Source organism: Gardnerella sp. c17Ua_118, assembly GCF_055804255.1.
This window is the reverse complement of record NZ_JANUYT010000001.1, coordinates 115,343-230,685: the sequence shown is the minus strand read 5'-3', so window position 1 is coordinate 230,685 and position 115,343 is coordinate 115,343. Positions and strand designations below refer to the sequence as shown.

The window sequence follows — 115,343 nt, the reverse complement described above, 5'->3', positions numbered from 1 at the left end:
CAAATACAAAATAAGTCAATTTTTAATGCAAAATAAGTCAATTTGGCAACTACAACACCATCAATTAAAGAATTTTTCTTAACATGTTTAATATTTTTCCTTCAAAATAAGCATTACAAATCATGTGCTCGAATTTTTATAAATGTGCTTATTTATATCTAAAATAAATAAAAATGCATAAAATTAGTTAGTTTATGTTCATTTTAATTGTTTATTTGTTAATTTTAGTAACAAAACGCTTATTTACACACTCGCCAAATGTCATGCAATATTGTAAAATATTAATCGACTACCAAAAATTTGGCATAAGCCAACAAGAAACTCAAAGGAGATTTTCGCATGGTCTATAGAATGATTTTTAATCAGACTGCTTACTTTGGTCGTGGAGCAATCAAAGAGATTCCAAACGTTGCTAAAGCACATGGATTCAAAAAAGCATTTGTTGTAACAGATCCTGTTCTTGTAAAGACTGGAACCGTTAAAAGAGTTACCGACGTTCTAGAATCCGCTGGTCTTCCATACGAAGTATTCGACAACGTAAAGCCAAATCCACCTGTTGAATGCATTCAAGACGGTGTAGAAAAGTTCAAGGCATCTGGCGCAGACTTCCTTATTGGACTCGGCGGCGGCTCTCCGCAAGATACATGCAAAGGCATTGGAATTATTGTAGCTAACCCAGAGTTTAGCGATGTTCTTTCTCTAGAAGGCGTTGCAGATACAAAGAATCCTTCTGTGCCAATCTTTGGCGTGCCAACAACAGCAGGAACCGCATCCGAAACAACAATCAACTATGTTGTTACCGATACCGCAAAGCTCCGCAAGTTCGTTGCAGTAGACCCTCACGATATTCCAATCGTTGCATTCGTAGACCCAGATCTCACCGATTCCATGCCACGCTCGCTTAAAGTTGCAACTGGTTTGGACGCACTCACACACGCAATCGAAGGTTTCATTACTCCAGGCGCATGGAGCCTTTCGGATTGCTTGTCTTTGCAAACAATTCGCATGATTGCACAAAACCTTGCAAAGAGCGCAGACGGAGATGTTCCAGCAGGCGAACAAATGGCTTACGCAAGCTATATAACTGGCATGGCATACTCCAACGTTGGTTTGGGCTTGGTTCACGGCATGGCTCACCCACTCGGTGGTCGCCTTGGCGTTGCTCATGGCGTTGCAAACGGAATTTTGCTTGCTCCTGTTATGGAATATAACAAAGATTACACTGGCGAAAAGTATCGCGATATTGCTGCCGCATTCGACGTTCCAAACGCATACACCGACGACCTCGAAACCGTGCGCAATGCTGCTGTAAAGGCAGTTCACGACTTAACGGTTAAGCTTGGAAATCCTACTAAGATTAGCGAAGTTGGAGCTAGTGAGGCAGATATTGAAGGCTTAAGCCACGACGCTTTGGCAGATGTTTGCACTCCAGGAAACCCACGCAAGGCCACTTTGGAAGACATTCGCAAGATTTACACAAGCTTGATGTAGCTCTTTGCGTAGTCTTCTAAAAATAAGCAAACAATAAATAAATACGCACATTTAGAACAAACAATTTGTGGACGCAATTTATCTTGATTTATCTTGATTTAAGTTGCGTCCACATTTTGTATGCAATAAGTCATAAAGCCTATATCTACAAGTTTTCTATTAATCAACAACTTGCTGAGTGCTGTCTCGAATAACAACATGAGCAGGAAGAACTAGTTGATTTTCGATCTCCTTGCCTTCTCGAATCGCAAGAATCATACTAACAGCATTTTTTGCCATAATATCAAAAGGCTGATTAACGGTTGTTAAAGAAGGCATCAAATATTGCGCAGGATAAACGTCATCAAAGCCTGCAACAGAAAGCTCTGTTCCTAACTTAATTCCGCGTTCTCGAGCTGCGCGATACACATTTACAGCAGTAATATCGTTGCAAGCAAAAATCGCAGTTGGACGCTTGGCTTTAGGCAAATCCAAAAGACTACAAGCCATTTTGTATCCAAGCTCTGGAAGATAATCGCCCTCTTTTACTAAGTCTTTATCAACACTCAAACCAGCTTGTTCCATAGCAGCACTGTATCCAGCAAAGCGAGCAACACCAGATTGAACGTTTAACGGACCTGTAATAACTCCAATTCGCTTATGACCCAAACTAATCAAATGCCGAGTAAGCTCGTAGGAACCTGTCCAATTATCAATAGAAATCGTGTGATCGTTGCCGCTGCCTATAGAAACTGGGTCAATAATCACAAGCGGAATATTGCGCATACGCAAAAATTCTTTATCTTTTTCTTCTAGATCAGACATTTGCGATATAACACCCAAAGGGTTTCTATCTACTATTCCACGCAAGCATTCCTCGCGCTTTTTACCATAGTTAGTTTGAGCAACCGTAAGCGCTAATCCTTCTTTTTGCGCCCAGTGAGACGCGTAAGTAATCATCTCAATCGTGCCATTATTTGCAACGTAATCTACGAGTAGCTCAACTGTTGGAGAAATTTTAGTGCTAACAAGAGAATAATCGCGCCCACTTTTAGCTAGAACTTTTTCTACGCGCCTTCGAGTTTCTTCCGATACTCCCGACCTACCGTTTATTACCTTAGATATTGTAGACGGAGAAACACCAGCTTCTTTAGCAAGTTCTGTAATCTTAGGCTTCAACGATTCAGATTCTTCTAAACCACTTTGTTTGCTATTTATGGCCATTTTCTCCCTTTCTAGATTCTACGCGTTTTTGCTTAACGCATTTTCCATCTAAATCATTTTCCATCTAAATCCTAATCTTAAAGAAAAATTCGCATATATACTTAAGATTATCCGCAATAATACAAGCTGCCAGAAAAACTGAAAAATAGAATTATTGCTTGATTTATCAAGGCTATTACAGGTTCCATAATACACTATTTCGCATTTAACGCGCAAAAAATGCGAAAATTTCTTACGACACGCCGAATAATAAAATTATTTGCCCTTAGTCGCAAGCAAAACGCTGACCAAATACGCGATTTTCCTTACTAAAAAGCTCAATTTTTCAATAATCAAAAAATCAAAAATATGACATTTATCACATTGTGCCATTGTCGAAATATTCGCAAAAATCGCTTTACGAAAATTTCTGCTCATACTACAACATTTTTCCATTCTTTTGATATAAAATTACAAATGTAGGTCACAACGATCTTAAAGCAAAGGAGCACAAATCGTTATGAGTACAATTACATCAGTAAAAACCTATGATTTTAGATTCCCTACGTCGCAAACGCTTTCTGGATCCGACGCAATGAACAAAGATCCAGATTATTCATCCGCATACGTAGAAATCAAAACCAGCCTAGACGATGGCATTAAAGGCGTTGGATTTGTATTTACAATTGGCCGCGGCAACGATGTTGTTTGCGCAGCAATCGACTCCATGTCTCAAGTGCTTATTGGCAGAAACGTAGAAGAATTACTAGACAACATGCGTCTTGCATGGGATCTTTTTGTTCACGACTCACAACTTCGCTGGCTAGGACCAGAAAAAGGCGTAGAACACATGGCAATTGGCGCTATTTTGAGCGCATTGTGGGATATTAAAGCAAAGCGAGCTGGAAAGCCTTTGTGGCGCTTGCTTGCCGAGATGGATCCAAAGGAATTAATCTCTACGCTCGACTTCCGCTATATGACCGACGCCTTAAGGCCAGAAGAAGCAATCGAATTCTTGCAAGATGGTCAAAAAGGCAAGGAAGAGCGCATTGCTGATTTGCTTGTAAACGGATACCCAGGCTACTCCACTGCTGCAGGCTGGCTCGGTTACAGCGACGAGAAAATGGTTGCAATCGCTAAGGAAGAATCGCAAGTTAAAGGCTTTAAGCAAATTAAGCTTAAGGTTGGTCAAAATGTAGACGACGATTTGAGAAGACTCGCACTTGCTCGCGAAGCAATCGGCCCAGACGTTCGTCTTGCAGTAGATGCAAACCAAGTATGGGATGTTCCAACAGCAATCACTTGGATTAATCGCTTCCACGACTTCGACTTAGCTTGGGTAGAAGAGCCAACAAGCCCAGACGACGTTATTGGACACGCAACAATCGCCCGCGCAATCAACCCAATACCAGTTGCAACTGGCGAGCAAATGCAAAGCAGAATCATGTTCAAGCAATACTTGCAAGCAAACGCATTTGGAATCATGCAAATCGACGCAACTCGAGTTGCAGGTCCACAAGAAGTTGTTCTCGAATACTTGCTTGCGCGTAAGTTTAACAAGCCAGTTTGCCCACACGCAGGTGGCGTTGGATTGTGCGAAGCTGTGTGCCACTTTGCAATGTTTGATTACGTTGCAGTTTCTGGCACAAAGGAAGGCCGCATGATTGAATACGTAGACAATCAGCACGAGCACTTTGTGCATCCAACACAAATCAAGAATGGTAATTATGTTGCACCAACTGCCCCAGGTAATGGCACTGAGATGACGCTGGAAACGGCTGAAAAGTACCTTTATCGCGGATAGTTATGCAATTGTGGCTAGCAGTTTACATTAAGCTGTTTATTTTAAATTGCTAGCCACTTTAATAAAGATTCATAATTTAAGATTCAAAAAGCAAACCACATCATTTAACAAAGGAGTTCATTATGGATTTGCATTTGGAAGGCAAAGTTTTCATCGTAACAGGTGGATTCAAGGGAATTGGTAAAGGCATTACGCTTCAGCTTGCTCAAGAAGGCGCAATTCCAGTAGTTATTAACCGCGCAGACCCTGCAGAAGAGACATTCCGCAAAGATATTGAGCAATACACAAAGAACTACGATGTTTATCTTCTCGACTTAAACGACACGGACGAGATTGCACCAATTATTGAAGAAACATACAAGAAGTATGGTCATATTGACGGCATTGTAAACAACGCTGGCGTTAACGACAACAAGGATTTGGAATCCACTTCTTGGCGCGACTTCGAGAAGTCGATTCACGGAAACCTCACTCACTACTACGAGACTGTTCATGCTGCTGTAAAGTACTTGAAGGAAAGCCACGGCGCTGTTGTGAACATTTCTTCTAAGACTGCTCTAACTGGCCAGGGCAAGACTAGCGCTTACGCTGCTGCAAAGGGCGGAATCTTAGGCTTGACTCGCGAATGGGCTGCAGCACTTATTCATGACCGCGTGCGCGTAAATGCGATTGTTGTCTCCGAATGCTGGACACCACTGTATGCCGATTGGATTAAGACCTTTGGCGATGAAGCCGCTCAGCAGGCTCGTTTGAAGGTTATTACCGACAAGATTCCTCTGGAAAACCGCATGACTACCACGGAAGAGATTGGAAACGAAGCTGCATTCCTGCTTTCGGATCGCTCTTCGCACACCACTGGTCAGTGGGTATTCGTTGATGGCGGCTACGTGCATCTTGATCGCGCTTTGTCTTAAATCACAAATGCAAATTTAAGATTCAGTGCAATTTAACTAGTCGATGGTGCGCAATGCAAAATGTGTGCTTGCGCACCATTGCACAAAATCATTTAAGAACTTAAAATCTTAAACTCTTCGAATTATTCTCACACGGGAGTGACGATGACTACAAAAGAAAACGACAACGTGGTTGTTAACAATAACAAAAGTAGCTCAAAAACTATAATTGCCATTGTATTGGTAACATCTTTGTTCTTCGTATGGGGTTTGACCATGAATTTGGTCAATGCTCTTAATTCCCCATTTGGACATTACTTAAATCTAAACAACACAGAAGCAGCGCTGCTTCAGGTTGCATACTTTGGTGCATACTTTGTAATGGCTATTCCTGCAGGTTTAATCGCAAAGCGCTTTGGGTACAAGGGCGGCGTAATTAGCGGTCTTGCACTCTTTGCAATCGGCGCATTTGCTGTAATTCCTGCAACCGCTACAGCAAGCTATGTTATGTTCCTTATAGCAATGTTTATTATTGCTCTTGGTGCTGCAACTTTGGAAACAAACTGCAACCCATACATTACAAAGCTTGGCGACGAAAAGGGCGAATCCTTTAGAATCAACATGGCACAAAGCTTTAACGGCGTTGGCAGCATTGTTGGCCCGCTTATTCTTGGCAATATTATTGGTAAAACCGTTAAGCAAGGCGAACCAGGATTTGAATTTGCTAAGTCGAAGTTCCTTAGCGATACTCGCATGATTTACATTGTTATTGGCATTGTTCTTATTGCGGTTATTGCAATCTTCTTCTGCTTTAAGCTTCCTACACCTCCAGGAGATGTTGAGGCAGATCAAGAAAATAAGGGCGATTCTTCATTCTTGCATCTTGTTAAGAAGCCATACTTTACACTTGGCGTTATTGCAGAATTTGTATTTGTAGGCCTTCAGGTTGTTGGAATGGCAATGTTCTCATCGTTTGCTCTTAAGCATTGGGGTGCTGGAGTAACAACTGGTATTGCGGCGTCTATGCTTGCAATCGTTTCCTTAATGTTCACCCTTGGTCGCTTTATTACAACGCCTCTTATGACAAAGTTTGATAGCGATAAGATTCTTGGAATCTACATGGTTCTGAGCGCATTGCTAATGTTTGTTGCATTCCTTGGACTCGGCAAGATTTCTGTAGTGGCCTACATTATCTCCTACCTGTTTGTGTCTATTGGATTCCCAACCGTGTTCTCACTTACCTTAAAGGGAATTCATGGCTCTGCTGCAAAGACTGGCTCTTCCGCTTTGATTATGAGCGTTGTTGGCGCAGCTATAATCCCACTATTCCTTGGATTTGTACAAGATTTTGCTGGCATTGAGGTTGCAGTGCTGCTCACCGTTCCAGGATTCTTGTATGTTGCTTGGTACGCATTGTGGGGCTCCAAGATTGGTCTTGTAGAAGCTAAATAATTCGCGAATAACTACAAAGTCTTTATTTGAAAGTCTTTAGAAAGACTTTAGAAAGGAAAATTTATTATGTCTCAACTTCGTATTTTAGATTCCCATTTTCATATTTGGGATCCAACAAAGCAAGTCTTGCCTTGGCTAGATGGCTTAGACAAGCTAAACCACACTTTTACTCTCGAGCAGCTAGAAAAAGAGTATGCAGATTTGGGAGTTGACTTCCTTGGCGGCGTATACGTCGAGGTTGATGCTGCAGACCACGAGCTAGAAGATAGGCTTATTGGAGAAAATCCTAATCCTAAGATTCTTGCTAAAATGCTTAGAGTTACATTGGATCCATTTATGCGCGTGCCAATTCACGCAACTGGTATTCGCGAGCCTCTTCACATTCCAAGCGAGCCACGCGGACGCTGCCTAGAGCCTTCGTTTATTGGTGGCCTTAAGGCAATGGCAAAGAAGGGCATGCCTTTTGAGCTTTGCAATCGTGGCGAAGAGCTTTCAGATATGGCTAAAGCTTTTGAGCAAGTTCCAGAAGTTACTGTTGTTCTAAACCATTTGGGCAATGTTCCAGGATTAGACGAGGATTCATGCGCTGCTTTGCGTGCGTTTGCAAAGCTTCCACACAGCTATATTAAGATTTCTGGAGATAATCCAGTAAATCCAGATATTGTTAAGTTTGTAAAAGACACATTTAGCCCTGATCGCCTACTCTTTAGCTCTAATTGGCCAGTTGTTAAGTTGAATTCTTCACTTAAGCAGCATCTTGACTTAATGGTGGAGCTTTTCGGCGACGACGAAGATTTCTTTATGAATAACGCAAAGAAGGCGTATGGTATTAAACTGTAATTAATTAAATTATTTGAATAGTCGATTTTAATAGTCGATTTTAGTAATCATTGCTTATGGGGTGTAAGATTTTGCCAGTTAAAGTCTTATGCCCCATAATTAAATACACAAAATAATTAAATAAAAGGACGAATTTTATGACTACTTCTAATAGCGCAAAGCTCGACTTGCATGCTTTTAAGGGCGTTTTTTGCCCATCAATAACTGTAAGCAAAGATGACGGAAGCATTGACTACGACTTATGGGCAAAGCACTTAGACCATCTGATTGATGCTGGGATTAATGGCATATTGATTTTTGGCAGCATTGGCGAGTTCTACGCATATCCGCTTAGCGTAAAAAAGGAAGCTGCTAAGTTTGCTATTGAACACGTTAATCACAGAGTTCCAGTTCTTATAGGCGTTGGAAACACAAATCTTAACGAAGTACTTGACTTTACTAAGTTTGCGCAAAGTTGCGGAGCAGACGCTGTTGTAGCTGTATCTCCATACTACTTTGGACCAACTGCACAAACCGCAGAACGCTACTTTGGCGCAATTGCGAGCGCAACTAGCTTGCCTGTTATTCTATACAACTTCCCTGCTCGAACTGGCAGCGATTTAACACCAAGCTTAGTTGCAAGTCTTGCTGAAAAATACCCGAATATTGTTGGTATTAAAGACACGGTAGATACTATAAGCCATACTCGCGCAATGATTGAAGCAACTAGACGCGTAAACCCAGATTTTGTTGTTTTCTCTGGTTTTGACGAGTACTACACTCCTAACAGGATTGCTGGAGGAAATGGCGTGATTTGTGGTCTTACTAATGTAGAGCCAGAGACTTTTGCATCTTTGCATAAAGCGTATGAGGCTGGCGACTTTGCGCATCTTATTGAATGCGCTAAAAGAATCAGCCATTTGATGTCAGTTTACAACACTACTGACTTGTTTATTTCTGCGATTAAAGCTGCTGTAAATCTTAAGGGATTGCCGATTAGCACGCTTGTTCGCGAGCCTGCAAGTCAAGTTAATAGCGAGCAAATCGAAGCAATTCGCGCGCTGCTTAAGTAATAGTCTGCTTACGCAATAAATCAAGAATAAAAAGAATAAACCCGCACAACGTTAAGAAGTGCGGGTTTGTTTTGTGTTGACTTACGTTGATTTATGCTACGTAAGTTGCATCGCGAATGCTACTTTGTGTAGCGCTCAAAATCTTCTGCAGTATTCACTTGAACGCGCTGCTTAATAATGGACAAAATCCACTCTTTAGCTTGCTGGGCTGGAACACCGTTCAATTGGCTACCATCGCGGAAGCGGAAGCTCACAGCATTGTTGTTCACATCCTCTTCGCCAGCAATCAAAGTGAAAGGCACCTTAGACTTAGAAGCGTTACGAATCTTCTTGCCAAAGCGATCGTCGGAGCTATCCATTTCGCAACGAACCATATTCTCTTCCAAATCGCTAATAAACTTTTGCAAATGCGGAGCGAACTCGTCTGCAACAGGAACGCCAGTAACTTGAACTGGAGCCAACCATGCTGGGAACGCGCCTGCATAATGCTCAAGCAAAATAGCGAAGAAACGCTCAATAGAGCCAAAGAGTGCGCGGTGAATCATTACAGGGCGCTGGTGACTACCATCAGCTGCAATGTACTCCAACTTAAAGCGCTCAGGCAAGTTGAAGTCGAGCTGAATAGTAGAAACCTGCCAAGTGCGGCCGATTGCATCGCGAGCTTGCACAGAAATCTTAGGTCCGTAGAATGCAGCTCCACCTGGATCGTCCACGAGTTCCAAACCAGACTCTTTAGCAACTTCTGCCAAAGTGCTTGTCGCTTCTTCCCAAATCTCGTCGGAACCAACAAACTTGTGCTCATCCTTAGTGGAAAGCTCCAAGTAGAAGTCGTTCAAACCGAAGTCTTTAAGAAGACCAAGCACAAAGTTAAGCAAGCTCTTTAGCTCATCGCGCATCTGCTCGCGAGTGCAGTAAATATGCGAATCATCCTGAGTCAATCCGCGAACGCGAGTTAAGCCATGAACAACACCAGACTTTTCGTAGCGATACACGGTACCAAACTCAAACAATCGCAAAGGAAGCTCGCGGTACGAACGCTGGCGAGACTTAAAGATCAAGTTATGCATTGGGCAATTCATTGGCTTCAAGTAGTAGTCAGCACCCTGGCGAGTTACGTTACCATTTTCGTCGCGCTCTTCGTCAAGCTTCATTGGAGGATACATGCCATCCTTGTACCACTGCAAGTGGCCAGAAGTCTCGTACAATCCGCCCTTAGTAATGTGCGGAGTTTGCACAAAGCTGTAATGATGCTTTCTGTGCTGCTCACGGGAATAATCTTCCATTGCGTTAATAATCGCAGCACCCTTTGGATGGAACACTGCCAAGCCTGGACCAATCTCGTCTGGGAATGAGAATAAATCCATCTCTTGACCAAGCTTACGATGATCGCGCTTAGCAGCCTCTTCCATGCGACTTGTGTAAGCCTTAAGCTCTTCCTTGCTAGGCCATGCAGTTCCGTAAATGCGCTGAAGCATAGGATTATGCTCCGAACCGCGCCAGTAAGCTGCAGCTACACGCTCAAGCTTAAAAGCCTTAATATAACGCGTATTTGGCAAATGAGGTCCGCGGCACAAATCGCTCCAGACCTTGTTTCCTTCGCGATCCAAATTGTCGTACATGCTAAGCTCATGCTTGCTGATTTCGCCAGCAGCCGCAGGATCAAGAGCCGCTTCCTTATCTCCAATCAACTCCAACTTATAAGGTTGATTTGCTTCTTCTTCGCGCGCTTCATCTTCTGTTACAACGCGGCGGCGGAAGCTTTGAGACTCTTTAATAATGCGCTGCATATGCTTTTCGATTTGCTTCAAATCGTCTGGCGTAAATGGAGTATCAACATCGAAATCATAGTAGAAGCCGTCTTTAATTACAGGACCTACGCCCAACTTTGCGTCTGGTCGAATTTCTTGAACAGCTTGAGCCATCACGTGAGTAGCGGAATGACGCATGATTGCGATGCCATCTTCACTATCAAGTGCTACTGATTCCACGGTATCGCCGTTATGAAGAGGCGTGTACAAATCACGCAACTCGCCATTTAAACGCACGGCAATAATATTCTTATCTTCCGCGAAAAGTTCAACGCCAGTGAAGCTTGCATCCACCTCCTTGCGTTCCTCGTTTACAGTGATGGAGATGGTATTTTCAGCCATAATTGTCCTTTTCTATCGGGGTCTTGCGTTACTAATGTGCAGACCTGGACTTGTGTGGCGTCGATAAACTTACGCGATTAAAACATAATAAAACGCGCAAAAAACGACGTCAATCGCACGCATTTTTCACGCGCAATTCTCTGTTACTCTAGAACAACAGAGCGACTTTTTAAATACGATTTTTTGCAAAAACCAGAATAAATCTCATGTATTTTCAAAAAGATGCTTTCACTAAGCTTTACAACTAAAAAGAAGCATCCAGCGCAAATCGATATAGTTCCACCAGCAGAAAGTCTTAAAATCACAGCTAAGGCAAGTCCTAAAAGCGCTATAAAAATAGAAGACAATACGCACGCAAACACAAATTTGTTAATCGAACGCATTCTGCTCTTTAGTGCTGCTGCAGGAGCTGCGATTAAAGATACCGAAACAACAGTTCCAACAGCTGGAATAATTACCGAAACTGTAATGATTATTAGCGCAAGAACAATTCCTTGCATTAATCCGCTTCTGCCGCCTAAAGCTTTGTAATTAGTGGAATCAAAAGAGCAATGAATCAAATTAGCACTATTAAAACTCCACAATCCTAGTGCAAGAGCAAATGCAATAATCGCAAAAATCACGTCTGCAGGAGTGCAATTAAGCAAAGATCCTGTTAAAAAACCCTCAATTCGCAATGGAAGCGGAGCAAACCACTTGTTCAAAAAGTAGCCGCTAGCAAAACCAACAGTAAGAGTTATTCCAGCAGAAGCTTGAGAAGATATACCCTTTAGTTTAGAAAGAACATGCATCATAAAAGACAAAACAATACAAGCCAAAGCAGCGCCGATAAAAAGACCAATAGACAAAACGTTCTGGTCAATCGTATAAACAGATGTGACTACAACTCCGATTACAGCTCCTGGAAAAGCAGCGTGAGTTATAGACTCGGTGAAGAAAATACGCTGATTAAGCAAAGCCAAAGATCCAACAAAACCGCATAATGCTCCAACAGCGATTGCCTCTACAATAGGAAGAGCGATAATTTGCCAAATACTTACCATTATTACTTTCCACCAGCCTCTATTGCGCTAGACTTTTTCTTTTTAGAAAACTTTTTAGAAAACACTAGTGCGCATGTAACTCTGTATAAGAATCTTAAAATCAAAACGACTACGAACATTGCGCAAATACTTAGTGCCACTGCAGCTTGCGGAGAAACTGGATGATCAAGCTCCAAGTTCATAGCGTACATGCCTAATAAAACGCCAAAAATACCAACAGCAACTCCAACAGCCACCATGCGCCCAACAGTGCGCGCAACCAATCTTGCGCTAGCTCCAGGAATAACAAGGTATCCAATAACAAGAAGTACACCAACAGCCGAAGATGCAGAGACTACAACAGACGCAATTGCAACGTTTAGCACAATATCTACAAGTAAAGTATTAACACCCATTAAAGGAGCACTAGCGCGGTCAAACGCAACAACAATCTGCTTCTTCCAAGTTAGCGCAAGCAATGCGATTGCAAATAAACAAATAAGCATGGCTTGAGTCATTCTATCGTCTGTAACATCTAGCAAGCGTCCAAACATAAGTGCTTCAAGCTGGCCAGACATATCTCCCTTTTTAAGAGATATTACGATTCCAAGCGCAAAAAATGTTGTTAAAACTGTTGCAATTATTGACTCGTTGATTTTTTGAGACCTAGATGCCCACACAAGAGCTGCGACCAGAAAAATTGCGCAAATCGAAGCTCCTGGAATGATTTGCCCAATTCCTCCATACAATGCTCCGACTACGATTCCAGGAAAAATCCCGTGAACCAAAGCCTCCGCATTAAACTCGGCGCATCTTAAGTTAACAAACACACCAACTATTCCGCTAGCAACCGCAAGAACAATAAGAAGGCAGAAAGGCCTAAAAATGTAGGGAGCGGATGCAATAAAGTCAAATCCTGGTATAGGCTCGAGGATTTTGCGCAAAGACTCAACCAATTCAGCTAGCATTGGATTCGTCTCCTAATGCAGAATCTAACGAAGCATTTAACGAATCATTTAGCGAATCATCTTTGTTTGCTAATTGATTCAAAGTAAGACCCGCACTTGCAGCTGGCATACTTCCACCATAAGCCAAAGATATGTTTTCTTTAGTCATGACTTTTCTAAGAGGCCCAAAAGCCACTTGACGACCAGCCAAAAGCAAGGCTTTTTCGCAAATCGCGTCCGCGATTACCAAGTCGTGAGTAGACACAATAAACGAAATCCCCTCTTCTTTAGCGGACTTCATAATATTGAGCAACTCTTTTCGATTCGGCTCGTCCAATCCGTTAAAAGGCTCGTCTAAAAGAATCAACGTAGGTCGCGCAACAATAGCGCGTGCAAGCAATATTCGCTGACGCTGACCTCCAGAAAGATCACCAAATCTAACATCTGCTCTGTCTAGCAAACCAACATGATTAAGAGCGCTCTCAACAGCTTCTTTCTGACTTTTTTTAAGCAAACCAAAAAATCCAGTTTGCCTACTTAAGCCCATTGCTACAACTTGACGAGCGGTGATTGGAAAAGTCAAATCCAAATCAACTTGTTGAGGAACATAGCCTATTGAAACCGTTTTCGGCATTGTTAAGCTTCCATTACTCACTCGCACAATACCAATAATCGCCTGCAAAAACGTTGTTTTTCCAGAACCGTTAGGCCCAATCAAAGCTAAAGCCTCTCCAGCTTCTACACTTCCGTTAAGACCAGTAACAACAGTTTTATAACCGTACGCTAAGTCGCAATCTTTCATTGCGAGAACGCTCTTATTCACTATAAATTAACCTTCTTGTAACTACTTTTGTAGTGATTTATGATTTTCCGCCACTTCTGTAGCTACATATTAACTACTTTTTTAGCGCATCTTTTACAGATTCTGGGAGGTCTGGAATTTTGCCATCCCAAGCCTTAACAAGAGTCTGAACGTTGTGAACAATAGAACCAATATATGTCTCGCCAGCCGAGCCAACAGGACCAAGAGAATCGCCGTAAAGCGCATCATCTCCAATAATCGCCTTTACGCCTGCAGCAGCAGCAACGGCCTTAATCGACTTGGAATTGTTGGAATTTTCAGCAAAGATTGCTACAGCACCAGACTTTTTAACAGCTTCTGCAGCCTCCTTAATGTGGTCTGCTGTTGCATCTTGCTGGCTGTTAAAATCGGAAAGCGCTGCGCCAATAAACTTAACGTTGTAATCGCGCGAGAAGTATCCAAATGCGTCGTGCGAAGTAAATAGAACGCGATGCTCCTGCGGCACACTGTTCAAAGCACTAGTTGCCCAAGAGTCTAAATCGGTAAGCGACTTAACGAACTTTTCAACATGCTCGTCGAAGATTGACTTGCTTTCTGGAAGAGCTTTGCCAAGGAAGTTACCAATATTCTTGACTTGAATCATAGTGTTCTTTGTGCTGGTCCAAATATGCGGATCGTACTGGAATTCTGGCTCCTTCTCGCCTTCTTCTGGTGGGAATGGCCACTTTTCGGCGTGAACCTTTTCAATACCGCGGTCAATCCTGTAAGGAAGATTCTTTTCTTTAGCAGCTTGCGCCTTTGAATCCTTTATTTCGTCGGCAGTAAGAATGCCCGAAGTTACACCCATTGTGCCCTTAAATCCAGTTGCTTTTACAGCCTGATCTAAGAAGTGCTCAAGATCTACTCCAGAAACAAGCATTAAATCTGCTTTAGAAAGCGCTTTGGATTGCGCTGGCGTCATCTCGTGCTCGTGTGCAGATGCGTTTGGAGCAAGCAAGCAAGTGAGGTTGATTGTTGACTTTGCTTTGTTTGCTGGCGCGCCAATCACAGACTTTTTGCCTTGAGAATCGGTTTTATTAAGGCTTAATCCAGATTTTGCATCTGCAGTGGATGCGATTTGAGTTACGTAATCGCAGATTTGCGTGGTTGTTGCAACTACGTTTACTTGATTGCCGTTAGTCTTTTGATCTGCTGTCTTAGCTGTTGATCCACATGCGCACAAGCCAACAGTTAGCAAAGCGGCGGTGGCTGCGGTGGCAAAAATTCGTGCAGTTTTCACTATTTTCCTTTCCGGAATATATGAATTTACATTATTGAAATTCACATTATTGCGATTTTTCTTGTTTTTTCCTTAAGCACTTTAACTTGTGCTATCTTTTTTAATCTTGTAATTAGGAAAGATTATCGTTAGCAATAACGCTTTAAGCATAGAGAAAATAAAAAGCTTGGTCAATAAAATCACAAAAATTATCGTAATTTTTTACAAAACAGCGTGTCGCAATTTTTTTGTTTGATATAATGCGATTTTTCTTGTGATTTTCTTGCGATTTGCCAATAAATGATGTATAGGAACGCAAAATTGTCACTAATATCAAGCAATAATCGCACATAATCAATAATCGCACACAATCAACAATCGCATATATTCACTAGAATCGTAAATATGACTCCACTTCTAAACACAGCCAGTATAGATGTAAAAGATGCTAGCAAATGCTTAAAAAAGCCAAATGAATCGAGCAATAAGTACTCTAGAGGCGTTCTTGGATTAGTAACAGGATCAAACGCATACCCAGGAGCGGCCGTTTTAAGCACAAAATCAGCAGCATACAGCAATATTGGCATGGTTCGCTACGCGGGTCCATTTAGAGCGCAAAATCTTGTTTTACAAGCAGTTCCAGAAGCCGTTGTTTCAGATTGCTTGCAAGGAAAAGTCAATGCTATAACTGTTGGATCTGGAATCCCAGATTATGAGCATTGCAATGATGATTCAACAAAATCGCAACGAGACTATATTTTAGACTTGCTTAAACCATATAGCGCGCATAGTGCAGAAAATCAAGAAAACACAAACCTACCACCCGTATGCGTAGACGCTGGAGCGCTTGATTTATTGCCTAAAAAAGTTTGTGAAAAAGTTGTTTTAACTCCTCATGCTTTAGAATTAAGCAAGCTATTAAAACGTTATAACCTTGATTTTAGCGCGGAAAATATTGCAAAAAATCCTGTAGAATTCGCTCAAAAAGCGGCAAATCTTACTGGAGCAACTGTTCTTCTTAAAGGATCTACAACTGTTGTTGCATCTGCAGAAAGTTTGAACTTGCCAATATTTACTTGCACATATGGCCCATCTTGGCTTGCGACCGCTGGATCTGGAGATGTTCTTGCGGGTATTTTAGGCGCATTATTAGCGCAGAATAATTGCGAACTAAATCAAAATGCAAACTACGCATTAATCGCAGCTAGCGTGGCTGTGATTCATGGATTGGCCGCAAAGTTGGCCGCAAAGTCGTATGCAAAGTTAGACGCAAAGTCGTATGCAAAAAGTGTTTACAATCGCGAAAATTGCGAAAATCACGAAAATTACGAAAATATTGAGCATCCAATAGTCGCAAGTAATATTATTGATGCATTGCCTTACGTTCTTGGATCTTTAATTAATCTTGATTAAAAAAAGAAAAGCGAAAGAAGAAAAATGACAAACATAAATGCAAATGCAAATACAAATGCAAAATCTGTTGAAATTCACGACGTAATGTTCGATTATTGCAAAGTTTTGCTTGAGTGGAATTGCAGGAATTGCTTGCAAAAACAGTTCCCAGATTTAGTAGACACGATTTGCCCTAATGGCACTTTTGGAAAAGATGATTTGGCTGGATTCTATGAGTTTGAAGACCGCATGGACGGCGGCGAACTATTAAAAGACCTTTTGCCAGAATACGAGAGGCGATTTGGCAAGGATCTTAGCAACGCTTTTCAATGGTATTGCGCACACTACGATCAAGTTCTTACACGCATGATGCCTGGAATGGTTGATTTATTGCACGATTTGCGCAAAGCTGGCTACGGCGTTTGGGGATTGACTAACTGGTCTAAAGAAACTTTCCCACTAGCATTGCGTAAATTCCCAGAATTGAACACACTTTTACAGGGTACGGTTATTTCTGGCGTTGAAAAATTGCATAAGCCACAGCCCGAGATTTTTGAGCTTGCTATGAGCAGATTTGGGTTAAAACCGCAAACAACTGTTTTCTTCGACGATAAGCCAGTAAATATCGATGGCGCGCATAACGTTGGAATGCATGGGTTTGTTTTTACTACAGCGCAAAAAGCTAGAGAGGATTTGGCATCGCTGGGCGTTAGATTATAGGCACTAAGCCAAAATCGCAAGTTTGTACGCGTTAAATATATGCATTAATCGCAAGATTATAGGCGTTAGATTATAGTTGTTATAGTTGTAATAGTTGGAAATAGTCAAGTATAAAAAATAGTCAAGTATAAATCCCAAAAATCGGAAGGCCCTTAATAATGACGCTGCTGCAATTAAAGTACATTGTGAAAATCGTAGAGTGCGGATCTATGAACGAAGCTTCGCACGAACTTTATGTTTCACAACCAGCGTTAAGCTCTTCCGTAAAAGAGCTAGAGCGAGAGCTTGGAATTGAGATTTTTACGAGGTCTTCTCAAGGAATTGCCTTAACGGTTGACGGAGCCGAGTTTTTAACGTACGCGCGCCAAGTTTTAGACCAGGCAGATTTGCTAGAAGAGCGATACAACAGCACTAAGCCTAGAAAACAGCTTTGCAGCGTTGCAACTCAGCACTACATGTTTGCTGTTGAGGCTTTTGTAGACATGATTCGCAGCATTGATTCTAACGAGTACGAGTTTTCACTAAGGGAAACGCGCACAAAGAACATTATTAATCAAGTGACTTCAATGCGCGCAGACCTTGGTTTGCTTTATCTTTCCGACTACAACAAAGACGTTATTGGAAAAATGCTTCGAGAAAAGCATCTTGAGTTTCATCCTCTTTTCCGCGCTAATTTGCACGTTTTTATTTCTAGGAATAATCCGCTCGCAAATCGCAAGAAACTTACTTTGGAGGATTTGCGGCCATATCCGTTTATTCAGTATGAGCAGGGAGAAGACGGGAGTTTCTTCTTTACAGAGGAGGCAGTTTGGCCTCAACATCCGCCTAAAAAGATTAATGTTACAGACCGCGCAACCATTTTGAACTTTATTATTGGTCTTAATGGTTTTACGATTTGCACTGGAATCGACAATGGCGACTTGAATAACGAGAAAATCGTGACCATTCCGCTGGACTGCGAAGAAACCATGCTTGTTGGGTGGATTAAGAATGAGCGCACGAATCTTTCTCCTGCAGCACTTGCGTATCTTTCCCAACTCGAATCTGTGCTAATTAAACACGGGTATCAGGTAATAAATAGAGCCAAGTAGACAGCTACGCGTAGCACTGTGCGATAAAACTGTGCGTAGAACTTTGTTAGCATAGCTACAGATTTTGCAATTAGCCCTTATTTTGGGTCATTAACACGAATGTGAGAATGATTGCATGTGCCCCCTGTGGGATTCGAACTATTGAGGGATTTACCATCTAGCACTAGAAAGATGTAAAAAAACCATATGATAGAATCGAATTGAGAGCTGGGGCTCCCCCTTACCCTTGACCCTTCACGGGGTGGGTTTGGGGAAATGACCAGCTCTTTTGTAATAGTTAATTTTCCCGTTTTCTATTATGCAAACGCAATTTAGTTTCGTATCTTCTCTAGATAAACGTTTTTGAAGAATAGTATTTATTGAAGCCCCTGTTACATTGGATATTCTAAAAAATAACGCTATAATGAATGTAACGCGAGGGCCTCGCAGCTGCCGTTTACGTCAGATTGTTAGTCGAGGGGTTCCTCGCAATTTTCATTCTAAGCATATTTTCTAGGGTTATAGGTTCTAGGGTTATAGACCAAAATTTATTTTTTATTCGTCTAATGGATCAACTTTACGCGGCAACCCTAAATCGTCTGCTATATCGTCATGTATATCGCCGCACTCATAAGGCTCTAGCAGGTTATATGCTTCGATTAACAACTCTTTAGGCGCACTCTTGTGCAGCCACGCGTCTACTAAATAAATATCAATTGCAACTGACGGTTCTCCTGCGTCAATAGCATCATTAGCAAATTCTTTGGAAAATTCACTCATATATGGCTCAGCATAGGGACGAAGTTTTTCAGCCATGTCATAACAAAGTTTCATCATATCCATTAGCTTTTCACCCCTCTCTTATCTTCCACAACTGAGAACAAGGTATTAACGCGCATACTTTTAATTGCTTACCACCTTTTGCAAGGTAGCTAAAATCTGATAGTTGTTAATTTAATATAAAATTTATTCTTTATTCATCTGGTGAATGAACTTTACGCGGTACACCTAAATCGTCTGCTATATCGTCATAATCATCGCCGCATTCATAAGGATCTAGCAGGTTATAGGCTTCTATTAGCAACTCTTTAGGTGCGCTCTTGTGCATCCATGCTTCTACTAAATAATAATCAATTGCAATAGACGGTTCGCCCGCTCGAATAGCACTATTGGCTGCTTCTTTAGAGAGCTTATCCATGTTAGGTTCTGCATATGGACGGAGTTTCTCAACCATGTCATAACAAATTTTCATCATATCCATTAGCTTTTCACTCCTCTCTTATTTTCCACAACTGAGAACAAGGTATTAACGCGCCACCCTTTTTTCTTTTCTCGCTCAATCGTTGCAAAAAACTGAAAAACGTGGGGTGCTCCTCAGACTGATGTTCCAGTCTTGAAAGCTGGTTGCCGAGGTCCCCACGCTGGTTATACTGTATCACAATATTTATATAGTATCACCCCCGCGTATGCGGGAAAGACTCGATTCGCGTCACTTCTACGCGCGATGTATTAGGATCACCCCCGCGTATGCGAGAAAGACTGGAAATACTTGTTGCGATTGCAAGTCTACTGGGGATCACCCCCGCGTATGCGGGAAAGACACAAATGGCTTGGAAAATATGAAAATTGACGTGGGATCCCCCCCGCGTATGCGAGAAAGACTCCTTATTGTCTTTTTATTCTGGCTGGTTATCGGGATCACCCCCGCGTATGCGGGAAAGACTGTGTGCTGCGCTCGCGTATGGCGCGCGATTTGGGATCACCCCCGCGTATGCGGGAAAGACCCAATAAGGACAAAACACGGAAAGTATGATACGGGATCACCCCCGCGTATGCGGGAAAGACATTGTCGGTCATAATCCAAAACCACCATTCATAGGATCACCCCCGCGTATGCGGGAAAGACCGTGCTGTTGATTCGTTTCTACGGTGTCATTGAGGATCACCCCCGCGTATGCGGGAAAGACTCCGCCGCCAGCTCTTCCTCGTCGCCTTCTTCAGGATCACCCCCGCGTATGCGGGAAAGACTGCAAAAGTTCATCGGCAAGCTTTCGCGCCTTGGGATCACCCCCGCGTATGCGGGAAAGACTTGCAACACCTAATGACTTTAGACGCGAGTTCGGGATCACCCCCGCGTATGCGGGAAAGACTGTGTGTAAAAAGCCACGCGGCTGTGAATTTAAGGATCACCCCCGCGTATGCGGGAAAGACCTGGTTTATCACGTAGAATTGGAACGTACCATAGGATCACCCCCGCGTATGCGGGAAAGACTTATTGCGTTAGAAGCTCTCCCCCTTTTTTATAGGATCACCCCCGCGTATGCGGGAAAGACAGCGACTACGCTAGTAATGCAAATGATTACCAGGGATCACCCCCGCGTATGCGGGAAAGACTTAAAGTAGACTTTACACCAACTCCAGCGGTTGGGATCACCCCCGCGTATGCGGGAAAGACATTTTCGGTCATAATCCAAAACCTCCATTAAGGGGATCACCCCCGCGTATGCGGGAAAGACGACGGTATCTGTGTATGGGGTGAACCTCTATGGGGATCACCCCCGCGTATGCGGGAAAGACAGTAGGGCAAATACCACAATCAAAAGTGATAGAGGATCACCCCCGCGTATGCGGGAAAGACTTTGTTTTCTTCTTCAATTGCCTTATCTAAACGGGATCACCCCCGCGTATGCGGGAAAGACATGCTCGGTCATAATCCGAAACCTCCATTTATAGGATCACCCCCGCGTATGCGGGAAAGACAGTGCTGCATACAATCAAAGAATGTACCAGATGGGATCACCCCCGCGTATGCGGGAAAGACTTGGTGATGAGCTGCAAACGGAATGGCAAAATAGGATCACCCCCGCGTATGCGGGAAAGACACTTAAAATCCCAATAAAAATGGCCATTTCCATAACAGAAACAGTCAAATTTCATTTACTTTTCAAATTCAACCTATCACAGAACATGGTACAACAGTATTTTATTTTTATGAAATAAATTTTAACAATCCTTTCAAATTAAAAACAAGATGCGCTGTTAGTCTAGCGTCCAGAAGAGCTCTATGCGGAACGGATTCAGAAATGTTGTATTCGTGCAGCACCGTCTTTAGCTGGTAATTTTTTAAAAATTTCTTTTCTTTCTTTACAAAACGAGAGATATCAAAAATTTTATTAATTAAAAGAGAATCGTCAAATCTTTCACCTAATGAAGATAAAGCAGAATTCAAAAATGACATATCAAACTGTATATTGTATCCAAGTATCGGTAATTTTCCGATAAAATCAATGAATTCTCTTAATGCTAAATCTAATCCTACACCATAAGACTCAAGCATATTAGTTGTAATACCAGTTAGCTCAATAATTTTATTAGGAATAAAATTATTTTTATTAAAATTACTAACGCTATCGCAATTAATCTTTATTAGTTTTTGGAATTCTTCAATTTTCCCATCAATGAACTTAACGGCTCCAATTTCAATGATTTTATCAACTTTGCTATTTAAACCCGTAGTTTCGCAATCTATTACAACAAAATTCTTACTTATTTTACCAATAAAATCTTTCCAGTAATCTGTACAAGTTATTTCTTCATTATTCGTAGTAAAGTTTGCAGTTCGAGAAATATTATCGTAACTTAGATTACTAATATTCTCATTTGTAAGATTATCTTCAATTTTATTAGAAGTAGTATTAATACTTTTACGCCTAGCATTTGAAAATTTCCTTGCGTTATGAAAATGTGCTGCATCGCTAAATCCATGTTTAATAGCGTTTTCTAATGTATCAACTGTTGGAATACGTACCAGAGGTAATCCATCCGAATAAACCACTTCACGATGCGAATGGATAGTCTTAAAATCGTAGCCAATTTCATTTCTGGAAGAAAAACTCATTGTTGCAACACCATTTCCAACACTGTTTTCTATACGCTTCCATAATTCTTCACGGATTCTACTGTTAAAATTGCCGACATAAACGCCTGTAGCTATTTCTTGCATCCACTTGGTTAAATCACCTCTTAAAGATAGTGGGCAGTTAGTCATCGTAATCACAGTTAACGGCATATCAATTCACCTCACTGTAATTTACGCCAGAAGCTACTAGAATTTCCTTATCGTCCCAAAGATGTATTACATCAACAGTAATTTGATCGTCAATCGGTATTTCAAGAAGATTTTGTATGTCATTAACAATACGAGACATTATGTTGCAATTTGCGAAGCAATCACGCATTTTCAAACGCATTAACCGTTCAATATCATCGTCGAATTCACACTGAGAAGCAATTTCAAAAGATGCAGGAATAGTTAATTCAGCTTTATATAAGTCTGCAATATCGTATACTAGAGAAAGATCATGGCCAGTATGCACGAAACCTAATCCAGGCGCTAAACCTAAAGCAGATATTATGCTATGCACTAAACCGTATAGGCATACGTTACCTACAGACAATGCTTGATTAACAACAGTACCACTTTCAAAATCATCGACTTTATAATCGCGGCCATTCCATTGAACATTGTATTTATTAGACATCTCCCTATATATGCTTCTTACACGAGCTCCTTCTCGACCTCTTAATTGTTGCATAGTATATGACGATATATTTTCATTAGGGAAACGCATTTGATACATTTTTCTCGCAACACTCAATCTAGACCTATTATTCGTAACAAGTTTTGCCTGTTTTTCCAACAATCTTGAGCTTCTTGACAATGCTCTACCATGAGCATAATTGCGAACCCCATGCTCACCAACCCAAACTATGCTTGCGCCAACATCTCCAAGTAATTCCATTGCCCTATGAGTAATCTCCGTGCCAGGACCTAAAAGTAAAACGCCAATCATTGCAGCAGGAACTCTTATAGTTCCATTTGCATCAAAGACTGTAACAGCACTATCAAGACGATTAATTTTCGCATGCTCTACGTATATAAAACTCACTCTGTCGCTTATACGTGGAAGCTCTGATATTTCAGCTTTTTGAGCACCGAATTTCTTTTTCATACTGTTACAGCCTTTAATAAAATAGCGTCATTTATTTAATTACCTAAAGGAATTACTGTCATCATTCCAAAGCCATACGCTTTCTTTTTGCCAATTCCTTCTAGCAGTGTTTTACGCATAGTGTCTGCATCGTTAATTGTTAAAATACCTTGATAAACAGCTTTACTTAATCGAATAGGTTTTTCTGACTTTGTAAATAAGCTATATCCACGTTCAACAATAGCGAATTCATTTTCGTTCAACGAAAAACCTAATTTTTGTGCGCGATTAAACAAAAAATTCATCTGCTGATCATAAGTAACATGTGGTACTACTCTACCTCTAGTAGTGCGAGTTTCAGCATTATCAGAAATAGAAACAACAGGGTTAAGCGTCACACGAAATTGCATTCTCATGCCATTCATTAGTGAGTCTAAAAACTTATCATAAGTTTTACTTGACGCTGTTCCTGCAACACCATACATCTCTAGACGTTGCAAATCTGGTTTAGAATCACTTACGATAAGCAAGTAATGTTTTCCATGCAAAACATCAACTCTCCATAGCTTTCTGATTCTTTCATGATTCTCCCATTCGTAGGGAAAACTTTGCTCAACCCAGTTATGAAAGGCACCAACAGATTTAAGATCTCTCAATGATGAGGGCTTTTTATAATCAATTTCAACTCTGCTTAAATAAGACATTTAAGACTCCAATCCAGAAAAAGCATCATGCTCAGCAATAAAATCTCCAGTAGATTTCACATGCTTACTATCTGATGAAATACCTTCCGAATCCGAATTATTGTGGAGAATTCTCTTAATAGGTATTCCCATTTTTGACTCGTAACGAAATCCGAATTTTCTTTCCTTGTTAGAGAAAGAATTAACGAAATCCTTGCGTAATCTACGAACTGATTCCTGAATTTTATAAGTACTAGTATCGTCTTTGACTAATTCTGCTGCAGCTTTATCTACTAAATCAGAATCAGCGTATAAGGATATAAATACTTCATTGCACGATTCAATAGAAGACTCTGATGCTTCAGATAGTCTAGAAGTATTAAATCTTTTTTTAGACCACTTGTTTGCAAGCCACTCATACGTTAATAATGCTTGAATTACTCCGCAATCTTCTACGCCTAGAATAAAATCAGCTGTAGGAGGCAATGATCTTCTGCCTAAACTAGATTGAAAATACGGCGAGCGCAACGCATCGTTAATACTGTAAATAAGTTGCTCATTATCGGATCCTATTGCAACTAGGAATATGGCATCTTCTAGATAGTAACGATTTGTAACGTAATTTTTTTCAAAGTCACCGTTAGGCTTATATTTTGCAGCAATATGATAATCTCTAAGCAAATTTCCTTGCTGATCTATTCGTACTGCAAAATCTAAATCATTAAGCTTTGCAATCTCTTCATCACAATCTGTGCTTCTTCTATATCCAAAAGCTGCAGCAATCATACCTACTACCGCACTTTTAGATGGATAGTAGTCTGTGTGACGAGTCTCAAAATGCGAATCCGTACCCCATGATTGCAACGGTCCAGAAAACTTCAGTAATAAACTTTTCATAAGCTTCCTAACTATTAAACACTAAATATCAACTAATAAGTGTTATTTATTAAGGAATTTACTGAAGAAATTCGGAGACTTTAGAAGAAAAATCATCCAATAATTGCTGCATACTTTGCTCTTCCACTCCTAATTTAAGATTCTCATTTGAAGAATCCATTGTTACATAGAATGATGCAAGTGGCTTATTGACGAATTTTTGAACTTTTTCGTATTCTTGAGATAGTTTCTCAATAGATTTTGAAACATATCCGTCTTTTGCTTTTACTGGATCTTCAAATGCGCTCACTAAATTCACTGGTCTGTCATCTCTTAAAGTTACCACCAGCATTTGCGGCAAAGTTTGATTCGCAAAAGTATTTGCTTTTCCAGTAGGCATAGCGTTAGCGAAAGCTTCAATAAAAAGTCTAAGAGCATTAATTGTAGATTCTTTGTTATCGCTCAACTGATGGCTAAACTCATGTACTGCCACATTTGCATAACGATAAAGCGTTGAAGAATTAAATTCTATTGTTCCAAGCATTCCAGCTCCAGCATTATCCTCAGTAGATAAATCATCAACAGCAGTATAGTAATCAAATTCAGCACGAACAGCGTGAGTGGAAATTGCGTGAGCAACTTGAGAAGAAGCATCCTCATTAAGCGATGGATCGTCTGCAAGCATGCGACCAAATAAAGCAATATCAATAGGTGGATTATCTTTCAAGATTTCTTGCAGTTGCTTCTTGTCAGTAACATTATTGATTGCTGCTTGCGCTAGAGAATTTGCTTGAGTCTCTCCTAAGAAGAATAAAGCTTTTGCTGTAGGAACTATTTCATCATTATCTTTTTTAGTTTTAACGCCAGCATTATTTAACGTTTTATTTGCTAAATCTAATGCTTCTTGCTCAGATAATTCTGGTTTTAATGCAACAATTTTATCTGCAACGTACTTAACAATGTTTTTGCTTCGTATTCCAACATTAGAATCTCCGCTGTGTTCTTTGAAATATTCGCGCATTGAGTGCTTCCAGCATTGAGAGCTTACTCTAGCTCTAGTTACACCGCCATATTGAGCAGTTTTTGGACTACCTGCATCATCGCGATTAATATTGCATGGTGGAACAGCTTGGATTGCTTGAATATCTAAGAATAAATGAGCGTCCATTGTTTTGCCTTTCTAAATTTTAGTTAATTGTTTAATAACGTTGTTTTTGAAATATGTAATTTTTAAAATATGTGATATTGCTAAAAAGTTATTGCTACTTGCTTAAGCGATAATATTCTTGCGCCCAGGAAAGTCTTACTTTTTCTGAATCTTCAAACTGAAGTAAATATAAATCGCGTGCTAGTTTAGAATAATCAATCGCTTGTTGATTTTCTTTTGTTCTGCTTTTTAGTAGTCGAACTAGTTGACGAAGGTAATAGTAAAAACTTTCGTAATCGCTTGCAGTAATCATAACACTAAAGCGTCTATCCATCGCTCCACGCACACCTTCGTCACATCTTAGTGCTCTTAAAGCTGTTCCCATATTGTTATAAGATTTTTCATTTTCTGAATCTTCAGATTTGTTCAAATACTTATAACTTGATTTTTCTACACTACCTTGTTCATACAATGCGTATATTTGCAAAGTGTTTATAACAGATCGCATTTGATAGCTAACTTCACCATATTTATTGATAAAGCTTTCTGGAACATTGCTTAGTATCCATGGCCATATTTCTACAGACTGACTTAATGGCTTACCAATTGTGTTGCGTAGTTGAGCAAGCATAGCTCGCCTTGATGCAATATCTGAGCCATTCAAAAATTGATTGATAATTTTTCTAACAGCATTAGATACTTCAACAGATTTGCTTTGATTTTCAGCCATAATAGCCTCCTTTCTATGTCTTTATTTTTTTGATAATTTTTTTAATCGACTAGTAAAAATGCTGTAAGCCGTAACTATATTTTTTGTAGTTTCTTTCTCACTTTGCATAGCAGGCCTACCTGTAAAATCACGCAATGTAGCATTTTCCAACATGCCTTTTGCTTCATTTATAAGTATGCTATGCAAAGTATTTCTCCATTGAGTACATCGTTCATTCATTAAATCTTTTGGTTTAATATTTGCTAACCATTCTCTAAACGGTTGATCAACTAAGAAATAAGCCTGACTAATGTACTTAGCAGAATATTTAGTTGCATCATCTTTATTTCTATTGCGTATTTCACATATGTCGAGAAGAAATTGCCTGTAAATAAATCCTATGGCAGATCTTGTATACTCGACTTCATTGTTAATTCTGTATACCCATCCATTGTCAGCATTATCAGTTACTACAACTTCATCAATATGCAAAGTATCGCATATTTCATCTGTAGGGACCCAAGATGTAGCATTGCCGTCATCTTTCATACTTATGGCTTGCAGTGAAATAGAAGAACCAGCAATATCATGTTTAATTTTGTTAAGCCATTCCATAATTCCCGGTTTGTGATTTTTTAGGATCCCATCATCTGATTCTTGCAACGTAAGTAACCCGAACGATCTCCACATAGATTCTTCTGCTCTATGCTTCCTGGGAGTGTATTTGTCCTTACTTTCACCTTCCTTGTTATACTGCCATACTGTCATTGGCTCAATAAAAGCATTTTTATGATTAATATCAGGAAGTTTCACTATAGAGACCGATATAGGCTTGTCAATACTGGTATCAGGATTTATATATATTGCCCTACTCCATCGAGTGTAAAGCTGAGAAATATTGTCGATAAATGTTTCGTAAAATGAATTTTCAACATTTTCTGTTCCTGAATATTCCCAGCATGGCTTTTGTCTTTTCTCAGGAGATTGTATTTCACCAACAAGCACGCAGTTGAGCATAAGAGTTTCAAATAAATTGGCCCCTACTATCTCAATACCGCCGAGATCAAAAAGCCAACCTTTAGAAGCTTTATATTTTTCCGTACCAAAAATGGTCTTATCTGCCAATCCAGCATATGACTGTAAGGTAATAATCCATCTTGCTAATTGTGCTTCAGTAAGTGACGATTTATTATTATCAACATTATCTTTTGGAGAAAATACTGCAATTTTATTATTGCTTTCAGAAATCAATCGATTTATATTTTTACCAGATATCTCGCTAGGAGATTTACCACCAAGCTTTTTACTATCGATATCTTGTTTAAGTACTTGTAAAAAAGGATATTTGTCATCAAAAAGATAGAAACGATCATGCCATTGTTCTAAATATTTGAAGACTACATCTGGAAATTTTTTTGAATTCCAAACTTCGCGCCAAATATTCATTGTTTCTTCATTAAAATCCTCTTTATCCTCTTCATCTGAATCAAATTCACGAGAATTTCCTTGAATGTCATATCGAGAAAAAACAGTATGAAGTACAGCTAGAAGAATACGAAGTAATGCAAAATCTTGAGTTTTCATATCGCCAGCAAGAGCTTTATATTCAGATGCATTCTTAAACACATCTGTTATTGATACGAGTTTATTGTGGCCTTTTTCGTCTACAATGACGGAAATCCAAGGCTCATCCAATAAATTAAATCTGCTCACCTTTTAATTCCTTTCTGTCTTCTTCTGAACTCTTAATACATACAATACCACTTTTTTCAGAATACGCAACTCTGTATTTCGATAATTCGCAAATATTATTTTCATCGAATAGAAGCACCAAAGAGCCTCGCAGCCAAGGCTGATCATCCCAATTTTGGAATTGCTTTTGTTTTCGCATTCTTTCCAATTCTGCAATTGTTTCTTCAACACGATTGCTGTTTATCGTAAACATCCACGGCAATCCTACTGTCTCTTGAGCAAGTTTCATTGCAACTTCCACATCATCAATATTTTGTGAAATATCTTTACAATCATGGAAAGTTCCATAGCCGGATCCAACTCTTTTAACAGCAATAACTTCTATAGATTCACCGCTATTACGAACTTGAGCATGTGCAAATTCATCAGACTCTTTTACAATTGGATTCTCCAACAAGCCAACAATAGATTTTTTACCGATTTCTGTTTTTGGATTTTCAATTCTATATGTTTCAGCATTACTTTCATTGTTATTTCTGTCTGAATCATATTCTCTTTTTGCAGCAACATAAGCATCTGTCAAATCTTCTTGTAACTCTAAAGGATTATCACCATAAACTATTTGTACTAATCGAGAAATATCTTGAGGCATGTTTATAACATCTGGCAAATAGTATTGAGTCCTCATAAGTAAATATTTACTGTAAATAGACTCAGAGCCTTTATCAAATTCATACCGCTCACTGGTTCCCAACACATATAAAATTGGTTCTTTAAGAGAATCTGGGCGCTCTATAGTATGCCTTTGTAATCTGCCAGCACGTTGAAGTAATAAATCTATAGGAGCAAGATCAGTAAACAAAACATCAAAATCAATATCAAGTGACTGTTCTAATACTTGCGTACCAATAATTATTGCACGAGCAGGTCTATGGGCATTCTTGCCAATCATATTGCAAATCTGTTGTTCTTTTCTAACTCTATCCGTAGCAATAAATTGCGAATGAATAACTATCACTTCTTCATCACTAAACTCATCAACGCAAGCATTATAAATTTCTTGAGCTCTCTTAACGGTGTTTACTATAATCCCAGCAATACCTCCATTATTTAATAAAGATTTAAGCTCACTAACAAGTGATTCATGTAAGTTATCGTCTGTTATTTTTCTTACAGAAACAGATTTATTGTCACTAGCATCATTTTCAATAAATTTTTGTTTTACACAGTTTTTATCACTGTATGTGATTAAAGGATAACCATTTGTTTCAAAATCAACATTAGACTTATCACATTCACTCCATTTAAATCCCAACCCGCGCAACAGATAAGATTTTATAAGTTCTTTTCTACGCTTTGCAGGCAAGGTGGCAGAAAGCAATACTACAGGAACACCATATGCTGCCATCCAAATAAGAGATTCTTCAAGATACTTATTCATATAAGCGTCATACGCGTGCACTTCGTCAATAATTACAACTTTTTTACTTAAACCCAAATGACGAAGCATAAGATGTTTTTGTTTTAGCGAAGCTAACAAAAATTGATCTACTGTACCAACTACAAAATCATCCAACATTGCTGTTTTTCGCCCAGTAAACCAATCATTAAGTATTACTCCATTATTATTCGCATCATTATTACTAGAACTACTCTCACAACCATCATTCATATTTTGCATTCCACGCGGCAAATGCGCATAATCTGCATTCAGTTCAGATTTACCATGAACTAAACGTAAACCAATTTCACCCTGAAAATCACAATTCACACTTTTAAGCCAATTCTCAACTCGCCTAAACATTCCGTTAGAAGTGGCTTGAGTAGGAAGACCGAAAAATACTCCGCTTCTTCCAGTTAGATTTGCCAATTGCTCAGCAGCAATCAAAGAAGCTTCTGTTTTACCTGAACCCATCGCTGATTCAAGAATAAAAATTCCAGGTTCTTCGCAATTAGAAATAACGTCGTGCAACGCTATCTGAACATCATTCGGCAAGAAACCAAAACGATGTTTATATATTTGCGAAATATCGCTATAACAATTTAATGATTCCCATACATCTTTAGAACCATGTTGTAACCACTTGTCCCAGCCTCTTCTATATCTTTCTTCATGATTTTCTATTAAATCTTTTTCTATTGAAATAAGCGGAAAATAGTTTTCATTACTAGCAATCCAATCAGCCATAATAACTAATCCACACAATAAAACTTGTGCTGGCTCACTTATTTCAGGAAGATTATCTACATTAGAAAAATCATTCCTTTCTAAAGCCCAATCCAAAATATCATTCTGCATTTTTTTCCATAATTTACTATTCTCACTTTCAGTTTCACTTTGATAGTAATGGTCAGCATATGAAGACTCATTATGTTCATAAACGTAATTATTATCTAAAGGCTTACCATGATGAGCGCCAACGATTCCACAAATCCCTTCAGGAACTCCAGCATTAGAAAGAATAGCTTGACCTGTTATAGTGTGATGACTACTTGACCAATCTGTTGTCTTAAGAATAAAATCATCAATATTTGTGAAACCAACAGCAGCTAACTTATTTTTTAACGCAATATCTAAATCTTTTGAATTTGAATACGATTTGCGAAACTGAAAAACAGGAGTAGCTTTACCAATATCATGTATGCAACCTAAAAATTGAGATAATTTTTTTGCATCAACATGTTTACTTAATGAGGATTCAATCAATCTTCGCTGACCATCACTAAGCCAATGATTCCATAATTGGCCAATAATATTTCCAGTATCTTCAAGATGTTGAGCAAGAGGAAGCCATTGCATTACTCCATTAACTTCTCTCTTTTTACCCCATAATGCAGGATTAACAATATGATTACATCTCATACCTACTATCCCCTTAATCTACAATGATTACTAAATAATGGTAAATATACTCTTAATAAAAGTTTTAAGGAAGATTGTATTGAATATTTATTTATAATTATCTGAGCTTCAAACATATTACATGCATTTGAAGCTCAGATAATGCCTCGCCAATGCGAGAAAGACGATAGAACACGAAACACAGAAGGATCACACCCGCGCATGCGGGAAAGACTATCAAAAGCGATTATACATCAACAACATTGTTATTGTGGTTCTTGTACTGGTTATTCGGATTAGGGGTTATAGGCCAAAAAGTGTGTAAGAAATCATGCCTTAGACCTTGCAATACAAGCGTTTTGCGGTAATCGAATCTGTTTTCTGCACATTCGCCACCTGGACAAAAAGTGTGTAAAAAATAAGCTCATAAGCCTTATGGCAGTAGGGCTCGTGGTATATCGAATGTGGGTTATTCTTCATTTGTATGAATAACCCACTATGCAATAACTGTCATCATAAAATGAGCAAGAATGGTCACACCAATGCTGGCACTACTAGATACCGTTGTACTAACTGTGGGGCTTCTAAAAGTAGGGCGTATGATAAACAATCAAACGATTTAACAGTTGGCTTAAATTGGCTTTTATCTAATAAGACTCAGGATAAGTATTCATACGATTTCTCAGCCCGTACCTTAAGACGTAAGAATAAGCTTTTATGGGACTTATGGCCGCAAGTACCATTTGTAGACAAAGTTTATGATTACATTCACGTTGATGGTATTCATTTAGGACGTAAATCTGTAGTACAAGTAATTATCAAAAAGCCAAGCTGACTAATTCTATTTCCAGAATATTCATCAGCTTAGCTTTACACACTTTTCGGCCTATAACCACTCTATCTGTGGATAGAGGGGTTCAACTATTAAACATTAATCTTTTCGTTTACTTACTTGAAGCAAAACACCAATCGCAACTAATACACTTCCAATCAATACTAAGCTACTAACGGTCGTTCCTGTCCGCGGTAAAGTGGCTTTGTGCTGTGGCTGCGACTTTGGCTGCGGCTGTGACTCTTGCTGTGGATTTGATTTTGTTTTTTCTTTTACTGTTACTGTCGCTTGTTTTGTTGCAGTTGCTCCTTTGCTATCTGCTACTTTATATGTAATTTTATATGTGCCGACTTTGTTATTGTCAAAACCACCTTTATCTACTATTTCTACTTTTTCTTTTAAGTCGCCGTCTTCTTTGTCTGTTGCACTTATTATTAGTGTTTTTAGATCTAAATCTTCTCCTACCATTATTTCTTTGTCAGCTACTTCTAATTGAGGTGCTTCGTCTAGGGTAGATAGAGGTTTTATGCTAGTAAATTTCCATGTTCCTGTGAATGTTAAATCTTTATCTTCTACTGTTTGCTCTTCAGTATCATATCCTAGGAATGTCCATTTCCCTCCGTCTACTGATATTTCTTTTTGCGTTGGGTCAGCTGGAGTTATTTTTTCGCCTTTTTTATATGTATTTTCATTTTTTGGCAGTAAGTTTGTAACTTTGTCTGGTAATTTTTTGTCATCTTTTGAGTTGAAATTATAGCTTACTTTATGTTTTAATAAAGCATTAAAGTCTACAGTTATTCTTGTTTTTTTATCATTACTATCCAAAAGACTAACTGTAAATTCCTGATTTTCTTTTTCGTTATAGTATGGCTCTGTTAATTTTTTTGCTTTTAAAACATAACTACCTGGTTCTAAATAAAGAAGATTATTTGTTTCGTAATAGCCTTGATCGTTTATTGTATTTTTTTTCATCATTTTTTCTATAGAATTTATAGTATCTTCTTTTTCATTCGCACGAGAATAATTAGGTTTAATAGCAGATTTAACTAAAACCTCTTTATTATCTTCCACACGGTAAAGATCAAAACTATTATCTAAAGATGTTTTTTTATCTTCTTTAAATTGACGAACAACAATTTCTGTTGGCATGGCGCGATAAGTGACATAATAATGTTTTGTAGTCAACATATTTCTATCGTTATCATAGCCATAAGTTAAATAATGATTGCCTTTTTCTTTCGTTGTAGCGTCATCTTTTTTAAATTCTTTTGTTTTTGGCTTATCTATATCATTATCACAGTAAATATATCCCGGAATTGTTTTTGCTTTTAACTGATCTAAAGTAGGTCTTTTTATTGAACTTTTTTCATCACCATCATATGACAATAAAGGAGTGGACAAATCGGCACTATAGACTGGATTATTTCCAAAGAAAGCTTTATCTGTTTTAACAATGTTAAGCATATCTTTTAGATCAAGCTTTTTAAAAGCTTCATTAGAAAAAGAATTTTTATCTCTTTCACTTCTTTCTTTTAGAGGTGAAGATAATTTTTGGTTTGTTAATTTTCTATAACTACTATCATCTACAAAGTGAAAATCTGCATCTACAGAAGTTACAAAAAATTTAAATATAGTATTTCCTTCTCCATATCTATCTACATAAAAAACTTGTGAGAGTGCATCGTCATTTTTAGTTGTTTGATAGCTAACTCTAACAAATGCACGAGTTTGCTTTGGATTTACTTTAAATTTAGTTTCCTCTGTTAAATTTTCTCCAAGGACTTTTTTATTTACCGAAAGAGAAAATGGCGTTTCGGCATATTTACCGTCATTAAAAGAAATTTTATTGCCTTCTTCTAAGGTGTTAAAAGCGTGATAAACTGCTCCAACTTGTGCTCTTGCACTCTCTACATTTCTTTTTGGTAAAAATATAAAGTAATCAACTGTTCCATCTTGTGGATACCAATCTACAAATCTCCATCCTATTAATGTTAATTGTTTGGTATCTTTTCCTTTTGGGTTAAAGTCTTTTCCTTTTGGAGTGAAATAAATTTTTACTTTATCGTCTTTTTCTGCTTCAGCTTTTTGCAATTCTTCATTTGAAAAAACTTCTGGATAGAGATTTTCTGATGTTTTTTCAGTCATTAAATCATAATATCCATCATCATCTTTAGTTAAAGGATTAGTTTTGTTTGCAGAACCTGCGGTACGGCTACTTTCTGAGCCATTCCTTAAATCATTATCTTTACCCACCATGTCAGCGTGAGCAAGTGTCGCTTGAGATAGAGCCATTCCAGAGAACAAAATTCCAACCACCACAACTACCACCACAGCAGAAACGAAATGTTGTCCGAACTTACGCAAACTATAACGATTAACTTTCTCAGGTTGCATAAGATAGCCTCTTTTTCTCAATTAATTAATCAATCACTTTTGATAACAACCATTATAAAAAAAAACGCGGCATAAGCCGCGTGTATCGTGCGCCAGACAGGATTCGAACCTGCAACCTTCTGATCCGTAGTCAGATGCTCTAATCCGTTGGGCTACTGGCGCATGTTCTCCAAAAACTTGGAACTTTAACTTTCCGTTGTTTTTGGCAACTTGACTAATATACAACCATCTTTACAAAAATACAAACCCTGGCGTGTCGCCATCGCCAGGGTCTGCATCTAAAACACAAGAATCTAAAACATAAAATCCTTAAGACCTATGCTCCAGAACCTCGTCTACCATACCGTATTCTTTAGCTTGAGGAGCTGTAAGAATAGTATCTACCTCAATATCTTTACGAATACGATCAACACTTTGGCCAGTGTGCTTTGCAAGAGTGGATTCCAACCATTCACGCAAACGCAACATTTCCTTAGCCTGAAGCTCTATCTCTGTAGCCTTGCCAAAATCTTGACCCATTGCAGGCTGATGAATAAGCACGCGAGCATTTGGCAAAATCATACGCTTACCAGCAGCGCCAGCAGCAAGCAAAATCGCAGCAGCCGAAGCAGCTTGACCCAAACACACCGTCTGAACATCTGGCTTAATGTATTGCATGGTATCGTAAATGGCCGTCATAGCCGTCATAGAACCGCCTGGAGAGTTAATGTACATCATTACATCTCTGCTTGGATCCATGCTTTCGAGAACCAAAAGCTGAGCCATAATGTCATCAGCAGAAGTGTCGTCAACCTGAACACCCATAAAAATAATGCGATCTTCAAAAAGCTTAGTGTATGGATCTTGCGTTTTCATACCATAAGGAGTCTGCTCGCCAAATTGAGGCAAAACATAACGATTCGTAAACACACCACTGGTCTGACCGAATCCACCCAAACGCTTAGCGCGAGCAACAAACTTTGCTTCTTCACTTGCCATTAAAATCACTCCTCCCCACGCATAGAAGCTGGAGTGGTAACAATCTTATCTACAAAGCCATACTCCAAAGCCTGCTGAGCAGTAAACCAATGATCATACTCGTTGTCTCGGTAGATCTCTTCAACCGTATGACCAGTCTGCTGAGCCGTTAGCTCAGCGAGAGTTTTCTTCATATCCATAATAAGTTCAGCATTAATACGCACGTCTGTAGCAGTGCCACCAACACCGCCAGAAGGCTGGTGCATTAGCACGCGAGCGTGAGACGTAATAAAACGCTTACCAGGCGTGCCAGAACTCAGCAAGAACTGACCCATAGAAGCAGCCATGCCAACAGCAATCGTAGCAACATCTGGCTCAATAAGCTGCATAGTGTCGTAAATAGCCATTCCAGCGGTAATAGAACCACCTGGCGAATTAATATAAAGCCAAATATCTTTCTTAGGATCTTGCGCAGCTAGCATAAGCATCTGAGCGCAAATAATATTGGCATTTTCATCCTTGACTTCAGAGCCAAGCCAAATAATACGATCTTTTAAGAGTTGATTAAAAATCGAATCCGTTGGATTTTGTGGCTCCCCTTCTTGCATAACGGGAGAAGCCGTAAACAGATCAGTCACCTTATCTCCTTACAAACATTTTGAATATATCTAGACTATCGTGTGCGTGTGACCGCAAAACAAGAATGCGAAGTAAAACGCTTAACGCAATTAGACACACAACTAGATACACAATTAGACACAATCACTGCAAATAGCATAAGACAAAGTAATGTAAACGGTGCGTTTACTAATTCCGCAACTAAAAGCCACGCCATAATCGGAGCTTTTCTAGAAGACGCAAGTAAAGAAGCAGCACCAATAATAGATACAGAAATTGCGGAAACTTGCGAAATGTCAAAAACTTGCGAAAGCGCCGTTGTTGAAAAAATAGCGTATAAAATCACGCCAAAGCAAGCGCCAGTTGAAATACTCGGTTGCAAAACGCCTCCAGAAGCACCATAGCGCAAAACAAGCAAAGTAGCAGCCATTTTAATTAGCGCAAGAAGCAACAAAATAATCATAATATGCGAGTTTTCTGCCATATACGGAAAGCTAGCTACAGAAAACGCAAGTTGGCAAAGCGACCTACCATTCCCCATAATATGCGGAAACCAACAAGCTGCAACACCAATAACTAAGCCAGCTACAGGCATAAAACACAGCATTTGTATACCACGCAAAGCATGAGTTCTACACCAAATAATACCCAAGCGAAAAACGTAACCAACTAAGCCGCACACTGCACCAACAACAACAGTTAAAACGCAAATTTGCCAAGAAATCACGCAAGAAAATTGCGAAATATTGTAATATCTAGAATGATGCAATAAAAACTCAACAACAAACGCAGCAACATAATTCATAACAAGAGCAAAAGGCAAGCAATGCAAACGCTCCGAGCGCGCAATATTTTTAAGTGCATTAACTATTACAGAGCCATTTTCGCGATTTAGCCACGCATAAAAACCAAAACCTTGAGTTTTACTAAGCAAACCTAAAGAAAGCACGGTGCCAGCTAAAGGCGCGTGGTACACTGCAGCCAAGCCAGCACCTGCAGCAGACGCAACTAGTATACGCTGAGTTTTAACAGACACATTAAAAATACTGCTGCAACGCTGAGCAATCATTGCAGCTAATTCTCTAGGAGCTACTTCCCTTCCGATTGAAATTCCAGAGCCAACAATGCCGATTTGTAATAAAACATGTGCAATAGTAGAAAAAATTGGCATTCTACTGCCACTAACGGCTTGTGGAATAGTAAAGATTCGAGGAGGATTCTCCTTCTTTCGCAAAAAATACCAAGCTAGTGAAGCAATAGTCATAGCAATTGTGCAAGATAGCACGTAGCGATACCAAGGAAGACCTAAAAATACAGTATTTTCAGCAGATTCAATTGAGCCAAAAGCAAGGTATTGTACAGCGTAAAAAATAAGCGTAAGAACTGTTGCTCCTAGGGCAACAAGAACGCCAAGAACAACCGAAGATGCAATAAAACGCGCTACTAGAATTGCAAAACTAAATAATTTGCAAGATTTGCAGAATTTGCCAAACTTGTCAAACTTGCCAAACTTGCAACAAGATTCATGCTTAGTTTTAGCACTACTATCCATAATGTCTCGCAATTCTTAAGATTTCTCTGTAACCTTGTAGTCCTGTAATTCTATAACCCTGTAATTATCGTAATTATTTAATTAGATATAGGTAAGACCCAGCTTAATTAAATATAAGTAAGACCCAGCAGAGTTATGCTCTACTAGGTCTTAAATAACAAGATTATTAGAAGATTCTAATTTAGAAGATTCTAACTACTTTTCAGCAGCAAGCTCGTCGGCAACAGCTGCAGCAGCAGAAGCAGCCTTAACGCTTTCGTCTTCTGGCTCTTCATCTTCCGACAAGAAAGCACTTAAATCAAGAGCTTCTCCGCCAGCAACAAACTTTACAGCACGCATACCAGCAAGCAAGCCCTTAGAGCGAGCAACTTCTTGAACAGCAGAACCAAGCTGACCATTGCGAACAATAGCGTTAATAAACTGGCTTGGATCCATTCCGTACTGTTGAGCAACAGAAACCAAGAAGTTGGTAACGTCTGCTTGAGAAACAGAAACGTCGAGGCTTTCTGCCAAAGCGTCGAGAACCATTTGGTCGCGAAGCTCCTTTTCTGCAGCCTTTTCAGCCTCGTCCTTTTGCTCTTTAGTAGCCTTTTCTGGGTCTGGAGTCATGCCCTTAAGATGCTCGGCAACAGCCTTATCTTTAACACCCTTTGGCACAGGAATTTCAACTTCTTCCTGAATCTTAGCAATAAAGGCATCGCGAGCAAGAGTTGCCTGGCGACCTTCATTTGCTTGCTCCAAAGACTTACGAACGTCTTCCTTAAGTTCCTTCAAGGTGTCGAACTCAGATGCTTCCTTAGCAAACTCATCGTCAAGCTTTGGCAATTCTTGAGCCTTAACGGAGTTAACCTTTACCTTAACCTGAGCCTTCTTGCCTTGGTTCTTTCCAGCCTCAAGAGTGCCTTCAAAAGTGGTTTCTTCTCCAGCGGAAAGACCTTCCAAAGCCTCATCCAAACCATCAAGCATGGTGTTGGAACCAAGCTCGTAGCTTACGCCATTTTGAGAATCGGCAACTTCGTCGTTAATCTTAGCTTCCAAATCGATGTTTGCAAAATCACCCTTCTTAGCTGGGCGATCAACACCAACAAGAGTGCCAAAACGTGCGCGCAAAGCCTCAAGACGAGCCTTAACATCGCTATCTTTAACTTCTGGCTTCTCTACTTCGATTTCTACACCCTTAAACTTGTTAAGCTTGAACTCTGGGCGACGCTCAACAGTTGCAACAAACTTAAGCTTAAGTTCGTCTTTAGCAGATTCTGGGACTTCCTGAACATCAAATTCTGGCTGATCCATTGGGCGAATCTTCTTTTCTTCCAAAGCCTTAGAATAAAGCTCTGGAACAGCAGAATTTACAGCTTCACCGGCAACAGCTCCGAAGCCAACTCGCTGATCTACAATCTTGCCTGGTACGTGTCCCTTACGGAAACCTGGCACGTTGATTTGCTTTGCGATCTCTTTACGAGCCTGATCCATAAATGGCTCAAAATCTTCGAGATCTGCGGTAATGGTGAGCTTAACCTTAGTTGGCTCAAGATTCCTGACGCTGATTTTCACGCTTGCGCTCCTGAAATTACGTTTTCTAGCTTCTGCCATATGGCACAACCGTTACATAATAGCGCGAGTTACGGACTCAGCAATTAAATCGCTTTGCCACGTTCTTGCACCCTGCTCTACAAGAAACTCCTTAACATCAATATGCTCAATATTATCTTGCCAACAAAGATTGCGAATAATTTGCGGTTTAATAATGATTTCCGTAGGCGTGTGCGTATCTTCTGCAATCTTGATTAAAGACTGCTTTACATTTTGTAAGCGCTCATATCTTTTGGGATGATGATCACGCCAATACTTCATAGATCGTGGAGCTGCTTGCGATTCTTGTGCGTCGCTAGAATCAACAGAATCGCCAGCATCCGCAGAATTGCCAGTATCGCCAAAATCGCCAGCATCGTTGTAATTGCCATATTTACTACTTGAATCATCAAGCTTAGAAACAATAGCAACTTCCCCACTTTTAGCGCGACTAATCGCGTCTTCTATAACAGCTTTCCACACATTTGGCTTGATTTTGCGCTGAATCGGAGCATAGCGTTCAAACATCTTGTCTTGCTCGCTGCCCGTGTGAATCCTAACACGTTCGTTAAGAATGCGAATTGAGCGAAACTCCCTAGAATTACTTGGTTTTCGCTTTCCTGCTTCAATAATCGCAGCATCCGAAAGCAATAGAGTTGGCGCAATATCGTATTGACAAGCAAGCTCATCTCGCTTTTGCCAAAGCTCTTTTGCAATCATTAAGCCGATTTTATCGTGCATAAGAACGCTTATATGAGATATTCTAAGCCAAGGATTTGGGTGAGGAGCCTTCTTTTGCGCACCTTTACTTAATAAGTGTGCAAACTCTTGATTTGCCCATAAAAGCTTGCCTTGCTTCTTTAACTCACCGCTCATTACTTCTTCTAATTCGATTAGCAATTCAACGTCTAAAGCCGCGTAATTTCGCCAATCTCTAGGAAGAGGTCTATATGACCAATCCGCTGCAGAATGTTCTTTTGCAAGAGTCAATCCCAAATAATATTCAGTTACAGAGCTTAATCCAAAGCGCTTTCTACCAAGCAATTTAGCTGCGATTTCTGTATCAAATAAAGCACGCGGACGCAAACCAATATCGAAAAATCCTGGCAAATCTTGCATAGAATCGTGAATAATCCAAGGCGCGTCTCCTACTGCCTCATTAAATTCATGCCAATCAACGCCAAGTTTTCCTAAAGCTATTGGGTCCAGCAATCCAATTCCTGCACCTTTGCGTTTGAACTGAATCAGCCAATCTTCGTGACCATATCTAAAACCAGATGCGCGCTCTGCATCTGCAGCCAAAGGCCCCGACCCTGCTGCCAACAAATTACAATATTCTTTATATGCTTCAAGCGTATCAATGACTTCTGGAACTCCTTCTCTAGGCTCTTTTAAAAGCTTTGGTTCCTTATTCAAGAACGCCTCCCGATTGTACGCTTTAGCCAAATTCTTACGCTTTTTGCATCTTACTTTGTAATGCTTGAATATTATTTTGCAAAACATCCGTAAAACATTCTATAGAATATTGCGCAAGATATATTTAAGCCGTGTTATAGATTATGCATCTTTTAACACGGCTTCAACTTTCGCACACAACTACGACTAATCAAAAATAAATAATCAATTAAATAATCATTCTGTTTTATTGTTTGATTCTTATTGAGTTATGCGCTTAACAAGTTTAGTTTTAAGGAATCTAGTAAGAGTAAATGCGACTGCCGAAACTAAAACTGTTGGGATAACGTAGAGAGCATGTAAACCTAAATCTCTTATTGGGAAAGTGGCAAGTTCTGTAGCAATGGTTATAGCAACAGATATTATTGGCACTTCAATAAGAGGTTTTTCATCGAAAGCTGCAACTATATTTACCGGCAGCAAGATTATCGGCAAAACAATTAAAATAATAATCGCTGTGCCAAAGCCAAACTGATCGTTACACCGTGCAAAAATAGCTAACGCTAATGCAAAAGCTAATGCAATCCAACAACCTATTCTGCGCTTCATTGCGTATCCTTTCTCTAAAAAAGGTTATTTGTATAATTATACAAAATCCTTTAAAAAAAAAAACAATAAAATACGCAAAATTTCCCTAAATTACAATTACAGCTTTGACGCAGTCTAAATGCAGTCTAGTACACTACAAAACCGTGGTCTTTGAACTGGTTTACAACTCGCTCTTTAAGCGCCTTAGAAGGTCCTTTTTGATTCTCAAGAGGGTACGGAATCCTAAGCTCATGCCACTTTGGGCGGCCTAGTTGATGGAAGCCAAGCACGTCAATATGCTCAACAGCATCACCAAACGAATCGCAAATCTCAGCAACTTTTTCAACATTTTCTTCACTGTCTGTAAGACCTGGAACAAGCACAAAACGCACCCAAATCTTCTTACCAGCCTTCGCCAAGCGCTGACCAAAGTCAATAGTTGGCTGAAGCAAGCCGCCAGTTACTTTTTTATACGTTTCTTCAGTTCCGGATTTAACGTCAAGAAGGCAAAGATCAATGTCGTCAATCATTTCGTCTGTATAATTGCGATTCAAAAAGCCAGAAGTATCTAAGCAAGTATGCACGCCCATCTCTTTTGCTGCACGAAAAACCCTAGATACAAAAGCTGGTTGCATCATAGATTCTCCGCCAGAAAATGTGATTCCGCCGCCTGTTGCCTTAAAAAGACTTTGATAACGGTCTACTTTTTTAATCATTGCATCTAAGTAGACTGGCTTGCCGTCGCGCATTTTCCAAGTATCAGGATTTTGGCAATATTGGCAACGAAGCGGGCAACCACTCATAAACACTGTCATACGAGTGCCAGGGCCATCAACAGAAGTATTGATATCCCAAGAATGCACAAATCCAATATCGCCAGTTTTAAGAGCGACTAAGCGGTCTTTTCTGTCTAATCCAATTGGAGATTCAAAACCAGAAAGACCACCCATTAAAGTTTGTCGGGCATACTCTTTTGACTCCTTTAACATGTGCTGAGTCGTAGTGCGAAAAGCTGTGTTTTCAACCATTTACATGCCCTCCTATAACCGTCTTTGGTAATCTTTAAGTCTATTTTATTTGAAAAGCCGCCAGGAGCAAAACCATGCTCACTCCCGGCGGCACTCATAAATCAATCAGAATCAGTCAGTAACTGAACCCTGGTGGAATGTACGAGAAATAACGTCGAGCTGCTGCTCCTTAGTGAGCTTTACAAAGTTCACTGCGTAGCCAGAAACACGAACCGTAAGATGTGGGTACTTTTCTGGGTGCTCAACAGCGTCTTCAAGCTGTTCCTTACGCAAAACGTTGATGTTTGCGTGGTACAAGCCGTGGCCGTTGCCAGCGTCCAAAATACCAACAAGGTTGCTAATGCGCTCGCCTTCATCTCTACCCAAACCATCTGGAGTAATGGTGTTAGTCAAAGAGATGCCATCGAGAGCATCGTCATAGTCAATCTTGCCAACAGAGAACATGGATGGAAGCATGCCGTGCGAATCCATACCATTTTCTGGGTTTGCACCTGGAGCGTAAGGAGTGCCCTTCTTGTGGCCAGATGGGAAGGAACCAGTGTTCTTGCCGTACTCAACGTTAGAAGTAATAGTCAAGATGGACTGAGTTGGAACAGCATTACGGTATACAGGCAAACGCTTTACCTGACCCATAACAGTGCTTACAACCCACTTTGCCAAGTCATCAGCACGATCATCATCGTTACCGTAGATTGGGAACTCGCCAACCGTCTTGTAGCCAACGATTAAGTCGTCGTCTGCGCCTTCGATGTACTCATACTCATGACCTTCAGTGGTCTTAGCATCCTTGTTGTAGATTGGGTAAACCTTTGCATACTTTAGAGCAGCCAAGGAATCTGCAGCAATAGACAAGCCAGACATACCGCATCCGAGTGTACGATAGACTTCCCTATCGTGCAAAGCCATCTCAATGGACTCGTACGCGTACTTATCGTGCATGTAGTGGATTATGTTCAAAGCCTCAATGTAGGTTTCGGAAAGCCATTCCAAAGCCTTCTCGTAGTTGGCCTTAACCTTCTCGTAGTCAAGAGTTCCATCAGCTTCTGGCTTGATTGGGTCAATAACACCCTTATCAATAACCTGCATGCCAGTCATTTCATCGCGGCCACCGTTAATCGCGTAGAGCAAAGCCTTTGCGGAGTTAACGCGTGCAGCGAAGAACTGCATTTGCTTACCAACGCGCATTGGGGAAACGCAGCAAGCAATAGCAGCGTCATCGCCCCAGTGCTCACGAATATCTTTATCGGACTCGTACTGAATTGCAGAAGTGTCGATAGAGATTCGTGCGCAGAAACGCTTGTAGGCTTCTGGAAGCTTTGGATCCCAGAAAATAGTGATGTTTGGCTCTGGACCAGGACCTAGATGCTCAAGAGTCAAAGTGTTGAGCAAACGGAACGAAGTCTTAGTAACAAAGGTACGGCCATCATCGCTGAAGCCTGCATCGGACCAAGTTGCCCAGTATGGATCTCCAGAGAAGATTGCGTCGTAATCCTTAGTACGCAAGAAGCGCACAATACGAAGCTTCATAACCAATGCATCAATGATTTCCTGAGCGTCGGTTTCGTTGATTAATCCAGCCTTCAAATCGCGCTCAAAGTAGCAATCGAAGAATGCGGAAACACGGCCGAAGCTCATTGCAGCGCCATCCTGGCTCTTAACAGAAGCAAGATAGCCCATGTAAGTCCACTGAACAGCTTCCTTAGCGGTTTGAGCTGGGCGGCTCAAATCCAAGCCATACTCGTTGCCCAAGTTAATAAGCTGCTTCAAAGCCTTGATTTGCTCATCGTGCTCTTCGCGGAAGCGAATCCAATGCTCAATCTCGGTCTCAGTAAAGTCGTTGCGGTATGGAATCGAATCCTTATCGCGCTTCTTGAACTCAATAAGCATGTTTACGCCGTAAAGAGCCACACGACGATAATCACCGATAATACGACCACGGCCATAAGCGTCTGGCAAACCAGTCAAAATCTTGTTGTGGCGAGCAATCTTAATATTCTTGGTGTAAACACCAAACACGCCATCGTTATGAGTCTTGCGATAAACGGTGAAAATCTTCTTGATTTCTGGATCTACTTCCTTGCCAGCTTCCTTAATGGCCTGCTCAACCATTCGCCAACCGCCGTTTGGCATCATAGCACGCTTGCAAGGTTCGTCGGTTTGAAGACCTACGATTACGTTATCTACTTCTGGGCTTTCAATGTAGCCTGCTGGCATTGCGTCAATTCCTGCTGGAATATGTGTTTCAACGTCGTATACGCGGCGCTCGCGCTCGACAGCCAAGTAGTTGTCGTCGAGGTACTTCCACATATGCTTAGTTTTTTCGGTGGCGTCTGCCAAGAAAGTCTCATCACCCTCGTATGGAGTGTAATTCTTTAGGATAAAGTCACGAACGTCAATATCTTTTTCCCAATTGCCGCTTGTAAATCCATCCCACGCTTTTGCACGAAGATCCTCTTCGCTGAGAACGGATGCATCCACTGATGCCATATTTGACTCCTTTCGTATCCACGACGCTTCTTCACGTCGCCTTCTCTACTATGTTAGAGCAATGTTTAAACAGTACACGTCGATTTTTGGCATTTTTAACGTGAGTTACCTCACATTTTACTGTTTTTTAGCTTATTTTTAATAAAAATGCTAGTTTGAATCCTCAAACTAGCACATATACAACGCGTAGCGAACGGGCGGTTGCTTGCGACTTTTCCCAAGCTTCACCAATCCGTTCCCAGCCTCCGCCTATTCCCTAAACGCCGTTGTTACTGGAATTCGCCTATCTCTGCCAAACGCAATCGCACTAACTTTTGGCCCTAACGGATACTGCCTACGCTTCCATTCTGCGCGGTCTACAAGCCGAATAACTGTATCAACTGTGCGCTCATCAAAACCGTCTGCAAGCAAATCCGCCCTGCCGTGAGCAAGCTCGATATGAGCCTCTAACACTTTGTCTAGCAAATCGTATTCTGGCAAAGAATCCGAGTCCTTTTGCCCTGGCCTAAGCTCGGCACTTGGAGGCTTAACAATAGAGTTTACAGGTATAAGAATGCCATCTTTTGGAGCATTTTCTTTAGGATTATTTTCTTTAGAAAAATCTTCACTGCCAGCAATAGGCAACATTCCAAGACCTACGCCATTTTTAGCAGCGCGATTACGCCATCTAGAAAGCGCCCAAACGCGAGTCTTAAACAAATCTTTAATAGGAGCATACCCACCTACCGCATCTCCATAAATCGTAGAATAACCACATGCAAGCTCCGACTTATTGCCAGTAGCTAAAGCCAGCAAACCTTTTGAATTAGAGTACGCCATAACAATCACGCCTCTAACTCGCGCTTGCAAATTTTCTGCAGCAACACCTTGCAAATCAAGCTGATTTTGGAATGACTTAAAAAGCGGCTCAATAGGCTGAATATCGTAATGTGCTCCAAGGCGCTTAGCTAAATCGCAAGCATCGTCTTTAGAACCAAGCGAAGAATACATGCTTGGCATTGAAATTCCCCAAACGTTTTGCCCTCCGCAAGCATCCGCCGCCATAGTTGCAACTAGCGCAGAGTCGATTCCGCCAGAAAGTCCTAAGCAAACTCCCTTAAAGCCATTTTTACGCATGTAATCTCTAAGTCCTAAAACGCATGCGCAATAAACTTCTTCGTCTGGGTCTAATTTTTGAGCAATCGTCGAGCACTTTTGCACATCTAAATCTGTATTAAAATCAACAAAACTTAAGTCTTGATCAAACATCTTAGAACGCTCAATCAAAGACCCGTCTGCATTTACTACAAAGCTGCCGCCATCAAAAACAAGATCGTCTTGAGCACCAACTTGATTTACATAAACAAGCGGAGCATCAACCTCTTTTGCACGCTTTTGAGCCAGTTTTAATCGAATATCCGTTTTGCCTTCTTCGTATGGAGAACCGTTGATTGTTACTAGAACATCAATACCCTCTTTAGAAAGACGCGCAACTGGGCCGCCATCTTGCCAAATATCTTCGCAAATCGCAAATCCTAATTTTGCGCCTTTAACGTTTAGAATTCCGCAATCGTTTCCAGAAGAGAAAATTCTAAATTCGTCAAAAACGCCATAATTTGGCAAAAAATGTTTGTCGTAAACAAGTGCCACTTTTCCGTTGTTAATAACAAGCAAGCGATTTCTTGGCTTACCTAACTCATCGTCTACACCAACCGTTCCAACAACAACGTATAAGTCACCTAATCCGCTATCTTTTAAGCTTTTTGCAAGACTATAAGCGGCATTATTAGCTGCTTTTCTAAATGTTGCACGCAAAGCAAGGTCTTCGATTGGATACCCAGTTAGTGTCATTTCTGGAAACACAACAATATCGGCGTTTCCCCTACTTGCGTCTTTGCAAAATCGCAATATTTCATCCGTATTTTTGCTTATGTTTCCAACGCAAGTGTCAATTTGAGCTAAAGCTAAACGCAAAGAAGTCATGTTTTTATTATAAGCCATGTTGAATAAGCCATGTTGAATAAGCCATGTTGAATAAGCCATGTTGCAATAAAACGTTTTAGCTTTGCAAATAGAACAATCGCAAAACGCCAATCGTAGAAAAATCGCAAAAAACAAAAAATCAAGCCCTAAATGCAAAAAATAATTGTTGATTATCTTATTGATTTTATTAGCTTTACTAACTCGTCATAAATTATACAAATAGAAAATAGGTAGCGAAGAGGCTGCAAAATCGCATATATTGATATTCCGTTGCTAAGAAACAAAATAATCAACTAGCAAAAAACATTAAAGGACAAGGGGAAAAACATGAAAATCACAAAAAAGAACACAAAGATTATTGCAGCTTTTACAGCACTAACTGCGATTTTGGGTCTTTCGCTAAGCGCATGCGGATCTTCTGCAAATGGAGCAACTAAAGACGATAAGGTGATTAAGGTTGCAGCTTCCCCAACTCCTCACAGCGATATTTTGAATAAAGTAGTTAAGCCGATTTTGCAAAAGCAAGGCTATAAGTTGGTTGTTAAGGAATTTACTGATTACGTTCAGCCAAATACTGCTGTAGAAGAAGGCGAAGCAGACGCAAACTACCATCAGCATTTGCCATACTTAGATAACTTTAATAAAGAAAGAGGAACGCATATTATTTCTATTGCTGGAATCCACTTTGAGCCATTTGGACTTTACCCAGGAAAGACTAAAACAATTAAGGACTTAAAAGATGGCGCAACAGTTGCTGTTCCTAGCGATCCAACCAACGAAGCTCGCGCACTTCTTCTTTTGCAAGACGCAGGTCTTCTTAAGCTAAAGAATCCAAAGGATGTTAACTCAACCAAGAAGGATATTGTTTCTAATCCAAAGAATCTAAAGTTTAAGGAAATAGACGCCTCTTTGGTTCCAACAGTCGTTAAAGACGTTGATTTAGCTGCTCTAAACGGAAACTACGCTATTCAAGCTGGATTTAACCCAACTAAAGATCCTCTTACAAGCGAAAAAGTTGGAGGCGTAGCCGCTAAGACATACGAAAACATTATTGCTGTTAAGAAGGGCTCCGAAAAACTTGCTAAAATCAAGGCTCTTATTAAGGCACTAAAAACCGACGCAGTTCGTGATTTTATAAATAAAAACTACAACGGCGCTGTTCTTCCAGTGTTTTAACGTGATTACAGCGTTTAATCGCAAATAAAAAAAAAGAGACATGTGCCTCTAAAAAAACTAGAGGCACGTGCCTCATATTTGTTTTATAATTCGTTTTACAATTCGTTCTACAATCGGTGGAAAAATGATTCAGATTGAACATCTTTATAAGACTTATTCAAGCGGCAAAACTAAACACGAAGCGCTTAAAGACATTAATTTGACTATTGAATCGGGAGAAGTCTTTGGAATTTTAGGTTCTTCGGGAGCTGGAAAGTCTTCGCTAGTTAGATGCATAAACCTTCTAGAAAGACCTACGAGCGGAAAAGTTGTAATAGACGGAAAAGATATTACAGACGCTAAAAATCGCGATTTATCTAATATCAGGTCAAATATTGGCATGATTTTCCAAAACTTTAGTCTTTTTCAGCAGCGAACTGTATTGCAAAATGTGACTTTTCCTTTGGAACTAAACCACACGAATAAGAACGAACGAGAAGAGCGAGCAAAATATTTGCTTGACTTAGTTGGATTAAAAGATTTAGCAAACCGCTACCCTATTCAGCTTTCTGGCGGCCAGCAGCAACGTGTTGCTATTGCGCGAGCGCTTGCTAACAATCCTTCGATAATGCTTTGTGACGAAGCTACAAGCGCGTTGGATTCAACAACTACAGCGCAAATACTTGACTTGCTTAGAAGAATTAACCGAGATCTTAACGTTACATTGGTTATTATTACTCACTCTCTTGCAGTTGCACGCAATATTTGCGATAGAGTTGCAATGATTGATGGCGGAAAAATCGTAGAAATCGGCGATACTTCAACGCTTTTTAAGAATCCGCAAAGCAATATTCTAAAAACACTTATTGCAAACGAAAATGTTGAAAATCATAGAGATAACAGCAAAAACATCAGCAATAACACAAACAACAGCGATAACATCGAAAACAGCAAAAACAGCGAGGTGAAATAAAATGCCAGAAAATATTTCACAATTTATAGACGAATATGGAGAACTAATTATTGAAGGCACAAAAGACACAATTGTTATGACTTCAATATCTACACTATTTGCATACGTAATAGGACTTCCAATAGGAGTTCTTCTTATAACAAGCGCAAAGCAAGGAATTTGCAAAAACGCGCTGCTTAACACTGTTTTAGGAAGCATTGTAAACGTTGTTCGATCTGTTCCGTTTATAATTTTGCTTGTTGCTATAATTCCACTTACAAGACTTATTGTTGGAACATCTTTAGGTGTTCCAGGAGCAATTGTTCCGCTTGTTATAACAGCTGCACCATTTGTAGCGAGAATTGTTGAGCAATCTTTGGCAGAAGTTGACGGAAGTCTTATAGAAGCTGCTCAAAGTTTTGGAGCAAGCAACACACAAATCGTATTCAAAGTATTGCTTTTTGAAAGCTTACCTTCGCTAATTCGCGGAGCAGCATTGACTTTTATTACGCTTTTTGGATTCTCTGCAATGGCTGGAACAGTTGGCGCAGGCGGACTTGGAGATATTGCGATTCGCTACGGTTACCAACGCTACCAATACGACGTTATGAGCGCAGCAGTAATTTTGTGCATTATTCTTGTGCAATTAGTGCAAAGCATTGGAGATTTAATATCCAACAAAATCAACCATCACGAGCGCTGATATTAATCAAAATAAACAATAAACAGTCTTTAATGTATGGGAGAATCGCAATATGACACTTATTAATATGCATACGTCTGAAGGCGATATAAAGATTAATCTTTTTGACGATAAAGCGCCTATTACAGTAAAAAATTTCGTTGACTTGGCAACTGGCGCAAAAGAATGGGTAGATCCTTTTAGCGGCGAAAAGTCTAATGAGCCTTTCTACAATGGCTTAACTTTCCACAGAATTATTAAAGACTTTATGATTCAAGGCGGATGCCCTCTTGGAAACGGAATGGGCGGCCCTGGCTACGAATTTGACGACGAGATTGACCCATCGCTAAAGTTCGATAAGCCATATTTGCTCGCAATGGCAAATGCTGGAAAGCAACGCGGACGCGACGGTCGCTTGCATGGCACTAATGGATCTCAATTCTTTATAACAACTGTTCCAACTCCTTGGCTTGATGGCCATCATACAATTTTTGGAGAAGTCGTAGATGATGAGTCTAAAGCTGTTGTAGACAAGCTAGAATCTGTTCCAACAGATAGGTCTGACGCTCCACTAGAGCCAGTTGGAATCGTATCCATTGATGTTATTAAGTAAAAACATTAGCTAAAATAAAGCAAAAATAGTATAAAAATTGCAATAATAAAACTTCCAGCCAAAGCATTATTTGACTGGAAGTTTTATTGTTTAGTTGCGCTTTAGCTACGATTTAGTTACTGTTTAGTCGCAGCTTAATCGCGTTCCATTTTTCTAAGTCGCGGTTCCGCACTATCTTTTGCACCCGTAATTCTATAAACGTCAAAAACGCCATCAATCTTACGAATTGCAGCAAGAAGAGTGTTCAAATGTTGAGGATCTGCCATTTCGAACGTAAATTGGCTTGTAGCAACGCGATCGTCTCCAGTAGCAATCGTTCCCGAAAGAATATTTACGCCATGATCCGAAAGAACTCGTGTAACATCCGAAAGCAAATGCTGACGATCCAAAGCCTCTACTTGAACTTTAACAAGGAACAAGCCTTTATCACTAGTCCATTGCACAGGAATAACACGCTCCGATTGCGACTTTTGCAAATCAATCATATTCTGGCAATCCGTTCTATGAACAGAAACACCCTGATTTCTTGTTATAAAGCCAACAATGTCATCTCCTGGAACAGGCATGCAACAGCGCGCAAGCTTAACCCAAACGTCTCCAACACCCTTTACAGAAACGCCAAGAACGCCGTTAGACTTGCGATTACGCTCTGCCCTTCTAAGCGGAAGCGCCTCTTCTTGCGCTTCTTCTGCTACTTCTTCACTTCCCGCATCTTTAACAAGACGAGAAATAACATTTTGCGTAGAAACTTGACCTTCGCCAATCGCAGCATAAACAGCTTCTACGTTAGCAGTAATATTAAGCTCTTCTGCAACGCCTATTAACGCCTGCGGAGTGAGCAAAGTAGACAAAGGCAAGTTACGTTTACGCATAGCGCGCGTAAGCTCGTCTTTACCCTCTTCAATGGCCTCTGAACGGCGTTCCTTGCTAAACCATTGCCTAATCTTATTTCTAGCTCTAGGACTTTTTACAAAGCTGAGCCAATCTCTAGAAGGGCCAGCAGTATCGGACTTAGACGTAAGAACTTCTACAGTGTCTCCGTTGTTAAGCTTTGTATCTAGCGGAACAAGCTTTCCATTTACGCGAGCGCCCATCATTCTGTGTCCAACTTCTGTATGCACAGAATAAGCAAAGTCAACTGGCGTTGCATCTTGCGGAAGAGCAACAATACTCCCCTTTGGAGTAAACACGTAGACTTCTGAAGCTCCAAGATCTTGCTTTAAGGATCCTAGAAATTCGTCGGAATCTGGCGTTTCGCTGGTCCAATCTGCAAGCTGCTGAATCCACTTTAAGTTATCTAATTCGCTAAGCTCTTTGTTCTCTTCTTGCTCGCGCTTAACATCACCCTTATCTGGCTTGCTTAAAGCTCGACCAGCTTGGCCGTTCGCTTTGTACTTCCAGTGTGCAGCAATACCAAACTCAGCACGCCTATGCATATCCCATGTGCGAATTTGAATCTCAACAGGCTTTCCACCAGGGCCTACAACAGTAGTGTGCAAGCTTTGATACATATTTAGCTTAGGAGTAGCAATGTAGTCCTTAAATCGGCCTGGAACAGGGCTCCAACGCGCGTGAACTGCGCCAAGAGCCGCATAACAGTCTCGAATAGAATCAACGATTATTCTAACGCCTACAAGGTCGTAGATATTTTCAAAATCGTGACCGCGAACAATCATCTTTTGGTAAATTGAGAAGTAATCTTTTGGTCGCCCCTTAACAGAAGCTTTTACTCGCTGCTGATTTAAATCTTCGTTGATTTCTTCTAGGATTTGACGCAAGTAGACTTCTCGCTGGCCAGCTCTTCTAGCAACTAACACTACGATTTCGTTGTAAATCTTAGGGTATAAAACCTTAAAGCTTAGCTCTTCAAGCTCCGTTTTAATGGCATTCATGCCGAGTCGATTTGCAAGAGGAGCGTAAACATCTAGAGTTTCTCGAGCTTTTTTATGCGAGCTAGACGCCTTAACGTACCTCCACGTACGCGCATTATGTAATCGATCTGCAAGTTTTACTACTAACACTCGCACATCTCGGCTCATTGCAACAACCATTTTGCGGATTGTTTCTGCTTGAGCGCTTTCGCCGTACTCCATATTGGATATTTTTGTAACGCCATCTACAAGGCCAGCAACCGTGTCTCCAAAGTCTGCTCTGCACTCTTCTAGCGTGTAATCTGTGTCTTCTACAGTGTCGTGCAATAATCCTGCAGCAACAACAATAGGACCCATTCCAAGATCAGCTAAAATTTGAGCTACAGCAAGAGGGTGAATAATGTACGGCTCTCCCGATTTACGCCTTTGACCAGTATGCTGCTTTACGGCTCTTTTATACGCCTTATGCAAAATATCCATGTTTTCATCGGGATGATGCCACTTGCACATTTGCAATATAGGACGCAATGGGTCTCGCATATCTTCGCTAATTTCACACCCGAGCATATTAGCGCCTTTAATATCTTCTTGAGATTCTCCCATTGAATGTCACCTCATTGCACGCCAGTAGAGCCAAATCCTTTAGTGGATCTATCGGAGCCTGGAAGCTGACTTGCTTCAACAAACCTAGCTTCAACATAACGTTGAATAACAAGCTGAGCTATGCGATCTCCACGATTAAATTGCACAGTATTATTTGGATCCATATTGATTAATGGAACCTTAATCTCTCCACGATACCCAGCATCAATCGTTCCTGGAGCATTAAGAACAGTAACACCCTGTTTTACAGCTAAACCAGAACGCGGATGAACCAAAGCCACGTATCCAGCAGGCAAGGCGATTGCAACGCCAGTCGGCACTAGAGCACGCTCAAATGGACGCAATGTAACGTCTTGCGTAGTTCGCAAATCCGCTCCAGCATCTCCAGCATGGGCGTAAGAAAGATGCTCCATTGCAGCCTGGCTATCTGTTCCATCGTTCAAATATTTAATAAGAACTTCCACCTGCTCTGGGCCCGTATAGGTATCATCGTAAGCCATTAAGCTGCGCACTCCTTGCAAATTGGTTGACCGTCTTGAGACATTTGAGCGAGCTGGCTTCTGTGCTTTACAAGGAAGCATTCGGAGCAAATGAACTCATCACCTTGCATTGGTATTACTGTGACAGATGCATCTTCGTTGCTAAGATCTGCGCCTGGCAACTCGTAATCTTCTGCAATAGCGTTTTCGTCATCGTCTATATCGTTTGCAGAACTTTGAGAGCCTTTGCTCAATGCTTCCAACGACTCCTCGTCTTCGTCTTTACTACGAGGAGAATCATAATCCTGTGCCATTATGGTCCTTTCGTTTTTAAGATTACTTATTGCTTAAAACTACTTTTCTACTTTATTTATAGCGATTAGCACTATTTATAGCAATTAGTCTAAATCTACCTACGCGCATAGCATACATGAAAGCTACCCCGCATAGAATACTCGCTTTTTTATTAATAGAAAATGGCAAAGAAGGCATACTATGGACTAAAGTATGTTATAAGTATCGTTAAAAGCGAGGAAAGTGGTGCGCAATGCTTGAAAATCCGCCAAAAGAGGCGAGTTTCGATCATGTGGATAATAATGGCGATTTAATTTTTATTTTTGAAAACACGCCGTTAAAAATTCATGTTGACGACACGCTGGAGCGCGCAATCGCCGAGTCGAAAAAACTAACAAATGTTGATGTGAATAATCAAAATACAGTTAACTCGACTGGCAAATCGGACGATTCGCCAAATGCAACTACAGCAACTCTGCCTATATCTCAAATTCAAGCTTTAATACGCGCTGGATTAGAACCAGAACATGTTGCAAAGCGCTACAACGTAAGCGAATCTCAAGTTAGACGATTCTCAAGCGGAGTAGAAACCGAAAAGCAATATGCTATTGAGCAATTCTTGACTGTTCCAGCACCTAAGCAAAGCAATATGCGAACTCTTTCGGATTTGATTGAACGCACTCTTGCAAAAGCGCATATTGGAATGGAAACAGTAAAGTGGCGCGCTACAAGACGCGGACTTGAGCCATGGCTTATAACAGCAGAATTCAACACTGCTACTCGCACAATAAAAGCCGAGTGGACTTGGAACATGCACGATAACTCCGTTGCTTGCGCTAATCCTTCTGCAAGATTGTTACTTGGCGAAGAAGTTATGAATAATGATTCTTCCAAAAAGTCGCAATTTGGCGGAACTTATAGAGATACTGTAAGCATTAGCTTCCCATTTGCAAACGAAGATCTTCCAGGAAACTCAATTCGTTCTGCAAGAATAGAGCGCGCTGTTTCTCAATGGGAATCGAGGAATAGTGAGAACCTTGCAAATGTTGCAAATGTTGCAATGCAAGCGCAAAATGCAAAAAATGAGCAAGACCAAAATGCGCAAAACGCAAACGCACAAGAACAATACAATGCGAATAAATCACTAGACCAAAATAACGCAAATCCTTTAGATTCTTTGCAAAGCTACGAGCAAAACAATAATCTAAGTACTTTAGTTGCAAATAGCGAGAACCAAGTGGATGCAAATGCTGTATCTAACAGTATAAATGCCGTACAAATCGCATCGAATATAGCAAACTCGTCCAATTCCGATTTGAGCAAATCTAGCAACAATTCAGATGCGCTTTTTAGTGACGACTCTAGTTCTAACAATGACTCGAGTATCGAAAAAGCAAAACAAGAAGATAATCACATTCAAGCAGACAAAACTGTTTCGATAGAAACGCCAAAGTCTGCGCAAACGCCAAAGTCTGCTAAAGCGCGCGCAAACGAACATTCTAAAGCCAAAAAGAGCAGCCGTGCAGCTGTTCCTAGCTGGGATGAGATTCTTTTTGGCGAAGGATGATAAGGATGATTTAGCGTAAATTAAGCTATATCAACTAAGCACGGAATATCCATTTCCATTGCGCTCATAGAGCCATGAACACTCGGCAAGTTCATGGCTTTTTCTGTTTCGATTCTAGAATCAACGATTGTTACAGATGACTTTGCTTGAACAAGAACATCTCCAATAACGCTTATCGCAAGCGAGCTGACTTCTCCAAAAACGCCATCTTTAACAGCTTGCTCTTTAGTTCTAACACGCGCTTTATCTTGCAAAACATTAGTCCACCTTAACGCAATATCTTCTGGATTTTCGCCGTCTTGCGCATAAAGCATAACAGACCTAGGCTCTCCCCCAACAAGCTTAACTCCTTTAGTAAGACGACTATCTTTTGCAATATCTATTTTCAAATCTGGATTTGACTCAATCATTCCATGATCTGCCGTAATAACGATTAGAGTGCCTTTTTGACAATTTTTTCTTAAAAGATTTAATTGTGCGTCTATCTGCTCAAAAATAGAAACCCAATTCTCGGATTCCCAACCATAATTATGCCCGATTTTGTCAATATCCCTAAGATACAAATACGTTAAACCAGGCGTTTTAGTGCTGTTTGCAGCGTTCATAATTCTCGCTCTAGCAGTTGTTCCGCTTATAAATTTAGCTCCTCTAAAAGCTGCTTGAGTTAAAGGAGAATCCTCAAATTTTGAAAGACTTACATGATTCGCTCTAACACCCAAGCTAGAAAGAGACTCGAATATTGTAGGCTGGCGCTGCAAATCTAATGGATTTGGAGCATCCCTAAATTGGATTAATTGAGATAATGCGCCAGTTTTAGGATTTTTTTGAGTGTATCCTGTCATTGCAGTAAGACCAGGGCAAGTCCCAGTGCCAAAAGTGGCCATTGCTGCAACCGTAGTGCTAGGAACGCAAGTTGTTATAGGGCGCTGATTTGCGCTGTTGTTAAGAAGAGCACGCAAATATGGAGCATGACCTTTTCTAATAGCAAGATTCCAATATCCAAGACCATCCACAAGCACAACAACAGCACTTTTTACTTTAGGAAACCCAAACAAATCTCGCAAAGAATCAGGATTTTTATGGATTTGTGTGCAAATTGGCGATCCTATAGAAGCACTAAGAGCTGGAAGAATCGAAGATAGATGAAGAGCAGATTTAGGATTATTGTATGCGTCACGGATTTTGCTATTTTCAACAAACTTCAACAAGTCATCCAATTGTGGAATCTCAATAGTCATAAGCTACATTGTAGTTAAAAAAGACTACATATAAAGTTAAATTCGAGTTAGCGCTAAAGTTAGATTCAAATCGCAAGAAAAATCGCAAGGAAAAACGCAACTAAAATCACCAGAAAAATCACCACTAAAATGGCAAGAAAATAAGCATTTAATAAACATTTGTGCATATAAATTGATATTATAAAGGCTTGTAAGTCACTTCAAGGAGTTCAAAATTATGCCTTCACGCAGCAAGTCGACAAAAGCAGCCTTCGACCCTAGAAAGGTTAAAGAGAATATTGTTGAAACGCCGCTTAACGAAGAGATGAGCAAATCTTTTCTGGAATACGCATACTCTGTGATTTACGCACGCGCATTGCCAGACGCAAGAGACGGAATGAAGCCCGTACAGCGCAGAATCGTGTACCAAATGGGAAACATGAATCTTACGCCAGAGCACGCTTATATGAAGTCTGCTCGCGTTGTGGGCGAAGTTATGGGAAAGCTGCATCCGCATGGAGATTCCGCGATTTACGAAGCAATGGTGCGCTTGGCTCAGCCGTTTTCTCTTATACTCCCATTGGTTGACGGTCATGGAAACTTTGGTTCCTTAGACGACGGCCCTGCAGCATCCAGGTACACAGAAGCACGACTAGCTCCAGCAGCGCTTGGAATGAATGCAGACATAAACGAAGATACTGTTGACTTTGCGCCAAACTACGACAATAAGCTAAAAGAGCCAACGGTTTTGCCTGCTGCTATACCAAACTTGCTTGTAAACGGAGCTTCTGGAATCGCAGTTGGAATGGCTACAAACATGGCTACTCACAATCTTGGAGAAGTTGTAGCTGCAGCGAAATACGTTATGAAGCATCCAAATGCAACTCTAGACGATTTAATGCAAATAGTTCCAGGACCAGACTGGCCGGGCGGCGGCATAATTATTGGGCGCAGCGGAATCCGCGAAGCATACGAAACTGGAAGAGGCGCTTTTACAACTAGATCAAAAACGCATATTGAAAACGTTACAGCACGCAAAAAAGCGATTATTGTTACAGAATTGCCATTTATGGTTGGCCCAGAGCGCGTGCTCGAACGCATATCTCAAGGTATAAAAGCGCGCAAACTAGACGGAATATCTGGAGCAATCGACTTAACAGATAGGCACAATGGAACGCGAATCGTAATCGAAATAAAAACAGGATTCGACCCAAACGCTGTTCTTGCGCAACTTTTTAAGCACACTCCGCTGCAAGAAAGCTTTACAATTAACAACGTTGCACTAGTTGATGGAAGACCTCACACAATGGGACTTCGAGAGCTTCTAGACGTGTGGATTTCGCACAGAAGAACCGTTATTAGAAGGCGCAGCGAATTTAGACTAAACAAAGCCAAAGAAAGATTGCATCTTGTAGAAGGCTTGCTTCTTGCAATGCTAGACATTGACGAAGTAATTCAAGTAATTAGGTCTTCCGAAGATGCAGAAACCGCTAAATCAAAGCTTATTAGCGTATTTGATTTAGACGAGATTCAAGCGCAATACATTCTTGACTTAAGGCTTAGAAGACTTACAAAAATGAGTCGAATCGAGCTAGAAGGCGAAAAAAACGACTTATTGCAAAAAATAGATGAGCTTAACGAGATTCTGAGCTCTGCAAATCAGTTAGACAAAGTTGTGATTGCAGAGATGGATTACGCTGTAAAACAGTGGGATACTCCTCGCAGAACGATTCTTTTAGACGAGCAAGAAGACGGCAGTTTTACGCCTGTTTGCACTAAAAACACTAAAGTTGCAAACAATGATTTAGCAATGGATGCAGTTATTGCAGCGAATAAGATTACAAGCACTCAAGCAGACGTTGCAGCAGCCGCTCTGGCCGCCAAAAAGTCTGGGAGCAGTGATGCTTCTGCAATAGCTTTGCAATTAAGCGACGATCCGTGCGCTGTAGCTTTGAGCACGTCTGGACTTATAGCAAGAACAAGCGTTGAAACGTTTAATAGATGGCAATCACATTCTTCAAATGTTTTTGATACTCCATGCTTAAGCGTGTTTGAAACAACAACGCGCGCAAACTACGCTTTAATAACATCCGCAGGGCGATTAGTAATAGCGCATGTTGCAGATTTACCACACTTAAATCAAGGTAACGAAGACGTTTTAGAATCGATTTCTAATGGCGTTAACGCAAACGAATTGCTAACTTCTACTCAAAGCACAGACCCGATTAGAGGAGAAAAAGTCGTAGCTGCTATTGCACTAAGCGATGATTCTAAAACTCCTACATCTTCTAAAACTCCTCTTGCAATCGGAACAAATAATGGCGTTGTAAAACGATGGAATTTTGAATCGCCAACAACAATGGATTCTTGGAGCATTATTGACTTAAAAGATAATGATTCAGTAATCGGAGCAGCACTTGCAAAAGACGAAGACAGGATTGTGTTTATAAGCAGCGACTCTTCCCTACTTACTTTCGACGCAAAGCAAGTGCGCGCACAAGGACGAAGCTCTGCTGGAATGGCAGGAATTAGGCTTAACGAAGGATGCGTTGTTTCTGCTTTTGCTGTAGTTGCTAAAAATGACGTTGAATGGAACTACGAAGAAGGGCAAAACGGACTATTTTCTGCTTCTGGAAGCGTAGTTTTCACTCTTGCTGGAGACAGCGACGCGCTTGCTGGAACAGAAAACGGAGCAGCAAAGATTACACCGTTAGAAATGTACCCTACAAAGGGCAGAGGCACGGGAGGCGTGCGATCGCAGCGATTCCTTAAGGGGCAAAATACACTTTTGCATGCATACGTTGGAAACTATCCGCTTTACGCGACTACACAACGTGGAGCAAATGTAGAGCTACCTAAGCCAGATATGCGAAGGGATGCTTCGGGAACCGAACTAGTCTCCCCTATTGCGCATATTGGTTAGTTACGTTGTGTAGTTACGCCATTTATGCCATTGTTTCAACGTATGCTATAGCTGCAATTTTCGTAACTAGTTTTTGCGAGCATGCTTGGAATAGCTACGAAGTGATTTTCTAGCTCCTACAAGTACGAAAATTCCTGCAAACACAGATGCAAACAAAGAATTCATGGCCATAGTCACTGAAGAGCCAGTTTCAGGCAAATGCTTAGCAGAATTAGCTTGAATCTGCATTTTCAATGGCGCTTCATCTTGTTTCTTTACATCAAACGAATAATCTTGATTCTTTGTATATTCTTGCACATGCGAAGGAACAAAATCTGTAATAGGCGTAGAATCTGGAGCTGGAGTTTGCTCTTCATCTGTATCTGGCGTCGTATCTGGCGTTGGCGTTGGCTTTGGCACAGGCGTTGGAATCGGAGCAGGAGCTGGCTTAGGTGTATAAATAGCATAAACCGTCATATCACTTTTTACTGGAGTTTGATCAGTAAATATTTTGCTTTTATCCTTACCTGTAGAGTCGGCATTCCACTCTACAAAAGTATAACCTTCTTTAGATGGTGCCGATGGCATCATCTGACCTGCAACACTGTTTTCACTTATGCTTTTGCCTTCCTTAACTTGCACAGAAGCATAATTAGAATTATTGCCATTTACAAAAGTAACAGTGTAGATCTTAGCCTTAGGAATAATGTTGTAGGTAAAGTGCGATCTACCAATCATCCTAGGCATATTATTAACAAAATCATAAAATATACACTGACCTTCAAGGGTGCCAGTCTTCACTGCTACATATTTGCCATCAGAGTTTTTCTTAAAATATGGCGAGCGGTCAATCGTTACGGGATTCCCATTCTCCTCAAAACCCTCCATAACACTGATTGTATGACCAGAGCTTTCTTGAGTAATTGTAATAGGGCGCTTATATTCCTCTCCTACCTCAATAGTAAAAGGTCCAGGATTTTGATTGTCAAACGGTGAATCATTTTCCCCTGAGCGAAACTTATATTGTCCTAAATTACCTTTTACAACAATTTCAGAAATTTTATTACCTTGGAAAGCAACACTACCAACTCCAGCAAGATAATACGGGTCAGCATCCGTATCATGCTCTTTGCCAGTTCCATCAATTACACCTTCAAACACAACTTTTTCAATTTCATTAGCAACAAAGGCTGCATTGCTTACTGAAATAACATTTTTTGGAATAACAACAGTTCCCTTAATTTTATTCCAACCGAAAGCGCCATATTCTATAATCTTAAGAGACTGCGGAAGAGTTACACCCTCAATATAAGTTTCGCCATCAATGTGTTCATGCTTATTCCCAACCTGCTTTGCACTTCCAGTAAAAGCACATTCATGAATAACTTCAATACCTTCAGGAATAACTATGTGATGATTTTTCTTAAGCTTTTCCTTGCCTTTGGCGCTAAGTCCATCCACATATTCATTTACTGTTTCATTCGTTTCAGGATGATAAACATCTTTCCTGCCACCAACAGTTTTACCATCGGCAGAAATATTAAAGTCGTCCTTCGTCCAAGTTAAAGATTCATCATTTGCAGCAGTTGAATCAGTTGATGCTGCTCTGGATTCTTCAGATGCAGTTACGCTTCTATCTTCATGATTATTTGTTGGAAGATTAGTATTGCTTACATCTATAAGAGTTTGCGTAATCTTATTAGTTTCAAAATTTTCAGTATCAGTTACAGATTCAGAAGTTTTAGCAGATTTAGCAGATTTTGTAGTTTCGTTAGTTTTTTCAGTTTCGTTAGAATTTGAAGAGTTAATACTTTCAGAAGGTTTTACGGAAGTGCTATCTAAAGCTCCCCTCACCCCATTGGATGTTTTAGAATCTACGGCAGAAGAATTTACAGACGTATTAACACCAGAAGCAGTTGAAGTTTCAACAGCATTAGCACTTTGCGCTACGCAAAAAGCACACGCAGCAGTAGCAATACCCATCATAGCGCTAGTCAAAATTATATTAGTTCTCTTACTCATTTTTTCCTCTTGCAAAACCAACTCTTCTAAAATTATTAGCGATTAAAACAAATATAATACATAGCTTAACAGTATTAGTTTGAATCTTCACATATTCTACAACTTACACTTTCAATAGCAATCAAATGTAACCAAACTCACAATAATCTTAATAAATCTTAAACCAAAACCAGCAAACAATCACACAAAAATATTTTCATACTAAACTTTTGCAAGTCCGAATCAATTTCATATGCATAAACGCCATTGCAGATAGCAAAATAATCAAATATGCTGGCAGCAAAGACATAGACACGTTTTGACCAATAAACCCAAAGATTGCAGGCATTAGCATTGATCCAATATATGCGCTAGCCATTTGCACGCCAACAATCGCTTGCGATTTATCAGCTCCAAAATAATGCGGTGTGGAATGAATAATGCATGGATAAATAGGCGCACAACCTAAACCAATAATCACAAATCCTGCAACCAATGCTATATGATTTGGCAATGGCAATAACAATACAATAACGCCTAAAATCATCACTAGTTGCCCAAGACGAATCATGGTTTCATCATTAAAACGCATTGTCAAAAATCCGCTTATAAATCGTCCTGCTGTAATACCAACATAAAATAAACTTGCCCAACCCGCTGCAACAACGCGGCTAACTCCCCCGTGCAAAACCATGTAACTACTAGCCCATAATCCTGCAGTTTGTTCAATAGCGCAGTAGCAGAAAAACATTATAAAAATATTTTTAGCTCCAGGAATGCGCAAAACTTCTGCAAAAGATAGCGTTTTAGAATATTCTTTAGATATCTGAATAGGTTTTAGTAATTTATGCGATTTACGATTATTCCACAATGGCAAACTTGCAAACAATATTACAGTTAATATAACTTGAACAATAGCAATATATTGATACCCTGCAGACCATCCAAATCCGCAAGAAAGCGCAAAACCCATAACGTAAGGCCCAGCTGAAGCTCCAATACCCCACATGCAGTGAAGCCAGCTCATATGACGGCTTTCGTAGTGCAAAGCAACATAGTTGTTAAGAGCAGCGTCTACTCCTCCAGCACCAAGTCCGTACGGAATTGCCAGAAAAATAAGCACAAGGTAATTCGGCGCAAAAGAAAAACCCAATAATGACAACGCAGTTAAAGCAACAGATACAGAAGTAACTTTTCCTACGCCAAATCGCTTAGTTATTCTGTCACTCAATAGAGCAGACACAATAGTTCCTGCAGAAATAACCATTGATATTCCGCCAGCCCAAGAAATTTGCGCGCCAATATCGTGGCTCATAGTCGGCCAAGCAGATCCTAAAAGAGCATCTGGCAAACCCAAGCTAATAAATGCTAAATAGATAATTGCAAGAAGAAGGTTAATCATATTCACATATCAATTCATCAAACGAGTTATAAGTTTTTGTATTAGGATTTAGGTAGGATTAAAAAACGCCAGCACTATAACATTTACAAATTGTTTTTCTCACTAGATTCGTGCATCTCATCAAGCAAATCTTGAACCAAATATCCGTCGCTCATACAATGCATATCCGAAATACCATTACGCATCAAATCGTAAGTAACAGAATGGTAAAACACGTCAAGCGCCTGCTCATAACTCAACCCAGCACGCTCAGCCAGAAGACTTACAACCCTAGCATACTTCTTTTGCAACAAAATAGGATTCGCCATCAAAATCCATCACTCCCCTAAAAACTTACTATTTACACACTCGCTTTTTATGTATGTAAGACACAAATCAATAGCTTTCTGACTTCTAAAACATATTTGATTATTAGTCTTTTCATATTTTAGTCTGCCTAAAGCTTCAGACTTAGTAATTAAATCATCAAACAACAATTCAAGTGTGTTATAAACCTTATCGTTTGCCACACCGCCAATTACCACTTCAAAACTACTTGTATCATTTCCAGTACGAGCACTAAGTATGAAATTAAGCCATTCTTCAGAATATGAATCAAACTTAAGAACAGATAATTCACTAAGCACATCATCGTCAAAATTATAAGAAGAAACAAACGCATCATTGCCTTTGCGAATAAATTTCTTCGCCCAATTATCAGCCTGGCTACGTATTGATGTAACGTAGAATCCTGCGCCAAAATCAACATCTTTACGCGAATGCAATACATCTGGAAATTCAACAGGCATAAAAGAACCGTGATAAACAATCATACTTTTACACCTTTTTCGCGCATGAAGGAAATAATATCGTTTGTAATATACTCTTTGCCTTGAGTGTGCAAAACGTCATAAGATGGAATAATATAAGACATAAGAATATTACTCTTCTTAGTCAAAGCATCATACGTATCGCGAGGGTTTTGATTAAGCTTCTTAGCAACATTTTCAATACAAAATATTGCAAAATCAAGCTTATCCTTGTCAAAGACTTCCTGCTTATTACCAACCATAAAACCCTCCTTTTTAAGATAAAGTACAATAGAACACTGACTACAAAGTAATAATTCTTAAAACAAGCTTTTAATACAGTTTACATCAAAAATTACACATGCAATAAGGCTTCTAACTTGATGCTATAAAACATTAATCAGAAGCCTTATTCCAATATTCTTAATTCTTATACGCGATTATATTCGAGTTTCGCATTTAATGCTTGCGGCGAGACTTGAACATAGACAAACCAAAACCAGCAAACAAAAACTCAAACAAAGACTCAAACAATGGTGCAACACCAACACCAGTATCAGGCAAATGCTTGGCAGCATGCTTAGCTTCAGGCTGCTTTTGCTGTTCCGACTGCTCAGGCTGATCAAGAGCTGGCGCTGGCTCAAGTTCCTGCTCAGGCTCAGGAACAGGAACCGGTGTTGGCTCTGGCTCTGGTGGTGTCGGTGGCGTTGGCTTCTTAGTAACAGTTACTGTGGCAGATGCTGTTGCAGTAGCGCCACCATTATCTGTTACACTAAACGTAATCTTATAGGAGCCAACTTTAGTATTATCAAAACCACCGTTATCGGTTAGCTTTACATTACTGGTTATATCACCATCTTCCGGATCTTTAGCAGACACTATAAGACTATTCAAATCAATCGAATCGCCTTCAGTAATCGTTTTATCTTGCAAAGTAAGCGTTGGAGCAACATTCATAACAGTCGCATTCAAATCATAAATAGCATAAACTGTCATATCGCCTGTTACTGGTGTGGCAGCACTAAATTCCTTGGTTTTATCTTTACCAGTTTCGTCCGTGCTCCAACCTCTAAATGTATAACCCGTTTTAGAAGGATCAGCAGGCATAGACTGATCAGTCCACTCATCGCTATTAATAGATTTACCTTCTTGCACTTTTACTTTCGCATACTCACTGCCCTCATTCATAAAAGTAACTGTATGATCAGCTTCTTTTATCCACTTTGGGAACACAACGAATGTGTGGTTTGTAGTGCAATATTGTGTACCTAGTTTACTTCCAAACGTATTTACACCCTTGCTATCTCTAATCACAGCAAATAAATATGGGTAGGTAGTAGTTTGTTCGTTAAATGGTACATAGTCAACAGTTGTGTTATCTATTATCTTTTTATCGTCATCAAACATACGGTCATACGACGTATACGGTTTGCCGTTTTTCTTTTTAGCAACATAGAACTGCCAACCAACAAACTTGTAACCTGCTTTTGTAGGATTAGTTGTCGGGAACTGAATAACATTATCTTTTACACGAAGACGTTCAAATATATTGTCCGTGGTGTAAGTAAACTTCCAGTTACCATCAGAGCGATAGCTTCCGTCAGTATTTTGAGGCTGCGTGTACGAGAAGCACTTGTCTGCCACCGATTCATCTTTGGCATAAACAACTTCCAAAACATTCAGGCGGAAATATTTGTTTTGATACGTTTTATTAGACCCTTTAGACGGATTCCACGTAAAGTGGTATATATCGCCTTCAAATTCGTTTCCCTCATTGACTGAAACATTGTTATACGTCACATAATACGGGCTTGGAACTGTGCTGTTTACCACTGACACTTCGTACGTATGGCTTGAATCATAGCTGCCCAAGCTTTTGGTTGCACTAGTAGCAGTATCAGGATCATAAGTGCCAGTAGTTGTTGCTACTACCTTGTTATCAGTTGTATCTTTTATCTGAAATTCAATTTTAGCAAACGCATCCTTTACGTCTTTCCTAGAAGAATCTAGCGTGGAACCAAAGTCCCAATTCTCAAAATTCAATTGACCAAAATCACTATCGCTCTTAATAAATGCTTTGTTATTATCGCTGTTCATGGTTTCCCAGCAAAGGCTTACTTTAAGCTCGGTTTTTTCTTGCTTTTTTTGATTAGGAGCTGGCTTACTACTAGCAAAAAGCGCTTGATTAAAAATTGTTGGAGAAACTGAGTTTTCATTAACTTTAGACTTTGAATCAATGTTTGATTCAGCTTTTGTATCAGTATTTTCAACAGAATCTACATTAGATTTAGCGGTAGTCTTAACGACAGTGTTTACATTAGTCTTTGTATCAAGCTTGACATCAGACTTTGCATCAGACTTTACGCTACTCTTAGTTTCAAGCTTGGATTCAGTTTTTGTATTAGAATTTGGTTTCGAATTCGTTTCAGGTTTTATATTATCTTTATCAGAAGAATCAGAAGGATCAGAAGACTTTATGCCATTTGTCTCAGAAGAATTGGTTTCTTGAGAAGAAGTATTTTCAATTGGGGGGGGGGGTAGTAACTTTTGCAGTGGAAGTGCCAGAATCCACGTAAGTATCAGCAGCATTCGCGGTCTGCGCCATGCAAAAAGCGCAAGCCGCAGTAGCAATACTCATCATCGTAGTCGATAATAAAATCACAGTTTTCTTGTTCATTTTTCCCTCTTATAAAACAAATTTTAAGAAAATCAGTAAATGCAAAATCCCAGACTCACTTCCACTATTGAAGCAAACCTGCATTCGCAATTATATCATAAAATCATTATAACTTAACTAAATGTCATAATGTAATTACAATTCAAAATTTGTCATACACATCATGCAATGCGAAGAAAATTACAAATATTAAGTAACTTAACGCGCAAGTAAAACAAAATCAGGTATCGATTTTGGAACGATCAAAGTCGTCTGCGTTATCAACAATAAACTGCTTGCGCGGAGGAACATCATCGCCCATCAGCAAATCGAATACTTCGCTCGCCTGCTGAGCATCTTCCATACGAATCCTTCTTAACATGCGAGTTCTAGGGTCCATAGTGGTGTCTGCAAGCTGATCCGCATCCATCTCACCCAAGCCCTTGTAGCGCTGAATATCGCTGTTAAAATCAATGCCCTTAGCTTGCAAGTCATCAAGCTTTCCAGCCAATTCGTCATCGGAATACGTGTAAATATACTCGCCTTTGCGCTTTCCAGCGAGCGCAATCCTGTGAAGCGGAGGCACTGCAGCATAAACGTGCCCGTGCTCAATAAGCGGACGCATATAACGATAGAACAGCGTTAGCAACAAAATACGAATGTGCGCACCATCAACATCAGCATCTGTCATCATAACAATCTTGTTATAACGCGCTTGCGAAATATCAAAACTTGCGCCCGACCCTGCTCCAACAACCTGAATAATTGCAGCACACTCTTTGTTAGAGAGCATTTGAGCAAGACTTGCTTTTTGAACGTTCAAAATCTTACCGCGTATTGGCAAAAGCGCTTGGAAAGCAGAGTTTCTAGCAGCTTTTGCAGTACCAAGCGCAGAATCGCCCTCAACGATGAAAAGTTCTGCAACATCGTCGTTTCCAGGCTGGCAATCAGAAAGCTTCGGCGGCATAGAAGCAGACTCAAGCGCATTCTTTCTGCGAGTAACTTCCTTAGTTTTACGCGCTTGAATACGCGCATGCATCTCGGAAACAATTTTCTCTAAAACTCTAGCAGACTGCTCTTTGAATCCTCGCTTAGACCCACTAATCATCTCGCCGAATTGAGCATCCGTCATTTTTGTAACGATTGGCTTAACTTGAGCAGTTCCAAGAACATCTTTAGTTTGACCCTGGAATTGAGGCTCTGCTATGCGAACTGTTACAACAGCAACCATTCCAGCTAGAATATCGTCTCGCTCAATCTTAGTGTTTGAATCTTTAAGATTGACTTTAAGTTTTCTAGCATTGTCTTCAACAGCCTTGCGGATTTGCTTAGTCAATCCTTGCAAGAATCCGTCTACGTGCATGCCTCCGCCAGGAGTTTCAACAACGTTCACAAAGCTAACAATCGTTGAATCGTAGCCGTTTACCCATCGCATTGCAATGTCAACACCGCACTTACGCGTCACTTGTTGAGCATGCAAATCTCCAGCAGAATCAACAGCTTGCGTTTCTTCTACATACGTATCTTCGCCAGAAATACGCCAAATATCGGAGATTGCTTGACCTTTTGAAAGAAAGTCAACGAAATCTTTTACTCCGCCATTATGCAAAAATTCAACAACTCTAGGATGATGATTATTTTGCAATTCTCTAGCAGACTCACTATTTGCAACAGATTGTTCGGTGGATTCTTCTGATTCTTCGGATTCTTCGGATTCGCTATCAATTTCGCCATCGGATTCAACTTCCGATTCGCCATCAGATTCAGATTCTTCTGATTCATATTCAGATTGATTTAGCTCATTAGATTCATTATCTACGGTTGCTTGCGATTCATCCTTAAAAGCCAAATCATCTGTTAAATCACTAGTATTAGCATTCGCATCATCACTAGCGCTAACATCAATCTCTTGAATATCGCTAAATTCGCCTTCTGGAACATGCTCATCAATAACAGTAATGCGCAATCCTGGAACCAAAAAACTGGTTTGACGAACTCTGTCAATCAACTGTTCGTAACTAAAGCGAGCTGTTGAATTAAAAATCTCAGGATCCGCCCAATAACGAACTCGAGTACCAGTAGTTTTTGGCGAAACCGTACCAATAATCTCAAGCTCAGTAGGCTTGTTCTTGCGCGTGCGCTTAAAAGGAGAAGCAGGAGACGGATTTGCTGGATCTGCATCGCTATACACACCAGGATGCCCCTGATGGAAAGCCATATGATGCGTTTTTCCGTCTCTATCTACTTCTACGTCTAATCGCAAGCTCAACGCATTTACAACAGAAGAGCCAACACCATGCAATCCGCCTGCAGCATTGTACGAAGCGTTACCAAACTTTGCTCCAGCGTGAAGCTTAGTTAGAACAACTTCAACGCCAGTAAGCTTTGTTTTTGGCTCCACGTCTACTGGAATACCGCGACCATTATCCGCAACTTCAATAGAACCATCGTTGTGAAGAGTAACAATAATATGATTGCAAGCACCAGCTAAAGCCTCATCAACCGCATTATCAATAATCTCCCAAAGGCAATGCATTAAGCCTTGACTGTCTGTAGTGCCAATATACATGCCTGGGCGCTTTCGTACAGCATCCAAGCCTTCTAGCACAGTCAAACTGTCGGCATCATATTGCTCTTGCTCTTTAAGAGAAGCCACTTTTACTCCTTATACAACAACAATTAAAGCTACTAGAGCGTATCTAATAACAAATCACTGATCTAAGAAGTCGCGCAAGGTTTGCGACCTAGAAGGATGACGCAACTTAGACATTGTTTTAGACTCGATTTGACGAATGCGTTCGCGAGTAACGCCATACACGCGACCAATATCGTCCAAAGTCTTAGGCTGGCCATCTTCCAAGCCGTAGCGCATTTTAATAACACCAGCTTCTCTAGGAGCCAGAGTTTCCAAAACTTGCCTAAACTGCTCTTGAAGAAGCGAGAATGCTACTGCATCCGAAGGTGCAATTGCATCGGTATCTTCAATCAAATCACCAAACTCAGAATCGCCATCTTCGCCCAAAGGAGTGTGCAAAGAAATAGGCTCACGGCCATATTTTTGCACTTCTTGCACCTTTTCTACAGGCATATCAAGCTCGCGTGCAAGCTCATCTGGCGTAGGCTCGCGACCCAAGTCTTGAAGCATTTGGCGCTGAACTCTAGAAAGCTTATTAATAACTTCCACCATATGCACTGGAACTCGAATTGTACGAGCCTGATCTGCCATAGCACGCGTAATAGCCTGGCGAATCCACCAAGTTGCATACGTTGAGAACTTAAAGCCCTTCTTCCAATCAAACTTTTCTACTGCACGAATTAAACCAAGATTACCTTCCTGAATTAGATCAAGGAAAAGCATGCCCCTGCCCGTATACCTTTTAGCAAGAGAAACAACAAGTCGCAAGTTTGCTTCTAGAAGATGATCTTTAGCTTTCTTACCATCTGCTGCAGCCCACTTAAGCTCGCGCTTACGCTTAAACTCCATTTGATCGATTTGCGTATCGAGCAAATGCTGAGCATATAAGCCAGCTTCGATTCGCTCCGACAAATCAACCTCTTGTTCGGCATTAAGAAGACTCACGCGACCAATCTGCTTCAAGTAATCTTTAACAGGATCTGCCGTAGCGCCAGTAGCGATTACGCGCCGCTTTGGGTTTCCAGAAGGCGTAAGATTATCGTCGTCATCGTCATCGCGAACAATAAAAGCGCCTTTTGCTTGAGGAACTTGCGGAGCTTCTGGCTTATTTTCTTCGCTGTCTTCGCTATCTTCGTCTTCAGAAATATCGTCTAGATCATTAATGTCGTCATCATCATCCAAGTCGTCTACGTCGTCTACATCAAGATCATCGTGAATTTCATCAAAATCTTCTAAATCCATGCGATCTTCGTCTGGATCCATTGGCGCATCAACATTAACGTCAACATCTTGAGCGTCAACGTTTTCATCAATCTTAAAGTCTTGTTGTTCTTCTTTGCTCGTCTTGGAATCGACACTTGCTTTATTTTCGCTCGCCAAACTTTTCCTCCTGTAGATTCCCCGCTAACACAAAGTAATCCGCCAAAATAGGGTATTTTAATTTTGCTATACCCTAAAGGCACTCTACTATACCATAAAGGTACAGTTATGGCAAGGGCAACTTTTCATTAAGAAGTTAATCATCTTCTAAGGACGATTCCTTATTACTTTCTTCTTGCGGCGTGGCGAATTTTCTACACCACGCTGGCTCTACATGATTCCTATATGCGTTATCTACTATTCTAACCATTGAGCAATCAGGATCTATATCTAACGCCATTTCAACATATTTTTCAACATCACCTAGCCTAAACCACCAACTTATATAGCACATTAAAGCGTAAACTTGCACTTTTAACTCTGGGATTCCATCTACAACACAAGCCATAGCTTTTAGTAGATTTACAACGTCTAGCGCTTTGCAAATATCTGGAAGTTCGTGCTCTTCGTTAAATTTTTCTTCTAGAAAACATCTTAAATCCTTAGATATTTCTTTTGTTCTAGGCTCTAAAGCTAGAGTAAGCAACGAATCAATATTGTAGTACTCCCCTTTAGAATCCAATAAATCTACAAGCAAAGTGTCTCGAACGTTAATATTGTCAAACATTGCAATCGGCAGCATTATAAGGTCGTAGCCTACAAGGTTTCCTTCTTTTTTGAAAATCATATTATGCCAGTTGCGTATTGATTGATTTACAAAAATATCAAAAGCCGAGAATACTTCCTTCTTACATTTAACATCTAAATCTCTGTTTATGTAATCAATATACTTTTCAAAAAATTCTGGAGCTAAAGATCTAAGATTTTCAATCCAATTATCGCTGTAATCATGATGATTGTTAACATAATCTTTAGGAATATCTAAAACTGCTATACACTCTTTTGGAAGATGATTAAGATTCACTTTTTCTATTGTTTTTCCAGAAGAATAGCTCACAGCAAAATAGTCTTCGGAGTTGTTACAAATCATACTTGCAGCATAAACATTCGTCATCTCTTTAAAAGTTGAATATTCATGATCTTTGTCTTCAAAAAATTGCGTTTCGTTGATTTCGCAACCTTTAGATTCGTTTTTTAATGTTTTCATAATTCCTCCATTATTATGTTTGTTATTCGTTATTTGATATTTGATATTTGTTACTCGATACTTGCTGTATTGATTTCGCTGTTTCTTTTAACTTTGCAAATAAGAGTTTTGCATCGCAAAAGCGATAGCGCAATAAAAACTAAGCAATGTGGTTAAAGGCTATAAATCCTAGAAAATACTGGAAAAGTCATATATAAATCCTAGAAAATACTCACTTTTATAATGTCTAAGCCATGTGAATAACTCGTAGATATGAGTTTAGATTCGCAAAAGTCATGCATCGATACGCGTATAGGCGAATTAATTTATAGTCAATTTGATTCTTTAGCTTGCAAAAATCTTATTTCTAATTGCAATAAAACACTTAAAAACGTTGTTTCCCAGGCCATTTTGTCTAGCGAAGGCGGAAAACGACTTAGAGCTTTATTCGCATTATATGCTTTTGATGCAGCAAAAGAGAGCTACTCAGCTACGCAAAGTGACGACTCTTACAAAAACTCAAAAAACGCAATGCTAGACGTTGCTTGTGCTCTAGAAGTATTTCAAACAGCAGCTCTTGTTCACGACGACATAATCGACGAATCCGCTTTAAGACGAGGAAAACCAAGCGCATATTGTGCGCTATCTAAAGCCACAAACAATAGTCATATTGGAACTGGTCTTGGATTAATGCTCGGAGATATTCTAGCGTCTCAAAGCTTCGACATAACCAGAAAAGCGTGCAAAAACTTGCAAAATCCTAATGAGGTTTTATGCGAGTTTACAAACATGCAAAAAAACGTTGGAATTGGCCAAATTCTAGACCTTTCAATCGAAATGATGAGCCTAGATAATCCACAAAAACTTGCAGAATCTTCTATAAACGTTTTTAGGTGGAAAACTGCAAGTTACACAACTATTGCACCTCTTGCTCTAGGATTTTTGGCTGCTGGAATGCAAAAAGACTACGCAATCAATTTAGCAAATCAAATTGGAGATCCTTTAGGAATCGCATTCCAACTTGCAGACGATCTTTTAGATATTGTTTCGGATTCTGCTCACACAGGTAAGCCAATCGGAGGAGATATTCGGGAAGGAAAACGCGCTGTTCTTCTAGCAGACGTATTAGAACTTTGCACTCCCGAAGATAAGCTCTTCCTTATAGACGCATACACTTCTAAAAGCCGAAACGAAGATGACGTTAAAAGAATCATTGATATTTATAGTAAAAGTGGCGCTATAAGTAAGTCTAAAAAGCGCATTCACAATCTTTGGGTTGAATCGCAAGAAAAAATAGACGCTAGTTCGCTAAGCAATCATAGTAAAGTCATTTTGCACAATATTTCTAGCATGTTTATTCCTAAAGAATGGCAATAAGCGCAAATTGCGACTATTCTTTACTGTATTACCTGTACACTTTTAAATAGTGTGTTTTAATACGCGTATAAGGGATTTACTATATGAGTGAAGTTCAAGCGCAACTGGGAATGTGTATTGAAAATCGCTATCGCATAGTTAAAAAGATAGCGGAAGGTGGCATGGCTACTGTTTATAAAGCGCAAGATGAGCGTCTTAATCGCCCTGTTGCGCTTAAAATCATGCATACTCAGCTTGCTCAAGGTCTTCACCGAGAACAATTTATTGCAAGGTTCCGCCGAGAAGCAACTTCTGCAGCATCAATCGCAAATCCGCATATTGTTCAAGTTTACGATACTGGCGAATTTGAAGGACTTGACTACTTAGTTATGGAATATGTTCATGGCGTAAATCTTAGATACGAGATGAACAAATACGGCACTTTTAGTGTAAAAGATACTTTGCGCGTGCTGGCCCAGACTTTAGATGGTCTTGCATCCGCACACCTTGCTGGCGTTGTACACAGAGATATTAAGCCAGAAAATATTTTGATTAACGACCGCGGAAACGTGCAAATCACCGATTTTGGACTTGCGCGTGCAATTTCTCAAGCAACTCTTTCTTCTACGGGTCTTCTTCTTGGAACGGCTGCATACCTTGCTCCAGAAATGATTGAGAAGAATCTTGCAACTCCTCAAGGAGATTTATATTCCGCAGGAATGATGGCTTGGGAGATGTTAGCTGGCAGAGTTCCTTTTAACGCGGATAATTCAGTAACTCTTGTTTTTAAGCATGTTCACGAAGACACCCCTTCTATAAAAACTGTTTGCAAAGATATCAATTCTTCGGTTGCTGATTTTCTTAGTTCGATTACTGCTCGAGAAATGGAAAAAAGACCAAGTGATGCTTCTAAAGCGCTTAATATTTTAAGAAGAGTGTGCTCTGGCTTAAGCGAAGAAGAGTGGCAATATAAGTTTGAAGTAGATTTAGACGCAGAAAATCAATCTTTTGAAGGCTCGATAATAACAAACAAACTTGAAGATAAAAACTCTAATCTAAAATCCCAAATACCGCTTCCGCCTAGCATTAATAGCAATACTTTTAATAGCAATACTTTGGGTAATTCTGATTCGTCGAATGATACTATATCTAACACAAAAGAGCTAAATAAAACTGTAGATATGGATAAAACTACAGACATAGATAAAACAGCTGATATTGACGCAACTCAAGCATTATCTACAAAAAACTCCGATTTTAATGAAGGTTCTTCAAACTATTCGTCTTCAACAAGTAGCAATCCTCTAGAAGACTTTAACGATAATAATATGCTCACTGTTACAATGCGCGCACCGCAATTTATTAGTGAACGATTAAAAGCTAAAAGAAATAAGTCTAATAATGCAAACGACAATGGCAAAAAAACGCGCAAAAACATTATTATTATATCTGCAAGTTGCGCAGCAATCGCAGCAGCCGCAGTAGCATTTGGCGCGTACTGGTACTATTTAGACCCTGGAAGCTATTGGTCTTTACCAAAACCAAACACGCAAGAATGCGCATCACAAAGTGCATGTAAAATAACAAACGTTCCGTGGGCAGACTACGAGCGCACTCTTAAAATATCTAATATTCCTTATTCGGTTTCTAAAGACTTTAGCGACAACATACCCGAAGGAAACATTATTTTCACTAATCCAGATTTTAGTGGCAGCAAAATCTCTAAGCGAAATAATGGCCGCGTTAAAATTGTTGTTTCAAAAGGCGTACGCAAGTCAACTATTCCAGAAGACATTATAGATCCAACTTCCAATGCTGGAAAAGATCCTATAAAAGCATTAAAAAAGGCAGGATTTACTTCTATTACGCATAAATCAAGCGAAGATATTTATTCTTTGGAAATTCCTAAAGGATGCGTTGTTGAGATTTCGCCAACTCCTGGAATGCAAATGAATCACAATAAAAATATTACTGTGATTCTTTCTAAAGGGCCAATGCCTGTTTCTATGCCAGACGTTGTTAATCTTACAAAAGAAGAAGCAGATAAGGCATTTAACGAAGCAAAATTAGTTCCAAACTACAGCGAAGAGTTTAATGACAAAGTAGGAAAAGGCAAGATTATTAGCGCGTCTGTGCAAAAGGGAACGCAAATGCATTGGGGAGATAAACTCGATGTTGTTGTTTCTAAGGGACCGAAGACTATAACAATGCCAGATGTGCGCAATAAGAACGCTAATGAAGCTAGAAGAATACTTGAATCGCTTGGATTAAAAGTTAATATTTCTGCGCCTTTGGGCGATCTTATGCACACTGTTAGATTCCAATCCGCGGCTCCAGGGTCTCAAGTTAGAGTTCTAGACGAAAGCGGAAATCCAACAACAGTAACGTTAACGATTATTTAACTATTTAACTTAACGATTATCTGTTTTTGCTTGCGACTCTTCTATCATGCGCTTTTTAACAGTTTGCGCATATTCGTCAACGTACTCTTGACCGCTCATTTGTTGGATTGCTTTTGTTACTTTATTAGTAAGATCTCGAAGAATATCGTGCGTAATTTCTTCTGGACTCATCTTGCTAACTTCGATTGGCTTTCCGTAAATCGCCTTAGTATTGCCCTTTGCAGGCATAATCTGGCCATGTTTTTGAAGTTCGCGAGTGCCAACAATCGCAACTGGAACAATCGGACATCCTGTTTCTAGAGCTAATCTTGCAGCGCCTGAATGACCCTTATATAGCTTTCCATCTGGGCTTCTTGTTCCTTCAATGTGAATACCAAAAAGCTGACCTTTTTCTAGGATTTCTTTAGCGTGATTCAACGCGCCAAGCGATTTTGATCCGCCAGAACGATCCACTGGAAACACGCCAACAGATGTAAACCACCACTTTTTGAATCGCCCCTTTAATCCTTTGCCTTCAAAATACTCAGCTTTTCCCATAAAATGAATCATTCGAGGGCATGTAAGAGGTAAAAGCGCGTCGTCAATAACAGCAAGATGATTTGCTGCAATAATCGCTCCACCTGTTTTAGGAATATTATTGACTCCTTGAGCAGTAGGGTGAATCCTTAAGCGAGCAATGAATCCAAACCCCTTTACAAAGAACCAATACAACATGCTAATCCCCATTCTAGCAAGATTCACAAAATAGCATTCAAACTATCAAGCAGACTTGCTACAGTATAATTCATGACTTCTTCTAAGAATACCAACTCCCATAACCGTTTGTATAATAACGAAAACAGCAATGGTGACGATTCGTTTAGTAAAAACTTTAACGACGACTGGTCTCAATTCGTTAGCGAGCACAAAAAAGATTTTAATGATTTAGAAAAGTCCAAAAGCGCAAAAATCTTTAGAAAACGCATTAATCAAGCTGCAGAACCATTAAGAAACATAGCATTTAACACTAAACCTGGTCCAAGAGATAACACAACATCAAGCTGGCTCGATGTTGATAAAACAATGGACGAATACGGAGATGACTTTGTTGCTCCAAACCCCCATTTTAAGAACGTTTCCATTACCCTTATAGTTTTATGGAGCGTGTTTGTTTTGGGCGTTCTAGGCATGATTTTGAGCGTTCTAGTGCCATATTTTGCGATTTACACTGGCTCTGTTAGCGCTTTCCTATTTTTGATTGGTGGCGCAGGCCTACTTATGAGCAGAAAAAAGGACAATACTTCTAGCGAAGACTATAACGAGTTTGGAAAAGGCGCGCGAGTTTAGAACTAGCGAGTTTAAGTGTATTCGAGCAAAAAAGAAAAGAATGAGGCTGATGCATTAACACCAGCCTCATTTTTATAAAACGTTACTTTTATAAGACTTTGACTTTAATCCTCATTTTGACCGTGGCAAAGCTTGTACTTTCTGCCAGATCCGCATGGGCATTCGTCGTTCTTATTTGTTCCAGGGAACGTACGACCATCTGCCCAAGGAGTCTTCCACTCCTCCGCCTTTGGACGCTTGCTTAATGGAACTTCGCCTTCTGCATGGCTCATAGGAGCAGGGCCGACGATTCCAGAATGCTCGTCTTCTTGCTCCTCTTGCTCAATGCTTTCGTCCATATAAGAATCATCTTGGTTTTCTGTTTCTGCAACAATCTGCTCAAGATTCATGCGGAACAGAAGCTGAATAGACTCTTCCTTAATGGCCTCAATCATAGAGTTGTACATTTGGAAGCCTTCGCGTTGGTACTCAACCAAAGGATCTCGCTGACCCATACCGCGCAAGCCAATGCCATCCTTTAAGTAGTCCATCTCATAAAGATGTTCACGCCACTTTCTATCAAGAACAGCCAAAACAACTCTGCGCTCAAACTGACGCAAGCTATCGGAGCCCATTCGCTCTTCAAACACAGCGTAAATAGTTGTTACACTATCTACAATCGTGTCTCTTAAAGTATCAACAGCTTTTTGACCTTTAAGAGGCTCAATTTGCAAGCGAAGCTGATCCCAATCAACAATAATTGGCATAACTGCGTTCACAGCATCTTTAAGGCCTTCCCAATCCCAATCCTTAGGCTTGTCGGAACCGTTCATTGCTCCGCGAACGTAGCTATCTGCAGTATCTTTAATGAACTTTAAGATATCTTCGTGAATATCTTCGCCCTTAAGAACAGCTTGACGTTCCGAATAGATAACCGTACGCTGCTTGTTCATAACGTCGTCATACTTCAAAACATTCTTACGCATTTCAAAGTTACGAGCTTCAACAGTCTTTTGAGCTGTACGAACGCCGTTAGAAACATACTTAGATTCGATTGGTTCGCCTTCTGGCAAACCCTTAGCCATAACGCGAGCAACAAGCTGAGTGTTGAACAAGCGCATTAAGTCGTCTTCCAAGCTTAAGTAGAAGCGCGATTCGCCAGGATCACCCTGACGACCAGAACGGCCTCTAAGCTGATTATCAATACGACGAGATTCGTGACGCTCAGTGCCTAGAACATACAAGCCACCAAGCTTTTTAACTTCTTCGTGCTCGTCTTTAACTTGTTCCTTAACTTCTGCCAAAACTCCTGGCCAACGCTTCTCATACTCTTCTGGAGTATCGTCTGGAGAATAGCCTTCTGCTTTAAGCTTTGCATCTGCCAAGAACTCAACGTTTCCGCCAAGCATAATATCTGTACCACGACCTGCCATGTTTGTAGCAACAGTCACAGCACCCTTACGACCTGCAACAGCAACAACAGCTGCTTCCTTAGCGTTTTGCTTAGCATTCAACACTTGATGAGGAATACGAGCAACGTCCAAAAGCGAGGAAACGATTTCGGAAGATTCAACAGATGCTGTACCAAGCAAAACAGGCTGACCCTTTGCATGACGCTGAGCTACGTCTCGAACAATCGCAGCAAGCTTTTCCTTCTTAGTGCGGAAGATCAAATCGTCCTTATCCATACGAATAACTGGACGGTTAGAAGGAATTGGAAGAACGCCAAGCTTGTATGTTCCCATAAACTCGGCAGCTTCCGTTTCTGCAGTACCAGTCATGCCAGCAAGCTTGTCGTACATGCGGAAGTAATTTTGCAAAGTAATAGTTGCAAAAGTCTGATTTTCTGCTTTTACTTCAACATTCTCTTTAGCTTCAATCGCCTGATGCAAGCCTTCGCTATAACGACGACCTGGAAGAACACGGCCAGTGTGTTCATCAACAATCAAAACTTCGCCATTAGTAACAACGTAATCGCGATCAAGAAGGAATAATTCCTTAGCTTTCAAAGCATTGTTCAAGTAGCCAATCAAAGCAGTGTTGCTTGGCTCGTAAAGATTATCAATACCTAAATAATCTTCAATCTTTGCAATGCCTGGATCCAAAATACCAGCAGTCTTACGCTTTTCGTCAATTTTGTAATCAACATCGCGATCAAGCTTTAGAACAAGCTTTGCAAACTCGCGATACCAACGCGTAACATCGCCTTCGGCAGGTCCCGAGATAATAAGTGGCGTACGAGCCTCATCAATAAGAATAGAATCAACCTCATCGACGATTGCATAATGATGACCACGCTGAACAAGATCACCCTTTTCCCAAGCCATGTTGTCTCGCAAATAGTCAAAGCCAAACTCGTTGTTTGTGCCGTAAGTAATATCTGCGTTGTATTGCTTCCTGCGCTCTGGAGGCTGCTGATCTGTAATAATGCATCCAACGCTCATGCCAAGGAACCTGTAAATACGACCCATAAGCTCACTCTGGTAGCTAGCAAGATAGTCGTTAACAGTAACAACATGAACGCCCTTGCCTTCCAAAGCGTTCAAATAGCTAGGCAGTGTTGCAACGAGTGTTTTACCTTCACCAGTCTTCATTTCTGCAATATTGCCCCAATGCAATGCTGCACCGCCCATAAGCTGAACGTCAAAGTGACGCTGACCAAGAGTACGCTTTGAAACTTCTCGCACTGTAGCAAAGGCCTCTGGCATTAAGTCATCAAGCTTCGCACCATTGTCTAACTTTTGCTTGAATTTTGCCGTTTGTCCTTTAAGTTCCTCGTCCGAAAGCGCAGAAATCTGATCTTCAAGCGCATTCACAGCCTTCGCAACGTTCTCAAGGCGCTTCAATTGACGGCCTTCACCCATGCGCAAGGCTTTATCAACGATATCTACCACGTTTAGCTCCCTTAGGTCGTGTCTATTATTCGGCTAGCCAATATAGACGTAAACTGTGCCTATATTACGCGACGGCTACGATTTTTGCAGCTCGCGAGTCCAAAACAACGCATAAAATGCCCGCCTAGCTTATTACTAGACGGGCATTGCACTCATATGAGTTATTTTATTTACTTTATTTACCCTTATTTTTCTATTGTTTCTTTACTGTTTTGTTACTTCTTTTTAGCAACATTTTCTGGAGTATCAATCTCAAACACACCATAACTCCATCCATGCCTACGGTATACAACCGATGGACGCATGGTTTCTTTATTTACAAACAGGAAGAAATCGTGACCAATAAGTTCCATCTCGTACAATGCTTCATCAATGCTCATTGGCTCGGCAATGTGGAGCTTACGACGAATCACAATAGGAGTATCTCCAACACTCACTTCCACTGATTCGCCAGGACCCAAGTCGGAAGCAACCGCAGCATCTGCACTATTTGTTCCATCAACTTGAACAACTTCTTCAACAGTTGTTTCAACTTCTGGCTCTACAACACCCAAGTCAACTGGAACCATCTGCTCGTAGCCACGACGATGATCCTTGCGGCGATCTCTAGTTCTACGCAAGCGAAGCGTCAACTTATCTAATGCCATATCTAATGCACTGTATTGATCTGTGCTAGACGCTTCTGCGCGAATAACCGTACTTCCTGCAACTACAGTAATTTCAACTCTTTTTGCAGTATCTGCCTGCCTTGGATTGCCCTCAGTGTTAAGCACAATCTGAATGCGCTGCGCATCTGGAGCAATGGCGGTCACACGATTCATCTTGCTTTCTACAACGTCACGGAATCTTTGCTTAATTTGCGTATGACGTCCAGTGATGACAATCTCCATGCGAACCTCCTTAAGTAATCCGATATAAAATCGGCTTGTGTACACGTCAACGGCACCAGCGCCGCTGATACATCTATTATATCCGCTAAAAGCCGCCATTTTCTAGCGAGTCGCAAAATATGCGCAAAATTAAGACGTCTGCTATAATTGGGAAGGTTGAGGTTTCACGATGACCGCGGCTGCAATGTTCATTCGGAGTAGCTGAGGAACTTCCGGGCTCCGTAGAGCACAATGGCGGATAACGTCCGCCCAGGGCAACCTGAGAGATAGCGCAACAGAGAATAGACCGCCTAAACTTTTGTTTAGGTAAGGGTGAAACGGCGGTGTAAGAGACCACCGGGCTTCTGGTAACAGTTAGCCGCATGGCAAGCCTCATTGGGAGCAAGGTCAAGCAGAAGGTGTTTAAGGGCTGCTCGCCTAAGTCTTCGGGTAGACTGCTAGAGTTTGGCGGTAACGTCAAATCGAGATGGATGGTCATCCGTGTGCATTTTGCACGCGACAAAACCCGGGGTATGTGAAACCTCACCTCAACTTTTGGATTTTATTTTTGGCTTTTATTTAAGACTCTTATTTAAGACTCTTTGGCGCAAAGTCAAAGTCACCATTTATTAAATCCACTACCCCACAAGTTTTCATTCCAGCTAAACGAGCTGATTTTAGTGCTGCATCAGAATCCTCAAAAACAGTGCAATCGCTTGGTTTTACGCCAATTCGCTTTGCTAAGTCAACATAAGTTTTATAGCTATTTTTTGCATTACTTTCTAAATCTTCTCCAAAAATCATCAAATCAAAGTAATCATACAAATCCGTACGCTTTAACGCAGCAACGCATAAAGACTTAGAAAGAGTAGTTATAAGAACAGTTTTCGCACCCGTTTTACGCAAATAATCAACGTAATTTTTAGCGCCTTTTCTAAGTGGCAAATGCTTTGCGTATGCGTCAAAAGCCATGTCTTGCCACTCTTTCATTAAATCTTCGGGAGAATCCGTAAAACCAAAGCGCTCAATAACGTAATCCGCAACTTGGCGAGGTGTCATTGTTGCCGTGGAATCAGCAAAATCGGCAGGCACTTTAATACCGCGCTTAGCAAAACTCTCTTCGTCTATCTTGTCCCAAACGTTCAAAGAATCAAGCAAAGTTCCGTCAAAATCAAAAATCGCAGCACAATTTGAATTATCAACTAATGCATTTTCGCTCATATTATTAATCCCGATTATCTTTGATATTAACCCTATTATTCTGTTTTAGAAAAATCTGTTTTAGAAAAATTACTTTGAATTAGCTTAAGATTTTTCATTAGACTTTACTATTTTCAAGCAATTCTTTTGCATGATCCAAAGATGCTTGCGATTGGCTTCCCGAAAGCATTCTTGCGATTTCGCTTTGGCGGCTAATCTCATCTAATTTGGTAACAGTTGTATCTGCAAAACTAGAATTCTCGCCAGAATCCGCACTAGAATCAGCTCCAGAATCAGCTCCAGAATCCGCCGCGCTTTCAATCTTTTTTCTAACAACAAATTGAACGTTTGCAAAAGCTGCTACTTGAGCTAAATGCGTTACAACAATCACTTGTGAACTTTTAGCAAGCAAAGCCAGGCGCTTGCCTAACTCTACTGCTGCAACGCCTCCAACACCTGCATCAACTTCGTCGAAAATAAACGTCATTGATTGATTATTACTGCGATTTTGTTTTGCGCTAACAAGCTCCATTGCAAGCATAAGCCTACTGAGTTCTCCACCCGAAGCACTACTGCCCATTGGCAAATAGTTAGACGCAGGGAAAGGCTTAAAAAGAAACTCAACACTATCTAAGCCGTGCACGTTCAAATCAAATTTTCCGTCCTTGTTTTTATCGCGCTTAGAAACATTAATAAAAAGTTGCGCATCTGGCATAGATAAGGATTCAAGCTCTTTGCTAACTTCGTCGCTAAACTTTTTTGCAACAACTTTGCGCGTGCTATAAAGAGCTTCGGCAAGTTTTTCAGCGTCTTTATAAGTCTTCTCGCACAAATCTTTAGCGCGCGCAACAGCTTCTGGCGAATCATCCAAATCTTCAAGCTCAAATTGCGCTTTTTTGGCCCACTCTAAAACATCGTCAATTTGCGGGCCCCATCTGCGTGTTAAATCGCTTAAATCGTGAATACGATTGTTAATAGCGTCTAAATCTTCCTGACTTTCATCAACATCTAACTGCTGCGCAAGTTGCATAACAATGTCGGAAATTTGGGAAGAAATATCGTCAAGTTGATTTGCAATCGCGCTATAATCTCCGTCAACTCGAATTGAGCGAATTGCCTTAGATGCATTGTCTACCAAATGTAATGCGTCAACTGAATCTATTGCGCCATAATCAATTTGACTTGCGTCTAACGAAGAGATTGCTTCGCTAATAGCTCCAACGATTTGAGCAGCGTTTTCTATGCGATCTCTTTTAGCTTTAAGATTTTCATCCTCATTTGGTTTTGGATCGATTTGGCGAATTTTTTCTAACGATTCACGCAAATAGTCTGCGCGCTGCCTAGAAGACGATTGCTGATTTATAAGGCGATTATATGATTCAACGGCACTTTGCCACTTATTAAACGCGGATTCATAGTCTTGCAATTCTTTAGAATTACAAGAGATTGAATCCAAGAATTCACGCTGCTTTGAGGCTGTTGCTATGCGAAGCTGATCGCTTTGACCATGAATTGTTATTGTGTGCGAGCAAACGCTTTCTAGCAATGATTTTGGAACAGAATAACCAGATATTACAGCTCTTGATCTACCAGTTTTTGGAACAGATCTAGATACGTAAACTTCTTCTTTAGAATCGTCATCTTCACATTCTTCGGCATTAATCCCAGATTCTTGCAATATTTGCGCAACATCGCTGGATTTTGACACAGAAAACACGCCTTGCGCCCACGACTCATTTGCAAAAGATGATACTTTTGCAGAATCTGCTTTTCCTCCAGATATAAGCTTTATAGCACTTAAAAGCATAGACTTTCCAGCACCAGTTTCGCCAGTTATTGCAGTCATTCCTTTAGAAGGCGTAATAACAGCGTTAGAAATTGGGCCTAAATTACGAATCTCAAGTTCTTCAAGCACAAATACCCCCTATAGGTTTAGATTATTAGGGACGATTGAATATTCTGCATTACAGTCAGCATTGCCATCAGCGCTATCTACACTTGCACCATCTACGCATGCGCTATCTTCATAATTTCTATCGGTTTCATTATGAAGATTTGCTTCATAAATCTTAGGCTTAGCGGCCACTTTTCTGCGATTTTCACGCCATCCAACAACTGGCAAATCAAACTTAGTAACTAATCTTTGCGTAAATGGAACGCCAGAAAGTCGTGCCAAAAGCAACTCATCTTTAGATTGCCTAATTTGAATCCTAGAACCTTGCGGCAAAGCTCTTTGACGCCTTCCATCGCAACAAATCCACCCACCAGAAGCTGATTCTTGCAAAATATCAATCGTAAAAGTAGAACCTGCTCCAATAATCAATGGTCTAGAAAAAAGCGCGTGTGCAGCCAAAGGAACAAGTTGCAAAGCCTCAACATTTGGCCACATAATCGGCCCACCTGCAGAAAACGCGTACGCAGTAGAACCAGTAGGCGTAGAAACAATCACGCCGTCACAGCCAAAAGACGACATTTCAACATTGTCAACGCGAATCGAAAGCTCCACCATTCGCCCACGATCTGCCCTATCTAAAGTAATATCATTAAGCGCCCAATCACTTAAAGGCTCGCTCGCTCCAGGGAGCCAAACATCTACATGCGCTTCCATTCTATGCTCTAAAAAGTAGTCTTTTTGCGCAATTCTTCGCACAGCTTCATCTATCTGGAAGCTCTCAAATTCCGCCAAAAAACCAACATGCCCAAGGTTTATTCCAATAATTGGAACAGGAGTGCAATGCACTAATTCTGCAGCTTGAAGCATTGTGCCATCCCCACCTAGCACAACAACAATTTCCGTATTTTTATCTACTCCTTGAGCGATTTTTTGCGCAAAATCCGAAACTGCAGCACTATGAAACACACTAACATTAAAACCAGCATTTTTAAGCTGAGTAGTAACTTGATTTACAACAGCACTGTTGCCATCAAGACGCGCATGCGTAACCACAAGAGCATTGCGAGAAGCAGAATTACCTTCTAAACGTTCTTGCATAGCACCCCCTTTGTAGCTATTTGTAGATTAATCGTAGCTTATTTACAGATTAATCGTAGCCTAATCGCAGCTTTACAAACATTAATAGTTATTGTAATTGTTGCACTACATATTGTGCATTAATCTACATATTGCAATATTGCACATTAATCTTATGCAAATATTTATCAAACAATCTCTTGACTATTAAATTTGACTATTAAATCGCGCATAAAGAAGATATTCAACGTTCCCGTGAGTTCCCTCTATAGGTGATTCGCGAGTTGCAATAACGCTTAAACAATTGTTTTTAGCGCATTCTTTAACATTTTCTAAGGCTTTAAGTCTTAGGTTTTTATCTGTTACAATTCCGTGCTTGCCAAGATTTCCTTTACCAACTTCAAATTGCGGCTTTACAAGAAGAACAATATTCGCGTTATTTTGCGCAATACGTGCAATTACTGGAATCACAAAGCTAAGAGATATAAAAGAGACGTCGGAGACTATAAGATTCGGCTTGTATGGCAGATCTTCCGCGTAAACATTTCTAATATTTACGCCACTCATTTCAATAACGCGCGGATTGCTTGCGATTTTTGTGTGCAATTGACCGTGTCCAACATCTAAAGCTATAACGCGATTCACGCCATTTTGCAACAAATAATCGCAAAAACCGCCAGTGGAAGCGCCAATATCTAATGCTTTAGTATTTGAATCAACTTTTAATCCTAAATTCTCAAATAAACAGAATGCACCTTCGAGTTTTAGTGCTCCTCTAGAAACGTATTTAACACAAGAATTTTCTTCTTTTGATTCGTCAAGACTTATTTTTTGCGATTTTTTCACTAAAAATGACGATTTTTTAACAATGCGATTATCTACTTTCACTACTCCAGACTTGATTAAGCGTTGAGATGTAGTTCTACTCTTCACTAAACTGCGATTTACAAGCGCGCAGTCTAAGCGCTGAGCTAAATCATCTTCGTCTAGCATTAAAAACCTCGCTTAAAGTATAAAGTCGTAAATCGCAAGTCGTAAGCCACAAATCACAAAGCCACAAGTCACAAATCACAAAGAAAACTCTGGAAGAATGTAATCTTCAAGCGATTTTCCACTATCCATTAAGCTCCAAGCGAGCGCACAAGCAGCTCGCAAAGCATTGCAATCATTAGGATTGTTTACTTCAATAGTGTTACAAACGATTTGTGCTCTAGAATCGCCGCACGTAAACGTAGAATCGTCAACGCGCTTTGAAGCAACATGCACCTCGTTCAATCCCCTTAAATCCTTAGAAACAAAGCTTGGTCGCAAGTGTTTTGGAGCTTCAAGCAGCATGCGCGGATTGGTAACGCCCGTAAGCACTAGAAGCGACTTATACCCTCCTCTGGTACCTGCTTCAATGTCTGTGTCTAATCTGTCTCCTACAGCCAGCGAGTGCTCAATACTTATTACAGGATTTCCAAATTCGTCTTTTTGCGCATATTCTTTAATATCTTCATCGTTGTGCTTTGCGTTTGCAGCAACCAACAATCGCGCTTCATCATACATTGCACACTCGGGCTTTCCAGCAGACGCAATAGGCTCTACTCCAGTGGCATTTACTACAGCTTGAATCATAGAACCGCATCCAGGAGCTATACCGAATTCACGTGGAATTGTTAAATCGCGATTAGTAACAAAATACTTAGCTCCGCGCTCTACAGCAAAAGCGACTTGTGCCATTTCTTGCCAAGTCATTTGCGGATACCAGCCTTGAATAACGGCTTTTGGATTATCTTTACAAGACTTTACTGGATTAAGACCAGCGCTACGAACCTCTTGTACAAGATGATCTGCGCCTAAAACTAAAACGTTTGAACCGCTTGGAACATATCGAGCAACCATTCGAGCAGCTACAAGTGAAGACGTTATGATTTGCCACGGCTCTACTTTTAAGCCAAAACTTTCTAGCTGACTTGCTACAACTTCTTGAAAACGAGAAGAATTATTAGTTGTGTATTCAATAAACATGCCATTTTTTTGAGCATTTTCAATTGATTCGGCTGCGTATTCAACGGATTTTCCGCCTCTATACACTACGCCATCTAAGTCAAGCAAAGCTAAGCGAAAATCCTTGCTTAACGCAGATTTACTATTTGAAAAATTCGCTCGTTCATCAAGTTGCATAAAATATCCTCACGATTTTAAGAATACTAAAGTAGAAAATGCCCAGCTTACTATACTTTTACAATACAGAAGCCGGGCTTAGAAAATATGATTTATACTATTCCTCTTTAGGATTAACTGCATTCATCTCTACAGTTTCAGTATTATCTGCGATTTGTGAATCTTCGTCTGAATCGTCGTCTGAATCGTCGTCTGAATCATCATCCGAATCATCATCCGAATCATCATCCGAATCATCATCAAAATCATCATCTGGAGCAAATTGCGCATCATCTTCACTAATGCCAACTTCGTCCATAATCGCATCATTAAGATGTTCCAAATCATAGTCAATTACAACATCTTCTGGATTTTCTTCGTCTTCAATATCTGCATACTGCTCTTCTAAGCGATCCAGCAAAGAATCAAGCTCAATCGCTTCATCGCTTCGCCCAGCCTCCTCAAGGAAGTACTGCTCCGCTTGCACAGCGCGCATTCTATACTCGCCAGGCAAGCCCTTAGACCTGCCCATTGCGTGAACAAGCTCAATCGCCTTATCTGCATGGTTTGTATCCGCCAAAACGCCTGCATACACAAGGAACATTTCTGCCTTAACTTCGCCACTAACGCTTTTAGCTTCGTCCGACATACAAATTTCTAGCGCTTTATCGAGGTTGCCCATACCGCGCTCGCAATCTGCAATAAATGGAAGGTAATCCGTGTAACCATTCATTCGCATAGCCGTTCTAAACTCGCGTGCAGCAAGCTTATAATCGCCTTGGCGGTATGCAATAAATCCTAGCGTTTCGCGCGAAAAATCAATGCGAGATGCCTGCTTTGCAGCCCACTTTGCATGTTCTAAAGCAAGCTCTGGATCTTCGTCTTGCAAAGCGTATGCAGCGAGAATATGCAAGCCAATGTTTTCGGAATGCTCCTTAGAAAGACCACGCAGACGCTCACGAGACTCCTTAGAAAGCATTGAATATTCTAAGCCCTTAGGCATTTTTGGCTCGCCTGGACGCCTATCGGTATACGGGTTTTGAGATGGGTAAGAAACAGTTCCATCCGAGTTTCTACGAGGACCATTTTCAAAGCGGAAAGACGACTTCGAATCGTGCTTTCTAGAATCGTTCTTCTTAAATCCACTCTTGTGGAATCCGCCGCGATTGTCATTATTATCGCGGTTAAACCTGCGCTCACCATCGCGATCAAACCTGCGCTCGCCACGTTCTACGCGATTATCGCGATCAAACTTCTTGTATCTTGGATTTCCCGATTCTTTTGAATCAGACTCAAAACCACGATTCGTGCGCTTATTGTAATCGCTATGATTGTATCGATTATCGCGATTGCGCTTATCTTCGCGATTATACCTATCTTCGCGATTATCTTTTCTGTCAAACTTGCGATTATCGCGATCAAACCTGCGCTCAGTATCGCCATCAAACTTGCGATCCGCGTTCTTCTTAAAACCGTTCTTCTTAAAGCCACTCTTGTGGAATCCATCCTTGTGGAATCCATCCTTGTGGAAACCGCCGTGATTTTCCTCACCTTTATGGAACCCACCTTTGTGGAATCCTCCGCGATGTTCCCCGTTCTTACCGCCATTTTGACGGCTAAAATGGCCACGATTACCAAACGACTTACCACTACGCGATCCGCGTTCTTCGCCCATTATTGGCATACCTTTCAAAGTCTAAAAATATAAAATTATACTAAAATCTAATGCTAAAAACAAATCAAGCGCACTTAAAAACTACGCGCGCTCAACTGCACCAATAGCCTTCTTGCCTCTACGAATCAAAGCAAAACGACCGTGCAAGAATGAGCTATCGCTCAAAACGTCATCAACGCTTTCTACGCGATTATTGTTAACGTACAATCCTCCAGCTTCAATAGCTCTACGAGCCTCGGAAATAGTGCGGAACAATCCAGCAGCAACAGCGGCTTCAACAACACGATCTGCAACATGCGCTTTAGCAAATTCCAAAGTGCCATCTTGTGCTTTAACTTTAACGCCGTCTAAAGCAGCTTCAAGAGTTTGCTCGTCAATTCCAGCTAAATCACCCTTGCCAAAAAGCGCTCCAGAAGCAGCAATCGCCTGATTTGTAACATCCTCGCCATGCACAAAACTTGTAACTTCCCAAGCGAGCACACGCTGAGCTTCACGACTTCCTGGATCTTCTTGAATCTGCTTTTCCAAACGCTCAATCTCGCTCTTAGGTAAGAACGTAAAAGCCTTAAGAAGCTTAACAACTTCATCATCTGGCTGATTAAACCAGAATTGATAGAAGCGATAAGGGCTAAGCATTGTAGGATCAAGCCACATTGCGTTACCCTCAGATTTTCCAAACTTACGACCTTGATTATCCGTAATAATTGGGCTTGTAAACACGTTTACAGAAGCTCCGCGAACCTTACGAATCAAATCCATGCCAGAAGTCAAATTACCCCACTGATCAGATCCGCCAAGTTGCAAAGTAACGTTGTAATTATCAAACAAGTACAAAAAGTCGTTTCCTTGCAAAACTTGGTAGCTAAACTCAGCGAAAGAAATGCCTTCGTCGGAGTTTAAGCGGCGAGCAACAATATCTTTAGAAAGCATTGTGCCGACTCTAAAGTTCTTGCCAACATCGCGCAAAAAGTCGATAGCAGACATTTTAGAAACCCAGTCGTAGTTGCTTACAAAACGAACAGGATTTTCTCCATCAAGAGGCAAAATGCGGCCGATTTGCTTGCGCAAACGCTCCGCCCATCCAGCAACAATATCTTTAGAATTAAGCGTGCGCTCTCCGCTTTGGCGAGGGTCTCCAATCAAGCCCGTAGCACCGCCAACCAAAGCAATAGGATGATGGCCTGCAGCTTGCAAATGACGCATGTTAATAAGCTGAACAAGATTGCCAATATGAAGCGATGCAGCAGTAGGATCGTAGCCGCAATAATAAGTTAATGGTTCTCCGTCAAGTGCTTGAGCAAGTTGATTTTCGTCAGTAGATTGAGAAATCAATCCACGCCACTTTAGCTCTTCAAACAAAGAAGCAAATCCAGCTTCTTTGTAATTCCTCACCTGAGCCATTTATATCTCCTTATTATTGCAAAAATTACCGAAAGTATCGGGCGCATTTGCGCGCTACAAGCCTTTCAATTTTGGCAGCACATGGAGACACTCTTATAAGCTGTTCCGTCGCTTACAGATTCAGCGAATTTCTTATACTCACTAATCGCAAGCTGAGCTTGATTAATTTGCTCTTTTACGCGCACAAAAGCTGTTCCGCCTTTGCCACATCTAGAAGAAACAGAGCCATAGCTAGAAAGAACAAGTCTAAGATCTGGTATTTTATTTGCATCAATAATGCCGTCTAAAATCGTTGCATAATCGTCGTTACTCAAATCGCTTAAATCGCATTTAAGACTTTCGGCACGTTTTACGCATAATCCCGATAACGTATGAGCATTGCGGAAAGGAACACCTTGTTTTACAAGCCATTCTGCAATGTCTGTAGCAAGAGCGAAACCAGTTGCAGACTGCTCAAGCAAGCGAGGCGTGTTAAATCGCATTGTTCTAACCATGCCTGCAAATGCTGGAAGCAAAACTTCTAGAGTGTCGATTTGGTCAAAAACCGCTTCTTTATCTTCTTGCAAATCGCGAGCATATGCGGTTGGAAGGCCTTTAAGAGTGGCCATTAATCCAGTTAAATCTCCGATTAATCGCCCTGCTTTTCCTCTAGCAAGCTCCGCAATATCTGGATTCTTCTTTTGAGGCATAATCGAAGAGCCAGTAGAATAAGCATCGTCTAAAGTTACGAACGCAAATTCTTGAGTATTCCATATAATAATCTCTTCGCTTAAGCGAGAAATATCAACGCCAATCATAGATGCAATAAACGCAAATTCCGCAACAACATCGCGGCTTGCTGTAGCATCAATCGAATTTGCGCAAACAGCGGAAAAACCAAGCTCTTTAGCAACTTCTTCGGGGTCTAAGCCAAGAGTGTTGCCAGCCAATGCCCCTGCTCCGTATGGACTTTTGTTTGCGCGCAAATCCCAGTCCGCAAGGCGATTTACGTCTCGCAAAAGCGGCCAAACATGAGCCATTAGCTGGTGTGCAAGCAAAATTGGTTGAGCGTGCTGCATATGAGTGCGGCCAGGCATTACAGCATCTTTTGCTTCTAAAGATTGAGCGACTAAAGCATTGCAAACATCTAACACTAGTGCCGCTAACGCGCGCGCGTGTCTGCGCAAAAACATGCGTATTAAAGCTGCGATTTGGTCGTTTCTAGAGCGGCCAGCTCTAAGTTTTCCGCCAAGTTCGCTTCCTGCAATCTCAAGCAAGCCGCGCTCTAATGCTGTTGCTTCGTCCTCGTCTTCTTCAATTGGAGCAAAAGTGCCATTATCTACGCGGTTTTGCAACTCGTCTAGCGCTTTGCAAAGATCTGCGTATTCTTGATTTGTTAATAAACCTGCACGATGCAAAGCGTGTGCGTGCGCGCGAGAGCCTGCAATATCGCCATCCGCTAACCGCCAATCAAATTGCGTTGACTTGCTAAGCTTTGTGAGTTCCGCAGAAGGCCCCGAGCTAAAACGGCCGCCCCACAAGGCTATTGGATGATTAGTGTTGGCATTTGCGCTGTCATTGGCATTTGCATCGTGCATAGTTATTCTTTCGTCTTTTTAGTTGTTTTTAGTCGTTATTAGTTGTTCTTAGTCGTTCTTTGCAACGCGCATATCTCGAGCGGCAGCAACTTTACTAGACAATCCGTAGATTTCAATAAATCCGTTGGAAGCGCGCTGGTCGAAGGTATCGGAAGAATCGTAAGTAGCCAAGTTAAAGTCATACAAAGACTCATCCGACTTTCTGCCTGTTACAACAGCCTTTCCTGCGTACAAAGTCATGCGAATATCTCCAGAAACATGCTCCTGCGTCTCGTTTATAAACGCATTCAAAGAACGCACAACTGGCGAGAACCACTGGCCGTCGTACACAAATTCTGCCCACTTTTTATCTAGAGCACGCTTAAGCCTGTGCTGTTCGCGCTCCAAGCAGCAATTTTCAAGCTCTTGATGCGCTGTAATCAAAGCTTGCGCGCCTGGAACTTCGTACAATTCGCGAGACTTAATGCCAACTAAACGATCTTCAATAATGTCGATTCTGCCGATTCCTTGAGCGCCTGCCCTTTGATTCATCTCTTCAATTGCTTGAAGCGGAGTTACGCTGTGGCCGTCAATCGCAACTGGCACGCCTTTTTCAAATGTGATTGTAACTTCGTCTGGAGTTTTAGCTTCCAAAGGATTCTTTGTGTAAGAGTAGCATTCCTCGATTGGAGCATTCCACGGATCTTCCAAAAAGCCCGTTTCAATGGCCCTTCCCCAAACATTTTGGTCAATGGAATATGGGCTTTTCTTGCTTTGAGTAATCGGAAGATTATGGTCGTTTGCAAAAGCGATTTCCACATCTCGAGTAAGCGACAAATCACGAATTGGGCTAATTGCCTTTAATTCTGGGTCTAAAGACTGAATCGCAACTTCAAAACGAACTTGATCGTTTCCTTTACCCGTGCAACCGTGCGCGATTGTATCGGCATCAAATTCGTGCGCTGCGTGAACCAAGTGACGAGTAATAAGCGGCCTAGAAAGCGCGGAAACTAAAGGATACACGTCTTCGTAAAGTGCGTTTGCTTTTAATGCGAGCATGCAATAGTTATCTGCAAATTCTTCGCGAGCATCAACTACATACGATTCAACAGCACCGCATGCTAAAGCGCGGTTTTTAATCACTTCTAGCGCTTCTCCACCTTGACCAACGTTTAGCGAAACAGCTACAACGTCTTGGCCTGTTTGCTCTTTAAGGTACGGAATTGCTACAGATGTATCGAGGCCACCCGAATACGCCAATACAATACGCTTCTTATTAGTCATAGCGACCTCCCACGGTCATATATTGAATAAATAATATTGAATAAATAAACAATACATAGTATATTATACAACTATATATACAATCTCAACACGCGCAGAAATACACCATTTTGGCGATTCGCGCTTAGAAGTATTTAATCAAAAACCAAAACAAAGATAATACTTATACAGTTAACAGATATGCTTAGTAGGCACAATTTTAAGGCATAATTTTATAAGCATAACTTATAAGCATAATTTATAAACATAATCGCAAATGCGTTATAAATATTTTTTATTCGGAACTGTTAACTCAACCTTAAACCCACCGTATTTGCTTCTGCTTATATCAACCGTTCCATTATGAGCGCCAATAATCTGCTGAACAATCAGCAGACCCAAACCATGACGCTGTTCTGCAGTACTTGTATCGCAAATCATATAGTGCGGTGCATGATTAAGCTTGTCGATTTTTTCATCTGAAGCACCTATACCGTTATCTTCAACACAAATAATACAATTATTATTATTTTCAGCAACGGATACATAAATCGTACACCCATTTTCATTGTGAGATATGCTGTTCTGAATAAGATTAGATATTGCTCGTTTTAATAAATCTTTGTCTACGCTAATATTGCAAACAGTCAATTTAGCATCTGTTTCCCACTTAATCGAAAACTCATCTTGCATACCCATATTCATAAAGTCCACAACAACTTGCCTAACAACAGCAACAACATTTTCTTCTTTTTTCATAATTGGTTGCATATTATATTCAAGTTTTGAAGCCAAATTAAGGTCATTAATCAAATTCTTCATTCTTGCACTTTGCTTAATAATCATCGTCGCTTTTTTACGATCTTCTTGCGAAATATGGAGAGAATTTTCTAACTGTCCTGCATACCCCATAACCATAGATAACGGCGTACGAATATCATGTGAAACTCCAGCTATCCAATTCGCTCTTGCAGTCTCCTTTTTTCTCAATTGTTCTTTTTGTATTTGCAAAATATCGGAAGCAGAATTTATGTTAGATGAAATTTCTGAAAGCGCTCCTGTTTCTGGAATATGCACGCTTTCTCCACTAGATAAACGTTGTATCCCTTTTGTAATCGGATTAATTGATTTTAGTAGTTTTATATTAGCTATTAAATAAATTCCAAGAATAAGCAAAATGTTGATGAAGAATACGCTTAAAAGAATCTGCGGAAAATTTGAGATTAAACTGTATTTCCAACTTGGTCGTGTATGTTTCCAAAAGCTTTTATGCGGAAATCCGACTACGACAACTCCATTCTTATTATCACCCGTGTAAGTTGGATAACCATCAATATAACCAACGCTCAAATTAGCTACATCAGACAAAGTATAATCGTTTGGAATAGTTGCAGGAACGTCTTTTGTTTTCCATACGACTTTCAATGTATTATTATCAATCAAAATTGCCCATGCGCCAGAATTTGTCAATTTGGAAGACATATTTTTTGATAATACATAATCCCCACTTGCGGATAATTGTAATGCTTCTCCCGTCTCTTTGGCTATGCTATAAGGAGACATCTCTTTATCGGGAGCGTAATTTCCTATAAGTACAATAAACGCAATAATATTCATTAATACTATAAGCACAGCGCTTAGTAGAAAAATACTTATAAAGCGTTGTATTAGTTTTGGTATGCTTTTCATTCTGCTTTACTCCACAATCAGCTTATACCCTAAGCCTTTAACTGTTATTAAAGAAACAGGCTGCGATGGATTGAGTTCTATTTTTTCTCTGATACGACGTATATGTGCCATTAAAGAATTTTCATATCCAAAAGGATTATCACCCCATGCAGCTTCACATAACGCGTCAATTGTTACAATGCATCCAGCATTTCTATAAAGTGCAGAAAGTAAATCATATTCTTTGGCTGTGAGTGGAATATGTTCGTTATTTTTTATTACTTGGGCAGAAGAAAAATCAATCTGACTATTTTTCAGTTTAACAATGGGATTTTCGCTCTTGTAGCTTCGTCTTAAAATTGCCATAATGCGAAACGTTAGCTCTTTTGGAAGAAACGGCTTTACAATATAATCGTCTGCTCCTAAGTCAAATCCCTTAAACTTATCTTCATCTTCACCGCAAGCAGTAAGGAATAAGATAGGACAATCACTATATTGTTTTATCTGCTTCATTAACTCAAACCCATTACCGTCGGGGAGCATAACATCAAGGATTGCTAATTCTGGACGTAATTTTTGTGTTGCCTCTACAGCATCTTTCATGCTTTTTGCAGTAGTTATATTATGAAAACCATATTCGCTTAATATGGATACAACCATATCTAAAAGTTCCTGCTCATCATCAACAAGTAGCAGATGCTTGTTCAATAAATAATCATTCCGATTCATGGAGAACCCCCTAACATATATTATGCCATGTGAATATTCATTTTTTGACCTCGAATAAAAATGTAAGGTAGATGTAAGGTGAAGAGAATGTTGTAGAAAGGTTGACGCAATATCATAGATTCCGAAAGGAGATATTGCCATGAACAATATTGTTACAACAGAACATTTAACAAAAAAATATAAGTCATTTATTGCTGTTAATGATGTTTCACTTCATATTCGCAAAGGTAGCATTTACGGCTTTCTTGGGCCAAATGGAGCTGGAAAATCTACAACAATGAAAATGCTCCTAGGGCTTACAGCTCCAACAAAAGGTGCATTTACAATCGACGGAAAAAAGTTTCCTGCCGATCGCATACCTATTTTGAAAGAAATAGGCTCATTTATTGAATCACCATCTTTCTATGCAAATCTAACAGGTAGAGAAAATCTTGACATTATACGTCGCATTTTAGAACTACCTAAGAGTGCAGTTGATGACGCATTAGAATTAGTAGGTCTTTCTGAGTTTGGAGACCGTCTTGCAAAAAAATATTCGCTTGGCATGAAGCAAAGGCTTGGTCTTGCTGGAGCATTGCTTGGTAGACCACCTATTTTGATTTTAGATGAGCCAACAAATGGACTCGATCCATCTGGCATACACGAAATCCGAAATCTGATTAAGTCACTGCCAGATCTTTACGATTGCACGATTCTTATTTCTTCTCATATGCTATCCGAAATTGAGCTTATTGCAGATGATATTGGAATACTTAATCACGGACACTTGTTATTTGAAGGTAGTTTAGATGAACTACGACAGAATGCATTACAATCTGGTTTTGCTTCCGACAATTTGGAAGATATGTTCCTATCCATGATTGATGAAGACAATAAGATCAGGAAGCAGAGTGCAAGACTATGAAAACGCTTGTAATCGAACTAAAAAAATGCAAGAGAACTGGCTTTATAGCTCTTATGATTGCTATTGGCATTATGGGAGCAGCGTACGCTTTTGTGAATTTTATTGTACGAAAAAATACATTATTAAACCTGCCTTTAGCTCCTATGGATATTCTTCTTACACAGCTTTACGGCATGATTATGGTGTTAAACATGTTCGGCATAATAGTCGCAGCATGCATTATCTACAACATGGAATTTAAGGGAAATGCAGTAAAAAAGATGCATATGCTGCCTATGAGCGTTCCTGCTATGTACCTATGCAAATTTATTCTGCTGACTGTTCTATTACTAATCGCTATTTGCATACAAAATTTAGCACTTGCAAAAATCGGTGTAACAGATTTGCCACAAGGTACGTTTAATGTAAGTACTCTTATATCTTTTGCTGCATATTCATTTATTACGTCAATGCCTGTATTGTCCTTTATGATTTTTGTATCATCACGATTTGAAAACATGTGGGTAACGCTTGGAATTGGTGTAGCAGGATTTTTAAGCGGCATGGCATTGGCTTCGTCAGACATTGTGCTTTTTATGGCATCACCTTTTATAGTTATGCTAAAACCAGCAGTTGCCATGAGCGCGCAACCTAATACTACGGTCGTAATCGTATCCATAGTTGAAACACTTCTGTTTTTATGTTCTGGATTGTGGGCGGCTAAGAACCTGCACTATGAATAAAAACACGCACTATAAGTAAAAACTTGCACTATATAACTATGAATAAGGAGACTATGAAAATGAGATTTTTTGAACTTCTTAGAATCGAATTTAAGAAAGTAAAGCGTAGTAAAATTATTCCTTTGATTTTTATTGCACCACTAATTGTGGTTGGATCTGGTGTAGCAAGCCTTCATAGATACTTCACTCCAGAATATACACACGCATGGGCTGCTATGTTTATTCAAAGCGCATTAGTCTATTCATACTATTTGCTTCCGCTTAGTATGATTGTTATTTGCGTGATGATTGCAGGACGAGAAACAAGCAATAACGGAATACTAAAAATGCTGGCACTGCCTGTTAGCAGATACGCGATTTCTGCTGCAAAATTTTGCGTACTGCTATTTTATTTGCTTATGGAAATGGTCGTATTTTTTGCCGTATTCGTTATAGCAGGATTGTTTGCAACCAGTAGCACAGGAGTTACAGAAACGCTCCCAATTATGTATCTATTAAAATGGTGTTTAGATCTGTTTTTGACTATGATTCCAAGCGTAATAGTCATGTGGGCGATTACTGTGCTTTTTGAAAAGTCAATGCTATCCGTTGGATTAAATATACTTCTTGTTATTCCTGGCGTATTAATAGCAAATACTCCACTTTGGATAGTTTATCCTTATTGTTACAGCGGATATATGGTTTCCCGCTCTCTACATGCAGTTACATCAACAGGATTAGGAAACGGATTTAATCTTATACCATTTTTGCCATGTGCAATTGCAATATCTGTGTTTGTATTTTTGATTGCAATAACACAATTTGGTAAAAAAGAAATGAGATAACAAAAGATACTAAATAACAATGCAACGAAATAACAAATGCAGATGTGAATTGCAAAATTGCGTATAAGGTTTTAGCTATACACAAAACGCGTAAAACGTTCAAAACGCTCAAAACGCAGTATGGAAACAGATAGAACAAAAACAAAAAGCTTTCGGTTTTGAATGCCCCTAGTAGCAAACAAAACCGAAAGCAACACACTCAAAGCTCTAATCTCTCAACAAGGTTCTAGCGACGAATGGATAAGAATATCACAGATAATAACAGTAAAAACTAAATAGACAGAATTGAAGCCAATAAAATCTTGTTCCAGTGTATGCATAGCAACATGTTATGCATACAGTTATGCATACACTGGAATAAAAGAACTACATAGCTGCCGCTAGCACAAACAACATTGACACACTTTTTAATTAGATAATAGAATTAATGCCTAATACAGATGTTATTAATAAAAAGAGCGCTGACATCATAAGATAATTCGTTTCCATTACCTTATAATACTTTAGATAAGACTTCCTTTTAACAAGAAGTTTACTCTCTCTTTCATGTTCTCCAATCTTCGAATACTTATTTGTTGTAGGCATATAGTCTATATCAATCTTAGTTAAAGCATATTTGCTATTGCAAGATTTCACTCGAAAACCAAGAACACAAGTAACTAATAGAAGGGCAAGAGATACAGTAATTTTAGTAACATAATTTGAAGAAAAGCAAGCAGATATAAACAAGCAAACAACTGAAAATGCTGCACTACACGCCATAAAATTGCGATTAAATTCTAAATCATCATAAATTTCTTTACACTTAGCTTTTTGGGGTTTAAAGTACACTGAGTAGATCTTAAAAGTATATATGAATAAAATAACCGCATAGATAAAAGTACAAACAAAAATATCAGCGTTGAAATTAATTCCAATATAATCAACAAAACTACAAACAAAGCTACAAATAGAACAATCAGTAGAACAATTAACTTTACACTCAATAGAATTATTTGTTTTATTAAATGCATTAAATATAAATACCGCTGATACTGGTATAGCAATCAAAAATACATAAAATACTACTATATAATAACTAATACTGTCTAAAGTTTTTTTATCTATACACTCTTCACAAGTTTTAACTTTAGAATCATTTTGCAAATTACGATTTTTAAAACACATAGGCAACGTCGCCTCGATTCTATAATAATTTTGACTAATTTACATATTCAATTAGTTAGAAAAATGGTGGCTGCAGGAGAACCCACAACCACCATAAGTATAACATTAGCGTTTACAAAGCCACTACACTACAAGCGCTGGCAGCTATGCATTAGCTAATGCACGCATTGCTTAGTGACGAGCCTTGCGAACAGCAGCACCCATGCCAGCAAGCATAGTGGCAGCCAAAGCGGTCAAAGTTACGCCAACACCAGTAGCAGGCAACTTCTTACCGCCATCCTTCTTCTTCTCAACCACAGTGGTCTTAGCGACAGAAGCAGCACCATTAGCACCAGCCTGGCCAGACTGACCCTGCTTAGCCTTTGCATCCTTAGAAGTCTCAGCTGGCTTTGTGTCCTGAGGATTCTTTGGATCAGCTTCAGCTGGAGCAGGCTTAGCTTCATTCAAAGCCTTCTGAGCTTTCTCAAGATCTTCCTGAGCTGTGCTCAATTCCTTCTGAGCTTTCTCTACAGCAGCCTTCTTCTTTGCACCATCAGTATCATCAGCATAGGTAGCTGTCTGAGCATCATTTGCTGCCTTTGTCTTCTCTGCAACAGTAGCCTCAGCATCTGCAACAGCAGCTTCGAGCCTCAAGACCTCAGCTTTAGTAGCAGCCTTCTTCTGAGTAGAAACCCAAGAACCGTCTTTATCCAAACCAACATTAAAATCAAATGCCATTGCTGGGGTTGCCATTGCAAAGCCAGCGAGCAAAGTTGCGCCAGCAGCGAAAGCGGCGATAGCCTTCTTATTCATCATTTTAATTTCCTTTCTTCTTCTCCTATGCGTTAGGGGCGCATAGAAAAATTTGCCTTTGCGGTTTCCCGCGTAGTAACCGAGAACTAGGGATTCATCGGTAACTGACTTAAAAGATACAACATGCTCTACCGAAAATCAACTAAAACATTCAGCTAACGTTAAGGTTTGTTCTAAATATTTTATTGTGATTTTACTAAACTAATACTATTTTCCGTAAATTTTACACATAAATTACTAACCAACCGTAAAAATACGCATTTCAAGGTTTTTGAAGAATTTTCCCAGGTTTTTTTAAGGAAACGATCTTCTCGCGTGTCGCAAAACAAATAATGGGAAAAGAATCAGGAAAATCGTTCGCACGGATTAGCCGTGCGAACGTCTTCGCCGCCGTAGAAGCACACCGTGCTTCTACGCTAAGCGGCTCAGCGAATCGAAGTGATTTTTCGCGCATTATGCAGCTCAAAATCGTCGATTCGCGGGTGTGTCGCACTATAAAAAACCGTAGTGCGATTGTACTGAATTTTGTTGTGTCGAGTCATTAGCTCGCTCTAAGCGAAAAGGCAGGTCGGAGCGCAAACACACTACAGTTTTATCAATGCCAATCTCTTCATTTACTAGCAAACTATACTTTTCACACTCCTTCAGGTTTACCAATACGTCTAATTCACATCCCACAACAATACCTAAACCAACAATGGAAAGCTAACTTGACATTTGCTTTCAAAACAATTATATTATATGTAAAGCTAGCTTTCCATTAGAAAGGAGAATGTAATGTGAAAAATAGACTTGAACAAATTAGAAAAGAAAAAGGCATAACACAAGAAGAACTTGCCGATGCACTCGAAGTATCAAGACAAACAGTCGGTTCTTTGGAAAACGGAAGATACAACCCATCAATCATATTGGCATACAAAATTGCTAAGTACTTTAATTTAACAATCGAAGAAATATTTATATACGAGGAAGATAAAAAATGAAAAAACAAAAAAACCAGAATTTTTGGTACATAGGATATGTAATAGGTATTTGCGGACTAATTCTTGCACTGACTCTTAAACTGAACGAATCCGTAGAAATTGTACTGTCAGTTGTTTTTGTTGCAATTATCTCACTTTCACACGTAAAAATCATGCACTATAAGATGATGGAAAAAGACCACGCCTACAAAATAAATGTGAACGATGAAAGAAACGAGAAAATCAAAGATAAAGTAAATGCAACAATGGCATTCATACTAATGCACCTAATGGGAATAATTGCCATAATTGCATTTATAACAAAAGCATATTTACTAGCTGCTCTTTTAGCTATTTCGATTGCCTTTTCTCCATTAATCATGTTTTTTGTCAACAAATATTATGAGAAAAAATATTAAAACCAGACCCACCCACCCATTTACTACTTATTACGAAGCTTACCAACTTTCATAAATTCTTTATCTCCAATACGGAACTTTTTACTATTAAACGCCACTCCCATAATTCTGCTAATAATATACTCATCAGTTATAAGCACGAAATACTGCTTATCTTTTTTATCCACCAAATAATACTGATCAGCCCCAAGAGTGGAAACAGCTTTACTGAAATCATATATGCCAAACAATGGTAATCCTCCAAGGAGAGTAGAAAACCATCCAACAAAATTATCCACCATTTTCTCAGATGAACTGTTATAAGTCTTAACAACAGTTAGCATATTGATTTCTGAGTCAGGATATTCATCTAATACAATCTGCTCTTTAATTTTCGACTTCTTAAAACCGCTCAACCTACCGTCGAAACCATATTTATTGAGATTAATAGGCTTCTTAGTAATAGAAAAATCAACGCTACTGTTCTCATCCAAAAGATAATCAACAGTCACGCTTAGAGCAGATGCAATAAATTTCAGATTCTCTATATCTGGCAAACCCCGATTCGTTTCCCATTTTGCTACAGCAGCACGAGATACCATCAATAATTCCGAAAGCTCCTCCTGCGTCAACCCAGCTTCCAGACGAGCCTTTTTAATTTTTTCTCCCAAAGATATAACACTACTCATAATGCAACTCCTTTCAAATCAGTTATTACACATAATGAAATTACTTGACGGAAACCAAATTAGTATTGAAATATTTGATTTAGATACCGCCTAATTACAAACTAACAAATAATTTACAACGGAAAAAGAAACAAGGTGAAACACTATAGTTACCAACTGTAACAGCATAAGAAATCAAATAATGTAGGGAACTTTTTTACAATTTTTACACCGATTTGTTCCCTAAAACATAAGCAACTAAAGCACGCAAATATGGATGCTACTATCTGACAATCACTATCTGACAATCACTATCTGACAATCTTCAGATACTCTTCGATTCTGGCATCCAACCACTCTGCCCTACTACAAATAAACCCTACTACCAATATGCCCTACTGCTCTTTGCAATTAGCCCAGTGCTATATTCATAAGTATAGGTGTTCTGCATATGAGCATCACTCTGCGACCAGCTTCCATCTGAAGATTTTGAAGCCTTAAACAGAATATAAAGACCACATTTTCCATCCTGAGAGTCCCTGTTATACTGCAGATAGGTAATGTCCGAACTGTTTTCATTCAAAACAAAGTACATATCCCCCTTGGCAGTATAGTTCTCCTTGAACGTAAAGCCTTGCACCGCAAAATACTTATCAAATATCTTAAGCGCTGCATTTCTTTCCCTCTTTGATTCTAAATCACGCTCAGTGGCATCATGCAAATCGGAATTTTTCTCTGGCTCTTCAGCCTTTAATCTTGTATCTTTTAATCTTGTATCTTTCCTGTTATTGCGATCGATTCTGCTATACCACTCAGATTCACTTATTTTTGGATCAGTATCACTTGAATCTTTCATTGGTCGAAGATACTTAAGGAAAAATGGGCCTTCAGACTTATAAAGATAATACTCAAAAGGAGCATACATATCATCCACGTGCTCTGTGTATGTACCATTATCATTTTGTTTCACAGAATATCTTCCAACAATAAATAAAACGTCAAAAAATCCAAGACCTAAGATAATCAATACGCAAAGTAGAACAGATAGATAACGAAGTACAATTCTTATACCTATTTTCCGTATACGCGAAATAAGATAGAGATTATAGAAAACACATTCAAGAGCAATCGTAATCATCCAAACAACTGGCATTGCCGCGCATATAACATATACCCAAGTCTGCAAAAGCCACCGATTTGGAAGATGCAACGCAGTTATTTCAAAAAATGCAGTTAGAATACCACTTAACACAAAAAAGCAACAAAGAACCAGTGAGAGTCTACCCTTCCCCTGTTGATTATCATAGCTAAGAAAAGATTTGTTACAATCTACATTTTCACTACGAAAACGACTGTGTAGATTGCGTTGCCAAATAACACAAATAACCCAAATAAGAGAAACTCCAACAAGAAACAGAATTGCAAAACAATAGGTGATCCATCCAAAAAGCTGTAGCTTATTGGATGCCATAAAAACAGTTCCAATAATCATTAAGATGGAAAAGATTTCCGCACTCAGTTGTAAAACCTTATACTTGTACAATTCTTTATTTGCACTGTTAAGGTTTTCACATATTTGCTCATGTGATTCACAACATAGAGGATTTTTCTCATCTGTGGGAGTATTTTCCTGCTTTTCTTTCTCTTTCATCGATGAATCTGACATTTTTCTGTTCCTACATTCTGTTTCCTATATTGCGCTTACGATTTACAATTGTTCTAATTATTCCAGTCGCTTAGTCTGTTCTCTTCTAGCGTAAATAATCGCGAGTATTTGAACTTCTTTTCTACTCTCATCAACACAACGCTTTCGACGTATGTAGAACCTTTTGCTCAAAAGAGAAGAAAACAGTCTTACAAAATCTTATGCAGCTACTGCGGTTCTTCTCCATGGATGATGCTTTATAACGATAACAATATCTGTAAGCACAATGCCAGCAACTACACTCACCCACACTAAACTCGGTGTAAGAAGCCAAGCGAGAACACCAAAGATCAGCAGTCGAAGCAATACAACAATAACTAAGAAAGGCCAACTTTTTGTTAGGCATTTCTGTTGATCAGCCTTCAATGCGCCCATCAGAACCATAACCGCAGCAGCCGCGCAAGAAAATAGCATATTGCCAAAGAATATGACGAGTAGCGTGCTCCAGCCAACGATACTACCCAGCATCCACCATTGCAGCATCAGCGCAAGCAAAAATGTTGCAACATCGCATACTGCTTCAATCAGCATATTCGCAACAATTAACGAGGAGAATGTTAGAGACGTACCTCTAGGAGTGCCTGTTTTACCTGCGCTCGCATGCTGTAATGCAATCATGTTTCTCGCCTCGGCGCGCTTTACGCGCTCTTCTTCAAGCATTTGAACGCCAAGCTCAACCGATTTCTTTGAAGCTTCCTGTAATTGCGCATCCGTCATACCTGGCTGCCAAGGCTTTTCGAAAACAAACAGCAACACACTAGTAATCGCTGCGCCAAGAATAATGCTTAGCAATGTGATATCGGAAACAAGCAATAAAGCAATACCAGAAGTCACCAGCAGTCTGAGCACAAAATCGATGATTCCTCTGAGTAAATCGACAGACCCGTCATTCGGTCTACGATGCCTATCCCACTGCAAATACGCTGTGCTTAGTAGCGAAAACACCACAACACTCAACGCGAGTATGACCACAGTTTCCCAACATAGTACGCGGTGGCCTACGAACTGCTGTACAAGCAACGCAATAATAAGAGTGCAAATACCAGCAACAGTTTCTGTAATCACATGACCCCAAAAAGCATGCTTGAAAAGCACTGGCCTTACCTTCGTCTCACTCATCATCTTCTCCTAGAAAAAGCAATTACGGAATATCGTGCTATGATTGCACAGCTTTGATTGCACAAAATGTCTAAAAATTGTCCTAAGCCACGATTAAGTGGTCAGTATAGATAAAATTTAATATTTTTCCTATATATTAATCCAATACCTTCTTGTTGTAACGTTTCCTCTTGATAAGCTATTTTTCACTTTGTCTTCTAAAATTCCACCATTATTTTCTATAACTTTTATCGAGCCAATATTGTCATCATCACACGTAATCAAAACCTTATGCAGATTCAAAGTCTCTTTACAATATGTAAGTGCCATAGAAAGCATTTTTGTTCCATAGCCCTTCATACATTCAGATTGTCTAACTTCGTACCCTATGTGACCACCATAGTTAATTAGAAAAGAATTTAATTCATGCCTAATATTAATTTCACCAATAAATTTTTCATTATCTATCAGCCAAAACGTAGTAGCTTTAACATAATTTGCAGGTAAATTTATACCATGTTCAATATTATAAGAACTCTCTATAATTGTCTCAGGGTGTATAAAACGTCTTTCAGCATTCGGCCTAAAAATTTTATCTTCTTCATTAGCTTCTATATAACCTTGAATATATTTACTATCTGGTCTAATTAATCTCATAAGCTCTCCTTATTTTTAATATGTGATTCTAATAAGAATACAATTCTATTAAAATTAGAATCCATAATAGTCTGTTTAGCTTTAATAGTATTACTATTAAAAAAAAAACCATACATACAAGCTTTTATTAAAGAAAAAATTTAATTTTTTCTTTCAATTAGTGCGAGCTTTTCAAATCCATAAAATTTTTCTTTTCCATAAAGCACAGCTTCTACTAGAAAAGTAATGTATGATATAGCCAAATATACAAACAAAAAGTGGGTGCACTTTTTAACGATAGGAAAAAATATCGCAAAAAGGTTTAAGATTGGCTTAATAGCTTGCTGAACAATCTTACGCAATAATCAACATGCCACTAGTCTTACACCCACTCCCCATACGCGAATTTAATATTTATATAATTAACTAAATCCCATATTTATCAGCTAAAATCCTATATTTGTTAAAGTACCTTTACGTCGTTGAATCGCCACACCAACATTCCATATGATCACACCAACAATTGCCCACAACGCACCAACAATAAGAATCACAAGTAGCGATACACCAACATTTACAGAACCATCAACTATGCTACGCGATACTTGCGTAACATGAGTTACTGGAATCACATATAACACGTATTGCATCATCTTAGGAAATACGCTAATTGGAGCAATCACACCACAAACAATAGGAAGTATTGCACTAAGCGCGTTAGAAATAGTATAAACATCATTCATCATCATGCTTATAGCAGCTATAGCAATACCAAATCCCGTAGAAGCAACAGGAACAATAAGGAACAACAGCATCAACGCACTCATATTAATCACAAAGAAAGCACTCGGGCTTACTACAAGCATTGTTATAAACAAAGTCACAACATCACTCACCAAAGAAATAGTCACGAGCGCAATAATACGACCGAGCCATAATGGTAATGCAACTTTTGCGCTTGTAAGCACGAATGGTGTTGTGCCTTCAAAACGGTCCCATGCTAGTGCTTCTGACACAGTCATACTTGTGGAAATAGAACACGCTCCCATAACAGCAGCAAGAGTTGATGCAATCAAACTATGGTTAAAACCCGCGCTAGTCGCATAACTAGCTGCTCCATTGAATCCTCCGCTTACAGCTCCAGCTAGAAAAACGTATAAGAACGTGGATAAAAGAGGCTCAACAATCATACGGATAACAGCGGTATTCCAACTATTTAAGCTAGGTATACTCTGTATACTCACTCTTGCACCAGTTCGTATACTAGATAAAACGCTTACGTGACCATACTGAGAATATTGACTATATTTATGCAATCTAGCGCACTTACTATTTTGAATAATTTTATTTCGCATTTTATTTCGCATAGTTTTAACCTGATTATTATTTCGTATCATATTATGTTCAAACTCCCATTAAGCGTTGCAAGTCGAATAGCATGACGTAACATAAAACCTGCAATAACAAGCAGAACGCTGGATAATACAACGCATAACACAATCGCTAATACAGTAGTAGTATTAAACGATTGCGCATGAGCCACCCACACTGCAGACGTGAGCGGATGAATAAACGCAATAACGCGAGCTGGCAATGGCATTGATTCTACAGGTATCACTATTCCACAAACCATCCATACAGGAATTAAAATCAAACCTTCATAAACTGTAGCTTTACGGCATAATACAAAAATTCCAGATAATAATGCAGCAGAAGCTACGCAAGCGAGCATAGAAAGTAAGTATCCAACTAACTGCGTGAATGTTATCATAAAGAACCCATGGCAGAAAACAGCAACGGTAATAATCGCAAGCGGCATACCAATACAACCAAGTAAAGCTGCGGATCCTACAATAGGAAGAAACACTGCAGAAGGTGAGATAACACTTAAAGTTAAATATTGCAATGTCCCTAAATAACGCTGGTATCCAATAATTCCAACAGCAGTAGTTGTAGCAGACCATAATCCAGCTATAGAAGAATCAACCCAAATATTATTAAGACAATTAGCACAATTATGAGAAAAACCATAGTAGGCAACAATTTTCATCAACGCAAAACATACTGGAGCAAGTATCGCATTTTGCAAGAAAAACGTTGTTTTCGCTAAGCTTTTAAGCTGAAACCATAAGCCACGAATCACAGAAGCGTATGAATGAGTAGAAGTATTCATATTAAGCCTCCTACTTATTCAATGAAAGTGAAGAAGACGAAGAAGACAGCGTAGCAGCAGAAGAAGTAGAAGAAGTAGAAGTATTTGATGCAGAAAAATTATCATTTTGCACAATAGCAAGATACGTTTCTTCCAAACTTGCAGCGCGATCACCTAAACGCGTAATCCCATCAACAGGAATCTTAATATTTCGTTCTTGAGATAATGTTTTGCTCCACGCGATAGTAATATTTAACACTCCATGCGATTCAAAAACATCACACCACAACACTCCATCAAGTTTTTGCAATTCTTCCTTAACACTAGGAGTTCCACTTGATACTTCACCGTCATACGCGTACATTGTTACATGATCAATATGCTGCAAAGAAGCCAACTGCTGAACACTTCCCTGAGCAATAATATTACCGTGATTTATTACAGCAACAGTATCAGCTAATTTCTCAGCCTCACTCATCTCATGCGTAGTTAACAAAATCGCTATTCCTTGATCTCGTAAAGCATGAATAATTTCACGTACTTTCCTAGCATTTTCAGGATCCAAACCAGTGGTAGGCTCATCTAAAAGCATAAGATCCGTTCTAGCAACCAGCGATCGAGCAATATGCAACCGCTGCCACATTCCCCTTGAAAAAGTTTGAACAGCATCATGGGCTTTATCAAGTAAATCAACTTGCTCAAGAGCATCGTGAATACGCTTTCCTTGCTCCCTATATGGAACAGCAGAAAGATCCGCAAAATAACGAAGATTATCTAATGCACTTAACTTTTGATAAAATCCTCGCTCACCTCCAAGAAGTAACGACACGTGCTTACGTGCTTCTCGAGGATTACTCACAGCATCAATATCGGCAATACGAACACTACCACTATCAGGAGCTAACAATGTACCAACAATTTTTACAGTAGTTGTTTTACCTGCACCATTCGGACCAAGCAAGCAAAATATTTCACCAGAATGAATATCAAAAGATACGTTATGTAAAACTTGGCGAGTTGTCTTCTTACGACCAAATCCACGAGAATAAGATCTTGTTACATTATCAATACGCAATATTAACTGCTTATTATTGTTATCGCGACTATTAGTTGCGTCTTCTATATTATTATTCATTATTATTGCTTCGTTCTTACTTGTTATTAAAGCTTAATTTTTACTGTTATTAAACCTTAATTCTTACTGTTATTGAATAAATTTCAACAATGAAAATCAGTTAGATAAAAAGATAACGCTTGCTTACAAGAACGATAAGAACGCGCAAAAACATGCAAAAAACGTGCAAAAACTAGCGCGCATGTGCAAACATAATGACAAAACATCATGTGCAATGCGTGTTTATACTGCTAAAGAATATATATATCTTAAGCTGTTTTATGTGCTTTTATATGCCTTTCAAACCGTTCTTAAGACTAGCGATCATTTGGGCAGTCATAGCGCAACACCTCATAAACTTAAATGTGCTTTACGTGGAAAATTATACGAGCATTACGTCAAAAACTCAAATATAAGCAATCACAAAACATTTGTTTAACATTTGCAAAATACTACTATTTCTTCTTATAACCTATAGCAACATTACCTGCTTTATTAAGCCCTGGTACTTTAAGAACACAAGAGCTTGACTTACAAGAGCTTGGCTTGTCTTTTAAATCAAATTTTCCAACCAAAAATAAAGCTTTAAGTCCTGGACCAGGTAAATTGAACGATGAGTCAACTAACTTAATACGCTTATCTCCAAGAGTGACTTTAGACAAATCATAGTGAGAATCAAGAATATCTCGTGACACAAAGAGATACAATTCATCCTTATTCATATAGTTTTCTGGTATACGAAACTCTTCTTGAGACACCGCTACTGTTTCCCAATGATACGAAGCAAGCTCCGCCTTCTCATCATCATCAGCACATCCCGCAAGAGAAAAGAGAGAACCTATCAGCAGAAGTACAACAAGACAACTTTGAAAAATGGTTTTACCAAAAATAGTTTTACTTCTCATAACACTACTAGCCTCCTTTTCGTTAACACGACTCTGTATCAAATAATCATAAAACAGATTATTAAGCAAACAAGATCTCCCATTCGCTCTGATTACTATAATAATCTTAATAAATATATTATTTTTTTTTATTAATTTGTCTAGATTATCGACACTAATCTCTTCGTTCACTAGCAAACTATACTTTTCATAAACAGTAAGATTCGCAGAGCCATAAGAACCAACATAATCGTGAGCGTTTAATGCTTCCAACAATATTCCCTCATAAACGAAGCAATCACCTGCAAATCTTCACCCTCATAATATTCAACAAGCAACTTCTTAAACTCAGGAACCTTAGTTTCTGGAATAACCAACAAGCCTTTACCGTGAGAAATCAAACAGTGTAGGGAACTTTTTTACAATTTCTACACCGATTTGTTCCCCAAAACACAAGCAACTAGAGCACACATAGGCTATCTGTCATTTATAAAATAACTCTCAAAATACTTAGGATTTATTTATCCTAAAATATATGCTATAATTCTTCTAAAAATGGAGGTTCTTGATATGAATGTAAATACAGACACACTTGTTTCTATTTCCGAAGCAAATCAAAACTTTTCTAGAGTTGCGCGAGTTGTTGACACATACGGATCAGCTGTTATTTTGAAAAACAATGCTCCTCGCTACGTAATTTTAGAATTCCCAAAAGCCAAAACTGAAAAAGTTACTGTTCCATCAGACGATGAAGTTATGGCTTTATCCAACATGTTCATCAAAAAGAACAAAAAAGTTTATGAGGAACTTGCTAAATGAAGAACTGATTGATATTATTCTCAAAGTCGCAACACTTGGATTAAAAACCACCAAGCCTAATACTCCAACATTCTGAAGCATTTTTTAGAATATGCCAAACTCTATTTCGTGCGATTGGTCAAAGTAACGGACATAAAACACCACAACAGTATTACTTCACTACAGCTTTTCCATTCAAGCAGTGCACAGCATAGTGAGCACATCCATTTGTTTTGCGCCCAAGATCTGCTTTATGCTTATCACAAACTTCAGCCATACCATTCTCACAAACTACTTCAAGACATGCGCCTTTGGTAATTTCTCCTTCTAAAACACTCGTACCATTTAACGTATCCACCATGCAAGAAACAACAACCTTAACATTATGCGCCACAGCAGAACCATTAAGACACTTTAGAAAAACATCATTCACCTGAGCATTCCTTGCTTCCACCCTGCCGTTATGAACTTCTGCATAAATCTTGTCAGCTTTAATATCTGCTACTAATACTTGATTAGACTCAGCTTCAATCTCACAAAAATCAACATTCTCCGGCAACGTAACAATGACCTCAGGACTGCCTTTAGCAAGCCACTTAAGCCAGTAAAAAGCCGACACTTTTTCTGTTTGAACGAGCTTTATACCGTCTTGATTTTCTTCAACACAAAATATATCTTTTTCACAATTAACATAACTAATACTAAAAGAATCAGCCCTTCTGACCGTTAAGCTAACATCTTTCGTTTTTGCTACAAACTTCCTACTATTCGCCACTTGAACAACTCCCTTGTTAAATATCGTGTTATAGACCAAAAATCAAAAGACCCGACTTGATCCGCATTGCTAAGAGGCGCGTCGGGTACTGTTAATTATTGTAATATACCATTGGCGGTGATTGTCAATTTCAATGAAATAATGTTTATGTAACAATCTCTTGCCATAATAGCGGGATTCATTAATATCTTTCATCTGAAATTATATGCTCTATTCCACTATGCTCCGATTTAAGATATTCTTTCATAAATGTCGGGTAAGCCTTGAACTTATCAAGCTCATCTATAGGTAACCAATGCATTGTCTCTTTAGCACCTGACTCTGTAGTGCTTTGGCTCGTAAAATCTCTTTTGCCCATGGACTTCATCAAGTAGTAGAGTGTAAGCTCATGGAAGTCTACTCCTTTTAAGCCAGAGCTGCCGATGAATAAGTGCTCGTGTATGACGGCAAGGTGATCTACTTCGTAATTAAGACCTGTCTCTTCAAATACTTCTCTCTTAACGGCTTCTTCTGATGTCTCGCCCACGTGAACCGCTCCGCCAACTGAGTAGAAATAGTCGTCCTCATCATTTCTTGCAAATAGCACACAACCTTCTTCGACTATGATGGCTGCTGCTCTATATCTAAATGCTTTTTCATCGTTAATAAATCCGCAATTATGTTCCATGGTTTACTCCTTTATTTTTTATCTAATGACTGTGACTTATGGTTCAAATGCAAACAAGTTCCCAATCTGAATTGAAAACCCAAGTGATTGATACATTTGTATATCACATTGTGCACAAGCAACAGTCATTGAACTTATTACACTCGACCCTAGAGCGTTGATATCTTCCCTCATACAGCCAAAGTGGGCTCAAAAACCGCTCCAAGCCAGCCTAAAGCCGCCACACGCTAAACCTTTTAATAATAGCCCTCGCAAACCCCTGCTACACAAGGGCAAAAGCACCCACCTAATCAGCCTCCTGCATCTTATAGTACGATCAAGCGCCGTGAGGGTGGGAAGCACCACTTATTTTCTCGTTTGAGCCTGAACGTAAAAATAGCAGATAAAGGAAAGGAAATGAATTTACACCACTTTTAGGACTTGACCTATGAAATAATTAATCGTTCCATTTTCAATCAATATATAGAGACCGAGTCCAATAAACACGACAGGTACAATTATTTTTTCGTACTTTTCCACAGTCTCTCCGATAGCAGAAATTGAGGCGAGATTTTGAGATAATTTGCATAGAACCAAAATCCCTAAGGCAAATATTACTAAACTTATACCAATCTCAATCAAACTCTTTCCTGTAAAATAAGGGATATAAATTCCTAAATTATCTCCACCCATTGCCACTGTTAAACTTGTAAATGCTAAGATTTTTGATCCATTTCCGGTAATTTTCCCCTCGATATCTTCTTCATCAATATCTTCATCCACAAAAATTGCTCTTATACCAAGACCTAGCGGAATTAGACCAAGGAGTCCGATAATCCAATCTTGTGGAATAAAATTTAAAAAGTAAGCGGCAATAAGACTAGCCAGTACAAGCAGTCCTGTACCTAAATACTGCCCTACATAAATTGATTTCAAACCTTTCTTTCCTTGACTAGCGAATAAAATAGTCAAAACAACTAAGTAGTCAATGGATGTAGAAACAAAAACTAATAAAGCGGATACTATTGTTTCCATTATTTCTCCTTTCAAAATGTTTAATGTTTATAGCCAATCAAAATTGACTGCACACACATTGTGCCTCGGCAGTTGCCAATGGAGACATTTTAAGAAATAACTTCACAATTTTCCCACCTTTCCTTGAAATATTACTTGTGAAATTTACTTAAACTATATGATTTTGTCAAATATGCTGATAGATATCCACGCAAACTGTGAAGATTGAAAATATATAAAATTAGATAGACCAAACATTATTCATCTAAATAAAGCCATTGTTTTCAAAAGTCTTATAGTATATTATTTTATTTTCTTGACAACAAACAAATTGATTCTAAATGGATTAAGAGAACGGGTAGTATAGCTACACTTTTTTGAGTGTCAAGCCACTAATATAATTGTAATCTTGATAATATTATGATACTTTTTTGATAAAAGGAGGTTGATACTATGATTAATATTCGCCCAGTTTCCGATTTAAGAAATAAATTCCCAGAAGTAGAAGAAACAGTTATAAATTCAAATACACCAGTATTCCTTACAAAAAATGGTTATGGGACTATGGTTCTCATGAGCATCAAACAATACTCTGCCCTCACTGACAACATTGAAAGAAAACTCGACGAAGCAGATACTTTTGCCGCAAACACTTCTACGCGTCTTTCTAAAGACGATGTCTTTGATAGCGTAAGGAGTAATTAATCAAAAAACACAAGAACACCTCTACTACAGGATTAGCGTACGCAACTTTTCTGTTTTTTACGTTGTCATCGACGACACTATGGAAGTGCGCAGACTTCTATATTCAAAACGAAATATTGACGCACTACTGGAATAACTATTCTCAATAACTATCATTATTATGCTAACGATTATTGAAAAAGCTATCGTTAAAAGGTTTAAGATTGGCTTAATAGCTTGATTTTAGGCGATACCCATTCTATTAACACCATACCCATGCGATATCAGCTTGTTGGCTGGAAGCCGTGATGTTCTAATAATGGGCGTAAATTTCAAGTTCAACTTCAAAACAAACGCACTTTCTAATAAATCATTTCCTACAATAAACTATAATTTATCTCACTTCTGCGGATTTAGGTATGTAATCGGATTCTGCGCCGACTGATTCAATTTCAATCTGATTATAGATTTCCCTAGATAAAAAGCTTCATTTTCATCAAGTGTAAATCCTTGTTCATATCTATCATCCACAAAAAATAATCTATTCGCCTTTTTTGGCTCAAGAATGATATCCTGCCTTGGAAGTCTGTCCTTTGCCTCTTTGCAAACAAACCACTTTGACGGCTTATATACAGCCACAATCAAAGAATTGTATACACCAAAAACATATTCAACGGTTTTTACTTTTTCTTTTGATACTCTCCAGATACCACGAACAGCATCATACAATACATTCTCATCCATGCATCTCCGATAAAGCCTATTTATTTTTATAACAAGAATTCTGTGCTTTATGTCTTTTTCTTCAAGTTCGACCGCGCCATTTATTCTTTCGTATTCATCAACCGATAATGCCTCTGCAGAATGATGCCCAGCAACAATATTAGTGAGGCCTGTGTCACTGACGTAATTAAATGCATTGATTAAAGACGCCTCTGACGCAAACGCCTCTTCTTCAGTAAGGTTTGAATTAATGATAATCTTTTCAACTTCAAGTCCAGCAGCCTTAATTTCTGATATTGTCTTAAGTTTCAGGTTCTCACTTTCAGAACTACCCAGGATTTTTTTCTCGTGTTCAAATACTCTGTTTCCTGCGCCTTTTCCAATATAGAAGATTCGCTTACTACGTGGATCGATAAGCCCATACACATAATAATCTCCAAGTGAAAGAAGACTTTTTTCTGAAAATCTATCCATCGTTTTCTCCTAATGAGCAGTTTCCCATTATTCGTATACAACTAAAATAAGACTTAACAAAATCCAATACAATAATCTTCATCTGTTGATATAGCATAACTCTACATCCGTTTTTCTCTGAAATATTAAAGTCAATCAGCGTTTTTATCATAAAAATCAACAAATTGCATGATGTACTTCAAATTGTAATTTCCCATTGCAATTTGTTACTCTTTTAACATTAACACTAATCATTGAGTGCAAAATATTACTATTTCTTCTTTATTGCTTGACAACGTATACTGATTGTATCATAATCGTCTTAAAAAGGAGCTAATACTATGGCAACAAGTCCTACTCAAATTCGTATCGATAGTAATGTCAAAACAGAAGCAAATGAACTGTTTAAAGAACTCGGTATCGACATGTCAAGCGCCGTAAACATCTTCTTACGCCAATGCGTTTTGCATGGAGGACTTCCTTTTAAAGTAGAAATCCCAAAGTTCAATACTGAAACACTAGCGGCCATGCAAGAAGCCAAAAGAATTTCCAGAGACCCTAACGTACCATCGTATTCTTCTATGGAAGACCTTAAGAAAGCGCTGTTGCAAGGCTGATGTACAACGTTAAGTTCACGAATGCTGATACTCTCACCCTCACACTTATCGATACTGGTAGCCACGCAGACCTCTTCAACCTGTAATCGTAAAAAATGTACGATTAACAAATATCCACAGCCAGAGCCAAAACAAAGCCAGAACCAAGACTTTTCACCACACTCATCACTTATAAGTGAAATTTAATGGCAAAATCGATAATTTATAATTTATAACTGATAAAATAGCAAATTCATATCTAAAATCTCAAAAAACTCAGTAACAAACTCAAAATCAACAAAATCAAGTCACAAAACTTACACAAAAACACTACTCATCTTGATATTCAAGCAAAGCATCAGTATCAATCGTTTTAATCTCAAACGTTTTTCTTGTTGAAACACAAAAATTATGCTTAATCATAAGATTTGCAAGCTTCACACCATCAACCAAAATAATATGATGATTGTCAGCGTAATCTTTAGCTTTCTGCGAAAACCTAGACGTTGTAACAAAAAGACCATGCCCTTGCTTACCAGCTAGCCGAAAACCACGCTTGATTAACACCATTCTTCTTTTTCAGTGCCTTATAATTCGGCCATATCCAACCCTCACCCCATTGGGATATGTTTTCACGATATGATACTCAATGCCATATTTATCCAGTTCTTTAAGTCCTGTCTGCAAATGACCGCTAGATTTTAATCGGATATGATTATCCCAACTTTCTAAGTAAGATAAATTAACGTAAAATAAGTGAAAAATAGTCTGTCTATGACAGTAGGCATCCACTTGACTATATAAATTTAAGGAGGTTAGTTATGAAGAAATCTGTATATCAAGCTATACGATTATTCCTTTTTTCATTATTACTCCCTCTTTTAGGACTTATTATCAATTCTCTTAAATCACTCGATTGGGAAATTGTTTATGACTCACCCTTTTTACTCATTGTTATAGCTCATGCACTTGGTTTAACAAAAATTCTTCTTTACTCGATTGTTGTCAATCAAAAAACACTCGAAAACTTAGGAGTTTGTAAAACCATCGCTATCGCGCTTATCGCCCCTGCTATTGATTTATTGATATTACAAGAGTCTCCTCGGCAATTGGGTAGTAGCTGGACTTGCACGTACATTACATTTTTTATTACTCTTGAATGTATCCCAACTATAATTCCAATCATTGTTAAAGAGTTTTTACGAAGAAGAAACCAAAAGCACAAAGCCTAAAAATGCACCCACCTAATCCACACGTGACATCAATACGACAGTCTCCACGTGTGTCGGGTTATAACTATGGATTGAATTTGATATGTTGTGTAGGTGGTTTAGATGCCACAAATTACTGATACTATTTTCCTACATTTAAACTCATCATTTACACAACTTAAACATGTTGCTATTTTATTAACGCATTCACATTATTTATAAATTGATTCATGTTTTCCACAGCAATTTTTATTAATTCAGTTCTTTTATAATAACAATCTTCAAATACATAATATACTTTATTATCAATAACTTCTAAT

The 115,343-nt window shown here is 39.6% G+C and carries 96 protein-coding genes, 1 tRNA gene, 1 other RNA gene, 2 pseudogenes and 1 CRISPR repeat array (1 of these 101 cut by a window edge); of the genes and pseudogenes, 29 read left to right on the top strand and 71 right to left on the bottom strand.

Translation table 11 applies throughout. The features are described 5' to 3' along the window. The first annotated feature begins 339 nt into the window (after positions 1–339). Entirely contained in the window at positions 340–1,491 is a 1,152-nt protein-coding gene (gene fucO, locus NYP69_RS01025) for a lactaldehyde reductase (RefSeq protein WP_016784865.1), read from the top strand. A 159-nt stretch (positions 1,492–1,650) separates the two neighbouring features. Here fucO and NYP69_RS01020 read toward each other — a convergent pair whose 3' ends face one another. Further along, the gene (locus tag NYP69_RS01020; protein ID WP_473412848.1) at positions 1,651–2,694 is read right to left on the bottom strand and encodes a LacI family DNA-binding transcriptional regulator; all 1,044 of its coding nucleotides are present in this window, start codon (positions 2,692–2,694) and stop codon (positions 1,651–1,653) included. A gap of 499 nt (positions 2,695–3,193) precedes the next feature. On the opposite strand from NYP69_RS01020, the gene NYP69_RS01015 reads away from it, so the two are divergent. From NYP69_RS01015 to NYP69_RS00995, 5 genes are all read left to right on the top strand, one after another. Next, a complete protein-coding gene (locus tag NYP69_RS01015; RefSeq protein ID WP_032817040.1) occupies positions 3,194–4,477 on the top strand; it encodes an enolase C-terminal domain-like protein in 1,284 nt (427 codons plus the stop codon). Between the two features lie 122 nt (positions 4,478–4,599). Then, on the top strand, positions 4,600–5,391 hold the full coding sequence (locus tag NYP69_RS01010) for an SDR family oxidoreductase (RefSeq protein ID WP_016635378.1): 792 nt from the start codon (positions 4,600–4,602) through the stop codon (positions 5,389–5,391). A gap of 144 nt (positions 5,392–5,535) precedes the next feature. Further along, positions 5,536–6,822, top strand: a complete 1,287-nt coding sequence (locus NYP69_RS01005) for an MFS transporter (protein ID WP_016635377.1) — start codon at positions 5,536–5,538, stop codon at positions 6,820–6,822. Positions 6,823–6,888: 66 nt separating this feature from the next. Beyond that, positions 6,889–7,662: an amidohydrolase family protein gene (locus NYP69_RS01000; RefSeq protein WP_116689498.1), complete on the top strand. Its 774-nt coding sequence runs from the start codon at positions 6,889–6,891 to the stop codon at positions 7,660–7,662. A 137-nt stretch (positions 7,663–7,799) separates the two neighbouring features. Next, the gene (locus NYP69_RS00995; RefSeq protein WP_473412847.1) at positions 7,800–8,714 is read left to right on the top strand and encodes a dihydrodipicolinate synthase family protein; all 915 of its coding nucleotides are present in this window, start codon (positions 7,800–7,802) and stop codon (positions 8,712–8,714) included. Between the two features lie 119 nt (positions 8,715–8,833). Here the strand turns inward: NYP69_RS00995 and thrS are convergent, their stop codons facing one another. The 5 genes from thrS to NYP69_RS00970 form a co-directional block, all read right to left on the bottom strand. Continuing rightward, complete coding sequence (thrS, locus tag NYP69_RS00990; RefSeq protein ID WP_473412846.1) at positions 8,834–10,864, bottom strand: threonine--tRNA ligase; 2,031 nt, start codon at positions 10,862–10,864, stop codon at positions 8,834–8,836. Positions 10,865–11,007: 143 nt separating this feature from the next. Then, entirely contained in the window at positions 11,008–11,907 is a 900-nt protein-coding gene (locus NYP69_RS00985; protein WP_422112669.1) for a metal ABC transporter permease, read from the bottom strand. A gap of 2 nt (positions 11,908–11,909) precedes the next feature. Further along, entirely contained in the window at positions 11,910–12,854 is a 945-nt protein-coding gene (locus NYP69_RS00980; protein WP_422112670.1) for a metal ABC transporter permease, read from the bottom strand. Then, on the bottom strand, positions 12,844–13,635 hold the full coding sequence (locus NYP69_RS00975) for a metal ABC transporter ATP-binding protein (protein ID WP_473413072.1): 792 nt from the start codon (positions 13,633–13,635) through the stop codon (positions 12,844–12,846). The genes NYP69_RS00980 and NYP69_RS00975 overlap by 11 nt, the downstream gene beginning before the upstream one ends. Before the next feature lie 94 nt (positions 13,636–13,729). Then, positions 13,730–14,914, bottom strand: coding sequence for a metal ABC transporter solute-binding protein, Zn/Mn family (locus NYP69_RS00970; protein ID WP_473412845.1), 1,185 nt, complete (start codon positions 14,912–14,914; stop codon positions 13,730–13,732). Between the two features lie 384 nt (positions 14,915–15,298). On the opposite strand from NYP69_RS00970, the gene NYP69_RS00965 reads away from it, so the two are divergent. The 3 genes from NYP69_RS00965 to NYP69_RS00955 all read left to right on the top strand — a co-directional run bounded on the left by NYP69_RS00965 (position 15,299) and on the right by NYP69_RS00955 (position 18,096). Continuing rightward, the gene (locus tag NYP69_RS00965; RefSeq protein WP_473412844.1) at positions 15,299–16,306 is read left to right on the top strand and encodes an ADP-dependent NAD(P)H-hydrate dehydratase; all 1,008 of its coding nucleotides are present in this window, start codon (positions 15,299–15,301) and stop codon (positions 16,304–16,306) included. A gap of 24 nt (positions 16,307–16,330) precedes the next feature. Continuing rightward, positions 16,331–17,005: an HAD family hydrolase gene (locus NYP69_RS00960; RefSeq protein ID WP_473412843.1), complete on the top strand. Its 675-nt coding sequence runs from the start codon at positions 16,331–16,333 to the stop codon at positions 17,003–17,005. Between the two features lie 158 nt (positions 17,006–17,163). Then, complete coding sequence (locus NYP69_RS00955; protein ID WP_016635366.1) at positions 17,164–18,096, top strand: LysR family transcriptional regulator; 933 nt, start codon at positions 17,164–17,166, stop codon at positions 18,094–18,096. A 534-nt stretch (positions 18,097–18,630) separates the two neighbouring features. Here the strand turns inward: NYP69_RS00955 and NYP69_RS00950 are convergent. From NYP69_RS00950 to cas3, 10 genes are all read right to left on the bottom strand, one after another. Continuing rightward, positions 18,631–18,918 (bottom strand): hypothetical protein, encoded by a 288-nt coding sequence (locus NYP69_RS00950; RefSeq protein ID WP_346284387.1) that lies wholly within the window; start codon positions 18,916–18,918, stop codon positions 18,631–18,633. 130 nt (positions 18,919–19,048) lie between these two features. Then, positions 19,049–19,336 (bottom strand): hypothetical protein, encoded by a 288-nt coding sequence (locus tag NYP69_RS00945; protein WP_346284388.1) that lies wholly within the window; start codon positions 19,334–19,336, stop codon positions 19,049–19,051. Between the two features lie 190 nt (positions 19,337–19,526). Beyond that, positions 19,527–20,957: direct repeats of the CRISPR family, unit length 28 nt; unit sequence GGATCACCCCCGCGTATGCGGGAAAGAC. A 107-nt stretch (positions 20,958–21,064) separates the two neighbouring features. Further along, the gene (cas2e, locus tag NYP69_RS00940) at positions 21,065–22,144 is read right to left on the bottom strand and encodes a type I-E CRISPR-associated endoribonuclease Cas2e (protein WP_004132157.1); all 1,080 of its coding nucleotides are present in this window, start codon (positions 22,142–22,144) and stop codon (positions 21,065–21,067) included. 1 nt (position 22,145) lies between these two features. Then, positions 22,146–23,087: a type I-E CRISPR-associated endonuclease Cas1e gene (gene cas1e / locus NYP69_RS00935; RefSeq protein ID WP_415697639.1), complete on the bottom strand. Its 942-nt coding sequence runs from the start codon at positions 23,085–23,087 to the stop codon at positions 22,146–22,148. Between the two features lie 35 nt (positions 23,088–23,122). After that, positions 23,123–23,770 (bottom strand): type I-E CRISPR-associated protein Cas6/Cse3/CasE, encoded by a 648-nt coding sequence (cas6e, locus tag NYP69_RS00930; RefSeq protein ID WP_004574564.1) that lies wholly within the window; start codon positions 23,768–23,770, stop codon positions 23,123–23,125. Further along, entirely contained in the window at positions 23,771–24,646 is an 876-nt protein-coding gene (gene cas5e, locus NYP69_RS00925; RefSeq protein WP_018637825.1) for a type I-E CRISPR-associated protein Cas5/CasD, read from the bottom strand. A 58-nt stretch (positions 24,647–24,704) separates the two neighbouring features. Further along, positions 24,705–25,793: a type I-E CRISPR-associated protein Cas7/Cse4/CasC gene (gene cas7e, locus NYP69_RS00920; protein ID WP_115761639.1), complete on the bottom strand. Its 1,089-nt coding sequence runs from the start codon at positions 25,791–25,793 to the stop codon at positions 24,705–24,707. Positions 25,794–25,887: 94 nt separating this feature from the next. Continuing rightward, positions 25,888–26,502: a type I-E CRISPR-associated protein Cse2/CasB gene (gene casB, locus NYP69_RS00915; protein ID WP_004132148.1), complete on the bottom strand. Its 615-nt coding sequence runs from the start codon at positions 26,500–26,502 to the stop codon at positions 25,888–25,890. A 21-nt stretch (positions 26,503–26,523) separates the two neighbouring features. Continuing rightward, a complete protein-coding gene (gene casA, locus NYP69_RS00910) occupies positions 26,524–28,194 on the bottom strand; it encodes a type I-E CRISPR-associated protein Cse1/CasA (protein ID WP_004574565.1) in 1,671 nt (556 codons plus the stop codon). Next, complete coding sequence (gene cas3 / locus NYP69_RS00905; RefSeq protein WP_115761638.1) at positions 28,181–31,036, bottom strand: CRISPR-associated helicase Cas3'; 2,856 nt, start codon at positions 31,034–31,036, stop codon at positions 28,181–28,183. Before cas3 ends, casA begins: the two co-directional genes overlap by 14 nt. A gap of 463 nt (positions 31,037–31,499) precedes the next feature. On the opposite strand from cas3, the pseudogene NYP69_RS00900 reads away from it, so the two are divergent. After that, positions 31,500–31,829: pseudogene (locus NYP69_RS00900) on the top strand (transposase-like zinc-binding domain-containing protein); the annotation flags it as partial. Between the two features lie 117 nt (positions 31,830–31,946). Here the strand turns inward: NYP69_RS00900 and NYP69_RS00895 are convergent. From NYP69_RS00895 to NYP69_RS00845, 11 genes are all read right to left on the bottom strand, one after another. Beyond that, complete coding sequence (locus NYP69_RS00895; RefSeq protein ID WP_473410466.1) at positions 31,947–34,241, bottom strand: SHIRT domain-containing protein; 2,295 nt, start codon at positions 34,239–34,241, stop codon at positions 31,947–31,949. Between the two features lie 88 nt (positions 34,242–34,329). Beyond that, positions 34,330–34,403 (bottom strand) — tRNA-Arg (locus tag NYP69_RS00890). A 147-nt stretch (positions 34,404–34,550) separates the two neighbouring features. Then, positions 34,551–35,219: an ATP-dependent Clp protease proteolytic subunit gene (locus tag NYP69_RS00885; RefSeq protein WP_004132142.1), complete on the bottom strand. Its 669-nt coding sequence runs from the start codon at positions 35,217–35,219 to the stop codon at positions 34,551–34,553. A gap of 5 nt (positions 35,220–35,224) precedes the next feature. Further along, positions 35,225–35,836, bottom strand: coding sequence for an ATP-dependent Clp protease proteolytic subunit (locus tag NYP69_RS00880; RefSeq protein ID WP_032813113.1), 612 nt, complete (start codon positions 35,834–35,836; stop codon positions 35,225–35,227). Between the two features lie 35 nt (positions 35,837–35,871). Continuing rightward, positions 35,872–37,368: a chloride channel protein gene (locus NYP69_RS00875; protein WP_473410465.1), complete on the bottom strand. Its 1,497-nt coding sequence runs from the start codon at positions 37,366–37,368 to the stop codon at positions 35,872–35,874. A gap of 195 nt (positions 37,369–37,563) precedes the next feature. Next, positions 37,564–38,922, bottom strand: coding sequence for a trigger factor (gene tig / locus NYP69_RS00870; RefSeq protein ID WP_032819412.1), 1,359 nt, complete (start codon positions 38,920–38,922; stop codon positions 37,564–37,566). Between the two features lie 51 nt (positions 38,923–38,973). Then, complete coding sequence (locus NYP69_RS00865) at positions 38,974–40,356, bottom strand: HRDC domain-containing protein (RefSeq protein ID WP_473410464.1); 1,383 nt, start codon at positions 40,354–40,356, stop codon at positions 38,974–38,976. 240 nt (positions 40,357–40,596) lie between these two features. Continuing rightward, positions 40,597–40,944, bottom strand: a complete 348-nt coding sequence (locus tag NYP69_RS00860; protein ID WP_473410463.1) for a hypothetical protein — start codon at positions 40,942–40,944, stop codon at positions 40,597–40,599. Positions 40,945–41,069: 125 nt separating this feature from the next. Then, positions 41,070–41,951 (bottom strand): pyruvate formate-lyase-activating protein, encoded by an 882-nt coding sequence (gene pflA, locus NYP69_RS00855; RefSeq protein WP_473410462.1) that lies wholly within the window; start codon positions 41,949–41,951, stop codon positions 41,070–41,072. Positions 41,952–42,062: 111 nt separating this feature from the next. Next, positions 42,063–44,438, bottom strand: coding sequence for a formate acetyltransferase (locus tag NYP69_RS00850; RefSeq protein ID WP_020757917.1), 2,376 nt, complete (start codon positions 44,436–44,438; stop codon positions 42,063–42,065). Positions 44,439–44,687: 249 nt separating this feature from the next. Then, positions 44,688–46,400 (bottom strand): NAD+ synthase, encoded by a 1,713-nt coding sequence (locus tag NYP69_RS00845; protein ID WP_004132135.1) that lies wholly within the window; start codon positions 46,398–46,400, stop codon positions 44,688–44,690. Between the two features lie 327 nt (positions 46,401–46,727). Between NYP69_RS00845 and NYP69_RS00840 the strand changes: the two genes are divergently transcribed. The 4 genes from NYP69_RS00840 (at position 46,728) to NYP69_RS00825 (ending at position 49,802) form a co-directional block, all read left to right on the top strand. Then, positions 46,728–47,576 carry a MetQ/NlpA family ABC transporter substrate-binding protein gene (locus NYP69_RS00840; protein WP_004132134.1) on the top strand — a complete coding sequence of 283 codons (849 nt, stop codon included), beginning with the start codon at positions 46,728–46,730 and terminating at the stop codon, positions 47,574–47,576. A 124-nt stretch (positions 47,577–47,700) separates the two neighbouring features. Further along, positions 47,701–48,528, top strand: a complete 828-nt coding sequence (locus NYP69_RS00835; protein ID WP_004574580.1) for a methionine ABC transporter ATP-binding protein — start codon at positions 47,701–47,703, stop codon at positions 48,526–48,528. A 1-nt stretch (position 48,529) separates the two neighbouring features. Next, the gene (locus NYP69_RS00830) at positions 48,530–49,210 is read left to right on the top strand and encodes a methionine ABC transporter permease (RefSeq protein ID WP_016805765.1); all 681 of its coding nucleotides are present in this window, start codon (positions 48,530–48,532) and stop codon (positions 49,208–49,210) included. Positions 49,211–49,262: 52 nt separating this feature from the next. Further along, on the top strand, positions 49,263–49,802 hold the full coding sequence (locus tag NYP69_RS00825; RefSeq protein WP_004132129.1) for a peptidylprolyl isomerase: 540 nt from the start codon (positions 49,263–49,265) through the stop codon (positions 49,800–49,802). A gap of 134 nt (positions 49,803–49,936) precedes the next feature. Here the strand turns inward: NYP69_RS00825 and NYP69_RS00820 are convergent, their stop codons facing one another. The 3 genes from NYP69_RS00820 to NYP69_RS00810 are packed head-to-tail and all read right to left on the bottom strand — an operon-like array spanning position 49,937 to position 53,069. Further along, positions 49,937–52,276, bottom strand: a complete 2,340-nt coding sequence (locus tag NYP69_RS00820; protein WP_353938736.1) for a RelA/SpoT family protein — start codon at positions 52,274–52,276, stop codon at positions 49,937–49,939. A gap of 11 nt (positions 52,277–52,287) precedes the next feature. Then, positions 52,288–52,776 (bottom strand): dUTP diphosphatase, encoded by a 489-nt coding sequence (gene dut / locus NYP69_RS00815; protein WP_004132127.1) that lies wholly within the window; start codon positions 52,774–52,776, stop codon positions 52,288–52,290. After that, complete coding sequence (locus NYP69_RS00810; protein ID WP_004574584.1) at positions 52,776–53,069, bottom strand: DUF4193 domain-containing protein; 294 nt, start codon at positions 53,067–53,069, stop codon at positions 52,776–52,778. The genes dut and NYP69_RS00810 overlap by 1 nt, the downstream gene beginning before the upstream one ends. A gap of 233 nt (positions 53,070–53,302) precedes the next feature. Between NYP69_RS00810 and sepH the strand changes: the two genes are divergently transcribed. Then, a complete protein-coding gene (sepH, locus tag NYP69_RS00805) occupies positions 53,303–54,616 on the top strand; it encodes a septation protein SepH (protein WP_473412842.1) in 1,314 nt (437 codons plus the stop codon). A 20-nt stretch (positions 54,617–54,636) separates the two neighbouring features. Here sepH and NYP69_RS00800 read toward each other — a convergent pair whose 3' ends face one another. Then, positions 54,637–55,854 (bottom strand): alkaline phosphatase family protein, encoded by a 1,218-nt coding sequence (locus NYP69_RS00800; RefSeq protein ID WP_473410460.1) that lies wholly within the window; start codon positions 55,852–55,854, stop codon positions 54,637–54,639. A gap of 217 nt (positions 55,855–56,071) precedes the next feature. Between NYP69_RS00800 and NYP69_RS00795 the strand changes: the two genes are divergently transcribed. Further along, positions 56,072–58,756 (top strand): DNA gyrase/topoisomerase IV subunit A, encoded by a 2,685-nt coding sequence (locus NYP69_RS00795; RefSeq protein ID WP_473410459.1) that lies wholly within the window; start codon positions 56,072–56,074, stop codon positions 58,754–58,756. Between the two features lie 66 nt (positions 58,757–58,822). Here the strand turns inward: NYP69_RS00795 and NYP69_RS00790 are convergent, their stop codons facing one another. The 9 genes and pseudogenes from NYP69_RS00790 to NYP69_RS00750 all read right to left on the bottom strand — a co-directional run bounded on the left by NYP69_RS00790 (position 58,823) and on the right by NYP69_RS00750 (position 70,684). After that, on the bottom strand, positions 58,823–60,757 hold the full coding sequence (locus tag NYP69_RS00790; protein WP_473410458.1) for an InlB B-repeat-containing protein: 1,935 nt from the start codon (positions 60,755–60,757) through the stop codon (positions 58,823–58,825). Positions 60,758–60,953: 196 nt separating this feature from the next. Next, positions 60,954–62,138, bottom strand: a complete 1,185-nt coding sequence (locus NYP69_RS00785) for an MFS transporter (protein WP_473410770.1) — start codon at positions 62,136–62,138, stop codon at positions 60,954–60,956. Between the two features lie 83 nt (positions 62,139–62,221). Next, a complete protein-coding gene (locus NYP69_RS00780) occupies positions 62,222–62,446 on the bottom strand; it encodes a DUF3791 domain-containing protein (RefSeq protein ID WP_004132107.1) in 225 nt (74 codons plus the stop codon). A 9-nt stretch (positions 62,447–62,455) separates the two neighbouring features. Continuing rightward, on the bottom strand, positions 62,456–62,926 hold the full coding sequence (locus NYP69_RS00775) for a DUF3990 domain-containing protein (protein ID WP_473412841.1): 471 nt from the start codon (positions 62,924–62,926) through the stop codon (positions 62,456–62,458). 20 nt (positions 62,927–62,946) lie between these two features. Beyond that, positions 62,947–63,189, bottom strand: a complete 243-nt coding sequence (locus NYP69_RS00770) for a DUF3791 domain-containing protein (RefSeq protein WP_004132102.1) — start codon at positions 63,187–63,189, stop codon at positions 62,947–62,949. A gap of 196 nt (positions 63,190–63,385) precedes the next feature. Further along, positions 63,386–65,603, bottom strand: a pseudogene (locus tag NYP69_RS00765) (InlB B-repeat-containing protein). Positions 65,604–65,823: 220 nt separating this feature from the next. Beyond that, complete coding sequence (locus NYP69_RS00760; protein ID WP_473410455.1) at positions 65,824–68,238, bottom strand: DNA gyrase/topoisomerase IV subunit B; 2,415 nt, start codon at positions 68,236–68,238, stop codon at positions 65,824–65,826. 54 nt (positions 68,239–68,292) lie between these two features. Then, the gene (locus tag NYP69_RS00755; protein ID WP_115757643.1) at positions 68,293–69,597 is read right to left on the bottom strand and encodes an RNA polymerase sigma factor; all 1,305 of its coding nucleotides are present in this window, start codon (positions 69,595–69,597) and stop codon (positions 68,293–68,295) included. 136 nt (positions 69,598–69,733) lie between these two features. Further along, positions 69,734–70,684 (bottom strand): hypothetical protein, encoded by a 951-nt coding sequence (locus tag NYP69_RS00750; protein WP_473412840.1) that lies wholly within the window; start codon positions 70,682–70,684, stop codon positions 69,734–69,736. Positions 70,685–70,936: 252 nt separating this feature from the next. On the opposite strand from NYP69_RS00750, the gene NYP69_RS00745 reads away from it, so the two are divergent. Both NYP69_RS00745 and NYP69_RS00740 read left to right on the top strand, forming a co-directional pair. Next, positions 70,937–72,040, top strand: a complete 1,104-nt coding sequence (locus NYP69_RS00745; protein WP_115761618.1) for a polyprenyl synthetase family protein — start codon at positions 70,937–70,939, stop codon at positions 72,038–72,040. Positions 72,041–72,123: 83 nt separating this feature from the next. After that, entirely contained in the window at positions 72,124–74,421 is a 2,298-nt protein-coding gene (locus tag NYP69_RS00740) for a protein kinase domain-containing protein (RefSeq protein ID WP_473412839.1), read from the top strand. A 9-nt stretch (positions 74,422–74,430) separates the two neighbouring features. Here the strand turns inward: NYP69_RS00740 and NYP69_RS00735 are convergent, their stop codons facing one another. Further along, a complete protein-coding gene (locus NYP69_RS00735; protein ID WP_473412838.1) occupies positions 74,431–75,135 on the bottom strand; it encodes a lysophospholipid acyltransferase family protein in 705 nt (234 codons plus the stop codon). A gap of 72 nt (positions 75,136–75,207) precedes the next feature. Here NYP69_RS00735 and NYP69_RS00730 point away from each other — a divergent pair, with 72 nt between their 5' ends. Beyond that, on the top strand, positions 75,208–75,747 hold the full coding sequence (locus NYP69_RS00730; protein ID WP_018621066.1) for a hypothetical protein: 540 nt from the start codon (positions 75,208–75,210) through the stop codon (positions 75,745–75,747). A gap of 104 nt (positions 75,748–75,851) precedes the next feature. Here NYP69_RS00730 and secA read toward each other — a convergent pair whose 3' ends face one another. Beyond that, complete coding sequence (secA, locus tag NYP69_RS00725) at positions 75,852–78,620, bottom strand: preprotein translocase subunit SecA (protein ID WP_020757898.1); 2,769 nt, start codon at positions 78,618–78,620, stop codon at positions 75,852–75,854. A 215-nt stretch (positions 78,621–78,835) separates the two neighbouring features. Next, entirely contained in the window at positions 78,836–79,510 is a 675-nt protein-coding gene (hpf, locus tag NYP69_RS00720) for a ribosome hibernation-promoting factor, HPF/YfiA family (protein ID WP_004132090.1), read from the bottom strand. A gap of 157 nt (positions 79,511–79,667) precedes the next feature. On the opposite strand from hpf, the gene rnpB reads away from it, so the two are divergent. Beyond that, positions 79,668–80,039, top strand: an RNA gene (gene rnpB / locus NYP69_RS00715) — RNase P RNA component class A. Between the two features lie 38 nt (positions 80,040–80,077). Here the strand turns inward: rnpB and NYP69_RS00710 are convergent. From NYP69_RS00710 to NYP69_RS00660, 11 genes are all read right to left on the bottom strand, one after another. Further along, on the bottom strand, positions 80,078–80,710 hold the full coding sequence (locus NYP69_RS00710) for an HAD family hydrolase (protein ID WP_004132088.1): 633 nt from the start codon (positions 80,708–80,710) through the stop codon (positions 80,078–80,080). A gap of 97 nt (positions 80,711–80,807) precedes the next feature. Continuing rightward, positions 80,808–82,604 (bottom strand): DNA repair protein RecN, encoded by a 1,797-nt coding sequence (recN, locus tag NYP69_RS00705; protein ID WP_060785468.1) that lies wholly within the window; start codon positions 82,602–82,604, stop codon positions 80,808–80,810. 9 nt (positions 82,605–82,613) lie between these two features. Further along, positions 82,614–83,681, bottom strand: a complete 1,068-nt coding sequence (locus NYP69_RS00700; protein ID WP_004132084.1) for an NAD kinase — start codon at positions 83,679–83,681, stop codon at positions 82,614–82,616. Positions 83,682–83,867: 186 nt separating this feature from the next. Continuing rightward, the gene (locus tag NYP69_RS00695; RefSeq protein WP_473410453.1) at positions 83,868–84,653 is read right to left on the bottom strand and encodes a TlyA family RNA methyltransferase; all 786 of its coding nucleotides are present in this window, start codon (positions 84,651–84,653) and stop codon (positions 83,868–83,870) included. A 75-nt stretch (positions 84,654–84,728) separates the two neighbouring features. Beyond that, a complete protein-coding gene (locus NYP69_RS00690; protein ID WP_473410452.1) occupies positions 84,729–85,826 on the bottom strand; it encodes an HAD-IIA family hydrolase in 1,098 nt (365 codons plus the stop codon). A 97-nt stretch (positions 85,827–85,923) separates the two neighbouring features. Beyond that, entirely contained in the window at positions 85,924–87,480 is a 1,557-nt protein-coding gene (locus tag NYP69_RS00685; RefSeq protein WP_473412837.1) for a tetratricopeptide repeat protein, read from the bottom strand. Positions 87,481–87,561: 81 nt separating this feature from the next. Further along, positions 87,562–88,881 (bottom strand): tyrosine--tRNA ligase, encoded by a 1,320-nt coding sequence (tyrS, locus tag NYP69_RS00680; RefSeq protein WP_415694812.1) that lies wholly within the window; start codon positions 88,879–88,881, stop codon positions 87,562–87,564. A gap of 65 nt (positions 88,882–88,946) precedes the next feature. Beyond that, on the bottom strand, positions 88,947–90,458 hold the full coding sequence (argH, locus tag NYP69_RS00675) for an argininosuccinate lyase (protein WP_415696664.1): 1,512 nt from the start codon (positions 90,456–90,458) through the stop codon (positions 88,947–88,949). Positions 90,459–90,506: 48 nt separating this feature from the next. Beyond that, positions 90,507–91,721 carry an argininosuccinate synthase gene (locus NYP69_RS00670; RefSeq protein ID WP_415702171.1) on the bottom strand — a complete coding sequence of 405 codons (1,215 nt, stop codon included), beginning with the start codon at positions 91,719–91,721 and terminating at the stop codon, positions 90,507–90,509. 261 nt (positions 91,722–91,982) lie between these two features. Continuing rightward, complete coding sequence (locus tag NYP69_RS00665) at positions 91,983–93,389, bottom strand: sensor histidine kinase (RefSeq protein ID WP_473410449.1); 1,407 nt, start codon at positions 93,387–93,389, stop codon at positions 91,983–91,985. Positions 93,390–93,395: 6 nt separating this feature from the next. After that, complete coding sequence (locus tag NYP69_RS00660; protein WP_004574609.1) at positions 93,396–94,097, bottom strand: response regulator transcription factor; 702 nt, start codon at positions 94,095–94,097, stop codon at positions 93,396–93,398. Between the two features lie 139 nt (positions 94,098–94,236). Here NYP69_RS00660 and NYP69_RS00655 point away from each other — a divergent pair, with 139 nt between their 5' ends. Genes NYP69_RS00655 through NYP69_RS00645 form a run of 3 tightly spaced genes read left to right on the top strand, consistent with a single transcriptional unit; the run spans position 94,237 to position 96,547 of the window. Next, positions 94,237–95,001 carry an ABC transporter ATP-binding protein gene (locus NYP69_RS00655; RefSeq protein ID WP_004132070.1) on the top strand — a complete coding sequence of 255 codons (765 nt, stop codon included), beginning with the start codon at positions 94,237–94,239 and terminating at the stop codon, positions 94,999–95,001. Continuing rightward, complete coding sequence (locus tag NYP69_RS00650) at positions 94,998–95,723, top strand: ABC transporter permease (protein ID WP_020757887.1); 726 nt, start codon at positions 94,998–95,000, stop codon at positions 95,721–95,723. Before NYP69_RS00655 ends, NYP69_RS00650 begins: the two co-directional genes overlap by 4 nt. Before the next feature lie 59 nt (positions 95,724–95,782). Then, positions 95,783–96,547 (top strand): ABC transporter permease, encoded by a 765-nt coding sequence (locus NYP69_RS00645; RefSeq protein ID WP_004132068.1) that lies wholly within the window; start codon positions 95,783–95,785, stop codon positions 96,545–96,547. Between the two features lie 411 nt (positions 96,548–96,958). Here NYP69_RS00645 and NYP69_RS00640 read toward each other — a convergent pair whose 3' ends face one another. Next, positions 96,959–97,714, bottom strand: coding sequence for a permease (locus NYP69_RS00640; protein ID WP_101889380.1), 756 nt, complete (start codon positions 97,712–97,714; stop codon positions 96,959–96,961). Between the two features lie 171 nt (positions 97,715–97,885). Next, positions 97,886–98,509: a peptidase gene (locus tag NYP69_RS00635; RefSeq protein WP_473410448.1), complete on the bottom strand. Its 624-nt coding sequence runs from the start codon at positions 98,507–98,509 to the stop codon at positions 97,886–97,888. A gap of 776 nt (positions 98,510–99,285) precedes the next feature. Between NYP69_RS00635 and NYP69_RS00630 the strand changes: the two genes are divergently transcribed. Together NYP69_RS00630 and NYP69_RS00625 are read left to right on the top strand one after the other, a co-directional pair. Continuing rightward, positions 99,286–99,489 (top strand): helix-turn-helix transcriptional regulator, encoded by a 204-nt coding sequence (locus tag NYP69_RS00630; RefSeq protein ID WP_004113289.1) that lies wholly within the window; start codon positions 99,286–99,288, stop codon positions 99,487–99,489. Continuing rightward, positions 99,486–99,887: a DUF2178 domain-containing protein gene (locus NYP69_RS00625; protein WP_415702339.1), complete on the top strand. Its 402-nt coding sequence runs from the start codon at positions 99,486–99,488 to the stop codon at positions 99,885–99,887. Before NYP69_RS00630 ends, NYP69_RS00625 begins: the two co-directional genes overlap by 4 nt. A 23-nt stretch (positions 99,888–99,910) precedes the next feature. Here NYP69_RS00625 and NYP69_RS00620 read toward each other — a convergent pair whose 3' ends face one another. The 9 genes from NYP69_RS00620 to NYP69_RS00580 form a co-directional block, all read right to left on the bottom strand. Then, positions 99,911–100,555, bottom strand: coding sequence for a helix-turn-helix domain-containing protein (locus tag NYP69_RS00620; RefSeq protein ID WP_473410447.1), 645 nt, complete (start codon positions 100,553–100,555; stop codon positions 99,911–99,913). A gap of 361 nt (positions 100,556–100,916) precedes the next feature. Further along, complete coding sequence (locus NYP69_RS00615) at positions 100,917–102,200, bottom strand: MFS transporter (protein WP_473410446.1); 1,284 nt, start codon at positions 102,198–102,200, stop codon at positions 100,917–100,919. Between the two features lie 198 nt (positions 102,201–102,398). Further along, complete coding sequence (locus NYP69_RS00610) at positions 102,399–103,358, bottom strand: hypothetical protein (protein WP_172535031.1); 960 nt, start codon at positions 103,356–103,358, stop codon at positions 102,399–102,401. A 129-nt stretch (positions 103,359–103,487) separates the two neighbouring features. After that, complete coding sequence (locus NYP69_RS00605; RefSeq protein WP_473412836.1) at positions 103,488–103,994, bottom strand: GNAT family N-acetyltransferase; 507 nt, start codon at positions 103,992–103,994, stop codon at positions 103,488–103,490. 425 nt (positions 103,995–104,419) lie between these two features. Beyond that, on the bottom strand, positions 104,420–105,370 hold the full coding sequence (locus NYP69_RS00600) for an ABC transporter permease (RefSeq protein ID WP_473410444.1): 951 nt from the start codon (positions 105,368–105,370) through the stop codon (positions 104,420–104,422). Then, entirely contained in the window at positions 105,367–106,146 is a 780-nt protein-coding gene (locus NYP69_RS00595) for an ABC transporter (protein WP_473410443.1), read from the bottom strand. The genes NYP69_RS00600 and NYP69_RS00595 overlap by 4 nt, the downstream gene beginning before the upstream one ends. Positions 106,147–106,156: 10 nt before the next feature. Next, positions 106,157–107,260, bottom strand: coding sequence for an ABC transporter ATP-binding protein (locus tag NYP69_RS00590; RefSeq protein WP_473410442.1), 1,104 nt, complete (start codon positions 107,258–107,260; stop codon positions 106,157–106,159). Positions 107,261–107,694: 434 nt separating this feature from the next. Beyond that, positions 107,695–108,144: a hypothetical protein gene (locus tag NYP69_RS00585; RefSeq protein ID WP_473410769.1), complete on the bottom strand. Its 450-nt coding sequence runs from the start codon at positions 108,142–108,144 to the stop codon at positions 107,695–107,697. A gap of 239 nt (positions 108,145–108,383) precedes the next feature. After that, positions 108,384–108,524: a hypothetical protein gene (locus NYP69_RS00580; RefSeq protein ID WP_473410441.1), complete on the bottom strand. Its 141-nt coding sequence runs from the start codon at positions 108,522–108,524 to the stop codon at positions 108,384–108,386. A gap of 169 nt (positions 108,525–108,693) precedes the next feature. Here NYP69_RS00580 and NYP69_RS00575 point away from each other — a divergent pair, with 169 nt between their 5' ends. Next, positions 108,694–108,942, top strand: a complete 249-nt coding sequence (locus tag NYP69_RS00575) for a type II toxin-antitoxin system Phd/YefM family antitoxin (protein ID WP_422111692.1) — start codon at positions 108,694–108,696, stop codon at positions 108,940–108,942. Between the two features lie 151 nt (positions 108,943–109,093). Here NYP69_RS00575 and NYP69_RS00570 read toward each other — a convergent pair whose 3' ends face one another. The 3 genes from NYP69_RS00570 to NYP69_RS00560 form a co-directional block, all read right to left on the bottom strand. Beyond that, the gene (locus tag NYP69_RS00570) at positions 109,094–109,696 is read right to left on the bottom strand and encodes a hypothetical protein (protein ID WP_410294045.1); all 603 of its coding nucleotides are present in this window, start codon (positions 109,694–109,696) and stop codon (positions 109,094–109,096) included. Positions 109,697–109,877: 181 nt separating this feature from the next. Continuing rightward, entirely contained in the window at positions 109,878–110,363 is a 486-nt protein-coding gene (locus NYP69_RS00565; protein WP_016635903.1) for an NUDIX hydrolase, read from the bottom strand. Positions 110,364–110,765: 402 nt separating this feature from the next. After that, positions 110,766–111,377: a CadD family cadmium resistance transporter gene (locus tag NYP69_RS00560; RefSeq protein ID WP_004123508.1), complete on the bottom strand. Its 612-nt coding sequence runs from the start codon at positions 111,375–111,377 to the stop codon at positions 110,766–110,768. Positions 111,378–111,809: 432 nt separating this feature from the next. Here NYP69_RS00560 and NYP69_RS00555 point away from each other — a divergent pair, with 432 nt between their 5' ends. After that, positions 111,810–112,061, top strand: coding sequence for a type II toxin-antitoxin system Phd/YefM family antitoxin (locus NYP69_RS00555; protein ID WP_473410440.1), 252 nt, complete (start codon positions 111,810–111,812; stop codon positions 112,059–112,061). 378 nt (positions 112,062–112,439) lie between these two features. Here the strand turns inward: NYP69_RS00555 and NYP69_RS00550 are convergent, their stop codons facing one another. Beyond that, entirely contained in the window at positions 112,440–113,237 is a 798-nt protein-coding gene (locus NYP69_RS00550) for an LEM-3-like GIY-YIG domain-containing protein (protein ID WP_004110959.1), read from the bottom strand. 320 nt (positions 113,238–113,557) lie between these two features. Here NYP69_RS00550 and NYP69_RS00545 point away from each other — a divergent pair, with 320 nt between their 5' ends. Then, entirely contained in the window at positions 113,558–113,833 is a 276-nt protein-coding gene (locus NYP69_RS00545; RefSeq protein ID WP_473410439.1) for a type II toxin-antitoxin system RelB/DinJ family antitoxin, read from the top strand. Positions 113,834–114,142: 309 nt separating this feature from the next. On the opposite strand, the gene NYP69_RS00540 is transcribed toward NYP69_RS00545, so the two are convergent. Continuing rightward, positions 114,143–114,382, bottom strand: a complete 240-nt coding sequence (locus NYP69_RS00540) for a restriction endonuclease (RefSeq protein WP_004132045.1) — start codon at positions 114,380–114,382, stop codon at positions 114,143–114,145. 251 nt (positions 114,383–114,633) lie between these two features. On the opposite strand from NYP69_RS00540, the gene NYP69_RS00535 reads away from it, so the two are divergent. Beyond that, positions 114,634–115,044: a hypothetical protein gene (locus tag NYP69_RS00535; protein WP_004128465.1), complete on the top strand. Its 411-nt coding sequence runs from the start codon at positions 114,634–114,636 to the stop codon at positions 115,042–115,044. A gap of 169 nt (positions 115,045–115,213) precedes the next feature. Here the strand turns inward: NYP69_RS00535 and NYP69_RS00530 are convergent, their stop codons facing one another. Then, positions 115,214–115,343: the 3' portion of a hypothetical protein gene (locus NYP69_RS00530; RefSeq protein WP_004574619.1), read on the bottom strand. Its footprint extends 1,271 nt past the window's final position; 130 of the gene's 1,401 nt are visible here — the last part of the coding sequence; its start codon lies off the right edge, out of view; its stop codon occupies positions 115,214–115,216.

Excerpts from the sequence above, each read along its gene's own strand:
- fucO (WP_016784865.1), top strand. The coding sequence starts at position 340 with ATGGTCTATAGAATGATTTTTAATCAGACTGCTTACTTTGGTCGTGGA.
- NYP69_RS01020 (WP_473412848.1), bottom strand. The coding sequence starts at position 2,694 with ATGGCCATAAATAGCAAACAAAGTGGTTTAGAAGAATCTGAATCGTTG.
- NYP69_RS01015 (WP_032817040.1), top strand. The coding sequence starts at position 3,194 with ATGAGTACAATTACATCAGTAAAAACCTATGATTTTAGATTCCCTACG.
- NYP69_RS01010 (WP_016635378.1), top strand. The coding sequence starts at position 4,600 with ATGGATTTGCATTTGGAAGGCAAAGTTTTCATCGTAACAGGTGGATTC.
- NYP69_RS01005 (WP_016635377.1), top strand. The coding sequence starts at position 5,536 with ATGACTACAAAAGAAAACGACAACGTGGTTGTTAACAATAACAAAAGT.
- NYP69_RS01000 (WP_116689498.1), top strand. The coding sequence starts at position 6,889 with ATGTCTCAACTTCGTATTTTAGATTCCCATTTTCATATTTGGGATCCA.
- NYP69_RS00995 (WP_473412847.1), top strand. The coding sequence starts at position 7,800 with ATGACTACTTCTAATAGCGCAAAGCTCGACTTGCATGCTTTTAAGGGC.
- thrS (WP_473412846.1), bottom strand. The coding sequence starts at position 10,864 with ATGGCTGAAAATACCATCTCCATCACTGTAAACGAGGAACGCAAGGAG.
- NYP69_RS00985 (WP_422112669.1), bottom strand. The coding sequence starts at position 11,907 with ATGGTAAGTATTTGGCAAATTATCGCTCTTCCTATTGTAGAGGCAATC.
- NYP69_RS00980 (WP_422112670.1), bottom strand. The coding sequence starts at position 12,854 with ATGCTAGCTGAATTGGTTGAGTCTTTGCGCAAAATCCTCGAGCCTATA.
- NYP69_RS00975 (WP_473413072.1), bottom strand. The coding sequence starts at position 13,635 with ATGAAAGATTGCGACTTAGCGTACGGTTATAAAACTGTTGTTACTGGT.
- NYP69_RS00965 (WP_473412844.1), top strand. The coding sequence starts at position 15,299 with ATGACTCCACTTCTAAACACAGCCAGTATAGATGTAAAAGATGCTAGC.
- NYP69_RS00960 (WP_473412843.1), top strand. The coding sequence starts at position 16,331 with ATGACAAACATAAATGCAAATGCAAATACAAATGCAAAATCTGTTGAA.
- NYP69_RS00955 (WP_016635366.1), top strand. The coding sequence starts at position 17,164 with ATGACGCTGCTGCAATTAAAGTACATTGTGAAAATCGTAGAGTGCGGA.
- NYP69_RS00950 (WP_346284387.1), bottom strand. The coding sequence starts at position 18,918 with ATGGATATGATGAAACTTTGTTATGACATGGCTGAAAAACTTCGTCCC.
- NYP69_RS00945 (WP_346284388.1), bottom strand. The coding sequence starts at position 19,336 with ATGGATATGATGAAAATTTGTTATGACATGGTTGAGAAACTCCGTCCA.
- cas2e (WP_004132157.1), bottom strand. The coding sequence starts at position 22,144 with ATGCCGTTAACTGTGATTACGATGACTAACTGCCCACTATCTTTAAGA.
- cas1e (WP_415697639.1), bottom strand. The coding sequence starts at position 23,087 with ATGAAAAAGAAATTCGGTGCTCAAAAAGCTGAAATATCAGAGCTTCCA.
- cas6e (WP_004574564.1), bottom strand. The coding sequence starts at position 23,770 with ATGTCTTATTTAAGCAGAGTTGAAATTGATTATAAAAAGCCCTCATCA.
- cas5e (WP_018637825.1), bottom strand. The coding sequence starts at position 24,646 with ATGAAAAGTTTATTACTGAAGTTTTCTGGACCGTTGCAATCATGGGGT.
- cas7e (WP_115761639.1), bottom strand. The coding sequence starts at position 25,793 with ATGGACGCTCATTTATTCTTAGATATTCAAGCAATCCAAGCTGTTCCA.
- casB (WP_004132148.1), bottom strand. The coding sequence starts at position 26,502 with ATGGCTGAAAATCAAAGCAAATCTGTTGAAGTATCTAATGCTGTTAGA.
- cas3 (WP_115761638.1), bottom strand. The coding sequence starts at position 31,036 with ATGAGATGTAATCATATTGTTAATCCTGCATTATGGGGTAAAAAGAGA.
- NYP69_RS00895 (WP_473410466.1), bottom strand. The coding sequence starts at position 34,241 with ATGCAACCTGAGAAAGTTAATCGTTATAGTTTGCGTAAGTTCGGACAA.
- NYP69_RS00885 (WP_004132142.1), bottom strand. The coding sequence starts at position 35,219 with ATGGCAAGTGAAGAAGCAAAGTTTGTTGCTCGCGCTAAGCGTTTGGGT.
- NYP69_RS00875 (WP_473410465.1), bottom strand. The coding sequence starts at position 37,368 with ATGGATAGTAGTGCTAAAACTAAGCATGAATCTTGTTGCAAGTTTGGC.
- NYP69_RS00860 (WP_473410463.1), bottom strand. The coding sequence starts at position 40,944 with ATGAAGCGCAGAATAGGTTGTTGGATTGCATTAGCTTTTGCATTAGCG.
- pflA (WP_473410462.1), bottom strand. The coding sequence starts at position 41,951 with ATGGTTGAAAACACAGCTTTTCGCACTACGACTCAGCACATGTTAAAG.
- NYP69_RS00850 (WP_020757917.1), bottom strand. The coding sequence starts at position 44,438 with ATGGCATCAGTGGATGCATCCGTTCTCAGCGAAGAGGATCTTCGTGCA.
- NYP69_RS00845 (WP_004132135.1), bottom strand. The coding sequence starts at position 46,400 with ATGACTTCTTTGCGTTTAGCTTTAGCTCAAATTGACACTTGCGTTGGA.
- NYP69_RS00840 (WP_004132134.1), top strand. The coding sequence starts at position 46,728 with ATGAAAATCACAAAAAAGAACACAAAGATTATTGCAGCTTTTACAGCA.
- NYP69_RS00835 (WP_004574580.1), top strand. The coding sequence starts at position 47,701 with ATGATTCAGATTGAACATCTTTATAAGACTTATTCAAGCGGCAAAACT.
- NYP69_RS00830 (WP_016805765.1), top strand. The coding sequence starts at position 48,530 with ATGCCAGAAAATATTTCACAATTTATAGACGAATATGGAGAACTAATT.
- NYP69_RS00825 (WP_004132129.1), top strand. The coding sequence starts at position 49,263 with ATGACACTTATTAATATGCATACGTCTGAAGGCGATATAAAGATTAAT.
- NYP69_RS00820 (WP_353938736.1), bottom strand. The coding sequence starts at position 52,276 with ATGGGAGAATCTCAAGAAGATATTAAAGGCGCTAATATGCTCGGGTGT.
- dut (WP_004132127.1), bottom strand. The coding sequence starts at position 52,776 with ATGGCTTACGATGATACCTATACGGGCCCAGAGCAGGTGGAAGTTCTT.
- NYP69_RS00810 (WP_004574584.1), bottom strand. The coding sequence starts at position 53,069 with ATGGCACAGGATTATGATTCTCCTCGTAGTAAAGACGAAGACGAGGAG.
- sepH (WP_473412842.1), top strand. The coding sequence starts at position 53,303 with ATGCTTGAAAATCCGCCAAAAGAGGCGAGTTTCGATCATGTGGATAAT.
- NYP69_RS00800 (WP_473410460.1), bottom strand. The coding sequence starts at position 55,854 with ATGACTATTGAGATTCCACAATTGGATGACTTGTTGAAGTTTGTTGAA.
- NYP69_RS00795 (WP_473410459.1), top strand. The coding sequence starts at position 56,072 with ATGCCTTCACGCAGCAAGTCGACAAAAGCAGCCTTCGACCCTAGAAAG.
- NYP69_RS00790 (WP_473410458.1), bottom strand. The coding sequence starts at position 60,757 with ATGAGTAAGAGAACTAATATAATTTTGACTAGCGCTATGATGGGTATT.
- NYP69_RS00785 (WP_473410770.1), bottom strand. The coding sequence starts at position 62,138 with ATGATTAACCTTCTTCTTGCAATTATCTATTTAGCATTTATTAGCTTG.
- NYP69_RS00780 (WP_004132107.1), bottom strand. The coding sequence starts at position 62,446 with ATGGCGAATCCTATTTTGTTGCAAAAGAAGTATGCTAGGGTTGTAAGT.
- NYP69_RS00775 (WP_473412841.1), bottom strand. The coding sequence starts at position 62,926 with ATGCCTGTTGAATTTCCAGATGTATTGCATTCGCGTAAAGATGTTGAT.
- NYP69_RS00770 (WP_004132102.1), bottom strand. The coding sequence starts at position 63,189 with ATGGTTGGTAATAAGCAGGAAGTCTTTGACAAGGATAAGCTTGATTTT.
- NYP69_RS00750 (WP_473412840.1), bottom strand. The coding sequence starts at position 70,684 with ATGAAAACATTAAAAAACGAATCTAAAGGTTGCGAAATCAACGAAACG.
- NYP69_RS00745 (WP_115761618.1), top strand. The coding sequence starts at position 70,937 with ATGAGTTTAGATTCGCAAAAGTCATGCATCGATACGCGTATAGGCGAA.
- NYP69_RS00740 (WP_473412839.1), top strand. The coding sequence starts at position 72,124 with ATGAGTGAAGTTCAAGCGCAACTGGGAATGTGTATTGAAAATCGCTAT.
- NYP69_RS00735 (WP_473412838.1), bottom strand. The coding sequence starts at position 75,135 with ATGTTGTATTGGTTCTTTGTAAAGGGGTTTGGATTCATTGCTCGCTTA.
- NYP69_RS00730 (WP_018621066.1), top strand. The coding sequence starts at position 75,208 with ATGACTTCTTCTAAGAATACCAACTCCCATAACCGTTTGTATAATAAC.
- hpf (WP_004132090.1), bottom strand. The coding sequence starts at position 79,510 with ATGGAGATTGTCATCACTGGACGTCATACGCAAATTAAGCAAAGATTC.
- NYP69_RS00710 (WP_004132088.1), bottom strand. The coding sequence starts at position 80,710 with ATGAGCGAAAATGCATTAGTTGATAATTCAAATTGTGCTGCGATTTTT.
- NYP69_RS00700 (WP_004132084.1), bottom strand. The coding sequence starts at position 83,681 with ATGCAAGAACGTTTAGAAGGTAATTCTGCTTCTCGCAATGCTCTTGTG.
- NYP69_RS00695 (WP_473410453.1), bottom strand. The coding sequence starts at position 84,653 with ATGCTAGACGAAGATGATTTAGCTCAGCGCTTAGACTGCGCGCTTGTA.
- NYP69_RS00690 (WP_473410452.1), bottom strand. The coding sequence starts at position 85,826 with ATGCAACTTGATGAACGAGCGAATTTTTCAAATAGTAAATCTGCGTTA.
- NYP69_RS00685 (WP_473412837.1), bottom strand. The coding sequence starts at position 87,480 with ATGGGCGAAGAACGCGGATCGCGTAGTGGTAAGTCGTTTGGTAATCGT.
- tyrS (WP_415694812.1), bottom strand. The coding sequence starts at position 88,881 with ATGGCTCAGGTGAGGAATTACAAAGAAGCTGGATTTGCTTCTTTGTTT.
- argH (WP_415696664.1), bottom strand. The coding sequence starts at position 90,458 with ATGCACGATGCAAATGCCAATGACAGCGCAAATGCCAACACTAATCAT.
- NYP69_RS00670 (WP_415702171.1), bottom strand. The coding sequence starts at position 91,721 with ATGACTAATAAGAAGCGTATTGTATTGGCGTATTCGGGTGGCCTCGAT.
- NYP69_RS00665 (WP_473410449.1), bottom strand. The coding sequence starts at position 93,389 with ATGAAAAGCATACCAAAACTAATACAACGCTTTATAAGTATTTTTCTA.
- NYP69_RS00660 (WP_004574609.1), bottom strand. The coding sequence starts at position 94,097 with ATGAATCGGAATGATTATTTATTGAACAAGCATCTGCTACTTGTTGAT.
- NYP69_RS00655 (WP_004132070.1), top strand. The coding sequence starts at position 94,237 with ATGAACAATATTGTTACAACAGAACATTTAACAAAAAAATATAAGTCA.
- NYP69_RS00650 (WP_020757887.1), top strand. The coding sequence starts at position 94,998 with ATGAAAACGCTTGTAATCGAACTAAAAAAATGCAAGAGAACTGGCTTT.
- NYP69_RS00645 (WP_004132068.1), top strand. The coding sequence starts at position 95,783 with ATGAGATTTTTTGAACTTCTTAGAATCGAATTTAAGAAAGTAAAGCGT.
- NYP69_RS00640 (WP_101889380.1), bottom strand. The coding sequence starts at position 97,714 with ATGTGTTTTAAAAATCGTAATTTGCAAAATGATTCTAAAGTTAAAACT.
- NYP69_RS00635 (WP_473410448.1), bottom strand. The coding sequence starts at position 98,509 with ATGATGAATAAGAAGGCTATCGCCGCTTTCGCTGCTGGCGCAACTTTG.
- NYP69_RS00625 (WP_415702339.1), top strand. The coding sequence starts at position 99,486 with ATGAAAAAACAAAAAAACCAGAATTTTTGGTACATAGGATATGTAATA.
- NYP69_RS00620 (WP_473410447.1), bottom strand. The coding sequence starts at position 100,555 with ATGAGTAGTGTTATATCTTTGGGAGAAAAAATTAAAAAGGCTCGTCTG.
- NYP69_RS00615 (WP_473410446.1), bottom strand. The coding sequence starts at position 102,200 with ATGTCAGATTCATCGATGAAAGAGAAAGAAAAGCAGGAAAATACTCCC.
- NYP69_RS00610 (WP_172535031.1), bottom strand. The coding sequence starts at position 103,358 with ATGAGTGAGACGAAGGTAAGGCCAGTGCTTTTCAAGCATGCTTTTTGG.
- NYP69_RS00605 (WP_473412836.1), bottom strand. The coding sequence starts at position 103,994 with ATGAGATTAATTAGACCAGATAGTAAATATATTCAAGGTTATATAGAA.
- NYP69_RS00600 (WP_473410444.1), bottom strand. The coding sequence starts at position 105,370 with ATGATACGAAATAATAATCAGGTTAAAACTATGCGAAATAAAATGCGA.
- NYP69_RS00595 (WP_473410443.1), bottom strand. The coding sequence starts at position 106,146 with ATGAATACTTCTACTCATTCATACGCTTCTGTGATTCGTGGCTTATGG.
- NYP69_RS00590 (WP_473410442.1), bottom strand. The coding sequence starts at position 107,260 with ATGAATAATAATATAGAAGACGCAACTAATAGTCGCGATAACAATAAT.
- NYP69_RS00585 (WP_473410769.1), bottom strand. The coding sequence starts at position 108,144 with ATGAGAAGTAAAACTATTTTTGGTAAAACCATTTTTCAAAGTTGTCTT.
- NYP69_RS00575 (WP_422111692.1), top strand. The coding sequence starts at position 108,694 with ATGAATGTAAATACAGACACACTTGTTTCTATTTCCGAAGCAAATCAA.
- NYP69_RS00565 (WP_016635903.1), bottom strand. The coding sequence starts at position 110,363 with ATGGAACATAATTGCGGATTTATTAACGATGAAAAAGCATTTAGATAT.
- NYP69_RS00560 (WP_004123508.1), bottom strand. The coding sequence starts at position 111,377 with ATGGAAACAATAGTATCCGCTTTATTAGTTTTTGTTTCTACATCCATT.
- NYP69_RS00555 (WP_473410440.1), top strand. The coding sequence starts at position 111,810 with ATGATTAATATTCGCCCAGTTTCCGATTTAAGAAATAAATTCCCAGAA.
- NYP69_RS00550 (WP_004110959.1), bottom strand. The coding sequence starts at position 113,237 with ATGGATAGATTTTCAGAAAAAAGTCTTCTTTCACTTGGAGATTATTAT.
- NYP69_RS00545 (WP_473410439.1), top strand. The coding sequence starts at position 113,558 with ATGGCAACAAGTCCTACTCAAATTCGTATCGATAGTAATGTCAAAACA.
- NYP69_RS00540 (WP_004132045.1), bottom strand. The coding sequence starts at position 114,382 with ATGGTGTTAATCAAGCGTGGTTTTCGGCTAGCTGGTAAGCAAGGGCAT.
- NYP69_RS00535 (WP_004128465.1), top strand. The coding sequence starts at position 114,634 with ATGAAGAAATCTGTATATCAAGCTATACGATTATTCCTTTTTTCATTA.